Below are 89,462 nucleotides of genomic sequence, written 5' to 3' on the forward strand. Positions count from 1 at the left end.
GAGCGCGATGCAATGAAGCCCGCAGGGCGAAATTGCGGCGCGCGAAGGTGTGGGGGGATAATGCACAACAACACAGCCACGGGCATCGAAGATGTCCGATAATAACCAATTCCCTCGTGTGGTATTATCGGACACCTTCGATGCCCGTCATGAAAAAATCTACTCTCCTCATGAATATCAATCGGATATATGCTTAAAGAAAATAATTATAACCAATAATTTCATGTTACTTCCAATAAGATATATCCAATTCATAATTGACAAAACAATCCATATTTGGTAAGATAATCCATATAAATGGTTAGTCAAGGGAATTGGAAAGATATTAATTTTGCAGTATCCGAAAACTGAACAATAGCGTAATCATACAGAGATATGAATAAAATCAGGCGGATAAAATCAAATGAACAAAGTTTCAAACGTAGCCGAACTGCTGATGCGTCCGCAAGGCGCGTTCATTACCGGCGCAGATTTTCTTATCGACGGAGGGGCCACACCCTCATATTTTTACGGACCATTAAACCCAAACACAAAATGAAAAGCCCCTACATAGTCTGCCACATCGTGGCATCAATTGACGGACGCATCGACTGCTCGATGGTCGACAAGATCAGTGGCGACGAGTATTATGATACCCTCGAACAGCTCAACTGCCCGACCCAGCTTGAAGGCCGCGTCACAATGGAACACTACAGTGCATTGAAAGAACCATTCGTAGCCACTGACCCGACTCCGGTCGGAATGACATCGGTCTATAAGGCCGTTGACTCGGACGGATATATGGTCGCGGTGGACACCTACGGCAAATTGCGTTGGCCGGCATCTGAGATTGACGGCGCACCACTCGTCTGCATTGTCAGCGAACAAGTATCGCTGGAATATCTTGAAATGCTCAAAAATCAGGGCATTTCATATATCTGTGTCGGCCAAAATGCCATCGACTTACCAAAAGCCATGGAAATCCTGCACTCCGAATTCGGCGTGAAGCGCATGGCCGTCCTTGGCGGCGGACATATCAACGGCGGTTTCCTCGCAGCCGGACTGATTGACGAAGTGAGCCTACTGCTGGCCCCCGGCATTGACGGACGCAAAGGTCAGACCTCAGTCTTCGACGGCATAGCCGACATGAACCATATCCCCACAAGACTTTCGCTCGAAAGCGTCAAGCGGGTCGGAGACGAGACTTTATGGATACGATATAAAACCAATTGCCAATAAAAAAAATCCGGAAGCGACATGGATTTCCATCTATCGCTTCCGGATTTTTGTATTTATGCGTTTAGGTGAGGATTATTTCTCTGGTACAGGAATTTTTTCGACACGGCGTTCGTGACGGCCACCGTCGAATGGAGTGTTCAGGAAAGTTTCAACAATATTGATTGCAGTCACATTGTCGATGAAGCGGGCTGGAAGCACGAGGACATTGGCATTGTTGTGACGACGTGCGAGTTCAGCAAGCTCGACATTCCAGCAGAGCGCAGCACGGATGCCTTGATGCTTGTTGAGTGTCATGCCGATGCCATTTCCGGAGCCACAGAGAGCGATACCGGGATAGACTTCGCCATTCTCGACTGCAAAAGCGCAGGGATGAGCGAAATCGGCATAGTCACAGCTGTCAGCCGAATATGTGCCGAAATCCTTATATTCAATGTTCATGGAGTCAAAATAGCCTTCAAGAACCATTTTCATCTCATAGCCGGCGTGGTCGCTGCAGAACCCGACAGGTGTATTCTCTTTTAAAATTGACATAAGTGGTGGATTATTCTTTATTAAGGTTAGTGTTCAGAGATTGTCGTCATCATCCTCATCGTCTGAAGAGGATGAATAGTAGATGTTGTTGAGCGGGCGCATCAGATTGCACACGCGCTGGCTCCAATATGCCCCGAAATCATCTTTGACGGCTGTCAAGGCAGAGTTGATTATTTCCTCCGGAGCATCCTTGACCATGACAATGAAATTGTAGAGCACCTGGAACACATCGCAGATACCCTCCGCCACACTCATGCCGATCGGCGTGTCGGAATACTTCATATCCTCCTCGAAAACTTCAAGATACACGTCATCCTCCCCTAGAAGGTTTTCAATCTGACGGCGGATGGACTCATAGTAGTCCTCGTCGAGAAAACTCTCGATGTAGGCATCCTCCTCGTCAAGCAGAGGAGCCGGTTTCAGGTCGGATGCAGATATATAGATGCGCGGAAGAAGCCTGAGCATCGATGCGACGAAAGAATTACGGTTTGACTCGCGCGCATTTTCGACGGCCAGACAGAATTCATTGCAAAGCGCAATGAAAGCAAGTGAATTAGGACTTAGCTCCATAAAGATTGTTTTGTTTGATATAATCAAAGACACCGTGAGGGAGGAAATAGTTCATATCCTTTCCTTTTGCGATGGCTTTGCGCAGAAAGGTGCTCGACAAGTCTGCCATCGGAGCATTCACCACGTCGACTCCATCCTCATAGATGGTACCGACAGGATAGCCGGGACGCGGATAGACGATGACACCGAAATCCGACAGGATTGCCTCATGATCCTTCCACTGGTCAAAAATCTTCCAGTTGTCGCTTCCGATTATGAGTTTGAAAGTGTGACGCGGATAGCGCTTGGCAAGATAGCGGAGAGTGTTGATGGTGTAGGATGGCTTCGGCATTGTCAGCTCGTAGTCACACACATTAAGCCCTTCGGCTTTCTCCGTGGCTATCTCAAGCATTTTCAGACGGGTAATGTCGGGGATAAGTTCGTCCGAACCGACTTTGAGCGGATTCAACGGCGAAAGTGTAAGCCATACCTCATCCAGCCCTGCAAACTGTTGCAGATAGCTTGCAAGCATCAGATGTCCAATATGCACGGGATTGAAAGATCCACCTAAGATACCTATCGTCATGTCTCAAATTCTTTAAGTTGAAAAAATGCTTGTCAGAATATCGGCAGGTCAGTGAGCCGGAAAGGACTTGTCACTTTCAGCCGACAAAATTCTTGATTCTGGCGTCAACCTCGGCTATCGCATGGTCAAGATTATCGTTGACGACAACGCAATCAAAGTCAGAAGCGAACGACAGTTCATATTCAGCTTTCGCGAGGCGCTGCTCGATGGCTTCGGGAGCATCAGTGCCCCTGCCGGTCAGACGCGCGCGCAACGATTCAAGGCTCGGTGGCTGGATAAAGATGCTTATGGCCTGCTTGCCGTACATCCGTTTCACATTCACACCACCTTTCACGTCAATGTCGAGAATCACATTGTGGCCTTCACCGGTGATACGTGAAATCTCACTTTTCAATGTGCCGTAGAATCTGCCGGGATAAACTTCCTCGAATTCAACAAAGGCATCATCCTCGATTGAACTTTTGAACTCCTCGTCAGAGAGGAAATAATAGTTGATACCATGCTGCTCCTCACCGCGCGGAGGGCGGTTGGTGGCTGAGATTGAGAACTGCATGTCAATCTCGCCCTTGTCAAGAAGCGCAGAGATTATTGTAGATTTTCCTGTTCCGGATGGAGCCGATATGATGATTATTTTACCTGTCATAGGTGAAATCGTATATGGTTGAGTCAATCTTACATCACGTTGAGCACCTGCTCCTTGATTTGTTCGAGCACATCCTTCATCTGCACCACAATCTTCTGCATTTCAGCATGATTGCTCTTGGAACCGAGTGTATTTATCTCGCGACCCATTTCCTGACTGATGAAACCGAGTTTCTTGCCCTGCCCTTTGGGTCCCTCCATTGTCTCGATGAAATAGTTGAGATGCTGGGCAAGGCGCTGCTTCTCCTCGTTGACATCGAGTTTCTCAATGTAGAAGAAGAGCTCCTGTTCAAGACGGCTGCGGTCATAGTCAACACCGTGGATTTTGGCAAGGCCCTCTTCCATGCGGGTGCGTATTTTTGCCACACGCTCCTCCTCGAACTGAGGCACGAGTGTGAGAAGCTGGCGGATGCGTTCGATGCGGGTCGCGAAAAAGCTTTCGAGTTTCTCCCCTTCAGTCCGGCGGAAAGCCATCAGACGTTCGGCGGCAGCATCCAGGGCTTCCATCACCCCGCTCACTTCGGTCTCGTCGGCCTCGCCGGGTGTCTCGCTCTTCATGACATCGGGGAAACGCATCAAGACACCATACCAATCCTGCGGGACGGAAATACCAAGTTCAGCAGCAGTGTTTTCCACATCCTCTTTATAAGCCTTCAAAGCGGCAACGTTAAGTTTCACCGATGCATCACCTGTCACATTCTCCACATAGACGGTCATATCGACCTTTCCACGTTCGAGAATTGCAGCCACACGGTTTCTCATTTCAAGTTCCTGAGCGCGCAACGACGACGGCACACGCGCGGCAATATCAATCTGCTTGCTGTTAAGCGATTTGATTTCTACCGTAATTTTTTTGCCGGGAAGCTCCGTCACGGCTTTCCCGAATCCCGTCATTGAATATAACATGATAAGGCGTAATTTTATAGCCCGGTTATCGGGGCTTTCCACTGTGAAATGCGAACCGGGGATGATTTTTACCACAAAATTACAATTTTCTCACGATAAACAAGTAACTTTGTCCTAAATTTTGACGCGGGACACTACGATTCCCGCGACCAATCAGAATCAAGAGAGCGTTAGAAACATGGCCGTAATACTAAATATCGACACATCGACCGACCACTGCTCGGTGGCGCTTACCGCCGAAGGCATGGTCCTTGCCCATCAGGAAGAGGGGGGCGGACGCAACCACGCCGCACTTCTGAGTGACTACATCAAATATTGCCTCGATTTCGCCCGCGAGAAGGAATTGAAACTCGAGGCCGTCGCAGTCTCTACCGGACCGGGCAGCTACACCGGCCTGCGTATCGGTCTGTCGGAAGCAAAGGGCCTCGCCTACTCGCTCGACATTCCCCTCATCGGAATCGACACCCTGCGCATCATGGCTTGCAATGTAATGTTCACGCAGGAACTTGAAGGTGACGAAATCTTCGTCCCCATGATTGATGCAAGGCGCATGGAGGTCTACACGGCCGCCTTTGACTTCGCGCTGCAGGAAGTGATGCCCCAGCAGGCACTCATACTCTCGCCGGAGAGCTATGCCGACATCATCGCATCCAACCGCAAGGTGCTTCTTTTCGGCAACGGTTCCGACAAGGCGCGCGAACTTATCACGGCTCCCAACGTGCAGTTCATACCCGACATCCACCCGCTTGCAATCGACATGATAGCACTTGCCGAGCGCGCCTACTCGCAGCGCGATTTCATGGACATCGCATACAGCGTCCCCAACTATATCAAGGATTTCCAGGCCTCCACTCCGAAAAAGAACGTGCTCGGGTGAAAGAGGATTTCAACAAGCTCCGGCTCAAGCATCACGGCGACCCTGTGATGATGGAGGAAATACTGCAACGGGAGTGCCGCTACAAGACAGCCTCAAAACTGCCTGACACCCTTCGCAATCAGGATTTCCGTTTCCCGTCACTCGCTGTCGCCGAAATGGCGACTTCCGATGCCGTCGCCGGAATTCACGCGTCAATGATTCCCGACGGCTCGACTGTCCTCGACATGACATGCGGACTGGGGATTGACTCATTTCACTTCGCAAGCAAAGCCGGCCGTGTCACCGCAGTCGAGCTTGACAACAAAGCCTATCTCACAGCCGTCCACAATGTCGAAGCCCTCGGTCTAGGAAACGTCAGGATTGTGGAGGGCGACAGCATTACATTCATAAACTCCTGTCAGGAGCATTTCGACGTGATATTCGTCGACCCCGCCCGGCGCGATTCCGCGGGGCGCCACTTCGCGTTGCGCGATTGCTCGCCCGACATCATTCCGGCTCTTCCGACAATCCTCTCGCACTGCTCGACACTGATTGTCAAAGCCTCCCCGATGATCGACATCAAGGCGGCGGTCAATGAACTGCGCCGTGACTGTGCGGTCACGGTCATCGGTACCACAAAAGAATGCAAGGAAGTTGTATTCATCATCAATGCGACTTCCCCCGAGACTGTAACCCCTAAGATAACTGCAATTGAGGCAAAGACAGTCAACGGCACTGAATTCGGCTTCATACCCGGACTCGCGGAAGAAGCGGAACAGATTTTTTTGACACCGCGTCCGGGAATGTACCTCTACGAGCCGTACCCCGCCGTGATGAAAGGAGGAGGCATGAAAGTTATCCCTGAACGCTACAATGTGGGCCGACTTCATCCAAACACAAACCTGTTCACCTCCGAGGAGCAAGTTGATGTCTTCCCGGGAGAATGTTTTGAAATCGAGGAAGTATTGCCGTTTTCAAAACAGACCGTCAAATCCATCGCAAAATCTCACCCGACAATCAACGTCGCAACCCGCAACTTCCCTCTGACAGCCCCTCAGCTCGTCACCAAACTGAAAGTCAAGGAAGGAGGCGACAAAATGCTCTTCGGAACCACCACCAACGACGGCACCAAAATACTCCTCATCACAACAATGGGCAAATGCCTGTAAGCATCTGCAAAAAGTGTCTAAAGCCCACCGAATTACGACAACAAAATTATCCGGTAATAAATATAGAATCAGTCTCAATCATTTTTGGGTCGAGACTGATTCTTTTAGTAATATATCTGATTTTTGACACTTATAATCTACAGGAATTTTTTCCCGCAGAAGTATGCACAGTCGAATTTTTCCGGATAGGTCGTCAGATGATTTCGAGGTTGGCGGCGAGGCGTTGGCGGACCACTTCGTAGATCATGACTCCCGCAGCGACCGAGACGTTGAGTGAGCCGATATTGCCAAACATCGGGATGCCCACGCGGGTCTCACACTGCTTCATGGCCTCGGGAGAGATGCCAACATCCTCTGCGCCCATGACGATTGCAACAGGGTCACTGTAGTTACCCTCTGTATAGTTCATGTCCGACTTTTCAGTCACGGCAACGACATTGTAGCCATTCTCACGCAGGAATTTTGCAGCCCATGCGATTGACGAGACTCTGCACACGGGGATGTGGTGCAATGCTCCGGCAGAGGTCTTGATGGCATCGCCACCAACCGAAACGCTTCCGTGTTCGGGAATCACGATGGCATCCACACCTGCACATTCACATGTACGGGCGATGGCACCGAAGTTTCTCACGTCGGTTATGCCGTCGAGCATGACAATGAAGGGAAGGATACCGGCTTCGTAGAGCTCAGGCACAAGGTGGTCGAGACGGTGGTAGGTGATGGCCGACATCATCGCAAGCACGCCCTGATGATTTTTTCGGGTAATGCGGTTGATGCGCTCGACCGGTACACGCTGTATGACTACCCTGTTTGCCTTGGCAAGCGCAAGAAATTCAGCGGCGAGATCGCCCTGAAGGTCTTTCGCTACGAAGATCTTGTCGATTTCCTTACCGGCCTCGATGGCTTCCATGACAGCTCTGATGCCGTAGATATAATCGTTTTTTTCCATTATTTATATATCGTGTTTGGGGTTTTGAGTTCGTTTGGGGGTTGGGAGGAGGGGCGGGGTGAAGGCCATCAGGCAATCTAATATCAGAGGGGTCGGATTTTTCAGACTGGTCGGACTTTTCGGACTGGTCGGACAGGTCCGGGATTTCCGGCCGGGGCTGCTCTTCCTATTTCTGCGAGAGGAGGCTGCGGGCGGCGGCGATTGCGGCTTCGTCGATTTCCGAGCCTCCGAGCATTGAGGCGATGGAGCGCACCCGCTCCTCATCGGTGAGGAGAGAGATGCGCGTATGAGTCGAATGTTCGTCGTCCTCCTTGTAGACGCGATACTGATGGGCACCCTTCGAGGCGACCTGCGGCAGATGGGTGATGGTTGTCACCTGAATCGTGCGGGAAATGTCGCGCATCATGACACCCATGCGGTTGGCCACATCGCCCGACACGCCAGTGTCGATCTCATCAAAGATGATGCTCGGAAGCTGCATACTCGAGGCGATGATTGACTTGATGGAGAGCATCAGACGCGAGATTTCACCTCCGGAAGCAGTGGTCCCGACAGGCATCAGAGGCTGATTCTTGTTGAACGCCACCATAAATTCCACCACATCCATTCCGGTGGCGGTCATATCGGCAGGCGAAACACGAATCTCACAGCGAAGGTTTTTCATGCCCAAAGGCATCGCCACTTCCGCGAGACGTTTGCCGAAACGCTCGGCAGCCTGCTTGCGCGCAGCCGAAATCTCAAGTGCGCTTTCCTTTGCGAGAGCCTTGGCGCGACGCGCTTCCCGCTCCAGTTCCTCAATCATCCCGTCGGAATTGTCGAGGGCTTTCAGTTTGGCACGGAGACTGTCGCGCAGTTCAATGAGACCATCGGCATTCTCGACGTGATGCTTGTGGCAAAGCGAATATATGGCACTCAATCTCTCCTCAATGGCGTTGAGGGTTGCAGGATCAGCCCCGAGGTTCTCGTCGATTGACGAAAGGGTCGCTGCAATGTCGGAAATCTCGATACGGACAGACTCAAGACGCTCGCCGATATTGTCGGATGCCTCAAGCACCTCCTCAATCTCCTCACACGCCTCAGCCGCGCAATCCACCATGCCCAAGGCTCCACCCTCGTCGCCGTCAAGCGCTCCGACAGCCTTTGCGAGAGCGGCTTTGATAGTGCTCAGGTTGTTGAGGACATCCCTCTCGCGCTCCAGTTCAGGCTGTTCGCCCGGCTGAAGGTCCAGTTCTTCAAGCTGTTCGAGCTGATAGCGCGTGAATTCTTCATCCTCGCGCGACTTCTCAACCCTCGCTCGCATCACTTTAAGCCTCTTCACCGCCTCGCGCAGCGAATTGTAGCGCAAGCGGTAGTTACGCAAGCGCCCTGCATTTCCGGCAAGCGTGTCGATGACATCAAGCTGAAAATCGGGAGTGGCAAGGAGCTGATTCTGATGCTGCGAATGGATGTCGACAAGGTGCATACTCACCTCCCGCAATTTCACGAGCGGAACCGGCGAATCATTCACAAACGCGCGCGAACGTCCTGCCGGAGAAATCTCCCTGCGGAGGATGCAGCGCTCGTCGTCCCACTCTATGTCTTCGCGGAGACAGAATTCTTTCAGCGACGGATAACCATCGACTGTAAAGACGGCCTCAATCACGCTCTTGGCTTCGGGATTGGTGACGACACGAGTGTCGGCCCTGCTTCCCAAAAGCAGCGACAAGGCTCCGAGAATGATAGACTTGCCCGCACCGGTCTCGCCGGTGATTACGTTAAATCCCTCATGAAACCTTATGTCTATGAGGTCAATGAGCGCATAGTTCGATATGTGGAGTGATTCAAGCACGGATTTTGATATGATTAGAGGTTAGAAAGCTGTGTGAAAACAGATTTACAGTCGCAGAGGTTCACTGAGTGTCGCCCTGCTTGATTTTCTCAAGCCGAGTCTGTTCGGTCGGGAACATAGGCGAAAGGAGCTGATAGGCATGTTCGCGTTCATCGGCCGGAGCCTTGGAATATATGTTGACCAGTTCGTCGAGTTTCGCATCCTTGAACATCGAAAGGCCTACGGACATCGGGGCGACCTTGAAAACGTCGTTGAGTATGTCAAGCGTACCGTCAATCGTCTTCCTGCCCTTATCCGGGCTGACCGACATCTGGTCGAGGCCCTGAAGATGATAAGTATAGTAGAGGTCCCGGATGGTGCGGGTTGACGGGTCGGTGAACGAGGCCAAGACAGCAGCACGGTTTTTCGTATCCTCAAAAGCTTTCCACCCCGTCTCGCCCGACGACTGTCCTTGATGGACTATGGTTTCGAGGCGCTCGAAGAATTGGTCTCCTCCCCTCGGAGAGAAAGAGTCAAAATCAACGGCGAGGATTAGGTAGATGTAGAAATTCAGTATCTGCGTCAACTGACTCTCCATGCTCGTCTCGGAATACAACAACGGTTCGCCCTCCGTATAGGTGAAGGCGATGTTGTTGTCCTTGAAATTTATGAGCGTGGTCAGATAGGATGAATTGTAGACCGGACGGCTTGACTGCACCTGCAAGGTGCCTTCCATCGTGCCGGTCGACTCATCGTATTTGGAAATGGTGAAGAGCAGCGTACACTCTATTTTCTCGTTTGGAGAGAACTGAGCCTGGGTCCACCGCGTGGTGTTCACATATTCATTGATAGCCGTCTGCAAGGTCTCGAAAATGCTCTTGTTGGAGCCTTCGAGCTGCGCGGCATTGACCTCCACGCGACAGTTCAGCTCCTGAGCCTGCAGCACAGAGAAGCCGAGAATGGAAAATATGAGGGAGAGGATCAGTTTCATAGAGTAAGTATGGTATCGACAATGTCAGCGGCCACCTCTCGCTTCGGCTTCAGGCCGAAATCCTCGCGTGAGCCGTCAGCTTTGATGATTGAGACTTTGTTGGTGTCTGTTCCGAAACCTGCACCCTTGTCACGCATGGAGTTGAGCACAATCATGTCGAGATTCTTGCGCGAAAGCTTCTCGCGGGCATTGTCAAGCTCATGGTCTGTTTCCAGAGCGAAGCCTACGAGACGCTGGCCCTGACGCTTCGAGCGGCCGAGAGTGGCGGCAATGTCGGGATTCTTCACAAGCTCAATCACCGGAACTTCCGAATGTTCGCGCTTGATCTTGCGGTCAGCCACCTCTTTCGGAGCATAGTCAGCGACTGCGGCACACATCACAGCGATATCGCTGTCAGCAAAAGCCTCTTCGCAGGCAGCAAGCATCTCTTTCGCAGACTCTACCTTCACCACCCGGACGGCGGGATGGCTGATGGAGAGCGACACAGGGCCGCTGACCAACGTCACTTCCGCTCCGCGCGAGGCACACTCCTCGGCGAGGGCATAGCCCATCTTACCGGAAGAATAGTTGCCGATAAATCTCACAGGGTCAATCTTTTCATGGGTAGGACCGGCTGTGATGAGCACTTTCCTGCCTTTCAAATCAGCCTTCTTCGAGAAATATGCTTCAAGAACAGCCGCGATTTTCTCCGGCTCTTCCATGCGTCCCTTACCGACGAGACCACTGGCAAGCTCTCCGCTTTCCGGCTCGATGATGATATTGCCATAGCTACGGAGGAGATTGATGTTGGCTATGGTCGAGGGATGTGCCATCATGTCGAGGTCCATTGCCGGAGCCACGAACACCTGCGACTTGGCAGAGAGATAGGTCGTCACGAGCATATTGTCGGCGATACCGTGGGCCATCTTTCCGATGGTCGAGGCAGTGGCCGGAGCGATGACCATGCAATCAGCCCAAAGGCCGAGGTCGACATGCGAATGCCACTCCCCGGTGTTGGCGGTAAAAAATTCGCTCACCACCGGCTTCTGGCTCAGCGACGAGAGAGTGACCGGGGTTATGAACTGTTTGCCCGCAGGGGTGATTACCACCTGCACCTCCGCCCCTGCCTTCACGAGCAGACGCAGAAGCGACACGGATTTGTAGGCTGCGATGCCACCGCAGATGCCCAATATAATGTGCTTTCCGGAAAGAGCGCTCATTTCATGCGGAGTTTGATGCGGGTGAAACAGTCCTTGGTATTCTGCGCGAAATCGCCTTTGAGAATCCAGTCGTAGTACGACGGATCCTTCTTGAACACCTCGACCACAGTTTTCCCTTTATACTTGCCGAAGTTGATAATCTCACGGTCATTGTCGTCCATGATGATACGGCCCATGAAATCCACGTTGCGGTTGGTGCGGGCAAACTTGCTGAGTTCCTCCATGTCGTTGGGGAGGTCGTCATAGCGGTCAAGCTGCGCCTTGAGCACCTCGTAGGTAGCGCGGGTGTCGGCATTTGCCGAATGTGCGCCGTCAAGCTCTTTTCCGCAATAGAAGCGGTAGGCAGCCACGAGGGTGCGCTGTTCCTTCTTGTGGAAAATCGTCTGCACGTCAATGAAGCGGGCTTTCGAGAAATCGAACTTCACACCCGCACGCTGAAATTCCTGGTCGAGCATCGGAATGTCGAAACGGTTGGAATTATAGCCCGCGATGTCACATCCGGTCATCTCGTTTGCGAGCGAACGCGCAATCTGTCGGAAGGTCGGCTCTCCGGCCACATCCTCATCGGTGATATGATGGACGGCGGTCGCCTCTTCAGGTATATGCATCTCCGGGTTGACACGGCGTGTCTTCTCAATCTCCTCACCTCCGGGAAGGACCTTGATGAGAGAGATTTCAACTATGCGGTCATGGAGAATGTCCACACCGGTCGTCTCAAGGTCAAAGAAAACGATCGGTTTCTTCAGGTTCAGTTGCATCTGCTACTGTAGGGATTTTTTTGACAAATTGATGATTAGAAGTCTGTCACGTTCATCGGCATGAGGAGCATGGTCAGACGGGTGTCGGCCTTGTCCTCGGTCGGGACGATTACGGCAGGCTTGGAGGGGTCTGCAAGCTTGAAGATTATGTCTTCAGTCCAGAGCACACCCGCAAGTTCCGAGAGATACGACGAGCTGAAACCGACAATCATGTTCTTGCCGGTGAAATCAACCGAAAGGTTCTCGACACCGGAAGTGTTGTATTCGTTGTCGGAAGCCTTGATGGTAAGACGTTCGGGGGTGATGTTGAATTTGATGAGACCGTGACCTTCGTCGACGAAGAGGCTCACCCGACGGACAGCAGTGGTGAACTGGTGGCGGTTGACAGTAAGAGTGAAGGGATTGTTCTCCGGGATAACACGGGTGTAGTCGGGGAAACGACCCTTGACCAGACGGCTTTCAAAACGGAAGGTGTCAGTTTCGAAAATCACACCGATCTGCGGGTCGAGGGTGACAGTCACTTCCTCATCGCGGGTGAACACGCTTCGGAACACATTTGTCGACTTGTTGGGAAGGATGAAAGCGCCCTGAATATCGGGGGTAAGGCTCGAATCCTCGAAGCGGACAAGCTTGTGGGTATCGGTCGCAACGAAAACGAGTTTGTCGGGCTTGATGTCCCAATACACACCCATCATCTGCGGACGCAGCATGTCGGTTCCGGCGGCAAATGATGTATACTCAAGACCGCGCAGAAGAGCCGAACCGGGAGCCTTGAAAGTCAAAGTGTTCTCCGACTGGTTGCTGCGGTCGGGATGGGGATATTCAGCGCCCTTGAGACCCATAAACTTGTAGGAACCGTTGGGGTGCGACATCTCGATTGCGAGAGTGGCATCGTCAATATCGAAATTCAGCTCCTGCTCGGGCATGACGCGCAGAAGTTCGACAATACGGCGGGCATCAATGCAGAACTCGCCTTCACCCTCCACATCCATGATGGGAATACGGCCACAGAGGATGTTCTCACCGTCACAAGCGGTGATTGTCAGCACATTTCCCTCGATTGAAAAGAGGAAATTATTAAGGATGGTCAGCGCGTTTTTAGCGTTGATAACCTTGCTGACCGAAGAGGCAAAATTATGAAGCGTCTTGCTTGGAACTGTGAATTTCATTGCTGATTTCTTTAGAGTTTTTATCCCACAAAGTTAGCATAATTTTTCTCAATACACAAAATGAAGCGCGATTTGAGCAGGGCAACCGCATCAAAATGCCTGAATTCGGACGAAAATTAGTAACTTTGCACGATTTTTTGTAGAAACATATACTTTTTAAGAATTATGTGGGTAGGACTTGCTATATTATCGGCTTTGTGCCTCGGATTTTATGACGTGATGAAGAAACTGTCGGTGGACCGCAACAGTGTGCTCGGCGTACTCTTCCTCAACACAGTCTTCGGTTCGCTTTTCATGCTTCCGGTTATCATAATCGGTATCTGTCATGGCAACTACGGTTTGGGCAACACCCTTGAAGGCCACGGCGCTATCCTGCTGAAATCAGGCATAGTGCTGTCGTCGTGGTTACTCGGATATGCCAGCATCAAACACCTTCCCCTCACCATCGCAGGCCCGGTCAATGCCTCGCGACCTGTCATGGTGCTCGTCGGCGCCCTGCTCCTCTTCGGCGAACGTCTGAATCTCTGGCAGTGGGCAGGCGTGATTCTCGGTTTCTGGTCACTTTATTTCATCAGCCGTGTCGGAGGCAAGGAGGGATTCTCGCTGAAATCAAACAAATGGGTATGGATGGCCATAGGTGCAACCGCGATGGGCGCAGTCAGTGCCCTGTATGACAAATATCTCCTCACCCGCTACGAGCCACTCGAAGTCCAGGCATGGTATTCGCTCTATCAGATGGTGATAATGGGCATAACCATCGGACTCATCCTCAAAGGCAAAAAAGGAGGGACACGTCTCCAATGGCGTTGGACCATCCCGTTGATTTCCCTCTTTCTCACCGTTGCAGACATCGCCTATTTCTACAGTCTTTCAATAGAAGGCTCGATGATAGCCGTGGTGTCGATGATACGTCGCGGAAGCGTGATTGTGTCGTTCTTCTACGGCGTCATAGCGCTCCATGAGAAAAATATCAAACTCAAACTCATCGACCTCACACTGCTGCTTATCGGCCTCACCTTCCTCGTCATAGGCAGTCTGTAGGCAACCTGTATTTATTGTATGAATGTACTGTCGCTTTTGTAGGACGCGCTGTAGCGCGTATGCCAGACAAAATACATCAGCGCATGGATAAACATAATGTAATGGCGCGTTAATCGTTAATAACGAACGCACCGGCCCCAATAAATGCCATTGAAATGCCACTCATTTCAATGGCATTTTTGAAAAACGCAGGGTGGTTTTCAGCAACGGGAATGACAGGCTGAGAATTGAGCCATCCGTGACATTGGCGTGAATATCACGTTCAATAGGCTCAAAAGAGGAGTCAATCCAATGCAAATCGTAATGGTCTTGAAAAATGGTCGGATGCAGACGGCCTTTGAGCATCATCGGTGACCAGCGGTCACGATAAGTCTCCGCGCCTGACACATATATAATGTCATAGCCGGTATCTTCTTCCAACTCATTGCCGGCGGCAGAACGGACAACGACAAGCAGATAGCGACCACCCGGACGAGCATACTGCGGATCGTTCTCGCGGTCGAGATACTGCCAGTAGCCTTCGAGCGGGTCATTGGAATTTTTAAGATAGGCCGTGAGACTATCCTGCGTCCATGCGGTAGCCAAGGTCTTCTGAGGGGAAAATGCGCTCTCCATCGAGACGGATGACAGTGTGAGTATACCGCGACTCCACACCCTCAACTCCACAGGCACTTCCATCGGTCGTAAAGGAATTGTGAATATGTCGGCTACGCTCTTTCCGCCACCCGAAACCGTCAATTCCTGATTTTCGCGGTCAATGGTCAGACGGATTGTATTGTAAACGCCTGAAGAGGATTCGAACTGCGCCACATCCTTCTCCTCCACCACCCTCCCGCCGATAGAAGCAGTGAGCATGTTTACGCGTTTGTCGAGCAAATCCCCGAAAGCGCTGTTGCCATGACGCAGCGTCAGCCGAAGCGTGTCATTTCCACCAATCAGGTCAATCCCCCAATAGGCCGTCGCAAGCCCCGGCCGCTCCCCTATCCCGGCCATTGCTCCACGCATATCGACGAGCTGTGTCCCGACAGATGTGTCTGAGCCGAGGGAGAGAGTGAGAGAAGAATCACGCAGTTCGACAGGCATCGGTATATACAGCCGTTTGGTCAACGTCCGCCCGCAGGCAGACATTGACCAAACTGAAATTATAAAAGCTGTCAGCAGTCCCGTCAGCATGACGGAAACCGGAGGAGAGGCCGGAGGTTTCATCTTTTTTCTGTATTTCCTTCGTAATAATTGATATAAGCACGGTTGACAAGCCGGATGCCTCCCGGGGTGGGATAATCGCCGGAAAAGTACCAGTCGCCGGGACACGATGGAATCGCATCGCGGAGTCCTTCAAGGCTCTGGTAGATTATGTCGACCTCAGCGCTGACCGAACCGTCGGCGGTGAGCATCTCCGCAATCTTGCGGGAAATTTCCTCCTGCGTGAACGGAGCATAGATGGCTTTTACGCAGTTTCTCACCTCTATGTCGAGAAGCTTCTCCTGCGCCTTGCACTCACGGTAGGTCTCCTCAAGCACATTTTCCATGCCGCGGTCCTTCAGCAACTCGACTGCCGCACGGAAGGCGATGAACTCGCCCATACGCGACATGTCGATACCGTAGTAGTCGGGATAACGCACCTGTGGCGAAGAGGACACGACGACTATCTTGCGGGGATGCAGACGGTCGAGCATCTTAAGGATGGATTGCTTCAAAGTCGTTCCGCGGACAATGCTGTCGTCGATGACCACGAGATTGTCGACATTGTTTTCCACGATTCCGTAGGTCACATCATAGACGTGGGCCGCGAGGTCATTACGGGAATCACCCTCGGCAATGAATGTGCGCAGTTTTATATCCTTGATAGCCACTTTCTCCACCCGGAGGTCACGGTTCATGATGGCGGCAAGAGTTTCGGGGGTGAGGGTTCCCGCTTTCTGCGCATCAAGAATCTCCGCGGCCTTACGCTTGTCAAGTTCCGCCATCAGTCCCCCTACCATTCCGATGAAAGCGACCTCGGCTGTGTTGGGGATGAAGGAGAACACCGAATGGTCAAGATCACCGTCAATGCTCTTCATGATTGCCGGAACGACGTTGCAGCCGAGCTGCTTACGCTCACGGTAGATGTCGGCATCGCTTCCGCGCGAGAAATAGATGCGCTCGAACGAGCAACGCTGATTCTCGGCCTCGCCAAGAACGTCGGTCACGCTCATCTGTCCTGCCTTTGTCACAATCAGCGCGCTTCCCGGAGCAAGCTCACGAACCGCACGGCGAGGGACATCGAAGACCGTCTGGATGACAGGACGCTCCGATGCAAGCACCACGACCTCATCGTCGTGATAATAAAAGGCCGGACGGATGCCGTGGCTGTCACGGAGGGCGAACATATCACCCGAACCGGTGGCACCGCAGATGACAAATCCACCGTCCCACTGGGGAGCCGTGGCGGACAGCACACGTTTCATGTCGAGGTTGTCCTCAATCGCACGGGTGAGCTTCTGACCATCCATTGATTCGCGATACTGACGGTAGATGCGGTGGTTCTCCTTGTCGAGCGCATCGCCGAGCTGTTCGAGAAGCACAACCGTATCACTGAATATGCGCGGATGCTGACCACAGGCGACAACGCTTTCAAATACCTTGTCGACATTGGTCATGTTGAAGTTGCCACACATCAGGAGATTGCGTGAGCGCCAGTTGTTGCGACGGAGGAAGGGATGGCAATACGACAGACCGCTCTTTCCGGTGGTCGAATAGCGGAGGTGGCCCATGTATATCTCACCGATGAAAGGAGCATAGCGCTCCACCCATTCCGCATCGCGGTCTGTAAGCCCTGCCTTCTCGACCTTTGTCTTGACAGTCTCGAATATTTCCTGAATGGCATCCTTTCCGAGCGCTCTTTCGCGGAACACGTATTCATTTCCGGGCACGGAGTGCATTTTCACCACGCCTATTCCGGCTCCTTCCTGCCCTCGGTTGTGCTGCTTCTCCATAAGGAGATAGAGCTTGTTGATACCGTAGGCGTATGTTCCGTATTTCTGTTTGTAATATTCCAGCGGTTTGAGCAGTCGCACCATCGCGACACCACATTCGTGTTTCAGAATCTCCATATTCCGGGTATAGATGATAAGATTATGTTGCCTTGCAAAGATAATGATTTATTTCCAACAAAGAGCCGCTCCCCGTCTGCTGTGGCCATGTTGGGGACAGCAGGGAAGAGCGGAACTTTATTTCGGTTTCGGTTTTATTCAGAGATTACATCAATATAGGATTAGCGGATGAAGAGCAGTTCGCGATATTTGGGGAGGGGCCACATCTCATTGTCGACGAGGAGTTCGAGCTTGTCGATGTGATAGCGCACCACTTCAAGAATCGGGGCAACCTCACGCGAATATGCAAGGGCCTTCTCGCGTTCGGTCTCAATCTTGTTGGCTTCCTTGCGGGCATTGACCATCTTGGCTACTTCCTCCTTGATGACAGAGCAGTGACGCATAATCTTCTCTACGGTGACAGCATCCTGCGATGAGAGTTCCTCGCCCTTGTTGCCGGGGAAGAGGGTGCGGATCTTCACCATATTGTCAAGGAGAATCGAGAGATAGCGTGTTGCGACGGGGATGATATGGTTGATGGCGAGGTCGCCGAGGACGCGGGCCTCAATCTGAATCTTCTTGGTATACATCTCCCACTTCACTTCGTTGCGGGCCTCAAGCTCGACATGGTTCATGACACCTGTCTTGCGGAACATCTCGATTGACGAGGGACGGAGGTATGCGTCGAAGATGAGGGCGGGATTGGTCTCGCAGTCGAGGCCACGGCGGGCAGCCTCTTCCTTCCATTCGTCGGAATAACCGTTGCCGTCGAAGTGGATTGCCTCGGAGTAGAGAAGGAGGGCTTTGATTTCAGCGAGAAGGGCGTGCTGGAGGTCCTCACCTGCCTCAAGACGTGAGTCGACCTTCTGTTTGAAGTCGGCAAGCTGCTCGGCCACGGCGGCATTGAGGGCGATCATAGCCGACGCGCAGTTGGCGCTCGAACCGACGGCACGGAACTCGAAGCGGTTTCCGGTGAAGGCGAAGGGGGATGTGCGGTTGCGGTCGGTGTTGTCGATCATCAGCTCGGGAATCTGTGCCACGCCGAGGTCAAGCTCCTCCTTGCCTGCGAGAGCGATGAGCTCGTCCTTGTCGGAGTTCTTGATTTTGTTGACGATTTCGGCGAGCTGGCTGCCGGTGAAGATGGAGATGATGGCAGGGGGTGCCTCGTTGGCGCCGAGACGGTGGCAGTTGGTCGCGGACATGATAGAGGCTTTGAGGAGCGCGTTGTGGCGATGGACGGCTGCCATGACGTTGGCCACGAAGGTGATGAACTGGAGGTTCTCTTTCGGGGTCTTGCCGGGGGCGAAGAGCAGGGTGCCGGTGTCGGTGCTGAGGCTCCAGTTGTTGTGCTTACCCGAGCCGTTGATGCCTGCGAAGGGTTTCTCATGGAGAAGCACGCGGAAGTTATGACGGCGTGCCACCTCGCTCATGAGCGACATGAGAAGCATGTTGTGGTCATTGGCAAGGTTGGTTTCCTCGAAGATAGGAGCAAGCTCGAACTGGTTGGGGGCAACCTCATTGTGACGGGTCTTTGCGGGGATGCCAAGCTTGTGGGCTTCGATTTCAAGGTCGAGCATGAAGGCTTCGACGCGCGAGGGGATGGCACCGAAGTAGTGGTCCTCAAGCTGCTGGTTCTTGGCTGATTCATGGCCCATGAGGGTGCGGCCTGTGAGCATGAGGTCGGGGCGTGCGGCATAGAGGGCTTCGTCAACGAGGAAGTATTCCTGCTCCCAACCGAGGTTGGAGGTGACATGCTTCACATTGGGGTCGAAGTAGCGGGCCACTGCGGTACCGGCCTTGTCGACAGCCGAGAGGGCGCGGAGGAGCGGGGTCTTGTAGTCGAGGGATTCGCCTGTGTATGAGATGAAGATGGTGGGGATACAGAGGGTGTTGTCCATGAGGAAGGCAGGCGAGGAGATGTCCCATGCGGAGTAGCCTCGTGCCTCGAAGGTGTTGCGGATACCGCCGTTGGGGAAGCTCGAAGCGTCGGGTTCCTGCTGCACGAGAAGCTTGCCTGAGAATTCCTCGACCATTCCACCCTTGCCGTCATGCTCCACGAAGCCGTCGTGCTTTTCGGCTGTGGTCTCCGTGAGGGGCTGGAACCAGTGGGAATAGTGGCGGGCACCGTTGTCGATGGCCCATCGCTTCATGCCTTCGGCTACGCTGTCGGCAACCTTGCGCGAGAGGGGCTGCTTGTTGTCAATGGCGTTGATGAGGGCCTTGTAGGTCTCGATGGGAAGATATTCATACATCTTGGCACGGTTGAAAACCTTGCTTGCGTAGTACTCCTGCGGGCGTTCGGCGGGAATGTTCACGGGAACAGCCTTGCGGTTGGACGCTTCTTCTACAACTTTAAACCTTAAGCTTGACATAATGTGTTCTGGGGGATTAAGAAATTATGTGATTGTACTTATTTTATTCAGTTTATTATTTTCCTGAGAGCCGTTCCACGCAGCGGCGGGTGTTTTCGTGGGTGTTGAAGGCTGTCAGGCGGAAGTAGCCTTCTCCTGCGGGGCCGAAGCCGCTGCCGGGAGTGCCTACGATATGATAGCGGTCGAGGAGATAGTCGAAGAATTCCCATGAGGTCATGGTTCCGGGGGTCTTCAACCAGATGTAGGGGGAATTGATTCCGCCGACCACCTCGTAGCCTGCCTCGGCCAGACCGGCGCGGAGCATGGCTGCGTTTTCGAGATAGTAGTCCACACTCTCTTTCATCTGGCGCTGTCCCTCGGGGGTGTAGAGGGCTTCGGCTCCGCGCTGGGTCAGATAGCTCGCGCCATTGAACTTGGTGGTCTGACGGCGACGCCAGAGGGGGTTGAGGGCTACTTTGTCGCCGTTGCTGTCGAGGCCTTTGAGGGCTTTGGGGACGACGGTGTAGCCGAGGCGTATGCCGGTGAAGCCTGCGGTCTTGGAGTAGCTGCGGAATTCGATGGCCACTTCCTTTGCGCCTTCTATCTCGTAGATTGAATGGGGGACGTCGGCCTCGCGGATGTATGCCTCGTAGGCGGCGTCGAAGAGGAGGAGGACGCCGTGTTCGCGGCAATAGTCCACCCATACCTTAAGCTGGCTGCGGGTGAGGGTTGTGCCGGTGGGGTTGTTGGGATAGCAGAGGTAGATGACGTCGGGGTTGCCCACGGGGAGTGCGGGGACGAAGGAGTTTTCGGCTGTGCAGGGGAGGTATTCGATGTTGCTCCAGCGGCCGTCCTCGCCGAGGCTGCCTGCGCGTCCGGCCATGACGTTGGTGTCGACATAGACGGGGTAGACGGGGTCGGTGACTGCCACGCGGTTGGCGGTGGAGAGGATGTCGCCGATGTTGCCGGTGTCGCTCTTGGCTCCATCGCTGATGAAGATTTCGTCAGGTTCAATGTCTATTCCCCGGCTCTTGTAGTCGTATTCCGAGATTTTACCGCTAAGGAAGGCATAGCCCTGCTCGGGGCCGTAGCCGTGGAAGTTTTCGGCGCGTCCTTCGTCGTCGACGGCTGAGTGGAGGGCTTCTATGACTGCGGGGCAGAGGGGACGGGTGACATCACCGATGCCCATGCGGATGATCTCTACGCCGGGATGGGCTTCGGCGTAGGCCTTGACCCTGCGGGCCACTTCGCTGAAGAGGTAGGAGGCGGGGAGTTTGGTGAAATTGTCGTTGATCCTGAACATCTTTCTTTACCTGATGAATTATATATATGTGTCGATCTAATATCCTGTTCCTTACATTTTGGAAAATAAAAGCGGTGCGCCCTTTCACGCCCTTGCCGGGTATAAAACGGTGGTTGCGGGGGTGGGTGGTCCCGCGGGAGCCTTCTCTACGCGGAGAGGGCTTTCCGGTCAACGTTGTCGGTGATAGCTGCCTTCGAAGACTTCGGCGGCTGTGCCGGTCATCATGACGTGGCCTCCGGGAGCCCATTCGATGATGAGGTCTCCGCCGCGGAGGTGGATGGTCAGGCGGCGGTCGCAGCGGCCTGTGAGGACGGCGGCGACGGCTGAGGCGCAGGCTCCGGTGCCACATGCGAGTGTCTCGCCTGTGCCGCGCTCCCAGACTCTCATGCGCGCTTCGGCGGGGGAGATGACCTGGAGGAATTCGATGTTGGCGCGGTCGGGCCAGATGGGGTGGCGTTCGAGTTCGGGGCCGAGGCGGTCGAAGTCGACATCCTCGATGCGGTCGACGAAGATGACTCCGTGGGGGTTGCCCATCGAGACGGCTGTGACTTTGACGGGCCCGGCGGAGGTGGGGACTTCCTGCTCTATCATGCGTTCTGTCCCGGAGATGACGGGGACGGCCTTGGCGGTGAGCTCGGGCTCGCCCATGTCGACAGTGACGCTGCCGACCTCTCCGTCACTGCTCATATTAAGCGACAAAACCTTGATACCCGAGAGGGTTTCAAGGCTTATGCGTGAGAGGTCGGTGAGATGGTGGTCATGGACGTATTTGGCGATGCAACGGGAGGCGTTGCCACACATGCGGGCTTCCGACCCGTCATTGTTGAACATCCTCATCTTGAAGTCGGCGACCTCGGAGGGGCATATCAGTACGATGCCGTCGCCTCCGACACCGAAATGGCGGTCGCTCATTTCGATGGCCAGCTCGGGGAGCCGGTCGGGCATTGATTCCATACAGTTGATATATATGTAGTCATTGCCTATGCCGTGCATTTTGGTGAACTTAATCACCTCCGGGGCTTTTGTAGCTGATGAGGTCATAACGTGAACGATTCCTTTTTGTGAGTTAAGCATCAGAAATCGCTGCAAAGTTAAGCATTTTGCTACAAATCCAAGCTATTTCCGCGCATATTTTTGCTAAAAATCATAAACTTTTGATATTTTAACAATCCTGCGCGGCCACGGCGCCCCCACTACCCTTGCGGCTGCGCCTTCATCATGCGGAGCCATTTGCGGTAGCCGAGGAGGGCGATGACGGTGTAGATGGCATAGAGGATGCAGTAGAAGCCGAGGCCTTTGTAGAGGTAGAGGCCGCTGCAGACGATGTCGACCACGAACCACACGAGCCATTGCTCCGCATATTTGCGGGCGAGCATCCAGAGCCCGACGATGGAGAGGGCTGTGGTGAAGGCGTCGGCGACGGGGACGGTGGAGTCGGTGAAGCTGACGAGGATCCACCATATCAGTCCCCAGAGAAGGAGCATGGCGCAGGCGGCTCCGGCCCACACTCCGGCGCGGGCATGGGTGATGGGGCGGGGACTGCGGTGTGTCCCGGAGGTGCCGCGGGTCCAGGAGATGAAGCCGTAGACGGCTATGAGGAGGTAGTAGATGTTGATTCCGAAGTCGGCGTAGAGGCCTCTGGAGTAGTAGATCCACATTGAAATCATGGGCATGACGACGGATGCGAGCCAGACTTTGGGGTCGGCATGATATTCCCACCAGAGGTAGAGGAGCCCTACGGTGAAACCGAGGATTTCGAGGATTGTGTCGGGGGTCATGGGAAGGGGCTGTATTATAGCTGTATTATATATGTGTGGGGGGTCAGAATCGCAGCGTTGCGGTGGCCATGACGTGGGTGGGTGCCTGGGCGGCATATCCGGCGTAGCGGTAGATGACTTTCTCGCCGTCCACGACGCTGTAGCCTGCGCCTGCATATCCGTTGCTGAAGTATTTTTCGTTGAAAAGATTGTAGACCGAGAGGCCGATGCGCAGTTCCCTGATGCCGTGGAGGTGGCGGAAGGTGTAGCCAAGATGCAGGTCGGTGACGAAGTAGGAGTCGAGACGGGCTTCCTCGCTGCGGGCGTTGTTCATGTACTGCTCCCCGACGTAGCGGCTCTGGAGCGAGGCGTCGGCTCCGAGGAAGCTGAAGTTGAAGGAGTTGCTGAAGATGAGGTCGGGGGAGAAGGCTATGGGGGTGTCGCCGCGGTCGATGGTGATGGGGTTGGTCCACTCGTCCTCATAGATGTATTCCGTAAAGTCCTTGATGCGGTTACGCGAGAGGGTCATGTTGAAGGCCCAGTCAAACCACCGGCAGGGGCGCAAGGCGGCCTGCAGCTCGATGCCCGCGCGGTATGAGTCGGGGACATTGACGCTGATGGGGTTGCCGGTGTCGGAGAGTTCTCCGGTGGCCACGAGCTGGTCGCGGTAGAGCATGTAGTATAGGTTGACGCCGAGGGTGAAGACCCTGTGGTTGAACGTGTAGCCTGCCTCGAAGTCGTTGAGGCGCTCCGATTCGGGACGGTGGGCGGGGTCGCCGTCGGTGAAGTTGTCGCGTGTCGGTTCCTTCTGCGCGACGGCCCATGATGCAAACGCGCGGTGGGAGCCCCGGGTGTAGTTCAATCCGAGTTTCGGGTTGAAGAAATTCCACCGGCGGTCCACGTCGAGCGCGGCAGGCGCCCCGGTGTTCCAGTCCCAGTTGTCCGATGCACCGCGGATGGTGTAGTGGATGTGGCGGTACTGCAGGTCGGCGTAGGCCGAGAGGGAGCGGTCTATCTGATAGTTGGCGCGGACATAGAAGTTGGCATCCTGCTTGCGGCCATAGTTGTCATAGTAGCGCTGCAGGGGGTCGATGGGCCCGACGTAGTTCCTCACCCACTTGACCTGTCCGAAGTGATGTCCCCTGAAAGCTGTGAAGGCCGCACCGCCGACGGCGTTCCACCGCCCGTGGAGATAGTTGAGGGTCACCTGCCCTCCCCCGAAGAGGTTCTCGTTGTTTTTGAGACGGATGAGGTCCGACTTGGTGACCGTCTCTCCGTCAGCACCGGTGTAGGGGCTGAGGCCATACTCCTCGAGGGTGCGGCGGGTCTTGTACTGGTCATAGTAGCCGTCGTCGCAAGTGAGGTGGAGGGTGGCGTTGAGGCGGAACGAGTCGCCCAGACGCCGGTTGAGCAGCAACTGGAGGTGGTGCTGGATGTAGTTGTCATACTGGTCGGGATAGTACGCTCGCTCGCCGTCGTCGGCCGTGTACTCGCCGCAGGGGTTGTAGCGGCGCCCGAACTCCTCCATCTGCTCCTTCGATGCGTAGTCCCACGCCATGTAGGTCCTCTCCTTCCCCCCGAAGGCGAGGAGGCGGAGATTGGTGTCGTATGACGAATAGGCGGCCTGCCCGAAGTAGCTCCACAGCTCGGAGGAGGCGCGCTCGATGTAGCCGGCGGACCCCACATGGCTCAGACGCGCGTCGAAGCTCCAGCGCTCCCCGAGGAGCCCCGACCCGACGCGCAGTGTCTGCCGGTTGGTGGCGTAGGCTCCGTAGGCCCCCGAGAGTTCGGCGTAGGGGTCCTCCGAGGGGGCGTCGGTCACCATATTGACGCTCGCGCCGAAGGCTCCGGCGCCGTTGGCCGAGGTCCCCGCCCCGCGCTGTATCTGCACGTCGCCGACCGACGATGCGAGGTCGGGCATGTTGACCCAGTAGACGTTGTGGCTCTCGGGATTGTTGATGGGGACTCCGTTGGCGCTGACGTTGATGCGCGAGCCGTCGGTGCCGCGTATGCGCATCGAGGTGTAGCCCACGGCCGCGCCGGCGTCGGATGTCGTGGTGACCGAGGGGGTCATCTGCAGGAGGTAGGTCATGTCGCGCCCGTCGTTGTTTCTCAGGAGCTCGCGCTTCCCGACATTGGTGAAGGCCACCGGGGTGCGGGCCGTCGCGCGGTTGGCCACGATCTCCACCTGGTCCAGCACGAGGTTCAGGGAGTCACTGCCGTCACTGACGGGACTGCCGGCCACCGCCGGCAGGTTGACGGCCCCCGCCGCCAGCAGCAGGAGGGCCGGAAGAATGGTTCTGTTCATAAATTTTTTTTCTCTACGCCGGTATTACCCGGATCAGGTTCGGAGGGTATGATCTCAGACCTGCGCGCGGTCCGGCAGCCCCACTGGCCGTCGGTCACACACGCGCGCGGACACCCCTAAAAATATGTGATATTCGCTCGGTGAAGCACGCGCAATGGCGGAGCTGATTCCGGCCATCGCGGTTTTCCGCTGCAAAAGTAGCGAAAAATTCTCAGATTCTCACACCGGTAGGATAAAAAGGACGAGGCTGTTGGACCTATCTGTCTGTCGGTCAAACAGTGACGGTACTTTTTTCTTATATGTACACACCCCTTGATTCCGCATAAACAGAAAACAGCCACCGACAATTCCTATTTTCAAGAGACGGCAAACAATCAGTAATATTCGGATGTTGAAGAGATATTAATATTAAACATTTTTCCGTTATGGCATTCATATTGTATATAGTTATCGGCATTTTAGCCGGTTTTATTGCCGGTAAACTAATGCGCGGCGCAGGCTTCGGATGGATCGTCAACCTGATTGTCGGTATTCTCGGTGGCGTGCTCGGTGGTTGGGTATTTGGTTTGCTCGGCTTCCACACGTCAAGCATCATTGGAAGCCTCATTACATCCATTATTGGCGCATGTCTGTTTCTGTGGCTCCTGAGTTTGATTCCAAATCGTTCAGGCAAGTAGTCAGCCTACCCCAAGCACTTGACAGTTTGAAGGGAAAAAAATAGTTTGTAAATAACCGGCTCCACAAATTTAGAGTCAATTATTTACAAACTATTTTTTACTGTCAAACGCCCGACCAAATATGTAACGATTCCCCCACCCACATTGCCGTCTAACGTAGTATATTTGCTACAAATTAAAAACTCATGGTTATTTCGATTTGCTTTTTACAATATTTTAACCTAAATTTGCCACCATATCTAACTTTTTAATCGCCAATCATTATTTTATGCGTTACTTTAGCAAGGCTCACTGCGCAGTCTTTGCGCTTGTGGTAGCATCATTAATCATTTTATCTTGTTCGAAAGGCGGAGGAGGAAATGACGAGCCGACACCTCCCACCCCTCCTACCCCGTCCGAGAAGCAGGAGCTGACTCTGACCGGCGACTGCACCCGCGGTCTGACTTATACGTCGGAAGGTGGAGAGCAAGAAATCACTTTCACATCAACACACTCATGGACGGCCTCGATTTCGTCCAATACAGCTTCATGGTGCAAGCTCGGTTCGACCTCCGGGCAGGCCGGTTCAATACGCATCCCCGTAACCATAAGCGCAAACGAGACTTACGACGAACGAAATTCAACTGTCACAATCAGCTCCGGCTCTCTCCGCCGAACGGTCGTGGTGACTCAAAAACAACGCGATGCCTTACTCGTCTCATCATCGAAAGTTGAAATCCCGACGAATGGCGGTGAATTCACAATTGAGGTCAGTGCAAATATCACCTACTCCTATACCATCCCCGAACAGTTCAAGTCATGGATCTCAACCGCAAGCGGAAGCCGCGGGCTGACAACAAAAGAGATTACATTCAAAGCCGCCCCTAACGATGACAGTTCATCACGCGAAGGCTACATCATTTTCTCAGGAGGAGGACTTGAAGAGAAGGTTAATGTGTATCAGACAGGCGGATCAGTGCTCATAATATCAGAAAAAGCCAAGAACATGCCGGCTGCAGGCGGCACATTCACAGTCGAACTGACGAGCAACTGCGAATTCAACGTCCAGACTCCTGCGGTAGACTGGATACGTCAGGACATGTCAAGGGCATTGTCCAGCCATACGCTTCATTTCATCGTCGACCCATACGAATCGACCGAAGCGCCACGCAAAGGCGAGGTGAAATTTGTGTCGGCCGACGGTAGTGACTCGGAGACTGTCACAGTGACGCAATACGAGAAAAGCGCATTAGTACTTGCAGAAAACGAGCTCGAAGTTCCGGCGGCAGGCGGAAGCGTAAGAGTGGAATACTCAACCAACAGGGAGGTCATCTGCGAGATTCCCACATCGGGAGCAGGATGGATAAAAGCATTCGACCAAAAAACTTCACGCGCAATGACGACAGGAGAACAATGGTTTGAGATTGCTCCCAACACCGCCATGCAACCACGTTCGGCTAACGTCAGATTTTATCTGGCAGAAGATCCGACTGTGGAAAAGACCGTCACGTTCCATCAGGGTAAACGCGAATTCAGCGTTACCTCCGACATGCCGGAAGGCGGATTCAAGGACGCCCGTTCACATACCATAAATGTTAAGGTGGAAAGCAATATAGGCTACAATGTCGAATTACCCGCAAACATCACAGACATTACACCGGCAGGAGCATCAAAGGGCGATTACACCTTCCTTCTCGCCCCAAACCACGATACTTCAACCGAAATCAGAAAGAGTGAAATCAGATTCATATCAGGGGATGCCATTCTCGGCAGCCTTGAATTTACACAGGCGAAACCGTCAGTCAGACTGACTGCAACGGAGCTGAATGTCGATGCATTCGGCGGAAATTTTGAAATTCCGGTTGAGACAAACACTGACATAGAGCTGACAGTGCCAAAGGGCGCAGAAAGTTGGCTTTCAATCATTGATGCAGCTGATAACAGTGCATTGCCGACGCTGAAAATCGAGCCGAATTCATCGACCTACGGACGAACTGCATCCGTAAGTGTCAGTGCCGGTTCATTCTTCAGCGCAAATCTGACAATCTCACAAAAAGGAGGCGAATTCAAAGTCACCACCGACGTCGAGGACAACCGTTTCAGGGATGCTTACTCCCACACATTCCATGCCTCGGTAAAAAGCACTGTTGCCTACAGTGTCACCCTCCCCGGGAATATCACGGACATCACTCCCAAATCAGCACCTGAGGGTGAATACACCTTCCACATCGAACCGAACTACAATGTCGATTCCTATACCAAGATGAGCGAAATCCGCTTTGTGAACGGAGATGTGTTGCTGGGATCCATCCACATCACACAAACGCAGCCAAGCGCCGTTCTCAAACAGGATGAATTGCATTTTCCAATGGAAGGAGGTTCAATTTCCCTCCCGGTGGAGACCAACACCGACATAACAGTCGTGATACCCGACAATGCAAAGAGCTGGATAAGCGTGGTCGAGCGTAGCGAAGGTGAACTCGTGCCGAAACTCGCCGTGTCGCCAAATCCCTCCCCGACATCACGGAGTGCGGCGATCGTGGTGAAGGCTGGAGCATTTTTCAATGCCGCATTCAGTCTTATTCAGGCAGGAACAATTCCCGAACCGGACATGAGCGTCAACGCAACCCCGGGAAAACTCTTTGATGAGATAGGACCCAACGCCTTGACCATATCCTCAATCCGTGTCGAAGGTGAAATCGGGGCATCCGACATAGAGTCACTCAAAAATCTCGTAATCAACGGTCAACTCCGCACCATCGACCTCTCTGATGTTACCCTACGGGCCGGATTCGGCACATATACCTACAGCGCAGCCGGATTGAAGTTCTCGCTGAATGAAGACAATATGATAGGTGAATATATGTTCAAGGACATAAAGCTCGAACATATCAAGTTGCCCAAGAATCTCCGGAAAATCGGACGCGAAGCGTTTTTAAACTGCCGTTTGAGAGAAATTGAGATTCCGGAAGGTGTCCGCGAACTTGGACCGAGCATTTTCCAAAGCAACGGAAATCTGACTTCTGTCATTCTCCCTTCGACCCTCGATTCCATTCCGGCAAACACCTTCCAGAGCTGTCTGGCTCTTTCGGATGTCAGAATCGGTGAAGGACCCCAGTCCATCGGCGTGATGGCATTCGGCTATATGAATACCGGCTACAACAGTCCATCCGGAGCGCTCTCCACACTCACTCTTCCGAAGTCGATGAAACGCTTGGCCAACTCCGCATTCTTCGGAAGCAGCATTGAAGAAATCGAGTTACCCGAAAATCTTTCGGATATAGGCGCGAGCGCCTTCGAACGCTGTTTTAATCTCCGCAAAGTGGTGATGAAATGCCCACCCGCTGACGGACGTATAGCCCCGGACATGTTCTACAACGACACCCGTCTGACAGAATTGTCACTTCCCGAAGGTGTCACTACCATTGGGCGCGCTTCGCTTGCCTATATCGCTGTGCCTGACCTCGTATTCCCCTCGACCTTAAAGGAAATCGAGGACTATGCGCTGAACCAAGCCGGTTGCCGCACCGTCAAACTCCCCGAAGGACTCCATACGATCGGAGCCGGAGGAATGTCGCAGATGCCGTGGCTGCGCAGTCTTGACCTTCCGTCAACACTTGTTAACATCGGACGGCAAGCCTTCTCCTCCAGTTACTATTCATTGAAAGAAATACACTGCCGAATGACAACGCCCCCGGACGTGGACGCGAGCATCTTCTCTTCCGCATTGTCGAGAAAAACTCCACTCTATGTCCCCAAGGGATGCAAGGAAGCCTATCAGACCGCACCCGTCTGGGGCGAATTTACCAATATCATTGAAGAATGAGCCGGTGATATATATTTTGACTTTTGATATACATAGTTTTTCATAACCATATTTAACCTAAACATTTAATTTTACATCATGAAACGTATGATTTTAAGCACAGTATTCCTGTGCGGACTCGCAGCAGCAAGTAGCTATGCGCAAGAGGACACATCTCACGTCAAAGCCATCGACATGGGACTGAGCGTCGACTGGGCTGACCGTTATCTGACAAGCGATCTGAGCAACGCCCTTGACTGGTCAACCTTTTTCTGGGGCTCACCCATAGCAAACATCGACATCGCCGAAAACCGTGACATGGGCTCCAACATCTGCGGAACCAATTATGACCCCGCGACCGCAAGGCTCGGAATCGGATGGAGGCTCCCGACTGCAGAAGAATGTCGTGAACTCGCGGAACTGCCTGTAAAACTTGTCACTACCCCTGCCAACGGCCAATTGGTGACAGCAGAAAACGGCAATGAGCTATTCTTCAAAGCATACAGCGGTTTCAACTGTTCCGCATGGACGGGAAATGCCAATAACAGCACCATGTCCTATCCCAGACTTGGTGCAGACGTGCTGAAAATCACGACAAGCGGTTCATCTGTCGTCCGAGAGGGAAGATCTTCATCCAAAGGAAATGCCGTAAGACCTGTTAAAGTCAAGCAAATCGGTGATATAAAGGTCGAGACCGTGACATTGTCAGATTCAGAAGTAACACTCATGGAAGGCAAGAACACTATCGTCTGGTCAACCACTCTTCCGGAAACAGCCTCAAACCGCTGGCTCGATTGGACTTCCGACAACAGCGAGATAGCGACTGTCGATAAGGTAGGACGCATCATGGCCATATCAGAAGGCACAACCGTCGTGCGTGCAGTCACAACTGATGGATCAAACATCGAGCAGACTGTGACAGTCAACGTCACCGGACTTCCCAAAAAGGATGTCGACATGGGCCTTTCAGTCGAATGGGGTGCATACAATGTGGGAGCGACAGCCAACACCGAACTTGGAGAATACTTCTCTTGGGGACAGATTGAATCAAAAACCGTATTCCCCGGCTATCCTTACTTCACCAACCTACCGACAACCAACATTTCAGGGACTGAATACGATGCCGCAACAGCAATCTGGGGAAAAGAATGGCGCACACCGACCCGTCAGGAATGGGAAGAACTCGTGAACAATTCCACCATTGAAAGCCCCTACACCCTCGAGGGAGTCACCGGAGCACTGTTCACATCCAAAATAAACGGAAACTCCATTTTCCTCCCCGCGACCGGTTACATCACCTACTCCTACACCAACGACTCGGACATCCCCGTCTACATGACTTCGGAAGCAAAAAGCACAGTCAACCGCCAAACCGACTTCTACGCCTTCCGTGTTGACAAGGGTGAAACGACATTCCCGGAATATGCCGGCGGCAACGGCTACACTGTCCGCGCCGTGCGCACTGCCTCTACATCTGCCATCGATGAAATCACGGCAGAAAGCGAGGCTGCAATTGATGTCTACAACCTCGCGGGACAGCGGCTGATTTCGGGTGGCTCACAGGCTTCTCTCCGAAACCTCGCTCCCGGTATCTATATCGTCCGTCAAGGCCGCAAGGTCATGAAGCTCCGCATCTGAGCCCGGCAAACGGCACACAATACGGACAACTGACAGTATAACGCCCCACTCAGACACTGATAGGATACAAAAGCACAAAAGGGCATAAGAGACAGAAGATATGACAATCAAAGGGACTGCAGACGGCTCCCAATCCTGCAGGAAAGCATATACCTTCTGTCGCTTATGCCCCTTTGTGTGCTTCCGTATCAAAAAATTTATCCCCCGGAAGAAGGGGCAGAATCGGGGAAAAATGCGTAAATTTGCGGGCGTAAACACCAATCACCACACACTTAACCCAGTACCCCGACCATGACCGACGACGAAGCCCTCAGCCAGCTCTACTTCAAGGACACCTCCTTCCAGTCGCTGATGCAGAAACGCATATTCAACGTGCTTCTCATCGCCTCGGCCTACGACGCCTTCATGATGGAGGAGGACGGCCGCGTCGAAGAACAGCTCTACTTCGAATACACCTCCCTCAACCTCTCCTCGCCCCCGCGCGTCACCCGCGCCCTCAACACCGCCGAAGCCCTCGACATCCTCAAGGCCAAGAGCTTCGACCTCGTCATCATGATGCCCGGCAACGACGTCAGCGAGACCTTCGCAGGCGCCCGCCGCATCCGCGACCTCCACCCCGGAATGCCCATCATCGTCCTGACCCCCTTCTCCAAGGAAGTGTCCCGCAGGCTCTCCAACGAGGACTTCACCGGGATAGACTACGTCTTCTCCTGGCTGGGCAACGTCGACCTCCTCCTGGCCGTCATCAAGCTCCTCGAGGACAAGATGAACGCCGACAACGACATCAACGGCGTCGGGGTCCAGATGATCCTCCTCGTCGAGGACTCCGTCAGATTCTACTCCTCGGTGCTCCCCATCGTCTACAAATTCATCCTCAAACAATCGCGCGAATTCTCCACCGAAGCCCTCAACGAACACGAACAGATGCTCCGCATGAGAGGCCGCCCCAAAGTCATGCTCGCCCGCGACTACGAGGAAGCCCTCGCCCTCTATGACCGCTACAGCGACCACATCCTCGGAGTCATCAGCGACGTCTCCTTCATGCGCGAAGGCCGCAAGGATCCCAAGGCAGGCATCCGCCTCGCCCGCGAACTGCGCGAACGCGACCCCTACCTCCCCCTCATCATCGAAAGCTCCGAGGCCGAAAACGCCCACGACGTCCGCGAGCTCGGAGGCACCTTCATTGACAAGAACTCCAAGAAATTCCCCGTCGACCTCGGAAAAGCCATCATCAACAACTTCGGATTCGGCGACTTCGTCATCCGCAACCCCGAAAGCGGCGAAGAAATCTTCCGCATCAAATCCCTCAAGGACCTGCAGAAAAACATCTTCAACATCCCCGCCGAAGCCCTCTACTGGCACGCATCCTTCAACGACATCTCACGCTGGCTCTACTCCCGCGCAATGTTCCCCATCGCCGAGGTCATCAAACACCACCGCTTCCGCGACCTGAAGGACGCACCCCAGGTCCGCCAGCTCTTCTTCGACCTCATCGTCAAATACCGCAGGATGAAAAACCGCGGCGTCGTCGCCATCTTCCAGAAAGAACGCTTCGACCACTACTCAAACTTCGCCCGCATCGGACAAGGCTCACTCGGAGGCAAAGGCCGCGGCCTCGCATTCATCGACTCAATCATCAAGAAAAACCCCGTCTGCGACAACCTCGACGGAATCTCCATCACCATCCCCCGAACCGTCGTCCTCTGCACCGACATCTTCGACGAATTCATGGAGACCAACCGCCTCTACCCCATCGCCCTCAGCGACGCCCCCGACGAAGAAATCCTCCGCCACTTCCTCCGCGGAAAACTCCCCCGCCGCATCAAGGACGACCTCCTCGCACTCTTCGAAGTCGTCGACACCCCCATAGCCGTCCGCAGCTCAAGCCTCCTCGAAGACTCCCACTACCAGCCGTTCGCCGGAATCTACTCCACCTACATGGTCCCCAAGGTCACCGACCCGGAGGAAATGCTCAAAATGGTCACAAACGCCATCAAAGGAGTCTACGCATCAGTCTTCTACGCCGACTCAAAAGCCTACATGACAGCCACCTCCAACGTCATCGACCAGGAAAAAATGGCCGTCATCCTCCAGGAAGTCGTCGGCCGCGAAGTCGACGGCCACTACTTCCCATCATTCTCCGGAGTCGGCCGCTCACTCAACTACTACCCCCTCGGCGACGAACGACCCGAGGACGGAGTCGCCGAAGTGGCCGTCGGACTCGGAAAATACATCGTCGACGGAGGCCTCGCCCTGCGATTCTCCCCACGCCACCCCGAAAACGTCCTCCAGACCTCCGAGCTCACCCTCGCCCTGCGCGACACACAGACCCGCATGTATGCCCTCAAAATGGACGCCGCAGCCACCGCCGGACAGCCCGGCTCCGACGACCCCATGGACCACCTCAAAGTCGACGACGGCTACAACGTCGCCAAACTCCGCGTCCAGGACATGGCCGAGAAAGGCGCGCTGAAATACATGGTCTCCACCTACGACTTCCGCGACAACGTCATCCGCGACAACGACTCAGGCGAAGGACGCCGCGTCGTCACCTTCAACAACATCCTCAAACACAAAGCCTACCCCCTCGCCGAAGCCGTCGACCTCATGCTCACGACCGGACAGGAAGCCATGCAGCGCCCCGTCGAAATCGAATTCGCAGGAATGATAGGCCCCGACCCCAAAATGATAGGCCCCGGCGAAAAACACAAAGGACGCCTCTACTGGCTCCAGATACGCCCCATCGTCGACCGCAAGGAAACCGTCGACGAAGCCCTCATGAACACCCCCGACGACCGACTCCTCCTCAAATCAGCCACAGCCCTCGGCCACGGAAACATCGAAGGAGTAAGCACCGTGGTATATGTGCGTCCGGAGAAATTCTCATCGTCCAACAACTCCCTCATCGCACGCGAAATCGAGAAAATCAACCGCGGATTCCTCGACCGGGAAGAGCGCTACATCCTCATCGGACCCGGCCGATGGGGCTCATCCGACACCGCACTCGGAATCCCCGTCAAATGGCCCGCAATCTCAGCCGCACGCCTCATCGTCGAATCATCACTCCCCAACTACCGCATCGAACCAAGCCAGGGCACACACTTCTTCCAGAACCTCACCTCATTCGGAGTCGCCTACTTCACAATCGACACCAACGCAAAACGCAGGGAAGGAGACCCCGTCACAGCCCTCTACGACGTCGACTACCTCAACGCCCAGCCCGCCGTCTACGAAAGCGACTACATCCGCATCGTCAACTTCCCAACACCCCTCGCCATCGGCATCAACGGCCTCAAAGGCACCGGCGTAGTCCTCAAACCCGAATAACAAAGCCCCCCCACACACATCACCCCAAAAAGACGCACCGTGGCGCGTATGCCTGATGAGAAAACCAATCCCATCGGACCATACGCGCCACGGTGCGCCTTCCACCACCCCGGCCCAATCAGCCGCCGGCAGCCCCCGCAGCAACTACCTGCGGAAAGCGATAGGCACTATGCAATAGACCGGAACCGGACTGTCGTCAATCAACCCCGCATCCCACGCAGGCATACGGGAAATCACCCTCACAGCCTCACGGTTCAGCGACTCCTCCACCCCCTTCAGGACAGAGATATGGGAAATCGACCCATCCTCGTTCACGACAAAACTGCAAAGGACACGCCCCTCAATCCCCTCACGGTAAGCCTTCCGAGGATACTTGCGCTCACCATTGATGAAACGGAGCATAGCCGTATCGCCACCCGGAAAACTCGGATGGACATCCACACTCTCATACTCATAGACCTCAATCGAGACCTGAACCTTAGGAGCATCCGACACCTTGTCGATATGCCGGGGAGGCTGCGCCCCGGCCGAAGGCACCGCCACCGCAATGAGAGGGAGGAGAATGAATCTGTGTAAATCTTTAAGCATAAGGATAAGATAATGTGGCGAAACAAAATTAATGGATGGGAAGCGCCCACGCAACTATTTTGTGATTGATTACAATAGTTTTAGCTTTCTTGACAATTACACCCGCCCACCCCCGCAGCCCAAAACTCACCTTAATTTATAATAATAGCCAAGCCCATCCGTTAAATATAAGAAGTAACAACCGCCATGCCAACATCACCCCTCCGACACAGCGCACTCCGCCTCCTCCTGCTCACCGCAACCGCAGGAGCAGCCCTCCATATCCACGCACAGGACACCTCACCCGCCTACAGCTTCCTCAACCTCCCCTCCTCCACCCTCACCTACGGCCTCGGAGGAATCAACATCACAGCCATCGAGGACGACATCAACAGCATCGACCAAAACCCCGGACTCCTCGGGCCCGAAATCGAAATGCAGCTCGGCGTCAACTACATGCGCTACATCGGCGAAAGCAACTTCGCAGGAGTCAAATTCGGCAAAAGCGCCGGCGAGCACGGAGCATGGGCAGCCGCAGTCCAATACTTCGGCTACGGCACCATCAAAGGAGCCGACGTCAACGGCACCCTCACAGGCGACTTCTCCCCCAAGGACATCGTCTTCAGCGGCACATACGCCCACGACATCACCGACCGCTGGCGCGGAGGCGCAACCCTCAAATTCATCCACTCCTCCTACGACTCCTACACCGCCATGGCCCTCGCCACCGACCTCGGCGTCAACTACTACGACCCCGAAACAAACCTCTCCTTCTCAGCCGTCGTCGCCAACCTCGGAGGCCAAATCAAACGCTTCAACGAAAGCTACGACCGCCTCCCCGTCGACATCCGCCTCGGCATCTCCAAATCATTCGGCTCCCTCCCCGTCACATGGTCCGTCACCGCATGGAACCTCACCCGTTGGCACCTCCCCTTCTACGACAACGGCGACGGCACCGAAAGCTCCTCCCCCCAAATCAAAGACAAATTCGGCTCCAACCTCCTGCGCCACCTCATCTTCGCCGCAGACTTCGTCCCAAGCGAGAAATTCCACGTCGGCATCGGCTACAACTACAAGACCCGCACCGACATGTCGACCTACAAACGCAGCTTCCTCTCCGGCTTCTCAGCCTGCGCCGGCATCAACGTGCGCAACTTTGCCGTAGGCATCGCACTCTCCCAGCCCCACAACGGAGCCACAACAATAATGCTCAACCTATCAACCAAGCTATATGAGTTCTGATAAAATAATCATAGCCATCGACGGCTACTCCTCATCAGGCAAAAGCACGATGGCACGCCGCCTCGCAAAGACAATAGGCTACCGCTACATCGACTCCGGAGCAATGTACCGCGCAGTCACCCTCTACGCAATGCGCCACAACCTCATCAACCCCGACGGCACAGTCGACGCCCCCCGCCTCGAAACAGCCCTCCCCGACATCAGCATCGACTTCAAGGTCGACGGCGACGGCCAGCAGACCCTCCTCAACGGAGAAATTGTCGAGAACGAAATCCGCACCCTCGAAGTCTCCAACCACGTCTCACCCGTAGCCGCAATCCCCGCCGTGCGCCACGCCCTCGTCAAGATGCAGCGCGCAATGGGCGAAACCAAAGGCATCGTCATGGACGGCCGCGACATTGGCACCGTAGTCTTCCCCCACGCCGAAATGAAAGTCTTCTGCAACGCCACCCCCGAACGCCGCGCCGAACGCCGCTTCAAGGAACTCACCGAAAAAGGCGCCACAGTCACCTACGAAGAGGTCCTCGCCAACGTCATGCAACGTGACCACATCGACATGACACGCGAGGAAAGCCCACTCCGCTGCGCCGACGACGCCGTCATGCTCGACAACTCCGCAATGACCATCGACGAGCAGAACGACTGGCTCCTCAACCTCTACCGGTCAATCACCGGCAAAAAGGACTGACCCACGGCAACCCGTCCATAGCCCAACCCCATCCCACAACCATCACCCCCACACGACAATCTTGGAGAACAAGACACCCATCATAGAAATCGACGCCCGCTCCGGCTTCTGCCACGGAGTCGTGACAGCCATCAGAAAGGCCGAAGAGGAACTCGAACGCAGCGAACAGCCCCTCTACTGCCTCGGCGACATCGTCCACAACAGCGACGAAGTCGAACGCCTCGAACGCAAAGGCCTCTCCACCATCACCCACGACGACCTCCGCAAACTCTCCTCATCGAGAGTCCTGCTCCGCGCCCACGGCGAGCCCCCCTCCACCTACGCACTGGCCAAGGAAAAGGGCATCGAAATCATCGACGCGACCTGCCCCGTGGTCCTGCGCCTCCAGCAACGCATCAAGGACACCTACGACAACTCCTCACCCCGCCCGCAGATTGTCATCTACGGAAAGGCAGGCCACGCGGAAGTCAACGGCCTCGTCGGTCAGACCAACGGCGAAGCCATAGTCGTCGAGAACCTCGACCAGCTCTCCAAAATAGACTTCTCACGTGACATCGCCTTCTACTCCCAGACCACCATGCCCCTTCAGGGCTTCGCGGAGATGGTCGATGAAATCACCCGTCGCCTTGACGCAGGAGTGAAATTCGAATACTTCGACACCATCTGCCGTCAGGTGGCCAACCGCGTGGACCATCTCCGGGATTTCGCCCGCCGCCACGACGTCATCCTCTTCGTCGCAGGAGCCAAGAGCAGCAACGGCAAGGTGCTCTACAACGAATGCCGAAGCGTCAACGAGCGCTCCCACCTCGTCTCCAATCCCACCGACTTCCGCAGCGAATGGCTCGAAGGCGCCGAAAGCATCGGCATCTGCGGTGCCACATCCACCCCCCGCTGGCTCATGGAGGATGTCCGCGACACGGTTGCGACAGCCGTTGAGAAAAGATAAAGGGAATCCCACACCTATTTATATATAGTAAGCATGGATAATTTCGTTGCCATCGACGTCGAGACCGCCAACGCAGAACCAACCTCAATCTGCGCCATTGCTGCCGTCAAGGTTGTCGACGGTTGCATCGTCGACCGTTTCTATGAACTTGTCAAACCCGAACCGGAATACTACTTCCGTCATTTCACCCTCAACATTCACGGAATCGGACGCAAGGACACGGAAAATGCCCGCGTGTTCAGCGAAGTCTGGAGCGACATCGACAAGATGATAGGCAAGTTGCCGCTCGTAGCCCACAACAAGGCGTTCGACGAACGCTGCATCCGCGCCGCCCACCGCGCCTACAGCATGGACTACCCCGACTATCCATTCTTCTGCACCTTCCAGACCGCCCGCCGGAAATTCCCCCGCACCCTGCTCTCATCCTACTCCCTCCCCTACGTCTGCGAATTTCTCGGCATTCCGTTCTATAACCACCACAACGCCCTCGCCGATGCCGAAGGGTGTGCGAAAATCGCAATGGCAATCCTATGATAAAATCTTTAAAGGCAATCATCCTGACCACCATCCTGCTCTCAGGTGGAATGACAGTAATGACATCGTGTGGCGGCGATAACTCTTCCCCTAAAAATAGCCGGAAGGTCTCGTCGAGAGTCGTCGATCAGAATGCCTACGGGCTTGGCGCGGAACATGCGCGTCTCCTTCTTGAAAATGTCGGCAGCGAGGACCGAGTGCAGGACGGGCTGCTCGAAGTACGCGCACGGATGAGCAACATCGAGTCGAAATTCGGCCGTCAGTCCTCGGTGGACTACGAGCGCGGTTTCACTGACTACATCAAGGAAAACTGCGATTCGCTCGCACAGATAATTTTTTAGCTTTTTCTGTTAAATTAACAATCCGTCTTTGGGGCTTCGTTTGGAATTTCATAAATTTGCTTGACCTATTTCTACAATAACTCATGCAGTTCTACAGCACAAACGGACAATGCCCTCCTGCTTCGCTCGAAGAAGCTGTCATGACCGGACTTGCACCCGACGGCGGACTTTACATGCCCGAACGCATTCCGGTCATCCCCCGTGCATTCTTTAATAATATAGGTGAGATGTCGGTCTGCGAAATCGCCTACATCGTCGCGACATCCGTACTCGGCGAAATCATTGATGCAGCAGAGCTCAAGCAAATCGTATTCGACACCTTCTCTTTCGAAATTCCGTTAAGGAAAATCGACAGCGACATCTATGCCCTCGAACTTTTCCACGGTCCCACGCTTGCATTCAAGGATGTCGGCGCGCGCTTCCTCGCCCGCATCATCAGTCATTTTTCCAATCCTGCCGACAAGGAGGTCAACGTCCTCGTCGCAACTTCCGGAGACTCCGGAGGAGCGGTTGCAGCAGGTTTCCACAAGGTCCCGGGCGTGAAGGTTTTCGTCCTCTATCCGGAGCGCGGACTGACGGCAATGCAACGCCACCAGTTCACATCGCTCGGCGACAATGTCTATCCCATTGAGGTCATGGGCACCTTTGATGACTGCCAGAGAGTGGTGAAAGAGGCCTTTGTGGATCCACATCTGAGGGAAGAGATGCACATCACCTCCGCAAATTCCATCAATGTCTGCCGTCTGCTTCCGCAGATGTTCTACTACTTCTACGGCTACAGTCAGTTACTGCGCAACGAATCGGTCGACCGTCCATGCACGGACAAAGTGGTCATTTCCGTACCCTGCGGCAATCTCGGGAATCTGACGGCGGGACTATTGGCAATGAGAATGGGTCTTCCGGTCAGCCGTTTTGTGGTAGCCAACAACGTAAACGATCCATTTGCCCGCTATCTCTCCAACGGCAAATTCACACCGCAGACCCCGGTGCGCACAATCGCCTGTGCAATGGACGTAGGCAATCCTTCGAACTTCTCACGCATCCTTGACATCTATGACGGCGATTATGAGCGCATCCACCGCGACATGACCGGCTACTCCTTCTCTGACGCGGAAATCGCTGAGAGCATGAAGGAAGTGTATGACCGCAACGGCTACGTAATGGATCCGCACGGAGCAACAGCCTACCGCGCCTTGCGTCGCAATCTCTCGTCGGGAGAGAAAGGCATATTCCTCGCCACGGCCCATCCTTCGAAATTTTCAAAGACTGTCGAAAGCATAACAGGCGTGAAATTCACCACTCCAATGTCGGCTCCGACGGAGGATGTCAGCGAGCATCACCCGACTCCCCGCATCACCCCCTCGCTCCCCGCTCTGAAAAAATTTCTGCTTTCTGCAACGTAAATCAATACTTTTTTGTTAAATTTGCAATATGACTTGCCAAAACAGTCCTTCACAGACCGATTTGGCAACCCTACTACTAACCCTTAACCCAAGAAAAGCAATGGCTTCCAACAAACGACTCCTTAAAAAAGAAATCCGCATGATATGCGGCGCACTCGCAGGCGAATGCGTAGTGGCCAAAATCACCGTTCCCGGTATTGACCGCGAGCAGCTCAACGCCATTATCTACGAGCTCGCCGACCTTCAGGAAAACGCGCTCCGCCGCATCAGCATCACCTTCCCCCAGTCGCCCAAGGCATTTGCCAACGAAGGCGAATACCGCAAGGCACGCCGTGCCTATTTCGCAGCAGCCTTCGGCAAACTGAAAGCTGAATTCAATGCCCACATCGAGGCAATCGTCAAGAAGATGAATGCAACTCTGCCTCAAGAACAGAAGGACGCAAACATCGCCGCCCTCAAAGCGTAAGATTCCCACCGCCAACAAGAACAATTCCGTAATTCCGAGTGATTATGTCCATTTGCAAATCATTATTGAAGCTTTTCGGCTGGAAAGTATGCTGCACCGTACCCGATTATCCGAAATGTATAATCTGCGTGGCACCCCACACATCCAACTGGGACTTTGTACTCGGAAAACTTGCCTATTGGTCGCTCGGCCGCCAAGCCGGATTTCTCATCAAGGAAACATGGTTCTTCTTTCCGATGAACCTGCTCTTCAAAGCTTTCGGAGGAATCCCTGTCCCCCGCCGACGTGGCTCTTCCCTGACCGATGTGTTGATTGCCAAGTTCAATGCATCGACCAAAATGTCGCTCGCAATCACCCCTGAGGGGACACGCGCAAGGGTGAGCGAGTGGCGAACAGGCTTCCTGCGCATTGCCTACGGCGCCGGTGTCCCGATAGTCCTCGGTGCGATAGATGCAGCTAACAAAACCGTGCATCTCGAACGCACCTATCATCCGACCGGAAACATCGAAGCCGATATGGCTGCAATAAAGAAATACTACAGCGTTTTCGACGGCATCAAGCCCGAAAACTTCACTATCTGAAAAATCCCGTTCTGTGAGCCGTAAGGCCCCTGAATCCCTGTCACCATCAATGAATCAAGGAATGAAAATTTGTGCCATACCGTTTGACATTGCGTATGCCGATGTGGAAAACAATCTGATTTCCGCTGCCCATCAGCTCAATCAGGTCGAACCCGACACCGACATTGTCGTTCTGCCCGAACTGTTCACCACATCATTCGTTCCTGACGCGAAAACAATCGCCGAAGTTGCGGAAACCAACGACGGCCATACCGTGGACACGTTGAAACGATGGGCACAGTATTTCGGCTTCGCAATAGCAGGAAGTTTTCTTGCAAAAGGCGACAATGGCAAATATTACAACCGGGCATTTTTCGTCGAACCAATGGGCGATGTCACATTCACCGACAAGCGCCATCTCTTCCCCATCTCGTCAGAGAGCCGGACCTACACGCCCGGCAATGCACTGCCCCCGACAATCCGCTACCGTGGATGGAATATCAAGCTCGTCGTATGCTACGACCTGCGCTTCCCGGTGTGGACACGCAACCAACCTGAAAACCTTTATGACCTGCTCATCGTTCCCTCCAATTGGCCGGTCGCCCGCGTAAAACAATTCAAACTTCTCCTGAGCGCAAGAGCCGTCGAGAACCAGATTTACACCGTCGGATGCAACCGCACCGGCTCGGATAAATTCGGAGACTACACCACCGGGATGTCAGTCATCTTCGACAATCTTGGCGACGACATCAAGGAGACACGGCGCAACGGACACATTTACGCGCTCCTTGACCTACAGAATCTGAAAGAAGGACGTGAACGCTTCCCGGCTTATCTTTCCACCGACCGTTTCACAATCGACCTGTGACACTCCTCCAAGCATCTGCATAGTACCGACATTACCATAGGCAAGATGCCTCACCCCTCAGACTGTCACTCCCACCGACTCTACAGAATTTTTATTTTTCGACTGAAAAGCCCTATCATTTCAGCCTATCCAATCCGATGCCGCTATTTTTTTTGCAATTTTTGCATAAATTTAGCGCATATTGACTGAACCTTTTCCCCGTATTACCGTTATTCTATTGAAGATTTATTGCATCTAACGTAAACACAACCCTAAACACAATGGAAATGAAAGACAAATTTAACACAGTACACGACGACTTTTTTGGCAACGTGGTAGGAACCATCGTCAAAACCATCAAAAAGAGCGTAGTCACCACTCCGAACACTGATTTTGTGGCCGATTGGTCAGTTCCCGCAACCCCCAGCCATCCCTAAGGCCGGGTAGCCTGCATTCCGAAATTAAAAATCCTACGGACATCCGGAAACCTTGTATAACCACGGAAACCCGATAAAGTCCGAATTGAATAGCTCATTTTCCCTCTCTTGATAAAAATCGGGATTCCTCGACGACAAGGAATCCCGATTTTGTAATTTTCATATATTCCGGAGCCTGTGAGAAAGCTTCACGCAGACTACTACTCCTCATCCTCGTCCATATCGTCAAGGAAATCAAAATCCCATCCGTCGGACATCGACTCGGTAAACTGGGCGAGCTCACGGCCTTCACGCTTAGTCGGACGGCCAAGACCTTTGCGACGGTCAATGAATCCGGAGATTTTGACGACCTCAAGCAAATCAAGCTCACTCTTTGGAGTGATATTCTCCATGTATTCGGGGACGAGCTTTGCACCGAGACGGTTCTGCGCAAGCGCAAGCACACGAAAAGAATAAGTCACCGGCGGCTTGCGCACATTGACCACATCTCCGACCTTGATGGTCCTCGAAGGCTTTGCAATGGCATTACCGACATAGACGCGACCTTTCTTGCACGCCTCGGTAGCAACGGTGCGCGTCTTGAACACACGCATCGCCCAAAGCCATTTGTCGATTCTTACCTCATTCATGGATGCAACTTATTTATTGTTATACATGTTCATTGCCGTCTGAATTCCGGCAAGGCAGAAAGTCTTCACGGCATCAACCGCAAGCTCTATGCGCGCACCCATCGCCTTTTCCTCATCATCCGTGAAACGACCGAGTACATAGTCAATCTGCGTGCCGCGCGGAAAATCATTTCCGATTCCAAATTTCAGGCGGGGATAGTCCTGCGTACCGAGCATTTGGGCAATGTTCTTAAGTCCGTTATGTCCGGCATCGCTTCCACGGGGTTTGATGCGGATGGCTCCGAAGGGAAGGGCGCAGTCGTCGACAATCACGAGAATCTGACTGTTGTCCACCCCCTCTTTCTCCTTCCAGTAGCGCACGGCATTACCCGAAAGATTCATATAGGTCGAAGGCTTCAGAATGACCAACTGGGCATTCTTGACCCTCATCCGGGCAATATCGCCGTAACGTTCGGTCGAAAATGTGGCCCCGCCGCTCTCTGCAAGCGCATCGGCCACCCTGAAACCCGCATTGTGGCGGGTCATGGCATATTCCGGCCCGATATTTCCAAGTCCGACAATTAAATATTTCATAATTAGCAGTTTTAGAGGGCATTTGATAAACAAAACAACAGATTTCCCCTCCGTCACACGAACTTTGAGAAAATCTGTTGCTAAGAATTCGACTAAGCGCTAAGCTTAGTTGCCGGCGTTGGCCTGAGCACCACGGGCTGCACGAGTGAGCTGCACAGCGCAGACAACGGCATTCTTGGCGTTCATGAGTTCAAGACCATCGAAGTGGAGTTCACCAATCTGGAGGGTCTTGCCGAGACCGAGATGGTCAACGTTGATGACAACGCGCTCGGGAATTTCGGTATAGATAGCCTTAACACGGATTTTCTTCATAGAGAGGGTGAGCTTACCACCGGCCTTAACACCTTCGGCGTGGCCTTCGAGCTTAACGGGAACCTCGATAGCAACGGGCTTCTTGTCGTTGACTTCGAGAAGGTCGATATGGAGGATCTGATCCTTCACGGGGTGGAACTGGATGTCCTTGAGGACAGCCATGCGGGTCTCACCATTGACAGTAAGTTCGATAGCGTAAATATCGGGAGTGTAAACCAGCTTGCGGACAGCGTCCTGAGTCACTGCGAGATCGGTAGTGATGAGGCCCTTGCCATTGCCGATTTCAACTACTTTTTCACCGGGTTTGAGTTCCTTGTCGTAAGGAAGAGTGATAACGTCACCGCCATTGAGGACAACGGGGATTTTGTTTTCTTTGCGGAGGGCCTGAGCAGCCTTCTTGCCGAGGTCAGTACGGGGCTCGGCGGTCAGTTGAAATGTCTTCATTTCTGATTGGATTTTTTAAATTGTGTTACTCAAAATTAAGTTGTAATTTGATTGCTCCTTAATTTCCCATCACACGGGATGCTAAAAAGCGACTGCAAAGTTACGAAAATTTCCTGCTCCACAACCATCCGCTTCACAAACTTTAACTAAAAATCGCAACTGCACATAATAAAATACTCCACCCTATTGCTTAACTTTGCGTCGGACAATATTTTAACCCACCCTTATCACTCCGAATTGTCAGCCAACCATTTCTCATTGATGGATTGACCTCAGACATCAGCCGGGAGGCCATAAAACCTCTCCGCGCAATGCCCACGCAAATAATCCTCACAAACTAAAATCAACCCAAAGCCATCACTCCCCAAAATCATGAAACGCCCGATTATCCTCACATTAACTCTCCTTATCGCCCTCATCCTCCCGTCTTCCTGTCAAGACGACGACATGTTTGACGACCGTGGCGACATATTCATGAACCTGACATCAGTGACATGGTTCACCGAAACCAGCGGCCGTCTCCCCGACCGCCGTGAATTCTACGCCTGCGACTACTGGGACTTTTTCGGTGACGGAACCGGAGTGTGGGAATCATATTATGAAGAAGAAGGCTTCCCGCCACGAGAGCTGCGCTGCTACTTCGACTGGGACTTCACTCCCGAGGACTATTCAATCATCAGCCTCTACCTCCCCGGCGTGGGAGAAGAATACTGGATGATCGACCGCCTCACGCCCACCATCTTCTCAGCCTACGTCTCCCAATTCGACCCCAACTACACCCCCGACCCACCCCACGACTACCAAATCCTCTACGCTCTCCAAGACTGACCATCTATCAGAGAACATAATTATTGCTCCACGATTAAAAATCAAAAACAAGACTATTGACTGAAATAAATGAGCATACAAACCCGGTGTATGCTCATTTATTTCAGTCAACTAATTTTCATATATTCATCCATGTGAATACATCAGGGAATGGATTCGTAGGCGCGGAGGGTTTGTTCGAAGCGGTCGGCGAGGTCCGACATTTTGTAGAGGCCGTCGGAGTTTTTGTTCATGCCTTTTAGGGATAGGGAATAGACCTGCGGGGGATTGTTGAGGTCGAGCAGCTCCATGTCGCGCAACTGGTCAACCGTCTGATAGACGAGGTTGAGGTCGGCATATTCCTCTCCGTCGGGACCGACAAATTTCTCAATCACGAGTTTCGACCCGATTGGAGTTTTCTTCTCTATCGCGTCAGGCAGTTCATATTCCTCGACACCGAGCGCGGTCGCAACACTCGAAAGATTGCTGTCATGACCGACAAGGAAGGTGAATTTGCGGTCCGGTGAACGGAGTTCGTCATACATATATTGGATAAGAGGATGCGAAACGTTGACCGCTACTATCGGGGCTGTGAACAATACGTCCTGATAGACATCCTTGACATGCGCCAGGCGTTCCCAATCCTTACGGGTGAGATTGTGGCCGAATGCTGCTTTCAGCGTGTCCGGTTCCTCGTAATATTGAAGGATGAAGGCATCGCTTGCCGAATTCAGTTCCTTCAATGCCGAACCGGCCTTCATCGACGGCTCCGCCCACTTTTCAAGCACGATTTCAGTGTTGTAGTTGTCAAGGGCCTTAAGTTTCGGGTCGTTCGATTTGGCCATAGGTGAATCTTTCACGTCAAGCACCTCCGTCATGAGGGCATAGTCGGGAGCAATGGCCTCGTTTATTCCGACGATTCCCTTTTCACCGCCCATTGCGTTTATCTGTCTCATTGCCTCTGCCACAAATTCAGGGCTGACTTTGGTCAGTTGCGGATTGAACAGCGGATCCATCTTGCTCGGTGTGTAGCGGTGATTGACCTTGACACCTCCGACAGGCATGAAGCCTGACGAAAAATATTGCGCGGTGGCTATGCAACGCTGCATGGAGTTGGCAATCACGTTGAGGTCATCGGCCGTCGGGACGTAGTTTTCGGGAAACATTCCGGCATCAACGAGCCATTTGCGGAAATACTGTCCCATCATTGTTTCGAGTGCACCGCCACGCGATGTAAGCTCGCTTTTCCCGGCACTCCAGTCGGTCCATTTATGCGGTGTCATGCGCCCAAGGTCGCTCTTACTGTCGGAAAGCGGCGAACGGATGTTGTGACGGCTGAGGACCACCACTTCCTTAAGCTGATACTTGTCTTTGAATTCTTTGCTTCTCTGGGCTTGCGCCTCGACCATACCGGGAACGCTCAGCAGCATCAATGCGATGACTGACGGAAACAGACATTTCATAATGGATAGATTTTGTTGGTGGAAAGTGTGGCGGAATTTATTCCGCACCAAGCTTCGTCAGACTCCGCCACACCTCCGGATTGTAGGTAAGAAGATAATGTAATAAGTATTAAAGAATGGCGATGTGTTGTCACCGTCACATAAAATCAACACCATCGGGAGCAACAAGGTTCGACAAAAACACACAAAAGCCCCACACATCACTGAAATCAGTCGATGTGCGGGGCAATAGTGAATCAATTTGTGAACAGACGTTCACATATCAATCTTTTTACCAGTCGGCATCCTGTCCGTCCTCAACCCATGTACTGCTCTTGTACTTGAACTGACCGGGACCTGAAACAACGTAGACAATGGTTGTTTCAACGGCAGCTCCGTCATAGGCAGTGAAGTTGATGGTATATGTAACTTCCATTCCCTCAACGGGAGCAGCATCGGGATAAAGGATTCCGAGTGCGCCGGGCATACTTTCGGTTGAGAAACGCTTCTTGATGAGAAGCATGATTTCGTCATCCGACATTCCGTCATAACCGTCATATCCTTCAGGAGCATTGTTCTTGGCGGTTGTCGCGCGGACATCGACATTGCCATAATATGCTGATGCTCCCGAGTAGAACTCAGCATTGTTGCGATAGTCAATGAAGGGAGGACCGGGACGCTCACCATTGGCGGGAGTTGCATCAGGATAGAGTTTCTTAGTCACATTGTCAAACACCCAGTTTACACATGCCATGTAATAAGTATAGCTGGGGTCAGTATTGCGGGCGTAGGGCAAAGTAACAACAACAGAGGGATTGTAAGCCCAGTTTCCGTTCTGCTTGGTGAACTGATCAGTGGTAGCTCCGGTGTTTTGAGCCCATTCGCCGTTCGCCTTGAAGAACTCGGTTGCACGGAAATCGGTGGTAGTACCGTCATAGTACTTGTAAACTACGATTTCAGCTGCATCATCGGCTGCATAGGGGAACTTCTGAGCAAGGTAGACAGGAAGAAGCTCCTGGGGAAGAATTCCGCTTAGATTGCCGTATGACTGTCCCATTGCAGTGTAGTCGGCAGGCTGAAGCACTACCATTGCAGATGAAGGCACAACCCATTCGCTGCCGTTAAACAAATAAAGTGCATTGAGCTGAGTAGTGGGTACCTGAGCGGCAGGTGCACGGTGCACGGGAGATTTTGAAGGTTTGGGACCCACAACAACGCGGACATTCTTCAACTCCCATGTTCCTGCTTTTGTAGCAGTACTTTTATAGCAAAATCCAATTTGGACTGACTTGCCATTATAAGCGGACAAGTCAATGTCGCCGGATGAAAACCATGGATTCCATCCCATTGAAGTAGGCATATTAGCGAGATTCAATTTAACCCACTGTCCACCTTCTTCACGGATATTCACTGTCGCCTCTTCGGCAGCAACATCAAGAGAGCTGAAGAAATTCCATACCTGATCAAATGTCAGGACAGCATTTGTAGTAGCTCCAAGTTTGATGACAGGTGAAATAAGCCACGATTCCGTATCATAATTTACTTTTGAAATGTAACCGGTAGCTTTCATATAATGATAGGATGCATCATGTGACCATACAGCTTTCACTCCTTCAGGAAGAACAGTATTCTCAATAGTAAATCCCTCCATATCGTCAGCAAAAGTCTGATCAAGATAGATACCGTCAGCAGGCTCATCCGAATCATCTCCACCAACATTTCCAAACACAGGGTTTGTAGAAGCCTCGTTGTATGTAACCACAGCATAGTTGCCGCTCACGGCATCAGGCAATGCGGATTTCAGAATCTCAGGAAGATTTGCATCAGCAGGACATACAGGAGCGAAACCACTGATGAAATCTTCTTCACTGCCCCAGGCGATTTGATAATCAGCCTCTTTCAACCGATACGACAATACATTGCCAGCCTTATTGATAGCCTTGACCTCCTCGGGCTGATTGGTCGAGAGGTTGTAGGTCACCTTAACCGATGAACCGTTGTTCATCGAGAAATAAGGGAAGGATGAATTGGCTAAAAGCGCGGGAAGATACAGACGTGCGTCGGCCTCTGATGCAAAAGCTCCGTTGGTGCCGATTGCAGCGAGAGCAGCGACAGCTTCCTCTCCGGCTGCCTGAGCAAGCGATTTGTTTGTTGAATTTGATGCGATGGTCGCATAGTCGGCAGCAGTCAGCGTGTAGTTGACGGTCTCGACTTTCGAGTATGACGGCGGAACTTCGAAGCCGTCAAGCTTGTCGTTCCACTCGTTTTCGTCGCAGCCTGACAGCACAAGAGCGAACCCTGCTGCCAATAATGTATATTTAAATGAAATATTCATATCTGAAATTAACTTGATAACTGTGACTGTTGATAATTAAAATTTCACTTTCAGACGCAGAGCGTAAGTGCGGCCGAACGAATAGAACACACGGAATGCATTGTCCCAAGCACCATCCTTACCGGAAGCTGTGTAGGCATCCATGACATAGTTGTAGTCAAAGAGGTTGTAGACGTTGCCGAAGAGAGTTGCATCAAGTCCGCCGATATTGAAGTTGTAGCTTGCTGAAAGGTCAAACTGATTGCCCCAGGGAATTCTCCAGGGAGATGCGACATTGATGACAGCACCGGGAGCGTAGTCGCTCGAAGAAATCGAGTAATCGCTATAGTTGCGTGCATTGAAAGTCCAGTCGAGGCCGACACGCCATCCCTTGAGGGGCTTGACATTCAGACCGAGATAGCCGGTTGTCTGGGCAGAACCACCGACCTTACGACCCTTCTGGTTGAGGGTTGCGTATGCATGGTCAGCAGCATAGATACCCGATGCGATAGCACCATCCTTGGTGTTCTGGATAGGCTGACCGTAGGCATTGTAGAAATAGCCCTTGGTGTTGCTGTCCCAGATCCAGTCGCCGACAGAGAGCATACCGTTGACGTCAAGCCAACGGAAAGGCTTATAGACGAAGTTCAATTCGACACCCATGTGGCGGGCATCCACGCCTTCCATGTTGAAGAAGTACTTCGTACCGTCGGAAAGTTCGCTCGAACGTGTGGCAGTCTTGTCCATCCATTTTGTGTAGTAACCGTTGACAGTAGCGGTGAAGATGGGAGAATGATACTCATAGCCAACTTCGATTGAGCCGACCTTCTCGTTAACGGCGTTGGGGTTTGTTGCATTTGATGTTGCAGCCTGAAGGAAAGCACCGCCTGAGAAGAAAGGTGCACGGGTGATATAACCGCCATTGAAATAGATGTTGTTGTGACGGTCAATGTTGTAGTTCGCACCACCCTTGATTGTTCCGGCCATGAAGCTGACGCGCTCTGATTTCTCATGCTGCTTGTCATAGTAGAGGAAGTCCTTACGCCAATAAGTGGTATTCGAAACAGAACCGGCAAGGACGGTGGTCAGCTTATTGTCAAACATCGAATATTCGAGCTGAGCGAAAGCGCCTTCCTGAGCGGTGTAACCGTTGTAGTTACGGTAAACCACGTCACCGACACCAAGTTTCTGGTATTTCCAGTTGGGATCTGCAGCAGCCGCATTGTTGGCTGCGAGGACACCCTTACGGGTGCTGTCGTCCATATAGTACTCACCGCTGTAGAGGTCAACGATGGTATTCTTGTGATAACCGATGTAGTAACGCATATCGATACCGGCAGTAAGATTGAGATTCTTGAGAAGCTCGTTCTTGTAGGTAGACACAAGACCATACCAGTTGTGGCTGTTGCCGGACTTGGCCATAATCATGTTAGAACCGGTTGTCGAGGCGATATTCATCTCCTGAATGGCAGCATAGTCAAACGTACCGTCGGCACGGCGGAAAAGAGTATTCAGATTACCGTTGCTTGAACCGTACCAGCTTGAATATGAAAGGGAGTTGCCGTTGTAGGTACCACGGCCCTGACCGCTGTAACCATAACCGGAAGCGATGCTGACATAGACAGCGGATGAGAGTGATGACTTCTCATTGATTTGCCAGATATGATTGAGCGAAATCTGAGGTTTGTGGTAAACATTTTTGTTCGATGAACGCACCTGACCGTCCATATCATAACCGAAGGTCGGATTGTACTTATACATGCTTTCACCGTCCATATAGTTCTTCACGCCCTGCCATCCTTCGATAGTCAGACCGTCCTGCGAAGAACGCTTATAGTGGGTCTGGGGTGAACCGAAAGCGGTCAATGAGAGCTGATGCTTGTCGTTGATACGTTTTGAGATGTTAAGGAAGTAGGTGTATGCATTGAAGTTGGTACCCTGCACATAACCGTCGCCCCATTTACGCGCACCGAGCAAAGTCACAGCCCAACCGTTCTTTGTAACACCTGTCGAAACAGAGAAACCGATGTGGTTGAGACCGTCATTACCCATTCCATAGAAGACGTTACCGCCTCTCTTCACGTCAAGAGACTTGGTTGTGATATTGATGGTACCTCCGACAGAGGGAACCGACACGATTGCTGCACCAAGACCACGCTGAGTCTGCATTGAAGCTGTCACATCGGAGAGGCCGGCCCAGTTTGACCAATAGATACCACCCCACTCCATATCGTTGACGGGAATACCGTTGATAAGGGCAGCAACGTTTTCGCTCTTGAATCCGCGCATGTTGATTTTGGCATCGCCGTAGCCACCGCCATCCTTGGTTGCCCAGACACCGGGGGTTGTCTTGAGGACTTCAGGAAATTCCTGATTTCCAAGTTTCGTTTCAATAGTGGCTGCATCAACAGTCGCAATAGCCACCGGGGTGCGGCGGGTGCGGGCGATTGACTGGGTCACGACCACGTCCTGAAGCATCTGTGATTCGACTTCCATCGAAACTTCGCCGAGGTTTGAAGCGGCTTTGAGGTTGAGAGGTTTGTAGCCGATGTAGTTGACATGGATTTCCTTCCCCTTGGGGACATTCAGAGAAAAACGCCCGTCGACATCGGTTGTTGCCACGATTTTAGTGCCGGGGACCGTGATGGTGGCACCGATAATCGGTTCGCCATCTTCACCGACCAACACACCGCTGCACTTGATGTCATCCGGGGCAGCCATAGCTGACATACACGTCAGCACGACGGCTGCTGCTAAGAGAATGAGTCTCCTAATCATAGAACTTGATTGATTAGATTGTGAATAATTGATTGGATAGTTTATTTAACAATAATTGATTTTTCTGTTTATAAATAGTTGAATATCAGCAGACGGCATTGCCGTCTGCATGAGCACGGTTCAAGGTTAATCAATCATACCGGACAGTAAAGAACAGCCATCAAGGCCTTTTCTTCCCGGCTACGCTTTGAAACTTTTTACAAATGTACCGATTATTTGGGAATTAATGTTAAAGAATCTTGTTAAATATTTACTTTGCAACCAAAAATTCATCTGAAAGGCCCCGCGGAAGCCACTCCATTTTGCATTTCTCGGTTTTTATCACTAAGTTTGCCGACAGATTTTTCACAGATGGACAGCACAAGCAAACGATATTATAAAATCAGCGAGGTCTCGGAAATGGTGGGGCTTCCGATGTCGACACTGCGGTATTGGGAATCATATTTTCCCGCCATACATCCGCAGAGAAACGACCGTGGCACCCGCTTCTACACCCCGCGCGACGTCGAGACCATCCGCATGGTTGCATATATGGTGAACGACAAGGGAATGAAGCTTGAAGCTGTCCGCGAAGAGCTGAAACGCAACCGCGACGGTGTGACAAAGAAGTTCGAGACTGTCGAACGTCTCAAGAAAGTAAGAAACCGCCTGCAGGAAATGCTTGACTCGCTCCACAAACTGCGCTGACAAATGGCAAAGAAACAATCATCAAATTCCGGAAACAAAAAGAAGAAACAACAGTCGTGGATCTATCGTCACTCGCTTGGCATACTGATAGCGGTGATAGCTGTTTTCGTAAGTGTATTGTCGGTACTCGCATTCGCGTTCATCCCCTACTCCGGCAATGACGGTGAAAGCGAGTGGATCTATATTCCCAAAGAGATTTCACAGACAGCCGTGAGGGACTCGATGAAATCAAGCCTCGGCTCGTCGATGGGAACCCGCGTCTATCTCCTCTGGAAACTCATGGGCGGAAGCGCCGACAAATCGCAGGGTGCCTACAAGGTTTCGCCCGGACAGAGCGCACTCAACATCAGCCGCAGGGTGGCACACGGACGGCAGACTCCGGTGGATGTGCGCTTCAACGGGACACGCACAATGGAACAGCTCTCGCAGCGCATAGCCTCGCAACTCCAATGCACCCCGCAGGAATTTCTTGAAGCTTGCGAGGAGGTACTGCCCGACAGTGGTTTCTCACGCCCCAACTATCCCGCAGCCTTTATTCCCGACAGCTATGAGTTCTACTGGAGCGCATCGCCGCGCAATATAGTGCGTCGTCTGCTCGACTACCGCAACAGGTTCTGGAACAAGGAGCGACGCGAGAAGGCCGCCGCTCTCGGACTGCGCCCCACCGAAGTGGCCACCCTCGCTTCAATTGTCGAGGAGGAAACCGCCAAGGCTGACGAGAAGCCCAAAGTGGCACGCCTCTATCTCAACCGCATCAACAAAGGGATAAAATTGCAGGCCGACCCGACTGTCAAGTTTGCCACAGGCGATTTCACATTGCGCCGCATCACCGGCAAGCATCTCGCAACAGAGTCGCCTTACAACACCTATAAGGTCAACGGCCTCCCCCCCGGCCCTATCCGCGTCCCGGCAGGAGCTACAATAGATGCAGTGCTCAACGCTCCGAAGCATGATTATATATATATATGTGCGAAGGAGGATTTCTCAGGCTACCACAATTTCGCTTCGGACTACGCTACCCATCTGGCCAACGCCCGACGCTATCAGGCCGAGCTCAACCGCCGTGGAATAAAATAGGAGCTGCATCAAATCAACACAAAAGATACAAAAGAGATACAAGAGATACAAAAGCACAAAAGAGCATAAGAGACAAAAGAATTATTTTTTCTATAAAATTGAGAGTTACCTTCATATTCTTGGCAGGCTAAGTGGCGGAGCCAGTAACTTTATTATAAAATCCTTTTGTTTCTTCTGCTCTTTTGTGCTTTTGTATCTCTTGTGTCACAGTCCCCATGTCCAAGAATCGGCAAAATAGAACACTTTTTCGGGCATGATACGACATTTTTCAAAAAAAATACCTACCTTTGTTGCAAATATAAGCCCTAATCATACAAATCTCATCGCCTTTAGCTTAAAAGCATGTCTAATAAGCCAACTATGCAATCCGAGCCCTCCGGACAACCGATGATAAGCGTATTCAATTCGCTTTCAGAGATTCCGTCTGTAAGTTTCCCTTCACGCCTTGACAGAATGCTTTTAGCAGTGTGTAAACGTGGAGAGATTTCAGCCATCATCGACGTAGCACCCCGCAAGATGGGACCGAATTCAATCATGGTTCTCCGTCCGGGCCATATCATCAGCCAATGCAAATCGAGCCCTGACTTCGAAGGATTTTTCATTGTGGTGCGTGAAGAAAAAATCAACGACATACTCCCGTCGCTCCACTATGTGATTCCCTACAGCCTCCACTACAACGCGAACCCAATCATAGACATCACTCCGGAGGAACTGGAGACACAGACATTGATCTATGAAATGCTCCAGCGTCAGATCCATTCTGCTGACAGGCTTTTCAACAACATGGCGCTCAACTCGCTTTGCGAAGTGCTGTTCTACAACACTCTCGGCATCTATGCTTCGCGCGTGAACGAGGCGAAACACCACTCCCGCCGCGAAGAACTCCTCTCACAGTTCATCGACCTTATCGAGACACATTTCAAGACACAAAGGGCCGTGAACTTCTATGCCGACAAGCTTTTCGTCACGCCCAAACATCTTTCAGCCGTTCTTAAGGAGATGAGCGGAAAGACCGCGGGAGAATGGATTGACCATCGGGTGATACTCGAAGCAAAACTCCTGCTGAGGACAACCGGAATGAACATTCAGGAAATCAGCCTGGCATTGAATTTCTCCAACCAATCGTTTTTCGGAAAATATTTCAAACATCTGACCGGACTTTCGCCGAGGGATTACAGAAACAAGATTTCAGAAGCCTAAGGACAGCATCTTGTCGTCAGCTTCATCACAGCCACGGCCACCGGCACAGTCAATCAAGCTCTAACCACATCACCATACTCTCCCGAACCAATGTCAATCACAAGAATCATCACCGCCTCCCTTATTACTTTCCTCGGCATCTGCATGTCGGCAAATATTTCTGCGCAAACTACGGAGGAAGACAGCGCCTACATGCAAAAAGTCGATGAGGCCGACAAAGCCTGCGCTGAAGGCAAATGGCGCGAGGCCGAAAGCGCACTTCTCGACGCCTTGCGCTCCGAACCGGCCAATCCCTCGAACGTGTTGCTGCTCTCCAATCTCGGAATCATCCGCTACAATATGGGGCAGGATTCGCTTGCGATCGCGACCCTGACCGATGCCCACATAATGGCACCGTCGTCAGTGACGATCCTTTCCAACCGTGCGCGCGTGCTTGCAGCAAACGGATATGACACCGACGCTTATCTCGACTATGACCAAATCCTCCGGCTCGATTCAATGGAGATTTCGGCTCGTCTGCCCCACTGCCTGTTCGCTCTGCGCCGTCACGACTTCAAGACTGCCAAGGCGGACTTCGAGTTCATGCAGCGCAACTTCCCGAAGGAAATAGAGACAGAGATAGCCGGTGCGACCGTCCTCAGCGGTACAGGTGACTTTGCCGGTGCTATCCCGTACTACAGCCGCGTGCTCATCGAAAGGAAGGATGCGGAGTATTACAGCGGACGCGCTTATTGCTACCTTCTGACCGGAGCATTGCAGGAAGCGTCGGACGACATCAACACCGCGCTGAGCCTTACGCCGGATGACGGTGAACTTTACCTCTACCGTGCCGCGTTAAATAAGATGCGCTACCGTCCGGCAGATTCCGAAGCCGATGCAAGAAAGGCTGTGGAATTAGGCGTGGATAAGGCTCGCGCATCAAAATTTCTAAGCAAACCATTTCCTGAAAAGAAATAGAACCGAAAGTCATGACAGGAACCGTAATCAAAAATACAGGGAGCAGCTATGCAGTCCGCACCGACGAAGGGGCAATTGTAAACTGCAAGATAAAAGGCAATTTCCGGTTGAAGGGAATCCGCACCACCAATCCGGTGGCTGTGGGTGACCGCGTCACCATCAACGGCGACCGCGACGAAAACAACTATATCACTGCAATCGAGCCTCGCCGTAACTATATCATCCGCAAGGCGACCAACCTCTCGAAACAGGGCCACATCCTTGCGGCAAATCTCGATCAGGTCTGCCTTGTGGTGACGCTCTTCCATCCAATCACGTCGACCACTTTCATCGACCGTTTTCTCGCCACAGCCGAGGCATATCGCGTCCCGGCCATATTGGTCATAAACAAGATTGACCTGATTGAGGACGACGAGGAGGCGATGGAGTATCTCAATGCTGTCGCTTACCTGTATGAATCCATCGGCTACCCGGTTGTGAAACTGTCGGCGAAGACCGGCGAGGGAATCGAGGCACTGCGCGAGAAACTTGCAGGAAAGACCACCCTCTTCTCCGGCAATTCCGGTGTTGGCAAGTCGACCCTCATCAATGACCTCATTCCTGGACTGCATCTTGCAACAGGTGAAATATCCGATACGCATGATACGGGAATGCACACGACCACTTTCTCGGAAATGTTTGAAATTCCTGGAATCGAGCCGAGCAGCTATATCATCGACACCCCCGGAGTGAAGGGTTTCGGCACCCTTGAGTTTGACAAGCACGAGGTCAGCCATTTCTTTCCTGAAATCTTCCGCATCGGCGCCGATTGCCGTTACGGAGACTGCACACACACCCACGAACCCGGCTGCGCTGTACGCGAAGCCCTCCTCGACCATCGCATAGCCGAATCCCGCTATTCATCCTATCTCTCAATCCTCGAAGATTCGGAAGAAGATAAATACCGTAAAGGATATTAACTAACCGAAATATCGTAATAAACAAATTAGAATATCTAAACATCATCCCTTCAAGAAGTTGGCATGACAATATGAACGATTGCCATACCAACTTCTTGAAGGGATGATGTTTAGATATTCTATCTGCGACAGGTTTAGACGAGATGGCGGACGAGGTTTTCGCGGTCGCCGGGGAGGAGGTCGATGACGGGGATTTCAATCATCGTGTAGGCTCCGGGGGCGAGACGCATGGAGGCGCGTGCGACACCGACAAGGAGCTGTGCGGTGAGCGCGGGGTTGTTGATGGACATGTTGAATTCGAAACGCTGGTTCTGGGTCTTGCCGGAAACGCCTTTGCGAACCATGTGGACACCGTGGCCCATATCCTTGACATCATCAACGCTCTCAACTGCCATTACATGGGTCTCGTCGGAAGCGAAATAGGGGTCTTCCTTGACAGCCTTTGCCACTTCTTCAAGAGTTGCTCCGGGTTCGAGTTCAACGTAGACCATACGGCGGTGCATACCGTCGCCCTTGGGCATAGTCATCGAAAGCGCATTCTTCACGCCTGCTTTTGACTTGACGCAAACGGTGTGGCCCATGCTCATACCGGGACCGAAGTTGGTATATGTAAGGCCTTTGGGAGCAGCCACTTCCATGAGTGTACGCACGATTGAGTCACTTCCGGGATCCCAACCTGCGGAAATCACCGCTACACGACCTGCCTTGCGGGCAGCTTCGCCGAGTGAACGACGGAGATCGACGATTGAAGTGTGGATGTCGAAACTGTCGACTGTATTGATGCCCATGGCAAGATATTCAAGGGCATATTTCTCTACCTCACGGGTGGGAGTGGCAAGGATAGCTACGTCGACATGACCGAGTTCCTTGATGTCGGTCACCACCTTATAGGCAGCAAGCTCAGCAGGGATTTCAGACACGTTGCGGCGCACTACGCCTGCAATCTCAAAATCGGGGGCGGCCTCAAGGGCCTCGACGGTGAAACGGCCAATGTTGCCATAGCCTACCACCGCAGCTCTAATCTTTGTCATATTTGCATTATTAAAATTAGGGAATTTATGGTTTAATTGCTTTCGTGAGTATTATAACAATCACAAGCGGAATAAACCACATACTCATATTGTTAAAAACATCAAAGTGCCGGAATGAAGTCTTATACATTCCGGCACTTTGAATAGAAGTTTTATTTCTTTGAAACGATTGCCTCGGTATCGCGGGCGATCATCAGCTCCTCGTCTGTCGGGATGACAACTACCTTCACTTTCGATGCAGGAGTTGAAATCACAGCTTCTTTTCCACGGACACCTGCATTGACTTCCTTGTCAATCTCGACACCCATGAATGCGAGAGGTGCGCAGACGGTCTCGCGGAGTGAAACCTGATTCTCACCTACACCACCGGTGAAGACGATGATGTCGACACCGCCCATCTCTGCAGCGTATGCACCGATATATTTCATAATGCGCTGCTCATACATGTCAAGGCCGAGTTTAGCACGCTCGTCGCCGGCGTTGACAGCAGCCTCGATCTCACGCATGTCGCTTGAGATGCTGGTGGTTCCGAGCATACCGCTCTCCTTGTTGATGATCTTCTGGAGGTCAGTTGCGGAAAGATTATGCTTGAGCATGATATATACGAGTGCACCGGGATCGACATCACCCACGCGGGTACCCATCATGAGACCTTCTGTCGGGGTAAGACCCATCGAAGTGTCGACGCTCTTGCCACCTTCAACGGCTGTGATTGATCCGCCGTTGCCGACATGGCAAGTGATTATCTTCTGGTCTTTGATGTCCACACCGAGGAACTCGCAAACACGCTGCGAAACGTAGCGGTGGCTGGTTCCGTGGAAGCCATAACGACGGACGCCGTCCTCCTCATAGAACTTGTAGGGAAGCGCATAGAGATAGGACTTTGCGGGCATGGTCTGATGGAAAGCTGTGTCGAAGACAGCAACCTGAGGAGTGGAGGGCATGAGAGTTGTGATGGCATCAATACCTGTCATGTTGGCAGGATTGTGGAGGGGAGCGATGTCATAGCACTGCTTGATCATATCCTTAACCTCATCGTTGATGAGCACGCTTTCGCTGAACTTCTCAGCACCGTGGACCACGCGGTGACCGACGGCGTCGATCTCCTCATAGCTCTTGATGCAACCCTCAACGGGGTCGGTGAGGATGTTGAGAATAGCCTGAACAGCGCCATTGTGGTCAACGAGGCCAAGTTCGAGGATGGCCTTCGAACCGTCGTTCTTCTTATATTTAAGGAAACCGTCGGCAAGACCGATTTTCTCGACACCACCTTCAGCGAGTACAGCATCAGTAGCTGTGTCGATGAGTTTATATTTCACAGAGCTGCTACCGCAGTTCAATACTAATATTTTCATTTTTGATTGATTATTCCGTGTTGTGTTGGATATTGTTAATTATTCACCCTTAAGACCGATTGCCTGGTTGCAAGTGATGATGATGGTCTTGTAGATGTCCTCGGGGAAGCAACCGCGAGAAAGGTCATTGACAGGAGCGGCGAGACCCTGAAGGACGGGACCTACAGCCTCTACGCCACCGAGACGCTGAACGAGCTTGTAGGCGATGTTGCCAACTTCAAGCGAGGGGAATACAAGGACATTTGCACGGCCTGAGAGCGGGCTGTTGGGAGCCTTGCTGTTTGCCACGCTGGGAACGAGAGCGGCATCGGCCTGAAGCTCACCGTCGAGCACGAGGTCGGGATCAAGCTCATGGGCAAGGCGTGTAGCCTCGATGACCTTGTCGACACGTTCGCTCTTGGCGCTACCCTTGGTAGAGAAGCTGAGGATGGCAACACGGGGTTCGATACCGGCGATGTCACGGGCAGTCTTACCGGCAGAAACGGCAATCTGAGCAAGCTGAGCAGCATCAGGCTCGGGAACAACGGCGCAGTCTGCAAAGATGAGCAGGCCATTGGTTCCGAAGTTCATGCCTTCGGGGAGAACCATAACGAATGCACCGGAAACCACATCGATGCCGGGCATTGTCTTGATAATCTGGAAAGCGGCACGGAGCACATTGCCTGTGGTGTTGAGCGCACCTGCAACCTGACCGTCAGCATCACCGGCCTTCACCATGAGGCAGCCGAGATAGAGAGGATTGGCCGAAGTCATGCGGGCCTCTTCCATAGTGATGCCCTTCTTCTTGCGAAGTTCGAAATAGAGGGGAGCATATTTGTCGATGACTGACTCGTCGGCAGGGTTGACGATAGTAGCCTTGTCGATATTTTCGAGTTTCAGATCCTTGGCCATAGCCATGATGTCGGCAGGATCACCGATAAGGATGATGTCGGCGATGCCGTCCTTGATAATACGATCTGCAGCTGTGAGCGTACGGGGTTCGTTTCCTTCGGGGAGGACGATGCGCTGGCGATTTGATTTTGCCTTCGCGGTAAGTTTTTCAAAAAGACCCATAATTAAACGGTATATTGATTTAAATTAAAGATTTGACAATTATAATCTGCACTCGCGCTTGTCTTTAATCTTCGGTTCAAGGCTCAACGGAGGGGTGCGCAATAACTATGCAAAGATACAATCATTTCCCCTCTTTTCCAAAATAAAATATTCGCAAGTTTTTATCGTTTACTTTATATAATTCCAAATCAGGTCAAATGACACGTCGAAATCACCTTATTATTTATATATGTTCGCTCCTCTGCGTTTCAATTCTCGCCTCCTGTTCGGGAGCGAAGATGAGTGTGGCGGACGAGCAACTTGCGCGCGGCGAATATTTCGACGCACAGAAAACCTACCGTAAAATCTACAATAAGCTCAACCCTCGTGAGCAGCGCCAACTCCGTGGAGAAGTGGCGGCGAAGATGGCTGAATGTTACACCAAACTCGGACAGGATGCCCGCGCCGCAGCAGCCTATCAGAACGCTCTGCGCTACGGTTATCCCGACTCCACGCTTCTCCTACAGCTCGCAAAAGCGCAACACGGACAGGGGAATTACGCGCAAGCCATCAACAGCTACGAGGAGTATCTCGCAAAATGGCCGGATGACGAATATGCCCGTCAAGGGCTGTCGGGTGCGCGCAAAGGTGCCGAGCTTAAAAAGAACAAGACACGCCATGTGGTGAAAAACGCCAAACTGTTCAATTCCCGGCGTTCGGATTTCGCTCCGATGTTCAACGGCGACATACTCTACTTCACAACTACCAACGAGAAGGTAAACGGCACGAAACGGAGCGAAATCACCGGCATGAAGCGCAGCGACGTATGGATGGCTCGCAAAAACGAACGCGGAGAATGGCAACGACCGGAAGCGGTCGAAGGGGAGCTGAACACGGAATGGGACGAAGGAATAGTGTCGTTCTCGCCGGACGGTTCGACAATGTATCTGACACGTTCAACACGCACTCCCGACAAGGACACAGGCGTTGACATCTACACGTCGACACGTTCGGATGCCAAATGGAGCGCCCCCGTCAAACTGGAAATCACCAACGACACAATCTCAAGCTACGGACACCCGGCAGTAAGCCCCTCGGGCGAATACCTCTATTTCACCTCCGATATGCCGGGACAGGGAGGCAAGGATATATGGCGCATCAATCTGCGCGAACGTGCCGGAAGCCTTGAAAATCTCGGCGAGGCAATCAATACTCCCGGAGATGAAGTGTTCCCCTATATGCTGACAGACTCAATAATGTATTTCTCTTCCGACGGCCATCCCGGCCTCGGAGGACTTGATATGTTCAAAGCCACACTGCAACCGTCGGGCGGATGGCTCGTGGAAAATCTCGGCAGTCCGATGAACTCCGAGGGTGACGATTTCGGAATCACATTCGCTACACCCGGAAAGGAAGCAGGATACTTCAGTTCAAACCGTGGCGACGGACGTGGCTACGACCATCTCTATTCCTTCGAACTTCCTGACCTTAAAATCCTGATTTCAGGCTGGGTGCTTGACAAAGATGAGGAACCGGTGGCCAATGCCATCATACGAATCGTAGGCAACGACGGTTCCAACCAGAAAGCCGTTGCGCGCAACGACGGTTCCTTCTCTTTCCCGCTGCAACGCGGCGTGAGCTACGTCATGCTTGCCGGAGCCAAAGGTTATCTTAACGCAAAGCAGGAATTCACGGCCGACAATGCGGAGGAGGATGCCGAATATGGCATAGACTTCATCCTGGCATCCGTAACCAAGCCCAATATCGTCGACAACATCTTCTATGATTTCGACAAAGCGACGCTCCGTCCGGAATCGAAAGAGGCACTCGACGGCGTGGTGCAGATGCTGCGCGACAATCCCAATATCACTATCGAGATGGCCTCGCATACCGACCGCAAAGGTTCCGACGAATATAATATCGCGCTTTCCGAGCGAAGGGCAAAAAGTGTAGTCGACTATCTAATAGGTGCTGGCATACCCGCCGACCGCCTGCAATATCAAGGATATGGCGAATCGCGCCCGATGACCATCACCAAGCGCCTTGCCCGCGAATTTCCTCAGTTTGAGGAGGGCCAGACACTTGACGAAGCATTCATTCTTACTCTCTCGCCCGAGGAACAGGAAGTGGCCGACCAAATCAATCGCCGCACAGAATTCCAGGTCCTTTCGGTGGACTACCAGATGTATTAAGCACGTTTCCCCCCATCCCTACCCTCCGGATGCTATCAATTCTATTTATTACAATATTCAATTCATCATCTCTTCTCTTATGGCAAAAATCATCGTAAAGGAGACAACCGTTAGAACCATAACCAGAAATGGTATGGACTACATTTGCATAACTGACATAGCACGTCAGAAAAACAGCACTGAGCCCAAGGACGTTGTCAAGAACTGGCTGCGTGTCAAAAACACGCTTGAATATCTTGGACTATGGGAAAGTTTGAACAACCCGGATTTTAAAGGGGTCGAATTCGACCCCATTTTAAAAGAAGCAGGTTCAAATGCGTTCACCATGAGTCCTACACGATGGATTGAATTGACAAACGCAATTGGCCTAATCAACAAATTAGGCCGTGATGGCGGGACTTTTGCACAGAAGGACATCGCCTTCAAATTCGCAAGCTGGGTGTCGGTCGAATTCGAGCTATACCTTGTCAAAGAATTCCAGCGACTCAAAACAGAGGAGCAACGACTGCTCGGATGGTCGGCAAAACGCGAACTTTCAAAAATCAACTACCACATCCACACCGATGCCATCAAACGGAATCTCATCCCGGTAGAAATCACCCAGAAGCAAGCAGTCGGCATATATGCCAACGAAGCCGACGTGCTCAACATGGCCATGTTCGGAATGACTGCGAAACAATGGCGCGAAGCAAATCCGGAACTGAAGGGAAACATCCGCGACTACGCGACAATCAACGAATTGATATGCCTGTCGAACATGGAAAGCCTCAATGCCGTTTTCCTCGAACAAGGTCTGTCCCAGCAGGAGCGTCTGATAAAGCTCAACAAGATAGCCATCCATCAGATGACCGTGCTTGAAAACGAGTCCGGCAACCGCAAGATGCTCAAATAGCCAAGAAAGCAGACATCATATCGCATCTCCAACCTACCATCGGTCGAATTAAGCGGTGTCGACATCGAATTTTCGAGTGCAATGGGCTATGGTTTGCGAAAATAGTTGTAACTTTGCAGCCGAAAAATTTTTGGACAATGCAGAAGATTAGAAATATTGCCATCATCGCCCACGTCGACCATGGCAAAACAACCCTCGTAGACAAAATGCTCCTGGCCGGAAAACTCTTCCGCGACAACCAGTCGACCGGCGAGCTCATCCTTGACAACAATGACCTTGAGCGTGAACGAGGCATTACAATCCTCTCGAAAAACGTTTCCATCAACTATAACGGCTACAAGATCAACATCATCGACACTCCGGGACACGCCGACTTCGGCGGTGAAGTGGAGCGTGTGCTCAACATGGCCGACGGTTGCCTCCTCCTTGTCGATGCCTTCGAAGGCCCGATGCCACAGACCCGTTTCGTGCTCCAGAAAGCCATCCAGATGGGCCTGAAACCCGTTGTCGTCATCAACAAGGTCGACAAACCCAACTGCCGTCCCGACGAAGTTCAGGAGATGGTGTTTGACCTCATGTGCAACCTCGATGCGACAGAGGATCAGCTTGACTTCCCCACCATCTACGGTTCGGCAAAACAGGGCTGGATGAGCACCGACTACACCAAGCCTACCGACAACATCACCGCTGTCCTCGACGCAATCATCGAATACATTCCCGAACCGCAAGTTCTCGAAGGCGACGCTCAGATGCTCATCACATCACTGGACTTCAGCAGCTACGTCGGACGAATCGCGATTGGTCGCGTTCACCGTGGCGAACTCCGCGAAGGCATGGACATTGCTCTCTGCAAGAAGGACGGAACGACAGTTCGTCAGCGCATCAAGGAACTCCACACATTCGAAGGCATGGGCCGTAAGAAAGTGGAATCGGTGAAGAGTGGCGACATCTGCGCCCTTGTCGGCATCGAAGGATTTGAAATCGGTGACACTGTGGCCGACATCAACAATCCCGAGCCCCTCCCCCGCATAGCCATTGACGAACCCACAATGTCAATGACCTTCACCATCAACGACAGTCCCTTCTTCGGCAAAGACGGTAAATTCGTCACTTCACGCCATATCCACGACCGTCTCACCAAGGAACTTGACCGCAACCTTGCCCTCCGCGTCAAGAAAGCCGACCATGAGGACACATGGACTGTATTCGGTCGCGGTGTGCTTCACCTCTCGGTTCTCATCGAGACCATGCGCCGCGAAGGTTTCGAGCTCCAGGTCGGCCAGCCTCAGGTAATCATCAAGGAAATCGACGGACAGAAGTGTGAACCGGTCGAGATGCTCACCATCAACGTACCCGAGGACTACTCCTCAAAAATCATCGATATGGTGACCCGCCGCAAAGGCGAAATGGTATCGATGATGACTCAGAACGACCGCCTGCACATCGAATTCCTCATCCCCTCCCGAGGCATCATCGGTCTGCGCAACAACGTCCTGACAGCTTCTGCCGGCGAGGCTATCATGGCTCACCGTTTCCATGAATACCAGCCTTGGAAGGGCGACATCGAACGCCGTACCAACGGTTCGCTCATCGCAATGGAAGGCGGTACAGCCTACGCATACGCAATCGACAAGCTTCAGGACCGTGGCCGTTTCTTCATCTTCCCGCAGGAGGAGGTCTATGCCGGACAGGTAGTGGGTGAAAACGCCAAGGACAACGACATCGTCGTCAATGTGACCAAATCCAAGAAGCTCACCAACATGCGCGCCAGCGGTGCCGACGACAAAGCCCGCATCATCCCTCCCGTTGTATTCTCGCTTGAAGAGGCACTCGAATACATCAAGGAAGATGAATATGTCGAAGTGACACCCCACCACCTCCGTCTGCGCAAAATCATCCTCGACGAAATCGAACGCAAACGCGCAAACAAGGCATAAGAGACCCAGCGATCAGACCTTGATCGCATGAATATGCGCCGGATTCCTTCCGAATAGCGCGCATCAATGTGTCCGCAGCATAAAATATCGGGAAACAGACGGTCCACGCGACCGCTACTCACCGATGATGCTGCGGACACATTGTATCTTACGCCCAGCAGCCAGGCCACTCTGTAACGGAAACTAAAAATTCCGTCTTTAACAAACCTACGGATTAATGATTCGGGGATTAAATTGGAATTACGCATATAGAAAAAGGATTAATTTTGTTTTTATGTCACAAAATTAATCCCATATAAGCACCAAAAGGTGCGATTTTGCAAACTAAATCTTCAATTTATTGGATTAAAGGCGAAATACGCGTATACAAGCGGACTAATCAAGCACCAGCAAGCTGCGAAGTCCAAATGATGATTCCATCACCAGCTTAAATAAAAATAACAAACGGGTAGTTATATAGCGGCAGCTAACCGACTGCCATCCGGTTTCATCCGGTAAGGTTTTCGTTTCGCTGCCCCGCAATTTACCGTTTCTTCCGCTTGGAATATGTGCTCCAATAGTGGAAATCGCACTGTGATTCTACCTCATTTTCAATCTCATCGGGAAGTGATGCAAAAAAATCATGGCCGGTCAGAGCCTCTACCGAATCAATCGGGACGGCACATGCCTGCATACCGCCCGGAACCTTTCCATTTGGCATGATGAAGCCGATTCCACGCGCCGGATTTGCGTATGGAGAAATTATCACCTTGAAGAATTCACGGGGGACATAGACACGCGTATCACCTATGTATTCTATCGGTTTCCCATCAATGACAGGCCCGCAGACAATGTAGATCGCACTGTCAATCTGTGCCCATTGGCGGCACTTCTCCTCAAGGTTCTTCCATGTTCCGGCGTTGAGGGTCTTTGCCTGCGGACAGATATTTGTCATATAAAATGTCTGCTGCATGGCCTCCTTGTCCCAACGCATATCTCCGGCAGGTGCCATGTGTCCACGGTCATAACCTGAGTAACTGTAGTCCCACGTCTCGGCGCTGCTCTCAATGTCGGGGTCAGATGAAAATTTATTTGTACGGGTCACATCACCGTCAGTTTCATCAGCCGTCAGCTCCCACGACACCCAGTTCGGGATGTGATACTGCGGGTTGAACGATAGATCCATGCCTTTATAGCTCTTGGCAATCTCCTTGACTGAAGGATTTGTCCTTACAGCCATCAGATTGCCGAAAGAGCCGCTTTCGTGCGTCCGCACAGAGGTTTCATCCTGCTCCTTCCCTTCCAGACGTGCCCCGAGATAGGCGCAGGCAATGAGCAGTCCAAGTATAAGCAGCGACCTGTAGAGCTTGTCTGATTTCTGTCTACTTCTTTTTCCGCCGGATTTCTTTGTTCTATTTCTGTTTGCCATTTTTATTTACAACTAACTCAGATGGCGCTCACTTAACACCATCCTTTAAAATTCAAGCCCGTTGATCACGCGTCCGATTTCAGCCGCATCAGCAACCGAAATACCTGTCCCGATCGGAAGACTGACAATCTCATCAGCAACTCGCTCAGTCACAGGAAGCGGAGCATGGACCATGCCGGAATAACAGGGTTGAAGATGCGGTGGCACGGCATAGTGTATGTCTGTCCCTATACCGTTCTCCGCAAGGCACTTCATGAAATTCTCACGTCTTTCAGCCGGAACACGGACAACATATTGATGCCACACATTATCGTTGACCTCACGGCTCATTTTCGGGAGAATGATGTCGGGACGGTCAATCGTCCGTGCGTAGGCCAACGCGCGGGCAAAACGGTCGGCATTCTCATCGGCAAGATGAGGGAGCTTCACCCTCAGCATTGCCGCCTGAATCGGGTCGAGACGGCAGTTGAAACCACAATATATATTATGGTAACGGCGGTCGGAACCGTAGTTGGCAAGCGCGCGGACTGTCCGGGCAAGCTCTTCATCATGAGTAAGCACCGCTCCGGCATCGCCAAGCGCACCGACGTTTTTGGTCGGGTAGAAACTTATTCCGGCAGCATCACCGAGAGCTCCGGCATGGTGCGAATCATGGAGTCCATGCGATAAGGTACGCGCTCCAAGGGCCTGCGCGCAGTCCTCAATTAATTTCAGACCATTAGCTCGGGCTATTTCCACAAGGCGCTCATCCCAGGCCACGCGGCCATAGAGATGCACTGTCATAATTGCCCGTGTACGGTCTGTAAGCGCATTCTCAATCAGCGAGGTGTCGATATTCATCGTCTGCTCGTCGATGTCAACAGCCACAGGCACAAGTCCGGCATCGCTGATGGCAAGCACAGAGGCAATATAGGTATTGGCAGGATAGATAATTTCGTCACCATCCCTCAGGACACCCATCTCCTTATATGCGCGAAGGATAAGGCGCAAGGCATCAAGGCCGTTGCTGACACCGATGGCATAAGGCACACCGGTCAGGCCACACAAATCGGCCTCCAAAGCCTCGACCTCTCCCCCACCGATGTAACGTCCGCTGCGGATGACCCGCGTGGCGGCTGCGACGAGCTCGTCCATATACGGCTCGTTGACTTTTCCAAGATCAAGAAATGGATATTTCATCGTCATAAACGTCGGTCACTTTCAAGTGCGAGTCGCTTGAACTCCTCATAGTCGCGGATATATTCATCGGGGTCATAAAGGATGGAGGTCATCACCATGCAGACACTTCCGGAGGCAAAATTGTCGAGTGTGCGCCAGTAGCCCGGCGGGATGTAGAGCCCTTCGTATGGACGGTTGAGGGTATAGGTCATCCATGTGAATCCATCAAAAAGATTGACATTAAAACAGCCGTTGACCGCCACGAGCAGCGACTTGGATTCCTTGTGGGAATGACCGCCACGGGCTTCGCCGGCCGGGACATCGTAGGTCCAGTAGCATCTGGCGATTTCAAACGGAATCTGATCGTTGTCCTGCACGAATGTCAGACTTCCACGCGGATCATAGATGCGCGGCAGGGTAATCATGCAGGGTTTATCTAAATTTATATCCATCGGTATTATATATACAATAAGGTGTAACCTGTTATTTATGATACAAAGATAATGATTTATGGCCATCATGCGGAGCAGAAATGAAGGAAATTTGAGTTGTATGTTGTAAAACACATGTTTTTGAAGCCCGAAAACGAAAATTAATTACTATTTTGCGGTCGATTTGGAAAAAGTATCACCCGGAGGGGTTGAGTTACCACAAATCACACCTCTCTCATCACCATAAAAAACCACACTTCTTACCTAAAACTAAACCGAAACTGATATGAAGGTCTACCAAACTAACGAGATTAAAAACATAGCCTTGCTCGGTAGCAAAGGCTCGGGTAAAACCACACTCGCCGAAGCGATGCTTTACGAGTGTGGAGTTATAAAACGCCGTGGCACCATCGAAGGTAAAAACACTGTCAGCGACTCTTTCCCCGTTGAAAAGGAGTATGGCTACAGCGTGTTCTCGACCGTTTTCTATGCCGAATTCCTAAATAAGAAACTCAATGTGATTGACTGCCCCGGAGCAGACGACTTCGTCGGCAATGCCATCACCGCCCTCAATGTAACCGATACCGGTGTGATTCTCATCAATTCACAGTACGGAGTTGAAGTCGGCACACAGAACATTTTCCGCACCACACAGTCGCTCAGGAAGCCAGTCATCTTTGCGCTCAATCAGCTCGACGGCGAAAAGGCTGACTATGAGAATGTGATGGAGCAGATGCGTGAGCATTTCGGCAACAAGATCGTGGCAATCCAGTATCCCATTCAATGTGGTCCCGGCTTCAATGCCATGATTGACGTGCTTCTCATGAAGAAATATTCATGGGGACCCGAAGGTGGTACTCCCACCATCGAGGATATTCCCGCCGAAGAAATGGAAAGGGCTGATGAACTCCACAAAGCTCTCGTAGAGGCAGCCGCCGAAAACGATGAGGCCCTCATGGAAAAATTCTTTGACCAAGGCCATCTGACCGAGGACGAAATGCGCGAAGGTATCCGCAAGGGTCTGGTAGACCGCTCGATATATCCCGTGTTCTGCGTCAGCGCAGCCAAAGACATGGGCGTTCGCCGTATGATGGAATTCCTCGGCAATGTGGTTCCCTTCGTTGAAGAGATGCCCGCACCCGAAACTGCTGATGGAGTTGAAGTCAAGCCCGACAGCAACGGCCCGCTTTCACTCTATTTCTTCAAGACAACCGTAGAACCCCACATCGGTGAAGTCAGCTACTTCAAAGTCATGTCCGGAACGCTCACTCCGGGTGTTGACCTCGAAAACGTTACCCGTGGCTCGCGCGAACGTATCGCTCAGATATATTGCGTATGCGGCAACATCAAGACTCAGGTCGACAAACTCTGTGCCGGCGACATCGGTGCGACTGTCAAACTCAAGGATGTCCGCACCGGCAACACTCTTGATGCCAAGGATTGCGATTACAGCTTTGATTTCATCCGCTTCCCCGAACCGAAATACCGCCGTGCCATCCGTCCCGTCACTGAAAGCGATGCCGAAAAACTCATGGGTATCCTTACCCGTATGCACGAGGAGGATCCGACTTGGGTTGTCGAGCAGTCGAAGGAACTCAAGCAGACCATTCTTTCCGGACAAGGTGAATTCCATCTCCGCACCCTCAAATGGCGCGTTGAGAACAACGATAAACTTCCCATCATCTTTGAAGAGCCGCGTATCCCCTACCGCGAAACAATCACCAAGGCTGCCCGTGCGGACTACCGCCACAAGAAGCAGTCAGGCGGCGCAGGCCAGTTTGGCGAGGTCCACATCATCATCGAGCCTTACACCGAAGGAATGCCCGCACCCGACACCTATAAGTTCGGCAACCAGGAGTTCAAGATGAGCGTCCGCGACACTCAGGAAATACCTCTGGCATGGGGTGGCAAACTCGTTGTCCACAACTGTATTGTCGGTGGTGCTATCGATGCCCGCTTCATTCCTGCCATCGTCAAGGGTCTCATGGACCGCATGGAGCAAGGCCCCCTCACCGGAAGCTATGCCCGCGATGTCAGAGTATGCATCTATGACGGCAAGATGCACCCGGTCGATTCGAATGAAATCTCATTCCGTCTTGCCGGCCGCAACGCCTTCAGCGAAGCTTTCCGCAACGCGAACCCGAAGGTGCTTGAACCGGTCTATGACGTTGACGTGATGGTACCCGCAGATGTGATGGGCGATGTCATGAGCGACCTTCAGGGCCGTCGTGCGATCATCATGGGTATGTCAAGCGACAACGGTTTCGAAAAGATTTCTGCCCGCGTTCCGCTGAAAGAAATGTCGTCATACTCGACCGCACTTTCATCCATCACCGGTGGCCGTTCGGCTTTCACCATGAAGTTTGCGTCCTATGAGCTCGTCCCGACCGATGTGCAGGAAAAGCTTCTCAAGGAATACGCAGAAAAGGCCCAGGCCGACGAATAATCCCTCGCAGAGAATACATATCTATATTACTCAACAATTCTAACCGAACAACACATCTCCCGCAGGTCACCGAAGCGAATTCGGTGACCTGCTTTGTCTATTGACGGGAAATGAATAATTTTGCAGCATGATTAACCGCACTACGACATACGCTGAGACTTCACGACTGATATTGCGCTCATGGAAGCCGGAGGATTTGCCTCTGTTTGTCGCCATGAACAGGGATGCGCAGGTGATGAAATACTTTCCGGCCACATTGACTGAGGAGGAAACAGAGGGGTTCTACAACAGAATTAATGAAGAATTCGCCAGGAAGGGTTGGGGACTTTATGCAGTAGAATTAAAGTCTACGGGTCAGTTCATAGGCTATGTTGGGCTTCATGAAATCGGTTTTGAAGCTGAATTCACTCCCAGCGTAGAAATTGGATGGCGTCTGGCAGCAGATTATCATAATCATGGTTATGCGACCGAAGCTGCCGAAGAAGTTTTGAAACTCGCTAAATCATGCGGAATTAAGAGTCTGTACTCTTTCACAGCCACTATAAACATACCCTCGGAACGGGTGATGCAAAAGATTGGTATGGAAAAAGTCGGCGAATTCAACCATCCGAAACTGTCAACCGACTCTCCACTCTGCCGTCACGTTTTATATCAGATTGCTCTATGACCCGGAGCTGGGAAGATAAATGAATTGGTTGTCGGAGACAAATAAAATAGCTATATTTGCAGCATGTATCAGCTACTCGATTCCGACACTATATGCGCCATCTCCACTCCTGCAGGCGTGGGAGGCATCGCCGTCATTCGCGTCAGCGGTCCTGACGCTGTAACCATCGTTGATTCAATCTGGAAAGGCCGCAGGCTTGTGGATGTCAGCAGCCATACCGCCCATCTCGGCGATATTGTTGACCCTGAGAATCCCTCAGAGCCGCTCGACACGGCAGTAGCTACCGTGTTCCGCAATCCGCGCTCATTCACCGGAGAGGATGTGGTTGAAATCTCCGTCCACGGTTCGCGCTGGATCCAACGCGAATTGGTCAACCTTCTCATCCGGCGTGGTTGCCGTATGGCCGGACCGGGCGAATTTACCCGCCGGGCTTTTGCTAACGGCCGTCTTGACCTTGCCCAGGCCGAAGCTGTGGCCGATGTCATTGCCGCATCTTCACGCAGCGCCCATCGCCTTGCGTCATCGCAGATGAGAGGTGACTTTTCCCGACATATTGCCGAATTGCGCGACAAGCTTATAGAAATCGCCTCACTGCTTGAACTCGAACTTGATTTTTCGGAAGAGGATGTCGAGTTCGCGTCGCGTCAGCAATTGCGTGAGCTTGCTGATGCCCTCCTGACAAAAATATCCCGACTTGCCTCCTCGTTCTCAACTGGCTCGGCACTGAAAGATGGTGTTCCGGTTGCAATTGTCGGCGAACCCAATGCCGGTAAATCCACCCTCCTCAACGCACTTCTTCAAGACAACCGCGCGATTGTCAGCGATATTCCCGGAACCACACGCGACACCATTGAGGACACAATGGAAATTGACGGAGTGCTGTATCGTTTCATCGACACAGCCGGCATTCGTGAGACCTCCGACTCCATTGAGAATCTTGGAATTGAAAGGTCCTACGCTGCCATTGCCCGTGCGCGCATAGTCATCTGGCTCATCACTCCAGACCTCTCCCCTATCGACTATGCCACCCTCCACACGCTCATCACCACCCACCTCCCCGAAGATACAGCCCTCATCACAGTCCTAAACAAAATCGACACCCTCACCACCCCAACACCCACTCCTCTCCACGCCTCAATGCCCACTCCTCTCCAAGCCTCAACCACCACACATCTCCCCACCTCAACGGCCACTTCTCTCCACGCCTCAATTGCCCAACAAACCGCCCCAATCGTAATCCAAAAACAGGAGCAAAATACACCTGAGGCAGCTAATAATCAAAACAGCACAATAAAAGGCAATCATAAAGAAACCGCTGAAATAGGCAACCAAAAAGAAATCTCTGAGGTAGGCGACCAAAAAGAATACGCCGAGACAGGCGCCCAAAAAGAAACCGCTGAAACAGACACCCAAAAAGAAACCTCTGAGACAAGCACCCCAAAAGAAGCCTCTGAGACAAGCACCCAAAAAGAAGTCGCTGAGGCAACAAACCAACATGAGGATACTATCATACGAATCTCAGCGACAAACGGAACCAACCTACCCACCCTCATCAAAACCTTACGAACCCACTCCGGAGCGGAAACCACCCAAGAGGCCGACCTTATAGTCACCAATGCTCGCCACTACGAAGCCCTCACCCATGCCACATCCTCCCTTCAAAGAGTAATCTCCGGCATTGACACCAACATCTCCGGCGACTTCATCGCCCAAGACCTCCGCGAAACCATCCACTACCTCTCCTCCATCACCGGCACCATCACCACCACCGACCTCCTCCAAACCATCTTCCAAAAATTCTGCATCGGCAAATAGATGATTGTCACCATTTGGTAATAAATAGCATAAACTATTGAAAAGTCGCTCGTTATCGGGCGACTTTTTTCGTGCTTGCTGCTCAATAAAACCACTTCTCACCCCTTTTCACCTGCTTTTTTGTACCCGATTTGTAGCGAATAGCAATGAGCCGCAATCGGGCAACGAAAGGTTGTGGACGATGTTTACGTAGATTTACGTCGGTTTACGCCCATATACACTTTCGGCGAAATAACTGGCGAAATAACCACCGAAAATGTGAAATATGAGCAGTAACATTGAAATCAAAGAGAAATGCCGTTGGTGTGGAAGTGAGTTCATCGCTCGCAAGACATCAACAGAGTATTGTAGCCACCGATGTTCGGGGCTGGCATACAAGGAGAGGAAACGTCAATCTCGGCTTGAATCCTATCAGCAGGAATACGAGCATCAGCAGTCAGGACGAGCAGATGTGGCGACACAAGAGTTCTTGACACCAACCCAAGCGGCAATACTTCTTGGAGTTTGCCACATGACAATCTACAACTACATCAATCGAGGTGTAGTGAAAGTTTGGAAATTGAAAAGGAAGACTCTTATTAGACGGGCAGATATTGATGCTTTGTTTGACATTCTCAGAGTTGAGCAAGTGACAGAGACAAAAGTACCCACCCCCATCACCGAATTCTACACATCGAAGGAGGTGCAGGAGAAGTATGGCATATCCAATTCGGGGCTCTATGAGATAGCCAAGAGGGAGAAGTGGCCGAAGACTCAGCAACGTGGCAAGACCCTTTGGAGCCGGAAGCATGTTGACGCTTACTTCGTAAAACAACAGCCCACTGATGAAATATCTGAGTGGTACACCGCAGCTGAGATTCAGGCGCGATATGGGATGACACTGTCGGCGATATACTGTCTGGTGTCAAAGGAGGTAATCCCCAAGAAGAAAGTCGGTGCAGCTACATTCTACTCCAAATATCATTTCGATTTAGCCAAAGGTGCGGTTGAACCGAAAGAACCGGAGTATTACACATATCCGGAAGCGATGGAGAAATATGGGCTGACACGCGACCAGTTGCACCACTATCTGAAGTATTATAACATCACCCGTGTGAAGAAGGGCAAGTACACTCATATTCTCCGGAGTGAATTGGATAATCTCTTGAAATCACCGGAGTTATAGCCTATGGAGATGGTTTGGAGATACATCGGAGAGCATCCGGACTCTATTGTTCTCCCTCGATTCTCATGCTTACTTTGTGTCAAATTTTAATCCCCCACACAGATGAATACATGTACCAAAGTATTCCTCCGCAAGCGTCCTTACGCCGGAGGAAAGCTATCGCTGTATCTTGACTATTACCCGGCGATACGCAATCCGCACACTAACAAGATGACACGCCGCGAGACTCTCGGCATCGTCATCTTTGCGAACCCCACCAACGAAATGCAACGTCGTTTCAATCAAGAAATGGAGGAAAAGGCCGAGGCCATACGTTGCATCCGTTATCAGAGTCTGATAAATGAACAGTTCGGTTTTCTCGACAAGACAAAGCAGAAGCAGGATTTCCTCGCCTACTTCGAGAAGAAAGCCAAGAGCAAGTATGACAAATGGATGAGTGTGTATCTCCATTTCAAGAACTTCACCGGAGGTCAATGCACTTTCGGAGATGTCACCGTGAGCCTGTGCGAGGACTTCCGTGACTATCTTCTCATAGCCTACTCACTGCGCCATCCGGAAAAGAAGATACCACTGTCGGCTAACTCTGCCGCCGGGTATTGGTCAACATTCCGTTGCCTTTTGAAGATGGCATACAAGGAGAAGCTTCTGCTTGAAAATGTCAATGATTTCCTTGATGGTCTCAAATGGCAGGAGGTCAAGAAGGAGTATATCACATTGGAGGAGATGAAGATTCTCGCAAACTCTCAATGCGACATTCCAGTGTTGAAGCGAGCCTCAATGTTCGGATTATTCACAGGTCTTCGACTGAGCGACCTTCTTCAACTCAAATGGGAGAATATCGAGCGCAGTCCCGACGGCGGTCACTGCATCAGACTCTGCACTGAGAAAACAGAAACAGAGGCTACACTCCCTATCAGTGAGGAAGCACTGCAATATTGTGGTGAACGAGGTGACGGTCTTGTTTTCAAAGGCTTCAAACGCTCAATGGCTCAACATGCTTTCAAGAATTGGGTAAAGTCTGCCGGGATAACAAAAAAGTTGTCGTTCCACTGCTTACGCCACTCATTCGCCACCATCCTTATCTCATTGGGTATTGATGTATATGTCGTGTCAAAGATGCTTACTCACCGCAGCGTCAGAACGACTCAGATCTATGCCGAAGTGGTCGGAGAGAAGAAGCGCGAGGCTTCCAACGCCATCACGCTCAAATAGTCACCATCCTTTCAAGTCTGTTTGGAAATGCCATCTTGCAGAAATGCGAGGTGGCATTTTTAACATTTGGGATAGCGAACAATAGCGGAAAACATGGTGTTTTATTCTTGTTTACAAAATTCAGCACAATTTAAGAGTTATAAAAATCGAATGAAAGACCTGATTAAAGGCCACAATCCGCTGATGCTATTCTTCGTAGCTCTAATGAGTCTCTTCTTTGCGTTTGCGGTGAGAAACAAGATTGTCAGTGAAGGTCACACTGACTTAAATGCCAATTTCTTCTTTTTTATGGTATTGGCAAGTTGCATAGGTGTTTATTTCCTTATCCATGAAGGGATAAAGGAACTCACGGACTTCTTTGTCAAGAAGAGTTGGAAGAAACGCGGAATAACTCCGCAGACCGCTACAAGTATGGACACTTCAACGAATGAGAACAAAAACTCCGAAATTGAACAGCCAACGACCGAGAGTCAACCTCTTACGAGAGAGGATGCAAGAATGCTGTTGACTGAGGTTTTGGCAGTCAAGGCAGAGAAGGCATCTGACGATAAAGAGGAATTAGTCAAGACTATCAACGAAAATATGCTTGACTTATCGAATGTTGCTGCCAATGCCGCTAACGAAATTGAAGCAGGATTGCAACGTACATTCCAAGAGGCGTGTTTATACACAATCGAAGTACTTGGCCCATATATGACCAAAGAAAATCTGGAGATACTCATAAGCCGGTTATCGAAGTTTCAGAGAGCTGGTAATAAGACGTGGTCGGTATTATCTGCAAGTGAGACTGTCCACAAAAAAGTGGAAACTCATTCTCCTATTACCAAAACAGACCTGTATCACTATGGCTGGAATATGCAACAACTCTTTAGCAAGAGTGGTCCTCAGGCTGCATACTTCCTGCAAAGCACATTCCATGACCATTTTGATGATCTCCAATTAAAGACAATCAAAGGGAAACTGACCCTTGATGCAGACCGGGGCATTATCAAAATAAATAAAGAATTCAGTCCCAACTACAGAAGCCGTATAGAGCGCAAAAAAGAACAGAATGCTCAACAAATGGCGAAAGAGTACGAGGAAGAACAGAAACAGAAGAAGTTTGAAAGAGGTCAGGAACATTATGAAAAGATGACCCGGAAGAAGGCGGAAGGCGAAAGTGAGCCTATCACCAAGACTCAAGTGTCTGCCCCCATTCAAGAAGAGAACAACCGGTCGGTCAGAGATACTCATAAATCAAAACCTAAACGATATGATGATTATGAGGATGAAGAGGACGAATGGGAAGATACCAATGATGAACCGGCAGATGATGATTTCATCTATGCTATGCTTGAACGGAGCGAAAAGCGTAATCAAAAAAGTAACGAGCCTGCACCTTGGAGTCCCGGAGACTCTTTGGCCGTTGAGAGAGACTGGTAGCCATCTCCAAACCATCTCCGTTCAATTTCTCCGGAGAAAAGTACTGATTTATAGCTTCAGAGACGTTTTGGAGACACTTTAGAGTCGGTTCAGACCCTATTGTTCTCCCTTATTTCTCCCTGTAATTTTGCAACCGAATCCTTGACACGGATACGCCATGTCGGCGTGCCGTTTTCCCAAGGGTTCGGTTGCAAATTTATGGAAACATCCATCACCTTTGATAAGTTGCCCGAAGCTGTGACTTATCTGACCGCGCTGGTAACAAGCCTGCTCGGTGAACTGAGGGAGTTGCGCAACTCGCTCTCCCCACCCCAACAAGTCGCGCCTGAATTCATATCCACTAAAGAGGCGTGCGCATTGCTCGGAGAGTGTAAGAACACTCTTTATAATAAGGCGCGAAACGGCGTTGTTCCGGGTTACAAGAATCCCGGCGGCAAAGGCTGGCGCTTTATCCGAAGCGAGTTGCTCGATTATATGGCATCGGGCAAACCGAAATCTCAAGCGCAAGCCTATGACGAGATGGTAGCCGAGATGAACAAGGGTCTTCGTCCCGGAGGTAGAAACAAATCCTGTCGCCTATGAGTGAGAAATCTACACCTCAACTCATTCTCGACAAAGCCATTGACCTCAGCGTCAATCTGACCGGCAGCGGTTTCCCCATCAGCATCTTTCCTTCGAAAATTCAGAAAATCATCAGGGAGGTAAACGATTGCTATGGATTCCCTATCGACTATGTCGGAGCGGCGATGCTGGTTGCTGTTTCAGTCGCGGTGGGCAACACTCATCTTGCGAGGATGAAAGAGGGTTGGGACGAAAGCGCCATTCTGTATATGGCACTAATCGGCAGACCCGGAGCCAACAAGAGCCATCCGTTGAGTTTCGCCATGCGTCCGTTTGTGGAGCATGACTACGAGCAAAACAGAATTTTTGAGAAACAGTATCTGGAATATCAGGACCAATTGGATATGAGCCGGAAGGAACGTGCAGAAAAAGGTATTGACGTCTGCCCCCGTGAACCTGTCCGCCACCGATTTCTGGTTTCTGATATAACGCCGGAGGGTCTGAGTCTCATTCATTCTCAAAATCGCCGTGGTCTGTGTCTTCTTTCAGACGAGCTTTCAGCATGGGTCAAAAACTTCAACCGCTACAACAACGGATCTGAGGAGCAGTTTTGGCTTTCGGTATTCAGTGCTAAGCCTACTATGTCCGACCGCAAGAGTTCCCGCAGTTCCATCTTCATCAAGCGACCGTTCATATCCGTTATCGGTACTATGCAAAAACGCATCCTTTCGGAACTCGCCAAAGGTGAACGCTCGGCAAACGGATTCATTGACCGCATACTTTTCGTGATACTCAAACATGAGATGTCAACCAGATGGTCGATGAAGCAGCCATCATTTGATGTCGCCAATGAATGGCAAAATATTCTATCGCGATTGATGTGCATTGAATGTGCCTACGATGAAAACAACGACATTTTGCCTGTCATCGTCCCCTTTGCTGAAGAATCCCTTGAAAGGCTTTTTGAGTGGCAGCATGGCTTGTCAGACAAATGCGATACAGAACCTAACGAGACCCTTGTCGGCATCTATTGCAAATTGCAGATATACGCCATCCGATTCTGCCTGATAATACAAATGGCACGATGGTCTTGCAATGATGCTGGAAAAGATGTCATTGACCTGATTTCAGTTGAGAGAGCCATTACCCTTGCTGAATACTTTATGGAATCCGCCAAGAAAGTTCAGACAATTCTCAAAGAGCTTTCGCTCACCGCACAGCAGTTGGCCATTGTCACCGCCTTACCTCCGGAATTTACTACTGGGAGTGCTATCGCCGTGGCTGCGGAAAACGGCATGTCGGAGCGTGCGCTCATGGAGTTTCTGAAGAACTTCAACGGCAAACTTTTTCAAAAGTCGAAGCATGGGAATTATATCAAACTCTGACCTCATGCAGTATCATCAGATTCAGCAGTTTGACTTTAGAAACTGCGTAAACTGCCGAAACTGCGGTACTCTTCGATTTGACACTCCGATGGCTTGCAGAGCTACACCATCCGAGTATCAAAAGGGTATGGAATCAGGGCAGAGACTGCTTCTCAGACTCTGCTTTTCTCATCGGTACTTCGTAATGCCGAAGACTCGCAGTGGATATTACAGTGACAGGAGCAAGTTAGTGTTTTGGGACAACCAAAACCCGCCGAAGACCACCTCCGGCGGCTTGGCTAAACTTGCATCCCGTCGGTCTAAAACTATTTATCAACCAGTCGCCACCTGTGGCGAATTACCTTCTAATTTTCTCGCAAGTGACGAATGAGAAATCTCCAAAGAGGAAAGGTGGCCGACCTCCAAAATCAGCCACAGAGAAGAGGCGTTACCGCTTCACTTTGAAAGTCTGCACGGCGGAGAAGTTCGACCTTTTGACCAAGGCCGGACAAGCCGGGCTGACCCCGACAGAGTATATCCGGCAGAGCGTTGCCCACTCCGTGGTAAAGGAACGGATGACACCCGAACTTGCTGAATTCCGGCGCGACGTATGCGGTATGAAAAACAATCTCAACCAGACGGCACACGTCGCCAACCGGGATGGGTACGCATTTGCAGCTCAAATGAACCGCGAGCTTTGCGCCCGTCTTGACAATGCCCTCAAACATTTTGGGCAATGATGTCGAAGTTGAAGAAAGGGCCGGAATTCCGAGGTGCGGTTAAATACGTTCTCAATGACAAGAAAGATGCGGAAATCATCGCCGCCGATGGACTCATGCTTGACTCGATTGATAGCATTACCTACAGTTTCGAGGCACAAGCCGAGATGAATCCGAGGTTGAGAAAGAATGTCGGGCACACTGTGCTGAGTTTCTCGCCCAATGATGCCCCACGCATGAGCAATGACTATATGCGGCAAATTGCGCTGGAGTATCTGGAGCGAATGGGTATCTGCTACACACAGTTTCTGATTGTGCGTCACCACGACCGGGAGCATCCGCATTGCCATATCGTTTTCAACCGCGTCAGCAATTCCGGCAAGACTATCACCGACAGCAACGAGCGATTCCGCAGTCAGCGGGTCTGTCGGGATATTACCGAGCGTGAAGGGCTTTATATGGCACCCGGAAAAGAGGAAGTCAAGCGCAACCGTTTACGTGAGCCTGACAAAACCCGGTATCGGATTTTCGACATTATCAAGGCCGAGTTGCCACGACACACTGATTTTAACAGCTTCATCGCGGCTGTTGAGAACCACGGCGTAGAATGTACCCTCATCAACAACGGAAGCACCAACAAGATGCAGGGAATACGCTTCAAGATGGGTAAATATGCGTTCAATGGCTCGAAGATTGACAAGTCGTGTAGCTACTCCAAACTGATTCGTGCTTTGGAGGCCAACAAGCCAAGAATAAAGCCTCTGCCAGAACGTCAGAAGCCGATGCTACAGCAATCTCACGCTCCACAACAGGAGTACAGAGATGAGTCGCAGGATTTCAGCCTCGGTCTAAACTTATTTCAACTTCATTCAAGCGGCGATAATGTACCGATTACGGAAACAACATGGTTCAAGAGTCGCCGGCGTAAACCTAAAAAAGGAAGATCTGTATAATGAACACCTTCACAACATCTCAGGGAGAAGCCAGTAAGAATCCAGCGCTCCCGACCACTTCCTCAAACGCGACTGCAAGCCCCAAGAATATCGACATCAACACTGTCTATATGTTCTTCGAGGAGCTGTGCAACAAGTTTGAGAAAGGTCAAGCCAAACAGTCTGATGGCTCACAGGTTCAGACTAACGACTATAACGCCAAGTTCTTTGAGGACATTATTTCCAACTGCCTCAAAAAAGTTCAGTTCAAGGTTGTGGCACCGGAACCCGATTTGTCGGGCATTCCTAAGCCAAAGGACTACTCTCAAAACTTTACTGACCTCGGAACCAAAATTGAAAAGAAAGATTCCGAAACGGCAAAGGCTATGAGAACGTTGGGCACGACTATTACCAAATTAGAAGCGGCTGTCAAGTCTAACACTGCCGCCGTCAATGCTGGGCCCAAAGTACAGAAAGTTGAGAAAACCATCAAGTTTGACATCAACTCATGGAAATGTTTCGCTTGCGTGGTCACCAGCTTCATCATCAGCATTTTTCTCGGCGTATGGATTATAATCCAGAGTCATGACATGGATAAGTACACTGACACCGACCTTAAATATCGTCTTATCCAGATGAATGGCAGCGTATCAAGCGTCGGACTCGACAGCATCGAGGTCTGGTTTCAAGACCCAGACAGAGTGAGTAACATCCGCAAGATGGTCACCGAGCATGAGCAACGTATGGAGCAACTCCGCCGCTCGACTCTTGAACGCGACCGCCTTAACAATGAGATTAACGAACTTAATTCTCAGAACACCCCCAACAAAAAATGAAAGAAATGAAAAACCTCCCCATCTCGGCAGATGCTCAAAAGAGCATCAAGGCCTTCTTCTATGACTTCTGCATGTACATGGAAGAGAACTATTGTGCAACCCACGACCAACTGATGCTTGATTGGAACAGTGTCGGAGCAACAGCCCGATTCATCGGTAACGGCTGCAATATCCAATACCGTCTTTGGGAACGCTCCAATGGCTACCTCGGCATACCCGACATGACGCTCATCGTCCATGTATTCTCTGTAGCCGACAGCATGGAGAATGTACTCGCCCTGTGCAAATGGACAGGAGTGGCAGCCAAAGCCAACGGCTTCCGTCACATCGCCGACCCCGACCGTCAGCCCGAAGAGGCCGACAACCAAGTAACTGAATGTCAAATCGCATGTTTAACCCTTTAACCCCCACCATCTATATGACAAGCATCTCAACCCTTACCGAGCGTAGAATCGACGATTTCTACCTCGACCTCCGTGACTATGTAGCCCTTGTATTCGACGGTGACCCCGAAGAAGTATCTCTCAACTAGAACTGCGTAGGCGCAATCCTCAGCTACCGCGACGACACCCACAACATCTTCATCCGCTTGTGGGAACGCTCCGAAGGCCACCTCCACCTCCCCGACATGACAATGATTGTCGAGACCGTAGTCTTCGACCGCAAACTCGGCACACGCCCCAATCCCGAGCTCGCCGACCGCCTCTACAAAGAGATGAACGCCTTCTCCAAATGGCTCATCCTAACCGCCCGAATCTGCGGCTTCAAGTATGTTGCTGATCCCAACATGCCGCCCATCCCCGACGAAAACATCCCCGGCTGCCCCATCGCCTGCCTCCCCCTGAAATAGTCCACACCAATCCCTCCCACGCCACGCCGACGAGTCTTCCTCGCCGGGGTGGCGTTTATATGTTTCTTAGCATATTCTTTTGCCACATCAAAATTTATCACTAAATTTGCATAATACGCAAATGATATAACTAATCTCAGAAAATGGGAAAAGACATAAATCGATTAAAAATAGTGCTCGCAGAGCAGAAAAAGACTAATAAATGGCTTGCACAGCAGCTTGGGAAAGACCCGGCAACTGTGTCGAAGTGGTGTACCAATACAGCACAACCGTCATTGGAAACTCTTTCTGAGATTGCGCAGTGTTTGAAAGTGGATGTTCGCACCCTCCTTCATTCCAATTTTTTATTTGATATGGCTTCCGAGCCTTATGTCTCATACGGCAGAAAAGACGGCACATTATGAGCAAATTTAATGAAGCAACCCGCGTGCAGATGCCGGCAATGGTACATCTGACTCGTTTAGGATATACATATTTTGGGAAAATATCTGAGGAAGATGCAGGAACAGTCTATGACCCTTCTACCAATATTCTTATTGAGGTCTTCCAAAAGCAATTTAATAACCTGAATCCAAACTCTCCTGTTTCAGCTTCCCAAATACTTCAAGACATGCACAATGACTTGAAGAATGATGACCTTGGATATGCTTTCTATCAGAGACTAAAGGCGGTGTCTCCAGTCAAACTGATTGACTATGATACCCCATCCAACAACACATTTCATTTTACTGCCGAATTCACCTGCAAGAATGGTCAAGATGAGTTCAGACCGGATATTACATTGTTTGTAAACGGTATGCCTTTGGTTTTCATTGAAGTGAAGAAACCAAATAACTCCGGCGGTATGGTCGCGGAAAGTAAGCGGATGAATCTACAGCGGTTCCCCAACAAGCGTTTCCGTTCCTTTATCAACATTACTCAGTTGATGATATTCTCTAACAATATGGAGTATGACACAATGGGAGGGATTGTTCCGTTGCAAGGTGCATTCTATTGCACAGCTGCAAAAGAGTCTGCCCCATTCAACTGTTTCCGCGAGGAAAATCGCTCGAATGCTGATATAGCGCCATACAATCGGAATTACCCATATAAACCCATAAACAAGGACTTTGAGAAGAAAATTCTTAAAGACTTCAATTGCGAAGTTATTCATACAACTCCGGAATACAAGACTAATCTCGATACCAATACGCCAACCAACCGCATACTGACCTCAATGTGCTCTCCGGAACGTTTGCTGTTTATCCTCAGATACGGCATCGCATACGTAAAATCTGAGCGTGAGGTTGACGGAAAGATTGAGATTACCGACCAAAAACATATCATGCGCTATCAACAGATGTTCGCGGCATTGGCAATCAGAGAACATCTTGAGAACGGGGCAAAGGCCGGCGTGGTATGGCATACACAAGGCAGCGGCAAAACAGCATTATCCTATCATTTAGCCTATTTCCTTAACGACTATTTTGCCAAACAAAATAAAGTCGCCAAATTCTACTTTATTGTTGACCGTCTCGACCTTCTCGAACAAGCAACACAGGAATTTGAAGCTCGAGGCTTGGTAGTTACTACCGCCAATTCCAGAAAAGAATTGATGGATCAGTTCCGCAGCAACCAGTCTCAGCAGGGCGCAAGCGGCAAACAGGAAATAACGGTAGTGAACATCCAGCGTTTCGCAGAAGACAAGGAAAAAGTAAAACTTCCAGAGTATGCTACAAATCTTCAGAGAGTGTTCATTCTTGACGAGGCACACCGTGGCTATCGTCCCGGCGGTTGCTTCCTTGCCAATCTTTTCGATGCAGACCCCAATTCCATTAAGATTGCGCTGACCGGCACTCCTCTTCTTAAAGATGAAAAGGCCACCGCTACAGTCTTTAGTGACTATTTCCACACATATTACTATGACCGCTCGATAGCAGACGGCTATACTCTAAAAATTATCCGTGAAGAGATTGAGACCTCCTACAAGGAGAAGCTCACTCAGATTATGGATAAGTTAGAGCAACTTGTTCTAAAAAAGGATGTTCAGAAGTCAACCATCATCGAGCATGAGAACTATGTCAAGGAACTTATCCGCTATGTCATAACCGACCTCACACGATTCCGTCAGCAACATGGCGACAATACCCTCGGAGGTATGATTATCTGCGAAACAAGCGGACAAGCCCGTAACTTGGCAATGTATTGGGATGAAGTGCAACGAGAAATGAACAAAGACGCCTCTTTCCCTACCAACATCAAGGCAAAACTTATTCTCCACGATACAGACGATAAGGAGACCCGCAAGCAAATAGTAAAGGACTTCAAGAAAAACATGACCGTAGATGTGCTGATTGTGTTCAATATGCTTCTGACAGGATTTGACGCTCCGCGTTTGAAGCGCCTTTACTTCGGCAGAAAACTGAAAGACCACAATCTTCTTCAAGCTCTGACTCGCGTCAACCGCCCATATAAGAATAATCGCTACGGCTACATCATAGACTTTGCAGACATCAAGCGCAACTTCGAAGAAACCAACGAGGCTTATCTTCAGGAATTGAATCGTTTCAACGACCCAGAAGAAGACGGTAGCCGAGTAACCAACACATTCACACAAGTGCTCGAAAATCCGCAGGAAATACTTGACACGATGCGAGATATTCACGACACCTTGTTTGAATATACCGTTGATAATGTTGAGGAATTCAGTTCGGAGGTTTCAACAATACAAGACAAGGAGGAACTGTTGAAGTTGAAAAAAGTGTTGGAGGCAGCCCGCGACTGCGGCAACCTTGTCCGCACTTTCGGCGATGATGAGTTGAAGGAGAAATTTTCAAAGGTGGAACTGACCAAACTTCCAGATATGCTGAAAGAGGTACAGCATCACATCACCATTATCAATCAGAAAGAAGCCTTCAATGCAAATGAGCAGACCACCATTCTTGTAAACGAGGCAATGCAGGATATTGAGTTCACCTTCTCAAAGATTGGAGAAGAGGAGCTGAAACTTATTTCCGGTGGCCGCGAGCTGCAAGACAAATGGCGCGATACTATCCGAGCCTTTATGGACAATATTGACCAAGACGATCCGGAATTCATCACCCTTAGAGAAGCCTTCACCCAGCGGTTCAAGGAGCACGGCTTTGTTATTGATTCCATTGCCAAGTTCAATGAAGAAACAGCCGCTCTCGATTCGATTATTGTCAGATTGAAAGCTATTCAAACGGCCAACAAAGCACTTCTAAAGAAGTATAATGGAGATGCCAAGTTCGCCCGTGTTCACAAAAGAATCCGGGAGGTGAATCATGATCGCAAAGAGAAATCCGCAAAACCTATTTTCACTTTCAGTGATTATGAAATCAGTATAATTCTCAACATGATAAAATCGGAGGTTGACCAACGGGTATATGACAAGAATGACATCTTGAAAAAGGATGCCTACTTCGAGCAGACAGTCCTATCCATTGTCGCTAATATGCTGTATCATTTCCCTCAGATTAGCGATACCGCCACAATCGAGGATTACGATTTTGTCAAAAACGGCATTGCCCGTCAGTACCTCAACCAGTATAACGCCACATACGCAGCCTGCTAATGAACATCAAAGAAAAAACCATACGTCTTATCGATGACCTCAAAGCCACATGTCAATCCTACGGGCTCGGCAACGATGGCAACGAATACAAGATTATCACTCAGATATTCATGTATAAGTTTCTCAACGATAAATTCGGGCATGAATTGAAAATTGCCAAGAGTCCCTTTGCAAAGAAAATTCAGGACTCCGAGCGATGGGAACTTGCATATTCCGAAATGGCAGAGACAGAGCGGCAGCTTCTTCTTGTCTCATTGCCGCCTGAAACACTGAAACTGCGTCCGGAGCATCTTATGTATAGCCTTTGGAATCGTCAGAGCCGAGGAGAATTTGACGAGATATTCGATGCGACCATGACAGATATTGCAGAACAGAACATCGACATATTCTCTACTCAAACTACACAGAATACAAAGATACCCCTCTTTGAACGCCTCACGCCATACGTCACCGACATCGACCAACGCCCAGCTTTCGCACGTGCATTGGTTGATAAACTTGTCAACTTCTCATTCGAAGATGCATTCTCCGATGAAAAAGGTTATGACTTCTTCGCAACTATTTTTGAATATCTAATCAAGGATTACAATACAGCAGGAGGTGGCAAATATGCTGAATACTACACCCCCCATGCCATCGCAACCATCATGGCCCGGCTTCTTGTGAATGACGATGACGACCTCCACAATATCGAGGCATACGACCCTTCAGCCGGTACAGGCACACTGCTAATGGCGTTGGCTCATAGGGTTGGCAACAGCAAATGCACAATCTTCGCTCAGGATATTTCCCAACGAAGCAACAAGATGTTGAAACTCAATCTGCTTCTCAACGGATTGGTTTCATCACTTGACCATGCCATTCAAGGAGACACTCTTGTCTCCCCATATCATAAGAATGATGAAGGAAGTGCAATTCGCCAGTTTGACTATGTGGTTTCCAATCCTCCATTCAAGATGGATTTCTCGGATACACGCGAAAAGATTGCAGCCCAACCTGCACGATTCTGGGCAGGTGTACCAAATATTCCGGCAAAGAAAAAGGAGAGCATGGCAATATACACCTGCTTCATCCAGCATGTTATAAATTCCCTGAAAAAGACAGGCAAAGGAGCTATCGTCATTCCAACAGGATTCATTACCGCCAAGTCAGGTATTGAGAATAAAATCCTAAAACACATTGTTGACAACAAGATTGTCTATGGTGTAGTTTCAATGCCTTCAAACGTTTTTGCCAATACAGGTACTAACGTGTCAGTCCTTTTCTTCGACAATTCACGTGCCACTGAGAAGGTTATTCTTGTTGATGCCTCAAAACTTGGAGAAGAATACAAGGAGGGCAACAATCAGAAAAAGCGTCTTCGCCCGGAAGAAATCGACAAGATTGTAGATACTTTCCGCGATAAGAAAGCCGAGGATGGTTTCTCCGTAGCAGTCACATACGATGAAATAAAGGAGAAAGGTTATTCCCTCTCTGCCGGTCAATATTTCGACATCAAGATTGAGTATGTTGACATAACAGCAGAGGAGTTTGAACAGCGCATGAATGGTTATCGTTCAAAACTTACGGAACTGTTCAATGAGAGCCATCGCCTTGAATCAGAAATCCTCAAACAGCTCGATACCCTCAAATTCAACTCCTGATATCAATGGCAAAAGAAATACAGTTTATATTATATAATTTGCCTGATAGCTCGGGGACTGTTCAGGCCTATGTGGAAAATGAGACTTTATGGCTGACTCAAAAGGCCATGTCTCAATTATTTGATGTGTCTGTTCCTGCAATAAATCAACACCTCAAAAACATCTACGGGACCAATGAACTGACCCCTGAGGCAACTATTAAGAAAAACTTAATAGTTCAGCAAGAAGGAAACCGTCAGGTAAAACGAGAACAAACTTTTTATTCTCTTGATGCTATTATTAGCGTCGGATATCGTGTGAATAGTCAGAGGGCCACTCTTTTCCGTCAGTGGGCTACTCGTGTCTTGAATGAGTATATCCGCAAAGGTTTTGTTCTCGATGATGACCGCTTAAAGCAGGGAAACGCCGTGTTTGGTCAAGATTATTTCCGGGAACTTCTTGAGAGAGTTCGCTCAATCCGAGCCAGCGAACGGCGAATTTGGCAACAGATAACCGACATTTATGCCGAATGCAGCATCGATTACGACCGTCTTGCCCCAACAACAAAAGAGTTTTATGCAATGGTACAAAATCGGTTTCATTATGCGATTACCGGACATACGGCAGCCGAAATCATCCATGCCGGAGCAGACCATACAAAACCACACATGGGTCTGACCACTTGGAAATATGCCCCCGATGGCCGCATCCTTAAATCAGATGTCAGCATTGCTAAAAATTATCTTTCGGAAAAAGAGATACGATCGCTTGAACGCACCGTAACATCTTACTTCGATTACATCGAGAGTCAAATTGAGCGAGGTAATGTATTCAATATGGAACAATTTGCCGCAAGTGTCAATAAATTTTTGACCTTCAACGACTACAAGATACTTCCTAATCGCGGAAATATCTCGGCGGCACAAGCTAAGGCAAAAGCAGAAGCTGAATACGACCTTTTCAATCCGACACAACAAATTGACTCCGATTTCGATAAAGAAATCAGAGGTATGTTAGATAAAGATTAGTCATCATAAAACAAAACGATGTCCTCGAATTCTATGATAGGATTAAAGAAAATATATAAAAGACGAAATCTCCCCAATGGATGGAAAGAGGTTCGAATCGCTGATGTATTTAAGACTGGGTCAGGCGCGACACCGACTGCTTCCAATCCCGCATACTATACCAATGGGACAATTCCGTGGATAAATAGTGGAGAATTGAACAGCGCGACTATATCTGAACCTCAAAATTTTATTACCCAAAGTGGATATGAGAATAGCTCGACTAAAATGTACCCCAAAGATACAGTTTTAGTTGCAATGTATGGGGCTACAGCAGGTAAAACTTCAATACTTAAAATACCTGCATGCACAAATCAAGCCATTTGCGCGATTCTGCCACATAAAGATTTTTCGCCACTTTTTGTAAAATACTATATTGAGAACTTATATTCTCATTTAGTTTCACTTAGTTCTGGATCTGCAAGAGACAATATTTCACAAGATACCATTAAAGAGTTAAAAATCTATTGTCCCTCGACATTAGAAGGTCAAATGCGCCTTATTGAAATACTTAATCTTATTGACCGTAAGATTGCGCTTAATCGTGAGATAAATCGCAATTTAGAGGCGATGGCCCGTCAGCTCTACGACTATTGGTTCGTGCAGTTCGACTTCCCTGATGAGAACGGCAAGCCCTACAAGTCGAGCGGCGGCAAAATGGTCTGGAATGAAAAGCTGAAGCGTGAGATTCCTGAAGGCTGGACAGATGTTAGGCTTGATTCATTAACTTCAATCTTTACAGGCAAAAAAGATGTCGCCAAAGTCAAGCCCGGGTCATATAAATTTTTTTCCTGTGCTCCAGACCCCATTCCGTCTAACGAATATATTATTGACGGAGATGCCATTTTGGTTTCCGGTAATGGAAGTTATACTGGAAGGGTCATGTTTTATTCTGGTAAGGCGGACTTATATCAACGTACATATGGATGCATAGTTTCTGATAAAGTAGGGAATATAATGCCTTTCCTGTATTTCAC

The 89,462-nt window shown here is 51.2% G+C and carries 76 protein-coding genes, 1 pseudogene and 1 riboswitch; of the genes and pseudogenes, 46 read left to right on the forward strand and 31 right to left on the reverse strand.

All coding sequences use genetic code 11. The features are described 5' to 3' along the window. Positions 1-406: 406 nt before the first annotated feature. Positions 407-538, forward strand: a pseudogene (locus QZ310_RS07150) (short-chain dehydrogenase); the annotation flags it as partial. Further along, entirely contained in the window at positions 535-1,218 is a 684-nt protein-coding gene (locus QZ310_RS07155) for a dihydrofolate reductase family protein (protein WP_297071821.1), read from the forward strand. The pseudogene QZ310_RS07150 and the gene QZ310_RS07155, both read left to right, overlap by 4 nt. Positions 1,219-1,290: 72 nt before the next feature. Here QZ310_RS07155 and QZ310_RS07160 read toward each other — a convergent pair whose 3' ends face one another. The 5 genes from QZ310_RS07160 to QZ310_RS07180 form a co-directional block, all read right to left on the reverse strand. Then, positions 1,291-1,749, reverse strand: a complete 459-nt coding sequence (locus QZ310_RS07160; protein ID WP_297071822.1) for an RpiB/LacA/LacB family sugar-phosphate isomerase — start codon at positions 1,747-1,749, stop codon at positions 1,291-1,293. Positions 1,750-1,782: 33 nt separating this feature from the next. Beyond that, positions 1,783-2,319 carry a DUF5063 domain-containing protein gene (locus tag QZ310_RS07165; protein ID WP_297071823.1) on the reverse strand — a complete coding sequence of 179 codons (537 nt, stop codon included), beginning with the start codon at positions 2,317-2,319 and terminating at the stop codon, positions 1,783-1,785. Next, positions 2,303-2,884, reverse strand: coding sequence for a nicotinate (nicotinamide) nucleotide adenylyltransferase (gene nadD, locus QZ310_RS07170; protein ID WP_297071824.1), 582 nt, complete (start codon positions 2,882-2,884; stop codon positions 2,303-2,305). Before nadD ends, QZ310_RS07165 begins: the two co-directional genes overlap by 17 nt. A gap of 76 nt (positions 2,885-2,960) precedes the next feature. Next, positions 2,961-3,527, reverse strand: coding sequence for a guanylate kinase (gene gmk, locus QZ310_RS07175; RefSeq protein WP_297071825.1), 567 nt, complete (start codon positions 3,525-3,527; stop codon positions 2,961-2,963). Between the two features lie 29 nt (positions 3,528-3,556). Then, positions 3,557-4,432, reverse strand: coding sequence for a YicC/YloC family endoribonuclease (locus tag QZ310_RS07180; protein WP_297071826.1), 876 nt, complete (start codon positions 4,430-4,432; stop codon positions 3,557-3,559). Positions 4,433-4,610: 178 nt separating this feature from the next. Here QZ310_RS07180 and tsaB point away from each other — a divergent pair, with 178 nt between their 5' ends. Together tsaB and QZ310_RS07190 are read left to right on the forward strand one after the other, a co-directional pair. Then, on the forward strand, positions 4,611-5,309 hold the full coding sequence (tsaB, locus tag QZ310_RS07185) for a tRNA (adenosine(37)-N6)-threonylcarbamoyltransferase complex dimerization subunit type 1 TsaB (RefSeq protein WP_297071827.1): 699 nt from the start codon (positions 4,611-4,613) through the stop codon (positions 5,307-5,309). Then, positions 5,306-6,457, forward strand: coding sequence for an RsmD family RNA methyltransferase (locus QZ310_RS07190; RefSeq protein WP_297071828.1), 1,152 nt, complete (start codon positions 5,306-5,308; stop codon positions 6,455-6,457). The genes tsaB and QZ310_RS07190 overlap by 4 nt, the downstream gene beginning before the upstream one ends. A 193-nt stretch (positions 6,458-6,650) precedes the next feature. On the opposite strand, the gene rlmB is transcribed toward QZ310_RS07190, so the two are convergent. The 6 genes from rlmB to dnaN form a co-directional block, all read right to left on the reverse strand. Next, a complete protein-coding gene (gene rlmB / locus QZ310_RS07195) occupies positions 6,651-7,406 on the reverse strand; it encodes a 23S rRNA (guanosine(2251)-2'-O)-methyltransferase RlmB (protein WP_297071829.1) in 756 nt (251 codons plus the stop codon). 166 nt (positions 7,407-7,572) lie between these two features. Beyond that, entirely contained in the window at positions 7,573-9,234 is a 1,662-nt protein-coding gene (gene recN, locus QZ310_RS07200; protein ID WP_297071830.1) for a DNA repair protein RecN, read from the reverse strand. Between the two features lie 61 nt (positions 9,235-9,295). Further along, the gene (locus QZ310_RS07205; protein WP_297071831.1) at positions 9,296-10,204 is read right to left on the reverse strand and encodes a DUF4835 family protein; all 909 of its coding nucleotides are present in this window, start codon (positions 10,202-10,204) and stop codon (positions 9,296-9,298) included. Then, the gene (gene coaBC / locus QZ310_RS07210; RefSeq protein WP_297071832.1) at positions 10,201-11,403 is read right to left on the reverse strand and encodes a bifunctional phosphopantothenoylcysteine decarboxylase/phosphopantothenate--cysteine ligase CoaBC; all 1,203 of its coding nucleotides are present in this window, start codon (positions 11,401-11,403) and stop codon (positions 10,201-10,203) included. The genes QZ310_RS07205 and coaBC overlap by 4 nt, the downstream gene beginning before the upstream one ends. Then, the gene (locus QZ310_RS07215; RefSeq protein WP_297071833.1) at positions 11,400-12,161 is read right to left on the reverse strand and encodes a 3'-5' exonuclease; all 762 of its coding nucleotides are present in this window, start codon (positions 12,159-12,161) and stop codon (positions 11,400-11,402) included. The genes coaBC and QZ310_RS07215 overlap by 4 nt, the downstream gene beginning before the upstream one ends. A gap of 35 nt (positions 12,162-12,196) precedes the next feature. Then, on the reverse strand, positions 12,197-13,330 hold the full coding sequence (gene dnaN, locus QZ310_RS07220; protein ID WP_297071834.1) for a DNA polymerase III subunit beta: 1,134 nt from the start codon (positions 13,328-13,330) through the stop codon (positions 12,197-12,199). A gap of 165 nt (positions 13,331-13,495) precedes the next feature. Between dnaN and QZ310_RS07225 the strand changes: the two genes are divergently transcribed. Further along, entirely contained in the window at positions 13,496-14,371 is an 876-nt protein-coding gene (locus QZ310_RS07225) for an EamA family transporter (RefSeq protein WP_297071835.1), read from the forward strand. A 162-nt stretch (positions 14,372-14,533) separates the two neighbouring features. Here the strand turns inward: QZ310_RS07225 and QZ310_RS07230 are convergent, their stop codons facing one another. The 7 genes from QZ310_RS07230 to QZ310_RS07260 all read right to left on the reverse strand — a co-directional run bounded on the left by QZ310_RS07230 (position 14,534) and on the right by QZ310_RS07260 (position 25,161). Further along, positions 14,534-15,577 carry a hypothetical protein gene (locus QZ310_RS07230; protein ID WP_297071836.1) on the reverse strand — a complete coding sequence of 348 codons (1,044 nt, stop codon included), beginning with the start codon at positions 15,575-15,577 and terminating at the stop codon, positions 14,534-14,536. Continuing rightward, positions 15,574-17,463 carry an amidophosphoribosyltransferase gene (locus QZ310_RS07235; protein WP_297071837.1) on the reverse strand — a complete coding sequence of 630 codons (1,890 nt, stop codon included), beginning with the start codon at positions 17,461-17,463 and terminating at the stop codon, positions 15,574-15,576. The genes QZ310_RS07230 and QZ310_RS07235 overlap by 4 nt, the downstream gene beginning before the upstream one ends. Positions 17,464-17,624: 161 nt before the next feature. Continuing rightward, entirely contained in the window at positions 17,625-19,814 is a 2,190-nt protein-coding gene (locus QZ310_RS07240; RefSeq protein WP_297071838.1) for a glutamine synthetase III, read from the reverse strand. A 55-nt stretch (positions 19,815-19,869) separates the two neighbouring features. Beyond that, positions 19,870-21,096 carry an LL-diaminopimelate aminotransferase gene (locus QZ310_RS07245; RefSeq protein ID WP_297071839.1) on the reverse strand — a complete coding sequence of 409 codons (1,227 nt, stop codon included), beginning with the start codon at positions 21,094-21,096 and terminating at the stop codon, positions 19,870-19,872. Positions 21,097-21,264: 168 nt separating this feature from the next. Next, a complete protein-coding gene (gene dapF, locus QZ310_RS07250; protein WP_297071840.1) occupies positions 21,265-22,137 on the reverse strand; it encodes a diaminopimelate epimerase in 873 nt (290 codons plus the stop codon). 152 nt (positions 22,138-22,289) lie between these two features. Further along, complete coding sequence (gene pnuC / locus QZ310_RS07255) at positions 22,290-22,874, reverse strand: nicotinamide riboside transporter PnuC (RefSeq protein WP_297071841.1); 585 nt, start codon at positions 22,872-22,874, stop codon at positions 22,290-22,292. Between the two features lie 43 nt (positions 22,875-22,917). Beyond that, positions 22,918-25,161: a TonB-dependent receptor plug domain-containing protein gene (locus QZ310_RS07260; RefSeq protein WP_297071842.1), complete on the reverse strand. Its 2,244-nt coding sequence runs from the start codon at positions 25,159-25,161 to the stop codon at positions 22,918-22,920. Continuing rightward, positions 25,155-25,289: riboswitch (TPP riboswitch) on the reverse strand. It overlaps the preceding gene by 7 nt. A 297-nt stretch (positions 25,290-25,586) precedes the next feature. On the opposite strand from QZ310_RS07260, the gene QZ310_RS07265 reads away from it, so the two are divergent. The 4 genes from QZ310_RS07265 to QZ310_RS07280 all read left to right on the forward strand — a co-directional run bounded on the left by QZ310_RS07265 (position 25,587) and on the right by QZ310_RS07280 (position 34,587). Beyond that, the gene (locus QZ310_RS07265) at positions 25,587-25,838 is read left to right on the forward strand and encodes a GlsB/YeaQ/YmgE family stress response membrane protein (protein WP_297071843.1); all 252 of its coding nucleotides are present in this window, start codon (positions 25,587-25,589) and stop codon (positions 25,836-25,838) included. A 268-nt stretch (positions 25,839-26,106) separates the two neighbouring features. Continuing rightward, the gene (locus tag QZ310_RS07270; RefSeq protein ID WP_297071844.1) at positions 26,107-29,643 is read left to right on the forward strand and encodes a leucine-rich repeat protein; all 3,537 of its coding nucleotides are present in this window, start codon (positions 26,107-26,109) and stop codon (positions 29,641-29,643) included. 78 nt (positions 29,644-29,721) lie between these two features. Next, positions 29,722-31,260, forward strand: a complete 1,539-nt coding sequence (locus tag QZ310_RS07275; protein ID WP_297071845.1) for an Ig-like domain-containing protein — start codon at positions 29,722-29,724, stop codon at positions 31,258-31,260. 291 nt (positions 31,261-31,551) lie between these two features. After that, on the forward strand, positions 31,552-34,587 hold the full coding sequence (locus QZ310_RS07280; protein WP_297071846.1) for a PEP/pyruvate-binding domain-containing protein: 3,036 nt from the start codon (positions 31,552-31,554) through the stop codon (positions 34,585-34,587). 144 nt (positions 34,588-34,731) lie between these two features. On the opposite strand, the gene QZ310_RS07285 is transcribed toward QZ310_RS07280, so the two are convergent. Then, the gene (locus QZ310_RS07285) at positions 34,732-35,175 is read right to left on the reverse strand and encodes an energy transducer TonB (RefSeq protein WP_297071847.1); all 444 of its coding nucleotides are present in this window, start codon (positions 35,173-35,175) and stop codon (positions 34,732-34,734) included. A gap of 186 nt (positions 35,176-35,361) precedes the next feature. Between QZ310_RS07285 and porQ the strand changes: the two genes are divergently transcribed. From porQ to QZ310_RS07335, 10 genes are all read left to right on the forward strand, one after another. Further along, positions 35,362-36,396 (forward strand): type IX secretion system protein PorQ, encoded by a 1,035-nt coding sequence (gene porQ / locus QZ310_RS07290; RefSeq protein ID WP_297071848.1) that lies wholly within the window; start codon positions 35,362-35,364, stop codon positions 36,394-36,396. Further along, positions 36,386-37,084 carry a (d)CMP kinase gene (gene cmk, locus QZ310_RS07295; protein ID WP_297071849.1) on the forward strand — a complete coding sequence of 233 codons (699 nt, stop codon included), beginning with the start codon at positions 36,386-36,388 and terminating at the stop codon, positions 37,082-37,084. Before porQ ends, cmk begins: the two co-directional genes overlap by 11 nt. A 61-nt stretch (positions 37,085-37,145) precedes the next feature. Next, a complete protein-coding gene (locus tag QZ310_RS07300) occupies positions 37,146-38,030 on the forward strand; it encodes a 4-hydroxy-3-methylbut-2-enyl diphosphate reductase (RefSeq protein WP_297071850.1) in 885 nt (294 codons plus the stop codon). Positions 38,031-38,063: 33 nt separating this feature from the next. Then, the gene (locus tag QZ310_RS07305) at positions 38,064-38,564 is read left to right on the forward strand and encodes a 3'-5' exonuclease (RefSeq protein ID WP_297071851.1); all 501 of its coding nucleotides are present in this window, start codon (positions 38,064-38,066) and stop codon (positions 38,562-38,564) included. Next, positions 38,561-38,905, forward strand: coding sequence for a hypothetical protein (locus QZ310_RS07310; protein ID WP_297071852.1), 345 nt, complete (start codon positions 38,561-38,563; stop codon positions 38,903-38,905). The genes QZ310_RS07305 and QZ310_RS07310 overlap by 4 nt, the downstream gene beginning before the upstream one ends. A gap of 83 nt (positions 38,906-38,988) precedes the next feature. Continuing rightward, positions 38,989-40,308, forward strand: a complete 1,320-nt coding sequence (gene thrC / locus QZ310_RS07315) for a threonine synthase (RefSeq protein WP_297071853.1) — start codon at positions 38,989-38,991, stop codon at positions 40,306-40,308. A gap of 100 nt (positions 40,309-40,408) precedes the next feature. Continuing rightward, complete coding sequence (locus QZ310_RS07320; RefSeq protein WP_297071854.1) at positions 40,409-40,774, forward strand: hypothetical protein; 366 nt, start codon at positions 40,409-40,411, stop codon at positions 40,772-40,774. A gap of 44 nt (positions 40,775-40,818) precedes the next feature. Next, the gene (locus QZ310_RS07325; protein WP_297071855.1) at positions 40,819-41,355 is read left to right on the forward strand and encodes a 1-acyl-sn-glycerol-3-phosphate acyltransferase; all 537 of its coding nucleotides are present in this window, start codon (positions 40,819-40,821) and stop codon (positions 41,353-41,355) included. Positions 41,356-41,404: 49 nt separating this feature from the next. Then, positions 41,405-42,202, forward strand: coding sequence for a nitrilase-related carbon-nitrogen hydrolase (locus QZ310_RS07330; protein WP_297071856.1), 798 nt, complete (start codon positions 41,405-41,407; stop codon positions 42,200-42,202). Between the two features lie 266 nt (positions 42,203-42,468). Next, entirely contained in the window at positions 42,469-42,618 is a 150-nt protein-coding gene (locus QZ310_RS07335) for a hypothetical protein (RefSeq protein WP_297071857.1), read from the forward strand. Between the two features lie 200 nt (positions 42,619-42,818). Here the strand turns inward: QZ310_RS07335 and QZ310_RS07340 are convergent, their stop codons facing one another. From QZ310_RS07340 to QZ310_RS07350, 3 genes are all read right to left on the reverse strand, one after another. Beyond that, the gene (locus QZ310_RS07340; RefSeq protein WP_297071858.1) at positions 42,819-43,247 is read right to left on the reverse strand and encodes an RNA-binding S4 domain-containing protein; all 429 of its coding nucleotides are present in this window, start codon (positions 43,245-43,247) and stop codon (positions 42,819-42,821) included. A gap of 9 nt (positions 43,248-43,256) precedes the next feature. Next, entirely contained in the window at positions 43,257-43,820 is a 564-nt protein-coding gene (gene pth / locus QZ310_RS07345; RefSeq protein WP_297071859.1) for an aminoacyl-tRNA hydrolase, read from the reverse strand. 105 nt (positions 43,821-43,925) lie between these two features. Further along, a complete protein-coding gene (locus QZ310_RS07350; protein ID WP_297071860.1) occupies positions 43,926-44,576 on the reverse strand; it encodes a 50S ribosomal protein L25/general stress protein Ctc in 651 nt (216 codons plus the stop codon). Between the two features lie 372 nt (positions 44,577-44,948). Between QZ310_RS07350 and QZ310_RS07355 the strand changes: the two genes are divergently transcribed. Continuing rightward, positions 44,949-45,404, forward strand: coding sequence for a hypothetical protein (locus QZ310_RS07355; protein ID WP_297071861.1), 456 nt, complete (start codon positions 44,949-44,951; stop codon positions 45,402-45,404). A 143-nt stretch (positions 45,405-45,547) separates the two neighbouring features. Here the strand turns inward: QZ310_RS07355 and QZ310_RS07360 are convergent, their stop codons facing one another. From QZ310_RS07360 to QZ310_RS07370, 3 genes are all read right to left on the reverse strand, one after another. Beyond that, positions 45,548-46,846, reverse strand: a complete 1,299-nt coding sequence (locus QZ310_RS07360; RefSeq protein WP_297071862.1) for a histidine-type phosphatase — start codon at positions 46,844-46,846, stop codon at positions 45,548-45,550. 271 nt (positions 46,847-47,117) lie between these two features. Then, positions 47,118-49,160: a choice-of-anchor J domain-containing protein gene (locus QZ310_RS07365; protein WP_297071863.1), complete on the reverse strand. Its 2,043-nt coding sequence runs from the start codon at positions 49,158-49,160 to the stop codon at positions 47,118-47,120. Positions 49,161-49,196: 36 nt separating this feature from the next. Further along, entirely contained in the window at positions 49,197-51,917 is a 2,721-nt protein-coding gene (locus QZ310_RS07370; protein ID WP_297071864.1) for a carboxypeptidase-like regulatory domain-containing protein, read from the reverse strand. Between the two features lie 351 nt (positions 51,918-52,268). On the opposite strand from QZ310_RS07370, the gene QZ310_RS07375 reads away from it, so the two are divergent. The 5 genes from QZ310_RS07375 (at position 52,269) to rsgA (ending at position 56,797) form a co-directional block, all read left to right on the forward strand. Beyond that, positions 52,269-52,604 (forward strand): MerR family transcriptional regulator, encoded by a 336-nt coding sequence (locus QZ310_RS07375; protein ID WP_297071865.1) that lies wholly within the window; start codon positions 52,269-52,271, stop codon positions 52,602-52,604. Between the two features lie 3 nt (positions 52,605-52,607). After that, complete coding sequence (gene mltG, locus QZ310_RS07380; protein WP_297071866.1) at positions 52,608-53,681, forward strand: endolytic transglycosylase MltG; 1,074 nt, start codon at positions 52,608-52,610, stop codon at positions 53,679-53,681. 360 nt (positions 53,682-54,041) lie between these two features. Next, positions 54,042-54,881 (forward strand): helix-turn-helix domain-containing protein, encoded by an 840-nt coding sequence (locus QZ310_RS07385; RefSeq protein WP_297071867.1) that lies wholly within the window; start codon positions 54,042-54,044, stop codon positions 54,879-54,881. Between the two features lie 90 nt (positions 54,882-54,971). Beyond that, positions 54,972-55,838: a tetratricopeptide repeat protein gene (locus tag QZ310_RS07390; protein ID WP_297071868.1), complete on the forward strand. Its 867-nt coding sequence runs from the start codon at positions 54,972-54,974 to the stop codon at positions 55,836-55,838. 11 nt (positions 55,839-55,849) lie between these two features. Further along, the gene (gene rsgA, locus QZ310_RS07395) at positions 55,850-56,797 is read left to right on the forward strand and encodes a ribosome small subunit-dependent GTPase A (protein ID WP_297071869.1); all 948 of its coding nucleotides are present in this window, start codon (positions 55,850-55,852) and stop codon (positions 56,795-56,797) included. A gap of 134 nt (positions 56,798-56,931) precedes the next feature. Here rsgA and QZ310_RS07400 read toward each other — a convergent pair whose 3' ends face one another. From QZ310_RS07400 to pta, 3 genes are all read right to left on the reverse strand, one after another. Continuing rightward, positions 56,932-57,828, reverse strand: coding sequence for a diaminopimelate dehydrogenase (locus QZ310_RS07400; protein ID WP_297071870.1), 897 nt, complete (start codon positions 57,826-57,828; stop codon positions 56,932-56,934). A 152-nt stretch (positions 57,829-57,980) separates the two neighbouring features. Then, the gene (locus QZ310_RS07405) at positions 57,981-59,183 is read right to left on the reverse strand and encodes an acetate kinase (protein WP_297071871.1); all 1,203 of its coding nucleotides are present in this window, start codon (positions 59,181-59,183) and stop codon (positions 57,981-57,983) included. A gap of 39 nt (positions 59,184-59,222) precedes the next feature. Then, entirely contained in the window at positions 59,223-60,236 is a 1,014-nt protein-coding gene (pta, locus tag QZ310_RS07410; RefSeq protein WP_297071872.1) for a phosphate acetyltransferase, read from the reverse strand. A gap of 197 nt (positions 60,237-60,433) precedes the next feature. Between pta and QZ310_RS07415 the strand changes: the two genes are divergently transcribed. The 3 genes from QZ310_RS07415 to typA all read left to right on the forward strand — a co-directional run bounded on the left by QZ310_RS07415 (position 60,434) and on the right by typA (position 65,236). Next, positions 60,434-62,407 (forward strand): OmpA family protein, encoded by a 1,974-nt coding sequence (locus QZ310_RS07415; RefSeq protein ID WP_297071873.1) that lies wholly within the window; start codon positions 60,434-60,436, stop codon positions 62,405-62,407. 79 nt (positions 62,408-62,486) lie between these two features. Then, positions 62,487-63,299 (forward strand): KilA-N domain-containing protein, encoded by an 813-nt coding sequence (locus tag QZ310_RS07420; protein ID WP_297071874.1) that lies wholly within the window; start codon positions 62,487-62,489, stop codon positions 63,297-63,299. Between the two features lie 137 nt (positions 63,300-63,436). Further along, complete coding sequence (gene typA, locus QZ310_RS07425; protein WP_297071875.1) at positions 63,437-65,236, forward strand: translational GTPase TypA; 1,800 nt, start codon at positions 63,437-63,439, stop codon at positions 65,234-65,236. Positions 65,237-65,759: 523 nt separating this feature from the next. Here the strand turns inward: typA and QZ310_RS07430 are convergent. Genes QZ310_RS07430 through QZ310_RS07440 form a run of 3 tightly spaced genes read right to left on the reverse strand, consistent with a single transcriptional unit; the run spans position 65,760 to position 68,254 of the window. Continuing rightward, the gene (locus QZ310_RS07430; protein ID WP_297071876.1) at positions 65,760-66,644 is read right to left on the reverse strand and encodes a DNA/RNA non-specific endonuclease; all 885 of its coding nucleotides are present in this window, start codon (positions 66,642-66,644) and stop codon (positions 65,760-65,762) included. A gap of 45 nt (positions 66,645-66,689) precedes the next feature. Beyond that, a complete protein-coding gene (locus tag QZ310_RS07435; protein WP_297071877.1) occupies positions 66,690-67,823 on the reverse strand; it encodes a DegT/DnrJ/EryC1/StrS aminotransferase family protein in 1,134 nt (377 codons plus the stop codon). A gap of 2 nt (positions 67,824-67,825) precedes the next feature. After that, entirely contained in the window at positions 67,826-68,254 is a 429-nt protein-coding gene (locus QZ310_RS07440; protein WP_297071878.1) for an FdtA/QdtA family cupin domain-containing protein, read from the reverse strand. 265 nt (positions 68,255-68,519) lie between these two features. Here QZ310_RS07440 and QZ310_RS07445 point away from each other — a divergent pair, with 265 nt between their 5' ends. The 18 genes from QZ310_RS07445 to QZ310_RS07530 all read left to right on the forward strand — a co-directional run. Next, positions 68,520-70,679, forward strand: coding sequence for a translation factor GTPase family protein (locus QZ310_RS07445; protein ID WP_297071879.1), 2,160 nt, complete (start codon positions 68,520-68,522; stop codon positions 70,677-70,679). 127 nt (positions 70,680-70,806) lie between these two features. Next, positions 70,807-71,346: a GNAT family N-acetyltransferase gene (locus tag QZ310_RS07450; RefSeq protein WP_297071880.1), complete on the forward strand. Its 540-nt coding sequence runs from the start codon at positions 70,807-70,809 to the stop codon at positions 71,344-71,346. A gap of 63 nt (positions 71,347-71,409) precedes the next feature. Further along, a complete protein-coding gene (gene mnmE, locus QZ310_RS07455; protein WP_297071881.1) occupies positions 71,410-73,161 on the forward strand; it encodes a tRNA uridine-5-carboxymethylaminomethyl(34) synthesis GTPase MnmE in 1,752 nt (583 codons plus the stop codon). 265 nt (positions 73,162-73,426) lie between these two features. Then, on the forward strand, positions 73,427-74,326 hold the full coding sequence (locus QZ310_RS07460; protein WP_297071882.1) for a helix-turn-helix domain-containing protein: 900 nt from the start codon (positions 73,427-73,429) through the stop codon (positions 74,324-74,326). A gap of 102 nt (positions 74,327-74,428) precedes the next feature. Further along, the gene (locus tag QZ310_RS07465) at positions 74,429-75,538 is read left to right on the forward strand and encodes a site-specific integrase (RefSeq protein ID WP_297071883.1); all 1,110 of its coding nucleotides are present in this window, start codon (positions 74,429-74,431) and stop codon (positions 75,536-75,538) included. Positions 75,539-75,688: 150 nt separating this feature from the next. Beyond that, positions 75,689-76,960, forward strand: a complete 1,272-nt coding sequence (locus QZ310_RS07470; RefSeq protein ID WP_297071884.1) for a hypothetical protein — start codon at positions 75,689-75,691, stop codon at positions 76,958-76,960. Between the two features lie 198 nt (positions 76,961-77,158). Continuing rightward, on the forward strand, positions 77,159-77,542 hold the full coding sequence (locus QZ310_RS07475; protein ID WP_297071885.1) for a helix-turn-helix domain-containing protein: 384 nt from the start codon (positions 77,159-77,161) through the stop codon (positions 77,540-77,542). Next, entirely contained in the window at positions 77,539-78,906 is a 1,368-nt protein-coding gene (locus QZ310_RS07480) for a DUF3987 domain-containing protein (protein ID WP_297071886.1), read from the forward strand. The genes QZ310_RS07475 and QZ310_RS07480 overlap by 4 nt, the downstream gene beginning before the upstream one ends. A gap of 440 nt (positions 78,907-79,346) precedes the next feature. Further along, positions 79,347-79,625 (forward strand): plasmid mobilization relaxosome protein MobC, encoded by a 279-nt coding sequence (locus QZ310_RS07485; protein ID WP_297071887.1) that lies wholly within the window; start codon positions 79,347-79,349, stop codon positions 79,623-79,625. Next, on the forward strand, positions 79,622-80,557 hold the full coding sequence (locus QZ310_RS07490) for a relaxase/mobilization nuclease domain-containing protein (protein ID WP_297071888.1): 936 nt from the start codon (positions 79,622-79,624) through the stop codon (positions 80,555-80,557). Before QZ310_RS07485 ends, QZ310_RS07490 begins: the two co-directional genes overlap by 4 nt. Further along, positions 80,557-81,372: a hypothetical protein gene (locus QZ310_RS07495; RefSeq protein ID WP_297071889.1), complete on the forward strand. Its 816-nt coding sequence runs from the start codon at positions 80,557-80,559 to the stop codon at positions 81,370-81,372. The genes QZ310_RS07490 and QZ310_RS07495 overlap by 1 nt, the downstream gene beginning before the upstream one ends. Further along, positions 81,369-81,776, forward strand: coding sequence for a hypothetical protein (locus QZ310_RS07500; RefSeq protein ID WP_297071890.1), 408 nt, complete (start codon positions 81,369-81,371; stop codon positions 81,774-81,776). The genes QZ310_RS07495 and QZ310_RS07500 overlap by 4 nt, the downstream gene beginning before the upstream one ends. Positions 81,777-81,961: 185 nt before the next feature. Continuing rightward, a complete protein-coding gene (locus QZ310_RS07505) occupies positions 81,962-82,222 on the forward strand; it encodes a hypothetical protein (protein ID WP_297071891.1) in 261 nt (86 codons plus the stop codon). Positions 82,223-82,365: 143 nt separating this feature from the next. Beyond that, complete coding sequence (locus QZ310_RS07510; protein WP_123617825.1) at positions 82,366-82,626, forward strand: helix-turn-helix transcriptional regulator; 261 nt, start codon at positions 82,366-82,368, stop codon at positions 82,624-82,626. Then, complete coding sequence (locus tag QZ310_RS07515; protein ID WP_297071892.1) at positions 82,623-85,796, forward strand: HsdR family type I site-specific deoxyribonuclease; 3,174 nt, start codon at positions 82,623-82,625, stop codon at positions 85,794-85,796. Before QZ310_RS07510 ends, QZ310_RS07515 begins: the two co-directional genes overlap by 4 nt. Beyond that, complete coding sequence (locus QZ310_RS07520; protein WP_297071893.1) at positions 85,796-87,439, forward strand: N-6 DNA methylase; 1,644 nt, start codon at positions 85,796-85,798, stop codon at positions 87,437-87,439. Before QZ310_RS07515 ends, QZ310_RS07520 begins: the two co-directional genes overlap by 1 nt. A 5-nt stretch (positions 87,440-87,444) precedes the next feature. Next, positions 87,445-88,446, forward strand: coding sequence for a virulence RhuM family protein (locus QZ310_RS07525; protein WP_297071894.1), 1,002 nt, complete (start codon positions 87,445-87,447; stop codon positions 88,444-88,446). A 33-nt stretch (positions 88,447-88,479) separates the two neighbouring features. Continuing rightward, the coding region (locus tag QZ310_RS07530; RefSeq protein WP_297071895.1) for a restriction endonuclease subunit S at positions 88,480-89,462 on the forward strand (983 nt) is incomplete at its 3' end.

The organism is uncultured Duncaniella sp. (assembly GCF_910577345.1).
Taxonomy (GTDB): domain Bacteria; phylum Bacteroidota; class Bacteroidia; order Bacteroidales; family Muribaculaceae; genus Duncaniella.

Excerpts from the sequence above, each read along its gene's own strand:
- QZ310_RS07155 (WP_297071821.1), top strand. The coding sequence starts at position 535 with ATGAAAAGCCCCTACATAGTCTGCCACATCGTGGCATCAATTGACGGA.
- QZ310_RS07160 (WP_297071822.1), bottom strand. The coding sequence starts at position 1,749 with ATGTCAATTTTAAAAGAGAATACACCTGTCGGGTTCTGCAGCGACCAC.
- QZ310_RS07165 (WP_297071823.1), bottom strand. The coding sequence starts at position 2,319 with ATGGAGCTAAGTCCTAATTCACTTGCTTTCATTGCGCTTTGCAATGAA.
- nadD (WP_297071824.1), bottom strand. The coding sequence starts at position 2,884 with ATGACGATAGGTATCTTAGGTGGATCTTTCAATCCCGTGCATATTGGA.
- gmk (WP_297071825.1), bottom strand. The coding sequence starts at position 3,527 with ATGACAGGTAAAATAATCATCATATCGGCTCCATCCGGAACAGGAAAA.
- QZ310_RS07180 (WP_297071826.1), bottom strand. The coding sequence starts at position 4,432 with ATGTTATATTCAATGACGGGATTCGGGAAAGCCGTGACGGAGCTTCCC.
- tsaB (WP_297071827.1), top strand. The coding sequence starts at position 4,611 with ATGGCCGTAATACTAAATATCGACACATCGACCGACCACTGCTCGGTG.
- rlmB (WP_297071829.1), bottom strand. The coding sequence starts at position 7,406 with ATGGAAAAAAACGATTATATCTACGGCATCAGAGCTGTCATGGAAGCC.
- QZ310_RS07205 (WP_297071831.1), bottom strand. The coding sequence starts at position 10,204 with ATGAAACTGATCCTCTCCCTCATATTTTCCATTCTCGGCTTCTCTGTG.
- coaBC (WP_297071832.1), bottom strand. The coding sequence starts at position 11,403 with ATGAGCGCTCTTTCCGGAAAGCACATTATATTGGGCATCTGCGGTGGC.
- QZ310_RS07215 (WP_297071833.1), bottom strand. The coding sequence starts at position 12,161 with ATGCAACTGAACCTGAAGAAACCGATCGTTTTCTTTGACCTTGAGACG.
- dnaN (WP_297071834.1), bottom strand. The coding sequence starts at position 13,330 with ATGAAATTCACAGTTCCAAGCAAGACGCTTCATAATTTTGCCTCTTCG.
- QZ310_RS07225 (WP_297071835.1), top strand. The coding sequence starts at position 13,496 with ATGTGGGTAGGACTTGCTATATTATCGGCTTTGTGCCTCGGATTTTAT.
- QZ310_RS07230 (WP_297071836.1), bottom strand. The coding sequence starts at position 15,577 with ATGAAACCTCCGGCCTCTCCTCCGGTTTCCGTCATGCTGACGGGACTG.
- QZ310_RS07235 (WP_297071837.1), bottom strand. The coding sequence starts at position 17,463 with ATGGAGATTCTGAAACACGAATGTGGTGTCGCGATGGTGCGACTGCTC.
- QZ310_RS07240 (WP_297071838.1), bottom strand. The coding sequence starts at position 19,814 with ATGTCAAGCTTAAGGTTTAAAGTTGTAGAAGAAGCGTCCAACCGCAAG.
- QZ310_RS07245 (WP_297071839.1), bottom strand. The coding sequence starts at position 21,096 with ATGTTCAGGATCAACGACAATTTCACCAAACTCCCCGCCTCCTACCTC.
- dapF (WP_297071840.1), bottom strand. The coding sequence starts at position 22,137 with ATGACCTCATCAGCTACAAAAGCCCCGGAGGTGATTAAGTTCACCAAA.
- pnuC (WP_297071841.1), bottom strand. The coding sequence starts at position 22,874 with ATGACCCCCGACACAATCCTCGAAATCCTCGGTTTCACCGTAGGGCTC.
- QZ310_RS07260 (WP_297071842.1), bottom strand. The coding sequence starts at position 25,161 with ATGAACAGAACCATTCTTCCGGCCCTCCTGCTGCTGGCGGCGGGGGCC.
- QZ310_RS07265 (WP_297071843.1), top strand. The coding sequence starts at position 25,587 with ATGGCATTCATATTGTATATAGTTATCGGCATTTTAGCCGGTTTTATT.
- QZ310_RS07270 (WP_297071844.1), top strand. The coding sequence starts at position 26,107 with ATGCGTTACTTTAGCAAGGCTCACTGCGCAGTCTTTGCGCTTGTGGTA.
- QZ310_RS07275 (WP_297071845.1), top strand. The coding sequence starts at position 29,722 with ATGAAACGTATGATTTTAAGCACAGTATTCCTGTGCGGACTCGCAGCA.
- QZ310_RS07280 (WP_297071846.1), top strand. The coding sequence starts at position 31,552 with ATGACCGACGACGAAGCCCTCAGCCAGCTCTACTTCAAGGACACCTCC.
- QZ310_RS07285 (WP_297071847.1), bottom strand. The coding sequence starts at position 35,175 with ATGCTTAAAGATTTACACAGATTCATTCTCCTCCCTCTCATTGCGGTG.
- porQ (WP_297071848.1), top strand. The coding sequence starts at position 35,362 with ATGCCAACATCACCCCTCCGACACAGCGCACTCCGCCTCCTCCTGCTC.
- cmk (WP_297071849.1), top strand. The coding sequence starts at position 36,386 with ATGAGTTCTGATAAAATAATCATAGCCATCGACGGCTACTCCTCATCA.
- QZ310_RS07305 (WP_297071851.1), top strand. The coding sequence starts at position 38,064 with ATGGATAATTTCGTTGCCATCGACGTCGAGACCGCCAACGCAGAACCA.
- QZ310_RS07310 (WP_297071852.1), top strand. The coding sequence starts at position 38,561 with ATGATAAAATCTTTAAAGGCAATCATCCTGACCACCATCCTGCTCTCA.
- thrC (WP_297071853.1), top strand. The coding sequence starts at position 38,989 with ATGCAGTTCTACAGCACAAACGGACAATGCCCTCCTGCTTCGCTCGAA.
- QZ310_RS07320 (WP_297071854.1), top strand. The coding sequence starts at position 40,409 with ATGGCTTCCAACAAACGACTCCTTAAAAAAGAAATCCGCATGATATGC.
- QZ310_RS07325 (WP_297071855.1), top strand. The coding sequence starts at position 40,819 with ATGTCCATTTGCAAATCATTATTGAAGCTTTTCGGCTGGAAAGTATGC.
- QZ310_RS07330 (WP_297071856.1), top strand. The coding sequence starts at position 41,405 with ATGAATCAAGGAATGAAAATTTGTGCCATACCGTTTGACATTGCGTAT.
- QZ310_RS07335 (WP_297071857.1), top strand. The coding sequence starts at position 42,469 with ATGAAAGACAAATTTAACACAGTACACGACGACTTTTTTGGCAACGTG.
- QZ310_RS07340 (WP_297071858.1), bottom strand. The coding sequence starts at position 43,247 with ATGAATGAGGTAAGAATCGACAAATGGCTTTGGGCGATGCGTGTGTTC.
- pth (WP_297071859.1), bottom strand. The coding sequence starts at position 43,820 with ATGAAATATTTAATTGTCGGACTTGGAAATATCGGGCCGGAATATGCC.
- QZ310_RS07350 (WP_297071860.1), bottom strand. The coding sequence starts at position 44,576 with ATGAAGACATTTCAACTGACCGCCGAGCCCCGTACTGACCTCGGCAAG.
- QZ310_RS07355 (WP_297071861.1), top strand. The coding sequence starts at position 44,949 with ATGAAACGCCCGATTATCCTCACATTAACTCTCCTTATCGCCCTCATC.
- QZ310_RS07360 (WP_297071862.1), bottom strand. The coding sequence starts at position 46,846 with ATGAAATGTCTGTTTCCGTCAGTCATCGCATTGATGCTGCTGAGCGTT.
- QZ310_RS07365 (WP_297071863.1), bottom strand. The coding sequence starts at position 49,160 with ATGAATATTTCATTTAAATATACATTATTGGCAGCAGGGTTCGCTCTT.
- QZ310_RS07370 (WP_297071864.1), bottom strand. The coding sequence starts at position 51,917 with ATGATTAGGAGACTCATTCTCTTAGCAGCAGCCGTCGTGCTGACGTGT.
- QZ310_RS07375 (WP_297071865.1), top strand. The coding sequence starts at position 52,269 with ATGGACAGCACAAGCAAACGATATTATAAAATCAGCGAGGTCTCGGAA.
- mltG (WP_297071866.1), top strand. The coding sequence starts at position 52,608 with ATGGCAAAGAAACAATCATCAAATTCCGGAAACAAAAAGAAGAAACAA.
- QZ310_RS07385 (WP_297071867.1), top strand. The coding sequence starts at position 54,042 with ATGCAATCCGAGCCCTCCGGACAACCGATGATAAGCGTATTCAATTCG.
- QZ310_RS07390 (WP_297071868.1), top strand. The coding sequence starts at position 54,972 with ATGTCAATCACAAGAATCATCACCGCCTCCCTTATTACTTTCCTCGGC.
- rsgA (WP_297071869.1), top strand. The coding sequence starts at position 55,850 with ATGACAGGAACCGTAATCAAAAATACAGGGAGCAGCTATGCAGTCCGC.
- QZ310_RS07400 (WP_297071870.1), bottom strand. The coding sequence starts at position 57,828 with ATGACAAAGATTAGAGCTGCGGTGGTAGGCTATGGCAACATTGGCCGT.
- QZ310_RS07405 (WP_297071871.1), bottom strand. The coding sequence starts at position 59,183 with ATGAAAATATTAGTATTGAACTGCGGTAGCAGCTCTGTGAAATATAAA.
- pta (WP_297071872.1), bottom strand. The coding sequence starts at position 60,236 with ATGGGTCTTTTTGAAAAACTTACCGCGAAGGCAAAATCAAATCGCCAG.
- QZ310_RS07415 (WP_297071873.1), top strand. The coding sequence starts at position 60,434 with ATGACACGTCGAAATCACCTTATTATTTATATATGTTCGCTCCTCTGC.
- QZ310_RS07420 (WP_297071874.1), top strand. The coding sequence starts at position 62,487 with ATGGCAAAAATCATCGTAAAGGAGACAACCGTTAGAACCATAACCAGA.
- typA (WP_297071875.1), top strand. The coding sequence starts at position 63,437 with ATGCAGAAGATTAGAAATATTGCCATCATCGCCCACGTCGACCATGGC.
- QZ310_RS07430 (WP_297071876.1), bottom strand. The coding sequence starts at position 66,644 with ATGGCAAACAGAAATAGAACAAAGAAATCCGGCGGAAAAAGAAGTAGA.
- QZ310_RS07435 (WP_297071877.1), bottom strand. The coding sequence starts at position 67,823 with ATGAAATATCCATTTCTTGATCTTGGAAAAGTCAACGAGCCGTATATG.
- QZ310_RS07440 (WP_297071878.1), bottom strand. The coding sequence starts at position 68,254 with ATGGATATAAATTTAGATAAACCCTGCATGATTACCCTGCCGCGCATC.
- QZ310_RS07445 (WP_297071879.1), top strand. The coding sequence starts at position 68,520 with ATGAAGGTCTACCAAACTAACGAGATTAAAAACATAGCCTTGCTCGGT.
- QZ310_RS07450 (WP_297071880.1), top strand. The coding sequence starts at position 70,807 with ATGATTAACCGCACTACGACATACGCTGAGACTTCACGACTGATATTG.
- mnmE (WP_297071881.1), top strand. The coding sequence starts at position 71,410 with ATGTATCAGCTACTCGATTCCGACACTATATGCGCCATCTCCACTCCT.
- QZ310_RS07460 (WP_297071882.1), top strand. The coding sequence starts at position 73,427 with ATGAGCAGTAACATTGAAATCAAAGAGAAATGCCGTTGGTGTGGAAGT.
- QZ310_RS07465 (WP_297071883.1), top strand. The coding sequence starts at position 74,429 with ATGAATACATGTACCAAAGTATTCCTCCGCAAGCGTCCTTACGCCGGA.
- QZ310_RS07470 (WP_297071884.1), top strand. The coding sequence starts at position 75,689 with ATGAAAGACCTGATTAAAGGCCACAATCCGCTGATGCTATTCTTCGTA.
- QZ310_RS07475 (WP_297071885.1), top strand. The coding sequence starts at position 77,159 with ATGGAAACATCCATCACCTTTGATAAGTTGCCCGAAGCTGTGACTTAT.
- QZ310_RS07480 (WP_297071886.1), top strand. The coding sequence starts at position 77,539 with ATGAGTGAGAAATCTACACCTCAACTCATTCTCGACAAAGCCATTGAC.
- QZ310_RS07490 (WP_297071888.1), top strand. The coding sequence starts at position 79,622 with ATGATGTCGAAGTTGAAGAAAGGGCCGGAATTCCGAGGTGCGGTTAAA.
- QZ310_RS07495 (WP_297071889.1), top strand. The coding sequence starts at position 80,557 with ATGAACACCTTCACAACATCTCAGGGAGAAGCCAGTAAGAATCCAGCG.
- QZ310_RS07500 (WP_297071890.1), top strand. The coding sequence starts at position 81,369 with ATGAAAGAAATGAAAAACCTCCCCATCTCGGCAGATGCTCAAAAGAGC.
- QZ310_RS07510 (WP_123617825.1), top strand. The coding sequence starts at position 82,366 with ATGGGAAAAGACATAAATCGATTAAAAATAGTGCTCGCAGAGCAGAAA.
- QZ310_RS07515 (WP_297071892.1), top strand. The coding sequence starts at position 82,623 with ATGAGCAAATTTAATGAAGCAACCCGCGTGCAGATGCCGGCAATGGTA.
- QZ310_RS07520 (WP_297071893.1), top strand. The coding sequence starts at position 85,796 with ATGAACATCAAAGAAAAAACCATACGTCTTATCGATGACCTCAAAGCC.
- QZ310_RS07525 (WP_297071894.1), top strand. The coding sequence starts at position 87,445 with ATGGCAAAAGAAATACAGTTTATATTATATAATTTGCCTGATAGCTCG.